The organism is Nocardia flavorosea (assembly GCF_015477805.1).
GTDB classification, from domain to species: Bacteria; Actinomycetota; Actinomycetes; order Mycobacteriales; family Mycobacteriaceae; genus Nocardia; species Nocardia flavorosea_A.
Map to the genome: position 1 here is coordinate 228664 of NZ_JADLQL010000001.1, position 112984 is coordinate 341647.

Consider the following 112984-nt stretch of genomic DNA (forward strand, 5'->3'; position numbering starts at 1 on the left):
GCCCGGGACCGATGGTCGCGGGAATGTTGAGGGCCAGCGGTTCCGCGGTCCAGGTGGTGGGGTAGTCGTAGTAGCGGGCGACGTAGGTGCGGGGCGCGGTTTCGGTGCCGAAGGAGAGTGCGGACAGGGCCCAGTCGATGCTGGGCAGCCCGAACAGATCCCAGAACTGTGCCGACAGCCAGGAGTGGATGGGAAGAGCGATCGTCCGGTTGTCCCGGACGATCGCTGGGGAATTGATATGGAGCAGAGTGATTTCGGTGGTGCGGGTGCGCATGCTCGGGACCGTCGGATCGATCATCTGGCGGGACGAGCTGCGGCTGCGACGGTGTGGCTGTACGGGACCGCTTCGAGCAGGGTGACCGCGATTTCGGTGCCGTTGGGCACCTTGTAGCTGCGTTGTTCGCCGCGGCGGGCCCCGGTGAGTGCGGCGCCGAGGGGCGAGTCGGGGGAGTAGACCTCGAGATCGTTGTGTTCGGCGTCGCGGCTGCCGAGCAGGAATGTCTCGGTATCGTCGGTGCCGTCGTAGCGGATGGTGAGCACCATGCCGGGTTCGGCGATTCCGTCGTCCGGCGGGTCTTCGCCGAATACCGCGTTGCTCAGCAGATTCCGGATATGCGCGATCCGGTTCTGGCGTTGGTGCCGGGCGGTGAGCTGGTCCTGGGTATCGGCGGCCTCGGTGTGACCGGCGTTCTCGGCGGCGAGCAGTTCGGTGAGCTCGGCTTCGAGTTGTTCACGAGCGTGCATCGTCAGCCAGATGGGCGAGCTGCTGGTCATATCCGTCCTACAGGGTCGTCAGGGAAAGTGGGTGTCGGCCGTCGGGGCGGCGGAGGGAGGGAGGAGAGGGCCGCCCCGACGGCAGAAACTCCGTGGAGCCGGGTCGTGCTGACACCGGCTCCACGGATGGGGGAATGGCCGAAGGGCTCAGCCGGGTGCCGGGCTCACCACCCGGCACCGTGCTGCTCGTTCGCGGTCGAGCCGACTCGGTACGCGCGCCATGCTCACCTCCACGTCGAACGATGCGCTTTACAGCCATGATGACGCGGCAACCACGGGGATGCATGTCCGCGCGGCACAGTTTTGGTACCGGCGATTGTTTGATCTCTACAATGAAGGGCGGTCATCGCCGAATGCGGCGAGGTCGATCGTCATCGCGAGACGAGTACGGGCATCCGCCAGGTCCAGGACGGCGACTTCGCGCATTTTCCGCAGCCGGTTGCGGACGGTATTCGGATGGACGCCGAGTTGGGTGGCGGCCTCGGCGAGATCGCCCTGAGCGTCGAGCCATGCGCGCAGCGTGGCGACATAGGTGGTGGCGTGCTCGCTGTCGTATCGGCGCAGCTCCGCGACCGGGCCGCGAGCCGGTATCCGTCCGGTTCGTGCGGCGGTGCGCAACCGCTGCAGCAGGATTTCGCCCCAGGATTCGTCGTAGGCGGGGAAGTCCATATCTGTCGACCCCTGTTCGTGCAGCGCCAGGCATTCATCCGCCTCCTGCCGCGAAGCCGGCAGGTCGGTGGCCGTGGCGGGTCCGCCGATTCCGGCCGACAGGGTGACGCGGGTGGGTAGCGCGGCCCGCAGCGCCGCCACCCAGTCGCGGGCGGTACGGACGTGCTCGCCGGGCAGGATCGTGTAGACGGTGTTGTCCGACAGTGTGCTGCGACCCGGCCGGGACCAGCCGAAGCCGAAGGTTGCCTGCTCGAAGGCGAGCAGTAGCCCGGCATGGCGTTCCGCCGCGATCTGGGCGCGTACCGCGACCACCCGTAACGGTGCCGGTGCCAGCCCGAGCCGGCCGGTCACGGTGGTCGCATCGGGGCTGCCCTCCAGCAACCGGATGACCAGATCGGACTCCACTTGGCGCTCCAGATCCGCGCTGGCCCGCGACCGCAGCAGATGCAGGGCTACGGTGCGGGCACCGTCGGTCAGCGCGGCCCGCCGGACCCGGGGCAACGGCTCCGGGCAGGTCACCCACACCGACCCCAGCAGTTCGCGGCCCACGCGTACCGCGACCACCATCCGCCCGTCGAATCCGAGCCCGGAATCCGGTTCGATGAACAGCGGTTCGTCGGATCTGAGCAGATGGGTGGGCACGCCGCGCGTTTCGAACAGTTCGCGCAGCGCAACCGGTTGCTGCCGATACAGCACCGTCTCCGCGAGCGCGCGGTCGGCGGTGCCGTGCAGGGTGGAGTGGGCCATGACGCGGGACAGCGGATCCTCGATGGTCACCGCGCCGTCGACCGCGCCCGTCAGGCTGTCCGCCAGTGCGAAAAGGTCGGTGGGACCGCGGCCGGAGGCGGTTTCGCGGCCTTCCAAGACCAGCCCGTACACCACTCCGGTGAGCTGGTTCCACGACACCGCGGGATCCACCACCAGCACCGCGACTCCGCCGCCGGGCCCGATCGCGGCTGCTTCCCGTTCGGCGTCGGAACCACCGCGCACCAGTACCGCAACCGCTTTCGCCGCCCGCGCCCCGTGAACCGCCTCACTCACGGAGCCGGCGCCCACAGCGAGGAAGATATCGCCGGGCGCCGCCTCCGACCCGGTGGCATCGTGTACCGCGACGCTGCGGATCATGGTCGCCCGCGATACCGGGCAGCTGCGTAACCGCACGCCGTACCCGCCGAGCACGTTGACGAGGTGATCCAACCGCACCATGAGCGACTCCTGTCCATGCTGGCTTCCGACACCGTAGCCGCCGCCTCTTGTCCCGCGCGGTTCTCGGCGGGGCGGAGCCGGCCCGGGCGAACGCGAATTGCGGCGGTGGGTCAGGCTGTCATCACGGCGCGCCGGACGGTTTCGCGGAGCAGCGCGCGACGCCGGTCGTGGGTGTCGGCCGGTTCCTCCGCGGTGGCGGCATAGACGTTGCTGACCGGGGACCAGGCCATGGACATCGAGATCACCATGGCCAGCACGTCGAAGGGGTCGCCGGGGCGGACGAGGCCCGCGGTTTGTGCCTCGGCGATGGCGCGTAGTTTGTGATCGTCGAGCCGGTCGGCATCGTCGACCAGGTGCCCGGCGGGCCGGCGCTCCAGGCGGGCCCAGGTGGCGAGCCGGATCAGGTCGGGGCGGCGGAGGTATTCGTCGTACAACCGCACGGCCCAGTCCGCGAGGTCGGCCGCATCGATGGGGACGACGTTCACGATCCGCTCCAGTGAACCGGTGAAGATGGCGTCGAACAATCCGTCCTTACTGCCGAAATAGCCGTAGAGCTGCGCTTTGTTCGTGCGTGCGTCCGCGACGATCCGCTCGATGCGGGCCCCGGCGATACCGTGCTCGGCGAACTCGCGGGTCGCCGCCTCGAGGATGCGGTCGCGGGTGGCGGCGCCGCGGGCGGTCAGGGGCCGATCGGTCATGGTGCCCAACTTACAACAGAACAGTCTGTTTACCTATGGCCGATCGCTGGCTACTCTCGATAGACAGAACAGTCTGTTTAAGGAGCTCGGTATGAGAACAACGGTCGGCTGGCACGCAGCGGATGCCGCGACGCTACAGCGGGCGCCGGTCCCGCGCCGCATGCTGCGCCCGGACGATATCGCGGTGCGCGTGGACTTCTGCGGCGTCTGCCACACCGATCTCCATGCTGTCCGCGGCTATCGCGGCCGGCCGGACCCGATGCTCGTACCGGGGCACGAATTCACCGGTGTGGTAACAGAAGTCGGCAGTGCGGTCGCCGGTTTCGGCATCGGCGATCGGGTGGCGGTCGGCAATATCGTCGACTCCTGCGGTGACTGCGCCATGTGCCGGGCCGGTCAGGAGAATTTCTGCCGCGAATTTCCCACGCTCACCTACGGCGGTACCGACCGACGCGACGGGTCGGCCACCCTGGGGGCCTATTCCCGCGAATACCTGGTCCGCGACCTATTCGCCTACCACTTGCCCGACGGTCTCGATCCCGCCGGTGCGGCCCCATTGCTGTGTGCCGGAATCACGGTCTGGGAGCCGCTGCGCGCACTCGCGGTCGGACCGGGCACCCGCGTCGCGGTGGTCGGGCTGGGCGGGCTGGGCCATCTGGCGGTCAAACTGGCCGTCGCGCTGGGCGCCGAGACCGCGGTGGTCAGCAGATCCCGGGACAAAGCCACCGACGCCCACCGGCTCGGCGCGCACGAGTTCCTGGTTTCCACCGACGATTCCGAAATGAGTACCGCCAGAGATAGTTTCGATGTGGTGGTCGATACGATTTCCGTCCCCCACGATCCCGGCCCCTATCTACGGCTGGTTGCCCTCGACGGAACACTCAGTCAGGTGGGATATCTGGGCCCGGTCACCGTGCAGGCCACCGATCTTCTCATCGGCCGCAAGAAACTCGGCTCGGCCGGCAGTGGTGGCCGCCCCGCCACCACCGCCCTCCTGGACTTCTGCGCCCGGCACGATATCACCGCCGATATCGAAGTCCTGCCCTCGGCGCGCGTGAACGAAGCCCTCGACCGGCTCGAACGCAACGACGTCCGCTACCGTTTCGTACTAGACCTGTCCGACCTGGACTGATCGAGTATCCGATCGGCGATTCTCATGGCATCCGGGCGGTCCCGCCGAGTCCCACGTCGAACACCGACCCGGTGATGTAGCGCCCGGAGTCACCGACGAGATGATCGACCGCGTCGGCAATCGCCTCCGGCGGACACCACGGGATCCGCATCGGGCTCATCCGCGCGTACCGCGGTTCGACCTCTTCCCGGGCCGGATTGTCCAGATCGGGGGCGAACAGGGAATACAGGGCGGGGTTGTGCAGCATCGGAGTGTCGACGTTGGTCGGACAGATGATATTTGCGGTGATACCGGTTTCCGCGTACTCGAGCGCGACGGATTTGACGAGCCCGATCACCCCCCATTTGGACGCCGAGTAGTGCGCGAGGTTCGGGGTGCCCTGGCGCCCGCTCATCGACGAGATGGCGACGATGCGGCCCCATCCGCCGGTCATATGGGGCAGCACCGCGCGAAGACAGTTGAACGTCCCGGTCAAGTTGGTGGCGAGCATATCCGACCACATGGCATCGGAGAGTTCGGTGACGGGTGCGAAACCGACGATGCCCGCGCAGGTGACGAGAATATCGATTTGGCCCGACTGTGCGGCGGTGGAATCGGCGAAGGCCGTTACGGCGGGGGCGTCGCGGACGTCGAGTACGGCGGTGTGGCAGGATCCGCCCTCCGCCTCGATCAGGCGGGCCGTTTCGGCGAGATCGCCGGCGGTCGCCAGGGGATAGGGAGCGGTATCGCCGAGTGCGCACAGGTCGGCGAGCCCGACGGTGGCGCCCCGGCGGGCGAGCGCCCGCGCCACGGCGCGGCCTTGGCCCCGCGCCGCACCGGTGACCACGGCGGTACGGCCGTCGAGATCACCCCCGGTCGTGTTGTCCGGCTGCATCGTCACCGCTCCTCTCGACAATCTGTTTGACCTGCGCCTTGGCGATCTTGCCGCCCGGCGCCAGCGGCATCCGCTCCAGCACCCGCAGCCGTTCCGGCAGGTACTCCCTGGTGATTCCTTGCTCGCGTAACCAGGAGTTGAGATCGGTGAGCGTCAACTGCCCGGCCTGCGGGGCCAGCGTGACGGCGGCGCAGAGCCGTTCACCGAACAGTGGATCGGGGACGCCGACCGCCGCGACCATTTCCACGGCGGGATGTTCGCGGATGTAGTCCTCCACTTCGAGTGCGGAGATGTTCTTCCCACCGCGGATGATCAGGTCCGCCAGGCGGCCCACCACGCGCAGCCGGTCGTTCTCGTCGACCTCGACGATATCGCCGAGCCGGATCCAGCCGTCGTCGGTGAACAGTTCGGCGTTGGCGGCCTCGTCGTTCCAGTAGCCGGGGGACATGAGCGGTCCGCGCACCGCGGGTTGCCCGCGCCGGATACCCGGACCGCCGCCGTCGGTGCCGTCGTCGAGGATGCGGACGTTCATCTCCGGGATCAGGCGCCCGCCGGTGCCGAGCCGGGTCTGTTCGTCGTCGTGGACGGTGGTGCCGCTGGCCGCGCCGGTTTCGTTGGAGCCGTAGAACTGCAGGACCAGGGCTCCGGTAACGTCCTCGAAACGTTTGGCTTCGGCGTAGGGCACTGCCTCGCCGCCGGTGAACATGGCGCGCAGTGCGTCGGCGTGGGACAGTTCGCGGTCCGGGGTCTGCAGCATCATCCGGAACTGGGTGCTCACACAGGCGAGGATGGTGGCGCGATATTCGGCCATCAGGTCGATCGCGACCACCGGATCGAACCGGCTCATCACCAAGGCCGGCCGGCCGAGCAGTGCCGGCAGGAAATGTGACGTCCACAGCCCGAAACCGAAGGGCGCGGGCACGAAAGCAGCGACGACCTCCGCGGGCCGCATATCGGCGTTGCGGCAGGCGATCGCGGCGAACGTGCTCCACCGGCGCTGGGTCTGCATGACGAGTTTCGGCCGCCCGGTGGTACCGGATGTGCTGTTGAGCAGGCAGATATCGTCGACGGAGAAACCGGCGGTGCCCTCGCCCCGGTCACTGGGCGCGTCGGCGCCGTCGAGGGTGACCTGCCCGCCTTCGACCAGTACCAGATGCGCCGGCGCCGTATCCCGCAGCCGGAGGTCCTGCACCAGTTCCGCGACCGGCACGCCGCGGTTGCCGGGGACGGTCACCAGCACGGTGGAGCCCGAGGCCGATATGAGGTGAGCCAATTCCGCCGGTCCCGACCGGGCGCCGACAGCGACGGCGAGCACCCCGGCCCGGTAGGCACCGACGAGAGCGGCATGGAATTCCACGGTATCGGGCAGATACACCGTGACCGCCGGGATATCGCCGAGGGCCCGCAGCGCGGCGCAGACACGATCGGCGAGCCGATCGTATTCGGCCCAGGTGGTGGTGCCGTCCGGGCTGATATAGGCGGGTTCGTCCGCTCGGGCGGCCCCCCACCGGCGGGCGAGGTCGCTGACGGAGTACCCGGTGCAGGCCTCGGGGTCCGCGGTGAATTCGGGGGTGATTTCGGCTAGGGGAACGTGTTCCATCACAGAGCTTCCTCGAGCATCCCCATGGACGCCCGGTAGGCGGTATCGAGTGCGCCGGCGCTGTCTTCCGGTTCGGACAGCGAGCCCCGGATCATGACGTACCCGCGGTCGACGATTCGGGCCACCCGGTACAGCGCCGGTTCGGCGACGAGCACCGTGATCCCCGAATCCGCCAGTTCCCGGACGTGGTCGAGTAGTTCACCGGCGATCTTCGGGGACAGCCCGGTGGTCATTTCGTCGAGCAGCAGCGCGCGCGGTTCGACCAGTAGGGCCCGGGCCAGCAGCAGCATCTGCTGTTCCCCACCGGAGAGCACGCCGGCGAATTGTTTCGCGCGCGTTCGCAGAATCGGGAAACGCTCGAACGCCGATTCGACGACATCGTTGCGGGCGCCCAGGAGCCGGGCACCGATCTCCAGGTTCTCCCGCACGGTCAGACGCGGGAACAGTTGCCGGCCCTGCGGGACGAAAGCGACTCCCGTGCGTAATCTCTCCTGGGCCGGTACGCCACTGAGATGGTGTTCGTCGACGGTCACGGTCCCGGTGGCCGGCGTACTGCCGAACACCGCCGACAGCAGGCTCGACTTACCGGCCCCGTTCGGGCCCACAACCGCCGTGACCTCCCCGGAGCGGGCCTCGAACCCGACCGCACGGACGGCGACGGCCTTCCCGTAGCGGACGGTCAGTCCCCGGGCGCTGATCATCGGGCCTCCTCGGTGGTGCCGAAGTACACGGATTGCATTTCCGCACTGCGCATACAGTCCTGCGGGCTGCCCGTGAACGCGACCGCGCCATCGGCCAGCAGCACCACCGAATCGGCCAGTTCGGCGATGAGATCGACATTGTGGTCCACCAGCACAACCGAATGTCCCGCTGCGCGGACCTGGTGAACGGCATGGGAAATCGCCGCGATCCCCTCGGTATCGGATCCGGCGAAAGGTTCGTCCAACAGCAGTACCCGCGGTTCGGCGGCCATCGCACGGGCGATCTCGACCAGCCGCTGCGAGCCCAGCCCCAGACTCCCGGTGGGAATCCGCTCGGTGCTGACCCCGTACTCCGCGGCCACCGCTGCCGCCCGGTCGAGTACGGCGCGGGGTGTGCCCGCCAGCCCGCGCAGCAATGCGCGCAGCGAGGCGCCGTAGGACCCGATCGATCGGCCGACGATCCCGGGCACGATGTTCTCGACCGGGGTCAGTTCGAGCGCCAGTTGCGGATGCTGGAAGGTACGAGCCAGCCCGGCCCGCGCCCGCTCCGCGGGGCCGTCGGGCAGGGTACGGCCATCGACGCGCACCGTTCCCGCGTCCGGGGTCTGGGTGCCCACGATGCAATCGACGAGGGTGGTCTTTCCGGCCCCGTTCGGCCCGACCAGGCCGAGCACGCGACCGGCGGGCAGTTCGAAACTCACCTCGTCCACCGCGGTGACCCCGCCGTAGTGTTTGGTCAACCCGGTCACGGACAGCAGTGTTGTGGCTGCCATCGTCGTCACCTCCTGTCCTTGTTCCCCGACGGTACGAGCCGTCGGTACAGCCGGTCTGCCCAGCCGATCACGCCGCCGGGCGCGAGCAGGAGGATCACCAGTACGACCACGGCCAGCAGCAGTTCACCCGAGCCCTGGTATCCGGGCATGTTCAGCGTGACACCGACCGCGATCAACGCGCCGAGGGGAGCGCCCCATGCCGAGCCCCGGCCGCCGATGATCGGCATGAAGATCGCGAGGAACACCAGGTCCAGACCGAAGGTCTCCGGGGTCACCGCCTGTACCGATACGGTGAACAGCGCGCCACCGGTGGACGCGATCGCCGCACCGACGGCCAGTGCCACCACGGTCAGATGGGTCGGGGAGATTCCGCTGGACTGTACCGCCGGCGCGTTCTCCCGCGCCGCGGACAGCGAAAGCCCCCATGCCGACCGGCGCAGCCGGTCGATCAGCACCGTGATCGCGCAGACGACGACGATCGCGGCCACCACCTGGGCATAGCGCGGCGGTTCCCAGCCGAACAGCGACGGCACCGCAATATTCGCGATTCCGGACGACCCACCGGTGATCGAGGTGGCGTCGCCGAGCCAGTGTTCGAAGGCGATGGCGAACAGCAGAGTGACGGCGGCGAGGTAGAAACCGGACAGTTTCCTGGTCGCGACTGCGAGGACCAGGGCGACCGCGGCGGCGATCACCATACCGGCGAGCCAGCCCCACCACGGCGAAAGCCCTTGTTTCACCGATAGGTAGGCGACGGCGTACGCACCGATGGCCGCGTAGGCGCTGTAGGCCATGGACAGGGAACCGGCCAGCACGAACGGCAGGTACATACCGAGCGCCACCAGCGCGTAGGTGGCGGCGAGGAACACCAGGTCCTGCCGGTACAGGCTGGGCCCCATCCAGAGCAGCACCACGGCGAGGACGGCCAGGCAGATTCCCAGCTCACCGAGTACGGTGCGCGCGGCGGATATACCGGTTCTGCCGGCCGGGATAGCGGTTTCGGTGGTCGTGACAACAGCCATCACACCCGCACCTTTCGTTGGAACAGCCCTTCGGGCCGGAACGCGAAGAACACGAGGGCGACGAGGAAGATGGCGATCGAACTACCGGTCGCGCCGAAGTAGAAACTGCCGAACACCTGCACCCAGCCGAGCGCGAGCCCGCCGACCAAGGGCGCCCACGGCTTTCCGGTGCCGCCGACGACCAGGGCGAGGAAACCGGTGAGTGTCCAGGACAATCCGCTGGTGAACTGGGCTCCGGATTTGGCCGCGAAGACGATGCCCGCGATCCCGGCGATGGCGCCGGACAGGCCGAAAGCCCACAACCGGACCCGGTTCACATTCACGCCGATCATCCGGGCGGCGTCGTGGTTGTCACCGACCGCACGGAGCAGTTGGCCCGTGGCAGTGGCGCGCAGCCAGAGCACGGTGGCTGCCAGGGCGATCGCGGTGATCAGGATGATGGTCGCCGTCGTACCCTGCACACCCACCGATCCGATACGGGAGTCGGGCAGTCCGAGCAGATTCGGCACCGATACCGGGGTACGGCCGAACACCGTGCCGGCCAGCTGCTGAATCGCGAACAGTGTCGCGGTGACGGCGACCAGGGCCGGCAGTTCGGCGCCACCGGCGCGGCGCTGCACCGGCCGGACCACCACGATCTCGGTGACCAGCGATATCCCCACCGCCACCGCGATCCCCAGGATCGCACCGAGCAGGATCGGCACACCCCAGTGGGCGGCGGCGTAGCCGGCGAGCAGCGCGGCGGCCATCGCGTACGGGCCCGCGGCGAAGTTGAAGAACGAAGCCCCCACTACGACCAGGTAGATCGACAGGGCGACGAGCGCGAAGAAACAGCCGATTTCGATGGCGGCCAGCCACAACTGCGGATCCCTCATCGATCGGCTCCCTTCGGCGTGCACTCCGGCTGGTACTGCGGCCACGGTCCGGTGGGAACGTTGTCGGGGCCGAACTCGACGAGCACCAGTCCGCAGGCCGAATCGGGGGCGATATGGTCGTCCGGCGCGAACGACAGTGTCAGCGGGGCCTGCCCGAAGCTCGCCGGAACGTCGCGAACCTGCTGCATCGCCTCGTTGAGCCGCTGCCGATCGGTATGGGTGCCGGCGAGTTCGATCGCCCGCGCCAGCAGCATCACCGAGTCGTAGGCTTGCGCGTCGTAGGCGGTCAGCGAGTAGTCCGGTCCCTTGATGGTCCGCAGCCAGTCCTGTAATTCCGCGGTCCGGGGGTTGTCATCGCTGAGGCTGCCCATGTAGACGAGGCCGTCGAGCGAGCCCGGTGCGGCGAGTTTCCACGACTGGGGCTGGTTTCCGATCGACGCCAGCGAGAAGCGTTGCAGCTCGGGCGCGAGTCGATGCACCGTGTTCTGCGCGAGTAGTTCGAAATTGCCGCCGACGCTCGCGACGAGCACGACGTCGGGGTCACTGTCGAGCAACCGGCTCACCCCGGCGGTGAGGTCGGCGGCGTCGACGGCGGCTTTCGCGGTACCGACGATATCGATGCATTCCCGCAGCTTCGGGTAGAGCGTATCGAGGATGCCCGCAATGGCGGGACTGGAATCGGCCAGCACCCCGAGCCGTTTTTTGCCCTGGGCCGCGAAGGCGCCGCAGTAGACGTCGGCGTACTGGGCCAGCGGATTGGGCACCATATACGCGAATTCGTTGCCGGGCGGCCCGGCGACCGCATCGGTCAGCGCGGTGGGCGCGATGGTGACGACCTCGGTGGACTGCGATATCTGCTTGGCCTGCAACGCCGAACCACTGCCCGTGGCGAGAATGATCGCGGAGGCGCCCTGGTCGACCAGTTTGCGGATGATGGACGGCGTATTCGTCGGACTGCTCTCGTCGTTCTCCACCACGAGCCGGACTTCTTTGCCGGCGATCCCGCCCTGGGCATTGAGCCGGGCCACTGCGGCGCGGACGGTATCGCCGGCGATCGTCGAATACGACGCTCCCGGTCCGGTCGAATCCTCGTCCATCCCGATGACGATGTAATCGTCGACCGGTTCCCGGACCTGGGCGCATCCCGCGGGCAACAATGCCGCGGCCAGCACCCAGGCGAGTACCCGGATACGTCTCATGAGACCACCACCAATCAAGCATGCGCTTGGTGCTAACCAAGCGATCGCTTGAGAGTGTGTCCTGTGCCACTGATTCTGTCAACAAGTCGCCGGGACCGGCGGCGGCCGCGTAAGCGTTACGGCTCGTCGACCAGGTGCTTCGCCAGCTCTTCGAGTCGGCGCTCGATACGATCGAGCCGGTCGGCAATCGGCCCCTCGGCGCCGCCCGCGTCGCTGTTCGCCTGGATGACCGGCGCGGCGCCGCCGTCGACAAAGGCGGCCACCACGGTGTCGGTCACCTCGTCGCGCCGCTCCGATAGATGGGCGCGGTGATAGCGGATGGACCACCACACGCCTTCACGCAGCATCCGCGCGAAATCGACAGGGTCCAGCCCGGCGCGCAGTTCCCCGGTCGCGCTCGCCCGGGTAGCGGCATCGATCCAGAACGTATGTGCCGTACGCACCGCCTCCGCGATCGCATCGGGCGCGCCGGGCCCGTGGTACGACATCTCGTTCTGATAGATCTCGGTGGCGTACGGATGCATCTCGGCGATTTCGATCGACGAGTAGACCAGCGCGCGCAACTCTTCCCGCATCCCGCTCACGTGCGGCAGCACCGAGCGGTAGCGGGCGTTCAGATCGGTCAGGAAATCGTCGAGTATCGCGAACGCGATCGCGTCCTTCGACGGGAAATGGTGGTAGAGACTGCCGGACAGCATACCGACTCTCTCCGCGATATCCCGGACGCTGGTGCCCGCCACTCCGTTCTCGACGAAGAGCCCGGCGGCGACACGTTTGATCTGATCTCGGCGGCTGACCACCTGCTCATCCTTCCTGTCCGTAACCACTGGTGTCGAGCGGCCGTGCCTCGGAGTGGGACAGTGCGGTCGCCGGTGGCAGGCGCAACCGTCGCCGGAGAGCATCGGCGAGGTGGGATCCATCCGGGTCCGGCGTCGTTCGCGATCTTGTCGAACGGGCGCAGGGGGTGCTACTGCACGATCCTGATGTGAATGCTGCTCGCAATGCTCTCGCAGCAGCGTTCACGGAGAGTCGAAATGCTTGTGGAGGGCAGTGAGGCCGGCCGCATAGCGGGCGGGCCGGCCCCGCATGGTGCCGAACCGGTCCGCCCGGACAGTGGATGGATCAGGCGTCGAACCCGGGGAGACGGTCCACGGGATCGACGATCGAGAAATGCGAGGCGTCACCGGTGCGGATACGGCTGGGCTCGTTGTCCACCGAGACCGGGATATCGCCGGCCAGCGTCACCCGGTGCACGCTGCGCTTGTGATCGCCGTAATCGGCGATTCCGTAGTGCTGGGTGGCGCGGTTGTCCCAGATCACCAGATCACCCGGGGTCCAGGCCCAGCGCAGGGTGTTCTCGAGGCGGACGATGCGGTCCTGCAGCAGCTGGAACAGCGCCGCCGATTCCGAGGTTTTCAAGCCCACGAAGTTCTTGACGAAATGGCCCAGCAGCAGTGACTTCTCGCCGGTTTCCGGATGAATCCGCACCCGGTGGAGGACCCGTTGTGCGCCTGGCCACCAGCCCATGACAGGCGCATTCCATCACCTCGGCGGCGACTGGTACTGGTTCTGTATGAACAGCCGAAGCAAGGCAGTCATAGTGCCCGACCACCCCATCGGAGCAGAACGCTGAGCGATGGCGCCCGCCCATTTCCTGCCCCGGAAATCGGAGTATCTCCAAGGCCGGCGAACCCCAATTCATGGGCTGCCCGATGGTGTGCCGTTGGAGAACGTGGCCGCGGCGGCGGGACTCGGTGCCGCCCGGCTGCCCACCGTGACTCACTCTCCTATTCGCTCGCCGGATACGGGATGGAAGAGGTGGATGGTCGCCTCCGGCCGCAGCGTCATCGTCGCGGCCTCCGCGAGTTTCGCCGGTGATCTGCTTGCTGCACGGGCCACAAAGGTCACCGGCGTTGCGTTCGGCCCGGGGTTCGATCCGTCGGTATCGCGTGCGTAGATATACGATTCGCTGCCCAACTCCTCGACCAGCTCGATGACGACAGCGAAACCGGTCCCATCGCGGCGCAATTCGAGCTGCTCCGGGCGAATCCCCACAGTAACCGTCTCCAGCCCGGACTCGGCAAGCCGGCTCATGGCGGCGCGGGGCAACTCGAGGGTGGTGGCCCCGATCTCGACTCCGCCGGTGGTGAGGGGCGCGGTGAACAGATTCATCGCGGGGGAACCGATGAAGCCGGCGACGAAGGCGTTCGCGGGGCGGTCGTACAGTTCGGTCGGTGAGCTGAACTGCTGGAGCCGGCCGGATTTCAGGACCGCGACCCGATCGCCCATCGTCATGGCCTCGACCTGATCATGGGTGACATAGACCGTGGTCGTGCCGAGGCGGCGTTGTAGCGCGGCGATCTGAGTGCGGGTCTGGACCCGGAGTTTCGCATCCAGGTTGCTGAGTGGTTCGTCCATGCAGAACACGCGCGGTTCGCGGACGATGGCCCGGCCCATCGCGACGCGTTGCCGTTGCCCGCCGGACAGTTTGCCCGGTTTGCGGTCGAGGTATTCGGTGAGGTCGAGGAGTTTCGCGGCCTCGGCGACCCGGCGTTTGCGTTCCTCGTGTGGTACGCCGCGCATCTTGAGCGCGAATCCCATGTTCTCGCCGACCGTTTTGTTCGGATACAGCGCGTAGTTCTGGAACACCATCGCGATATCCCGGTCCTTCGGCGCGACACCGACCATATCCTCGTTGTCGATCGTGATGGTGCCGCCGTCGATTTCCTCCAGACCGGCGAGCATGCGCAGGGCGGTGCTCTTTCCAGACCCGGAAGGGCCCACCAGGACCACGAACTCCCCGTCGTCGATATCGAGGTTCAGCGAATCCACCGCGAGCTGGTCGGCTCCCTGGTAGACGCATGACGCGTTCTTGTACGAGATCTCGGCCATAACGGTTACTCCTGATTCTGCACGAGGCGGAGGCTATTTGATGGCGCCGAACGACAGGCCGCGCACGAGTTTGTTCTGCGCGATCCACCCGGCCAAGACCACGGGCAGCGCGGTCAGCACCGCCGCCGCCGAGAGTTGCGCCCAGTACAGGCCCTGACCGGTGATGAAACCGACCAAGAACACCGGAACGGTCTGCGCCTGAACGGCTGTCAGGTTCACCGCGAAGAAGAATTCGTTCCAGGAGAAGATGATGCAGATCAGTGCCGTCGCGGCGATTCCGGGGGAGACCAGCGGAAGGATCACCTCCCGGACCGAGGTCCACAGACCGGCACCGTCCATACTCGCGGCCTCGAGTAGTTCACCGGGGACTTCGAGAAAGAACGAACGCATCATCCACACCGCGATCGGCAGATTCATCGCCGTGTAGAGGATCACCAGCGTCCAGACATTGTCGAGCATTCCGATATCGCCGACAATCACGTACAGCGGAATGATCGCCGCCACCACCGGCAGCATTTTGGTGCTGATGAAGAAGAACAGCGCGTCCCGGGTCTTTCGAACCGGTCGTAAGGACAGGGCGAAGGCCGCCGGGATTCCGAGCAGCAACACCAGAAGTGTCGAGATACCGGTCGCGAAAACGGAATTCAGCAGGGTCGTACCGATACCGCTGTCCAGTACATCGCGGAATTGCTGCAGTGTCGGTGCGAAGAACAGTTTCGGTGGATCGGTATAGGCGTCGCCTTCTTCTTTGAAGGCGGTGAGCACCATCCACAGGATCGGAAAGAAGAAACCGAGCGCGATCACCCAGGACAGAACCGCCCATACCGAATCGCGACCCCGGTGCCGGGTGGGCCGTACAGGTGTCGTCGCGGTGTCGTCGACGCGTGCGGTAGCAGCGGTACTCATCAGGCCGCCTCCTCGTTCCCGGTGAAACTTTTGAAGATCAGGCGCAGTGCCAGCGTCGAGACGAGGATGGTGGCGACCACGGTGACTACGCCCATGGCGGCCGCCTGCCCGATATCGAATCCGAGGAACGCGCGCTGGTAGATGTAGTAGGGCAGGTTGGCACTGGCCACACCCGGCCCGCCGGAGGTCATCATGTACACGGCGTCGAAGGTGTTGACCAGGTAGATCGCGCCGAGGACGGCGCCCAGTTCGATGAAGCGGCGCAGATGCGGCAGGGTCAGCTCGCGGAAGATCGCGAATGCGCCGGCGCCGTCGACCCGGGCTGCCTCGACGATATCGCGGGGCATGGACTGCAGTCCGGCGAGGATGAGCAGCATCATGAACGGTGTCCACTGCCACACCAGATTCGCCATTACCGACGGGAGCGGGAATCGGCTGATCCAGTCGATTTCGCCGACGCCGAACGGCTGCAGAACGAAATTGACCAGGCCGAATACGGGGTCGAGCATCGTCGTTTTCCAGATCAGCGCGGCGGCGACCGGGGTGACCAGGAACGGGGTGATCAGTAGCGTCCGCACCATTCCACGGCCGAAGAACTTCCGGTCCAGCAGCAGAGCCAGCAGCAGCCCCAGGATCACGGAGACGATGACGGTACCGGCGATCATGAGCACCGTATTCAGTGCGACGGTGCGGAATTGGCTGTCGGAGAAGACATCCACATAGTTGTCGAGACCGTTGAACTGCTGTGATCCGGGACGTACCAGGTTCCACGACTGTGTCGAGTAGTAGAGCGTCACCAGGAACGGAATCTGGGTGACGACGATCATGAAGATCAGTGCGGGCAGCAGCGGACCGCGCCGCCGCCAGCCCTGCGCGCGGGAGATGGTCCGGCGCCCCGCCGGGGGTGGTGCTTTTTCCGGGCCGGGGCCGGCCGGGGGAGCCTGTGCTGTGGTGGTGCTCGACATGGCTACTGCGCCTCCCGATAGGTCTCGCCGACGACCTCGGCGTACTGCTGCGCCTGTTCCAGCGCGTCGCGGACGCTGATCCGCCCCGCGATCGCGGCGCTGATCTGCTGACTGACCCGGGTCCCGAGATCCTGGAATTCGGGAATCGTCAGAAACTGCACACCTGTATAGGGAACCGGCTCGACCGTCGGGTTCTCGGGATCGGCCTGCTCCATCGCGGCCAGGGTCGGCGGGCCGTAGGCGGCGGCTGCCTGTTCGTACTCCGGAATCTCATAGGTGGACAACCGGCTGCCCGGTGGTACCCGGTCCCAGCCGAGTTCGTTGCCGACCATCTCGAGATAGTCTTTATCGGTCATCCAGGAGACGAACTTCCATGCGGCCTCGGGCTGGTCGCTGGTGGTGGGAATGCCCAGCGACCACGAATACAGCCAGCCGTTGCCGGATTTCTTCGCGGCTGGAGCGGGGGCGTAGCCGATCTTGCCGACGACCCGGCTCGAGGCGGGGTCCTCGAGGACCGATACCGCGGCGGTCGAGTCGTACCACATGGCCGTGCGGCCCTGAGCGAGCTGTGTCGCGCATTCGCTGAACCCGCTCGTCGCCGCGCCCGACTGGCCGTGGTCGCGGACCAGATCGACGTAGAACTGCACCGCCCGCTCGGTTTCCGGGCTGGTCAGCTGCGCATTCCAGTTCTCGTCGTACCAGCGTCCGCCGAAAGCGTTGATCACCGTGTTCAAGGGGGCGAGCAATTCACCCCAGCCGGGTTTGCCGCGCAGGCAGATACCGGAGGTATCGCCGGGTTCGTCCAGAGCGGCGGCGTATCCGGCCACCTGCTCCCAGGTGGGTTCGGCCGGCATATCCAGTCCGGCCTGTTCGAACAGGTCCTTGCGATACATGAGGAACGAGGATTCGCCGTAGAACGGGACCGAGTACATACTGCCCTCGTAGGACAGCGATCGGCGTAGCGAGGGAATGAAATCTTCTTCGTCGTAGCCGGGTGTCCGGTCGGCGTACTCCGAGAGGTCGGTGAGCCAGCCGTTTTCCGCCCACTGCGGGGTTTCGTAGTTGCTGATCATCACCACATCGAATTCGCCGCCACCGGTGGCGACGGATGCGGTGATCTTGGCCCGGGCCTCGTTTTCCGACAGCGAAACGAATTTCAGGTCGATACCGGGGTTTTCGCGCTCGAACCTGTCGGACAGCGAGATGGCGTCCTGCATCTGCGAGTTCGAGATGATCGCGATGGTCACGGCATCGGCGCCGCCGCCGACGAACGAGCCGGCGCCTGCGCAACCGGACAGGGTCAGCGTCGTGGCGGCCGCGATCGTGGCGGCGAGATATTTCGAGCGAATCCTCATCGGGGCGCTGCCTCCTTGTGTTCGACCAGCCACCGTGCGGTATCGATATCGGTGACCACGATGTCGGCCAGACTCCCGTGGAGCGCACCGAGAATCGCCTCGTGCTTGGAATCGCCCCCGGAAACCAGCACCGCGGCCGGGCAATTACGTACCGCATCGAGCGGAACCGATACCGTTCGTGCGGTGAGTGAACTGTCGATATCGGCGCCGTCGCGGGTGTAGAACCGCCCGCCCATCTCGCCGACGGCTCCCAGCCTGCGTAGTTCGTCCAGCAGTGCGGTATCGAGATAACTGCCCTCGAACAGGGTTGTCGCGGTCGATACCGGTCCGATTCCGAAAATCATCACATCGGCCCTGCGGCCGACCTCGAGCGCCCGGCTCATCAGTGAATCGTTGTGCAGTGCGGTGACCGTCGCCGCGTCGGCGTAGAGCGGTGCGTGCAGTCGCACCGGCTCGGCCTGCAACAGCTGCGCGCAGGTGCCGAGCGTGAAATCGACGCCGGTTTGATAATCCGTGGTGGTCATCGAGCCGTCCAGTTGGACGACGGTGGCGCAGCGTGCCGACCGTGGTTTGAGTGCCTGTGCCACCGCGACGGTTTCCGGCCCCCAGGTGAATCCGAGGGTGTCCTGTTCGCGCAGCCGGCGGGCGAGCACACCGACCGCTGCCCGCCCCAGGGCGTAGTACCCGGCCGGTGATCCATCGGGTATCGCATTGGTGACGACGGCTTCGGTGAGGCCGAAGATCTGCTCGAGCTCGCGTTCGAGTTCGGTGTGCACGGTGGCGCTGAGCTCGTCCGGGACGCTGATCTCGATACGGATGAGTCCCTGCGCGCGAGCCCGGGCGATGAGCCGGCCGGCCGTGGGCCGCGAGACCCCGAGTTTCGCGGCGATCTCGGCCTGGGTCGCCCCTTCGAGGTGGTACAGGGTGGCCGCGCGCAGTGCCAGCCGGACATCGTCGGAAGCGAGCGGGCGGGGTGGCTCGGTGGTCACGGGCACTCCTCGGTGAGCGGGCCGGTCGGTGGCCGGATCCCGGGGGACGGGCCGAATCGGGCGGTATCCGGGCGGAGCCGTGAGCCGATACGTCCGTGAGCAGATGATCAGACCATGAACGGTTGCTCAGACAAGGTAGCATTCCGGTTGTGACGTACACAACAGAAATCCGCCGGAGGGGTTGACAGGTGGGGGCCGAAAACCCGGGAAGGAATGCAATGCACGCACAATCCGTGCTGTCCGGACCGGTGCGGTTGTGCGCCGCGGCGATTGAGCAACTCGCCGAGGTCGTCTCCGTGCCGTCCTACGACCGAGCCGGTATAGAGACCGGCATCGTGCACTTCGGTGTCGGCGGGTTCCATCGGGCCCATCAGGCGATGTACCTGGATCGGCTGCTCGAACGCGGCGAGGCCCGCGAATGGGGGATATGCGGGGTCGGGGTGCTGCCGTCCGATCGGCGGATGCGCGATGTCATGCGCGAGCAGGACTGCCTGTACACGCTGTCGGTCACCCATCCCGACGGGACCTGGGAAACCCGGGTTGTCGGTTCGATCGTGGAATATCTGTACGCGCCCGACGACGCCGAGGCCGTACTCGCGAAACTCGCCGACGAACGCACCCGGATCGTATCGCTGACGATCACCGAGGGCGGCTACAACTTCTCGGCGGCAACCGGCGAATTCGATGCGCACGATCCGGCGGTCGTCGCCGATCTCGCGCCGGCGGCCGTCCCGGCGACCACCTTCGGGCTCGTGGTCGAAGGGCTGGCCCGGCGCCGGGCGCGCGGAATCGCACCGTTCACGGTCATGTCCTGCGACAATATCGAGGGCAACGGGCAGATCGCTCGGCGCGTATTCTCCGCGTTCGCCCGGTTGCGTGATCCGAGTTTGGCGGAGTGGATCGAGCGAAACGGGGCGTTCCCGGATTCCATGGTCGACCGGATCACCCCGGCCGCGACCGCCGCGACGGCAGCCGAAGTGGCGCGGCGCTACGGGATCGACGACCGATGGCCGGTGGTGACCGAACCCTTCACCCAATGGGTGCTGGAAGACGAATTCCCCCTGGGCCGGCCCGGCTACGAGAAAGTGGGCGTCCAGCCCGTCGCCGATGTCGCGCCGTACGAGCTGATGAAACTACGCCTGCTCAACGCGAGCCATCAGGCGCTGGGGTATCTCGGCTACCTCAGCGGATACCGGCTGGTCCACGAGGCGGCCCGGGATTCGGTGTTCCAGCGATTCCTGTTGCGGTACATGGATTCCGAGGCGACACCGACGTTGCGTCCGGTGCCCGGGGTCGACCTGGACGTGTACAAGCGCACCCTGATCGAACGGTTCGCCAACCCCGCCATCGGCGACACCATCGCTCGCCTGTGCGCCGAATCGTCGGACCGCATCCCGAAATGGCTGCTGCCGGTGGTGCGCAGCCGGTTACGCGATGGTGGGGATATCACTTGCGCGGCGGCGGTGGTCGCCGGCTGGGCTCGGTATGCCGAGGGCGTGGACGAGCAGGGTGAGCCGATCGATATCGTCGATCCGCTGCGGGAACGTCTGTGCGCGCTGGCCCGGGAGCAGCGCACGCAACCCACGGCATTCCTCACCGAACGTGGCGTATTCGGTGATCTCGTCGACCAGCCGGCCTTCGTAGAGGCATACCTGGCCGCATTGCGGTCGCTGCACGAGAACGGCGCGCATGCGACTGTCGCGGCGTCAGCCGAGCAGTGGTGAACCGTCGGTGAGATCGCGGACGGCCGCGTACCGTTCCCGGATATGCGGGTTCGGTTCCGCCTCGTGAACGGTGGCGGCCGGGCGCGGCCACGGTGGCGGGTCGGTCGCGCCCGACAACGCCCAGGCCGCTTGGCGGGCGGCGCCGTCGGCGACATACTCGCCGGGGTCGGGTACCGCCACCGGCATCCCGAAAATCGCCGGGGCGAGTTCGCGCACGGCCCGCGAACGCGCGCCGCCACCCACCAGCAGTACCCGGTCCGTACGCACACCCTGCGCGCGCAGCCGATCGATACCGTCGGCGAGCCCGCACAGCAACCCTTCGAACGCGGCTCGCGCGAAATGTCCAGGTGTTGCATTGGTCAGGCGTAATCCGTGTACTGCGCCGGTGGCCGCGGGCCGGTCGGGTGTGCGCTCCCCGCTGAGATACGGGACGAGTACCAGGCCGTCGCTCGTACTGTTCAGGGCCAGCTCGGCGAGACGTTCGTGATCGACACCGAGCAGCCCGGCCACCGCGTCCAGGACCGGTGCACCGTTGAGGGTGCACAGCAGCGGGAGTTGCCTTCCGGTGGCGTCGGCGAACGCGGCCACCGCTCCCGACGCGTCGCCGACGACGGTCGTACTGACCGCCGACACGACGCCCGATGTCCCGAGCGAGACGATCACCTCACCGTCGCGGGCATCCAATGCGAGGGCGGCAGCGGCATTGTCTCCGGTTCCCGGCCCCAGTGCCGCGCCGGGCGCGATTTTCTCGACGACGCCGGTGATCTCGTTCGGTGCGGCGACCCGGGGCAGCACCGGACGCCGGGTGCCGAAGGCGAGTTCGAGTAGATCGGGCCGGTACCGGCCTGTGGTTGTCGCGTAGTAGCCGGTACCGCTCGCGTCGCTGCGATCAGTGATGATCGAATCGATGCTTCCGGCGCCGGTCAGCTGCCAGCTCAGCCAATCGTGTGGCAGGCAGATGCCCGCCGTCCGATCCGCCGCCGCGGGCTCGTTATCGGCGAACCAGCGCAGTTTCGCCACCGTGATGGCGGCCAGCGGCACGACACCGACCGCATCGGCCCAGGCGCGGGCACCCCCGAGTTCGGCGACGAGTTGTTGCGCCGCCGCCGCCGACCGGGTGTCGTTCCACAGCAGGGCGGGCCGGACGCAGCTGCCGTCCTCGGTGAGGGACACCATGCCATGCTGCTGGGCAGCGACCGAGAGGGCATCTATATCGGCGAGCCCACCGGCCGCGGCCGCCGCCCGTTCGAAGGCGGACCACCAGTGCGCAGGGTCGATTTCGGTCCCCGCGGGATGGGCTGCGCGACCTTGCCGCAGCAACGCGCCGGACTCGGCATCGCGGACAACGACCTTGCACGACTGCGTGGACGAATCGACACCGGCGACGAGTGGCATGCAATCGAGCGTAGGGCCGCCTGTGATCTCGCGTCGCCGATATCGGCAGGGATACCCGTCATGCTCGATCGTTTGTGTGCAGAACCGGACGGCCGCGGTACCTCGTCCGGATTCGACGTTCCGCTGACGGCTATGGGTGAGACTGTGACGAGAACCGGCGCACTGGCGTCGTGGCGCGTGAGCGGCAGGGCGGTCGCCGAGGGGTCGGTACCGGGACCGAGCCGGCGGCAACGCGCCCGGCTCGAGATGTCGGGCCTCGGTGGATTCGGTGGGCACCGTGAGATCGATCGCCGGGGCCGACAGGGCATCGGATCGGCCACCGGCCCGGGCGTGCGGCGTGGGCAGTTCCGGAAGAACTCGGCGAAACCGTTAATGCCGAATGGTGTGCGGGGTCACACTGGGGAGGTGGACATGGACGACCTGGGTCTGTTCGCGGAGGCCGATGTGGTGGTCGGCGAGCAGTTGTCACTGGAACGCCGGGCGGCCGGTCTCACCTGCCTGGAGCTCGACAATGCCGCGTTCCTGCTGCCGGGTACGACCATGCACGCCGAACGGGGTGGAAAACTGTCACGCCGGTCGCTGGAGGCGATCGCCTTGGTGCTCGGGTTCGACCCGGGGGACTTCTCGCAAGCATGCGAGCGCGAGATTCGACGCCGGTCGAGTTGAGTCCGGGCAGGGCGGGCCGGCGGGGCCCGGCACCGGAGCTGTTCAGTGTTGCGGGCTCAATCCTGTGATTGCGAGGCGGAACAGGCGGTGTGCGCGGCCGGTGGGGTCGGGCAGGGTTTCGGTGGCCAGGGTGATGCCGATGATGAGTGTGATCAAATCGGTGATGGTGGCGTCCGCGACGACCGCTCCGTCGCGGACCGCGCGATGGAGCAGCGGGTCGCCGGCCTCGTGGATCGTTGCCGCGCAGGAGTTCTCCTGTAACGAATCGGGTTCGAGGTCGTAGGACAGCGCGGCCGCCAGGCCCCGGGCCTCGACGCAGTACGTCACGACGTCGCCGAGCCATTCCAGGAGTGCCGCACGGCTGTCGGCGGCGCCGGTCAGTTCTGCGGCGCGTATACGCAGGACCTCGACGCGTTCGTGGGAGACCGCTTCCAGTAGGGCGCGGCGGGTGGGGAAGTGGCGGCGCACAGTGGCCGAGCCGACGCCGGCGGTGCGGGCGATCTGCTCCAGTGAGGCCGCGGATCCATGGGCGGCGACCTCCGCCTCGGCGACCGCGAGGATGCGCGCGTAGTTACGCCGGGCGTCGGCGCGTTGCTGATCCGGCATTGCTTTTCCTCTCGGGGATTGCTAAGTGGCGGGGCCCGCCGTATTCTATCGGAAGCTAAACGGCGGGCCCCGCCATTTAGTGTTTCGTTGCGATGGAGGAGAACTCATGTCTGTAGAAACCGCGCCCGTCCTGGTAGCCGGTGCCACCGGCAAACAGGGTGGCGCCACCGCCCGTGCACTGCTCGCGGCCGGTATTCCCGTCCGCGCTCTGGTTCGTGATCCGGCCGCCGATCGGGCGCGTGCGGTCGCCGCGCTGGGGGCCGAACTGGTCCCGGGCGATATGCGTGACCGGGAATCGATAACCCGGGCCGCGGCAGGTGCCCGCTCGGTCTTCTCGATACAGCAGGCGCCGCTGACGGCATCCGGTTTCGATTTCGCCGCGGAATTCGACCAGGCCGTCAATCTGCTGGAGGGTGCGCGGGCCGCCGGGGTATCGCAGTTCGTGCACACGTCGGCCTCCGGTGTCGGTCGGCATACCGACATCCCCGGCTGGGCCGAAGGCCGCTGGGCAGCGGCCGCGCCGTCACTGAACACCAAACACGCCATCGAAGAGCGGGTTCGCGCCGCCGGTTTCGCTCGCTGGACCATTGTCAAACCGGCCTTCTTCATGGAGAACTTCCTCCCCGAAATGGCTTTCCTCTTCCCCCGCGGAATCTCCGGTGGGTTGGTGAGTGTGCTGAAACCGGACACCCGGCTGTCGCTGGCCGCGGTGGCCGATATCGGGCGGGCGGCCGCCGCGGCCGTCGCCGAACCGGAACGATTCGACCGGGTGGAACTGGAACTGGCTAGCGACTACCTGTCGATGACCGAAATCGCCGAGGTCCTCTCGAAAGCTCTCGGTACGCCGCTGACCGCGCCGGATATGACCGAGGAGCAGGCAATGGCCGCCGGGATGCCCCCGATGGGTGCCTCCCATGCGTTCATGAACGTCGAAAGCCAGCCTGCTCGACCGGAATATGCGCGCGCACTGGGGATTGGGCTCACCGGCTTCGGGAGCTGGGCGGATCAGCATATGCGCAGCTCGTAAACCTCCAGCGGCAGCGGTGGCTTCCATGCCGGACCGCCCTTCGCGCCCGAAGTATCGGTACGGGGATTGACAGTCCGGTCCCTCGCCGATAATGTCGATCGCCTCATGGGTACTTTGTTGTTCTTCCTGTAATCACGCCCCCGGACGCGTCGAACGCCACTCCGTAAACGAGTGAGCCTCCGCGTTTCTTCACCCACTACGCCTTCCGGTACCGGCCGGTCCATCCCGCGTGTGGGTTCCCGTGATCACGGCCGTGTGCCGAGAACAGGAGAACATATGCTCACCGCTGCTCAACTCACCCTCTCCGAAATCACCAAACGCTACGGCGATCACACGGTTCTGGACCGTGTCTCGCTGTCGATCCGGCCCGGCGAAACCGTCGGGATCGTCGGCGACAACGGGACCGGTAAATCGACACTGCTGCGGCTGCTCGCCGGGCAGGAACAGCCGGACAACGGCGAGATCTGCGTTTCGGCGCCCGGCGGGACCGGATACCTACCGCAAACACTCGCGCTGCCTGGCACCGCGACTGTCGCCGACGCGATCGACCTGGCACTGGCCGATATCCGCGAACTGGAAATGCGTGTGCGCAGTGCAGAAGCGGAACTGGGCGGTGAAGGGCCGCTGGAGCCGGCGCTGGACCGCTATGCGGAATTGCTGGCGCGGTTCGAAGCGCGCGGCGGATACCAGGCCGACCAGCGCGTGGATACCGCGCTGGCCGGGCTCGGGCTTCCGGGCCTGGCACGGGATCGCTTGCTCGCCACCCTGTCCGGCGGGCAGCGATCCCGGCTCGCGCTGGCGGCCACCCTGGCGGCCGCGCCGGAACTGCTACTGCTCGACGAACCCACCAACGATCTCGATGATGCGGCGGTGGGCTGGCTCGAACGGTACCTTCGCGGCCACCGCGGCACCATCGTCGCGGTGACGCACGACCGGGTTTTCCTCGAACACATTACGAATGTGGTGCTCGAGGTCGCAGATGGGCAGATCGCCCGGTTCGGCGACGGATACGACGGTTACCTGCGAGCCAGAGCGGCGCAACGGCGGCGGATGGCGGAAGAACACCAGCGATGGAAGGAGGAACTGGCCCGTAATCGCCGCCTGGCGGAGTCGAATGTGGCGCGGCTGGACGCCATTCCGCGCAAACTCCCGCTGGCGGTGTTCGCGGCGGGGCCGTTCCGGGCGCGCGGGCGCGACCACGGTGCCCGCGGACGGATTCGCAATGCGAAGGAACGCCTCGAGCGGCTCGCCGGCAACCCGGTCGCCCCGCCGCCGGACCCGTTGCATTTCACCCCGGATCTCGACGGCCACGGGCGGGTTCCGGCCGGACCGGTAGCCGAGATGACCGGCGTTCGGGTGTGCGGCCGGCTCGAGGTCGGCGAGATATCTCTCGCCGCCGGTGCGCGGCTGCTGATCACCGGCCCCAACGGTGCCGGGAAGACCACGCTGCTGCGATTGCTCGCCGGGGAACTGGAACCCGGCAGTGGTTCGGTGCGGGTGACCGGCCGCGTGGGCTTTCTACGACAAGAGGAGGTTCCCTGGCCCATGGAGATGACAGTGCTGCAGGCGTTCGCCCACGGCCGCCCGTGGCATCCGCAGGAGCACGCCGACGACCTGTTGCGGCTGGGGTTGTTCCGGCCGCAGGACCTGGGTCTGCGCGTCGGCGACCTCTCCTATGGGCAGCGCCGGCGGATCGAGCTGGCGCGTCTGGTGAGTGACCCGGTCGATCTGCTGCTGCTCGACGAACCGACCAACCACCTGTCCCCGGCGCTGGTGGAAGAACTGGAGGAAGCACTCACCGGCTATCGGGGCGCATTGGTGATGGTCACTCACGACCGCCGGATACGCGAGCGCTTCCAGGGGACCCGCCTCGAGATCCGGGACGGGGTGTGCGGGGATGTCGCGGCTCGCGAGGCTCGGATAGCCCGGATCGCATGAGCCGGCGGTGCTCGATCGGTGGGATGCCGATCGGCCGGCCCATGCCATCGGGAGTGCAATGTCGCGAACCGAGCGCTATATCGTTTCGCCCCGACGCTCGGCAGCGCGACCTCGCCGGCCGCCGCGACCGCCCGCGTGCACGGGCCCGCCGCGGGGCCGGCGATCCTGGATGCCGCGCTCCGGCGACCGGTCGGCGGTCGGTGTGATCAGCTGTCGATCAACTCCGCGGCGGCGCGCTTCGGGGCCGAGATCAGCAGGAGAACCGGAACCGTGAACCGCGGAACCGACTGCCCCGGAACATCGTCCCCACCTGTCGGCCCGCCGTACGGGTATGCGCCGCCTGGAGGGGTAGGTCAAGCCTCGCCGGTCGATCGTTCGAGGCCGGGAATCTCGCCGTTTCGGAAAGCATCGATGAAGAGTTCGTGGTCCGCGCGGGTACGCCGGGCGTAGCGCTGGCCGAAATTCACCATATCGCGGACGAATTCCGTCTCGTGGGAGCCGACGGCCGCCATGATCGCTTCTTCGCTCTGGAAATCGACCAGGGTCTGCTCGGAATCGGCGTCGGAGACGCAGTGCATCCCGGCGGTGGCCTGGCCGAGATACTCGATGACCGGCCGCATCTCGGACGGTTCGGTGAGGTCGGACCAGTCGAGGTCACTCACGTACGGGGAGAGTTCGGAGACGATATAGCCCTCCGCGCCGATCTCGGTGTAACCGAGCCACGGATCGGCGTGCGCCTGCAGCGCGCGCTGGGATACGGCGGTGCGGTGCCCGTGGTGGTGGAAGTATTCGCGGATCCGCTCATCGCGCACGATCCGGCTGGGCGCTGCCACGTTTCCCTGTTTCATGGACAGGATCACGTCGTTCTCCAGGGCCTCGGTCTGCCCTTCCACAAGTATGTTGTACGCGGGCAGCCCTGCCGAGCCGATCCCGAAGCCCTTGCGACCCACGATATCTTTGACCTCGTAGGTGATGCTGCGGAAGCGTTTGTGCTCCGGGATCGTATCGAGGTACCGGGTGAACGCGTCGAGCACCAGTGCACGCTCGTCCTCGTCCAGGCTGCGGACACCTTTGCCCGGCCGGAACCGGCGCTCGTAGTTCTCGACCACCGTGGTGCCGGCCAGCAGTGCGGTGCGTGTGTTCATCCGGGCGTCCAGCAGCACATCGTGGACCGGGCCCGTGGTGTTCCGCAGATGTAGTTTGAAATCCTGTTCGTCTCGGGTGCCTTCCTGGAAGGCGCGCACCATACGCACATATGACCGCACATACGTCGCGATCAATTCCTCGATATCGGCGTCGGATACCGCCTTGCGGCGGGCCAGCAGCGCCACACTGGCGCAGAATCGTTTGATATCCCAGGTGAACGCGCCGAGATAGGCTTCGTCGAAATCGTTGACATCGAAAACGAATTGGCCCGCCGAATCCATATAGGTACCGAAATTCTCCGCATGGAGATCGGCCTGGATCCAGATCCGGCCGGTGCGTTCGTCGGCCCACGGATCCTCGGCAGCCGCCATATCGTGGTAGAACAGGCAGGCCGATCCGCGGTAGAAGGCGAACGGGTTGTCGGCCATTTTGCGGAATTTCTTGCGGAAGGCGTCCGGATCGGTGGCGATCATGTCACCGAAGGCGTCGGTGAACACCTCGACGATCTCGGCTTTGCGCTCGTGCGCGGTGTGCTCGCTCGTCCCGGAATAGGTATCCACGGTGCAGGCCGGTCCTCTCGTCGTGCTGTCGTTGCCGCCGCGGCGCGGGCGGCGGTACCGGATTCGATCGTGCCAGAACCGGGTCTGCCACGCCCGGTGCGCCGCAGGGCCACCAACCGTGCCGGTGGGAAGAGTGATCACCCGGGCCGGCGGGCCCCTTCCCGGCGCATCGAGCACACGGTGCGAACGGGTGAACGTCGGTTCACCGGTTCACCTTGGGAGGCAACGGACGACGCTTCGCCAGTACGGGTACGCACCGATTGTCGCCGAAGCCGGCGCGGTGACCGCGGCAGCCGAGTTGCTGCCTGTCGCGCAGCCGTAGGAGTTACCTGTGTGCACCGGCCGGAGATCCATTGTGGCCGGTGGAGTCGACCCGGTCGGGCATCGAACGGGTGGCGGGCCTCCGGATCGACAGTGGCGCGGCGGTATCCCCGGTGCGGCCGGTGCGGCCGGTCGCCCGCCTGCGTGGACCGTCGCGCGAAACGCGTTGCCGATAGGTTCCTTCCGGCACTGGGCGGATCGCGCGAGAGAAATTACACTCGGCGTCGGGTTCGGGTGAAGAGCCTGTGCCCAGCTCCATGCGTGGGCCCTCGTCGAGGGTGTCGAGTAGGAACTGTCGGGCTCGGTGGGGAATGCGGGATCACCTCGCGAGCGTGGATCGGTAGGAACTGGAAAACGCTCATGGGCAAGGAAGCTCGGGATCCCGCCGCGGCACCGGCGGACCGTCTGGACAATGATTTCGCCACGACGACGGTGTCGTCGTTCGTCGTCGAGGCGCGCCGGCGCGGCGTGGACCCGTTGCAGTTATTGGATGCCGACTTCTTTCTCCGCGGCACCGACTAGCTCGCTGGGCCGGATGCCGAACGCCCGGCAGATCTTGTACAGCTGTGTCACGTTCATCGCCCGTTCGCCGTGTTCGAGCCGGGCGATGGTTTTCTTGTTGTAGCCGGTTGCCTCGGCCAGTGCCTCCTGGGTCCAGCCGCGGCGGGCGCGCATCGCGCGCACCTCCGCGCCCAGCGCCGTGTCCAGCCTCGCCTCCTCGGCGGTCGCTTCCTCCGACTCGGCGGGCGTCGCATTCATGTCGACCATTCTGAGAGGGGGAAGAGTCTTAATCAAGTGCCCGATAGTCCCGGCACGGCGTCCGTACGCGACACCGCTCAAGGGACCGAACGGGGGTTCCAGGAGACCGATTATGGTTGAAAAGTGACCGAACCGGGCATACTCTGAAAGTAGAGCGGTTGACTATCACCGCAGTTCAGAACCTCGAACTGGGTGGGTTGCCGCCGGGTGGCAGGCGTTCACCGGGTATCGCGGTGCGCGCGGACCGTAGGAGGCAGGAGGGCCCGATGAGCTGGAGCGGCGACCCGATATGGCTGGCCGATGTACTCCGTGGCGCCGGCCTGGCCGTCATCGAGCACGACGGCTGGCGGCAACGCGGCCACGGTGACTTCCTCGATATCCGCGGCGTGCTGTGCCATCACACCGCCGGGGGCGGGCCGAACGACTGGCGCATCGTGCAGGACGGCCGCCCGGGGCTCCCGGGCCCGCTCGCACAACTGGTGCTCGAGAAGGACGGCAGTTACCGGGTGATCGCCGTCGGGGTCTGCTGGCACGCGGGCCGCGGCAGCTGGCCGGGTTGGCCCACCGATAATGCGAACTACCACACGATCGGGATCGAAGCGGTTTCGCGCGGCACTCCGCCGTGGGACTGGACACCGGCCCAGCTCGACGCCTACAAGCGTGGATGCGCCGCGATCCTGCGCCGCCTCGGCCGTGGTTCCGGCGATTGCGTGGCCCACCACGAGTACTCCAGCGAAGGAAAGATCGACCCGGCGGGCATCGATATGAACGCCTTCCGCCGGGATGTACAGGCACTACTGGACGGAAGGGGCGAGGAGATGGCGTTCCTCGACGAGAAGATCACGAACTACCACGGTGAACAGGTCACCGTCCGGACGATGCTGCATTATCTCGACAAACATGTCGGGCTCGCGCTGGACCAGCTCGCCGGATCGGGAACCGCTCGCGGTGCGGACTTCCCGGGCTGGGATTTCCTGGGCGACCGGACCACCGCCGAAGCGCTGGGTGTGATCGGCGCGGCCCTGCAGATTCCGGGTTTCCGCGATCCGACCACCGACCGGCGCGGCTGACAGCGGGCGTATCGCCCGGCCGAGCAGAGGGGAGTACAGCATGATCGGCGAACTGGCCTCTGTCCTCGGCGGTCTCGTCACCGGTGTCGGCGGGGTGTGCGCAGCCGGGGTGCTGAGCAGGCGTAAGCGCCGTGCCGATGCGGTCCAGGTACTGACCCAGGCGGCGGCGCAGATGGTCGAGCCCCTGTCACGGCAGATCGCCGCGATGACAGCCGAGTTGGAAGCGCACCGCCGGGTGGTCGCCGATTCCGAACAGCGTTGCCGGCTTGCCGCATCCCAGCACGCCAGCTGGGACGTGGTGGTCCGGTCATCGTTGTTGAATCTCGGAGTGGACGTTCCACCCCCGCCGCCACTGTCCGAGGAGCTACCGGAACCGCCGCCACGGCGTCCGGTGGACCCGTAACACGGTGCAGCGACTGAGCGAAGCGCAGCGGTGCCGTGCTCGAACGTGTTCGCGGCGTAACTGGTTCACCGGGACGGCTACCTCATCGGGCGAGTCCCGGCTCGACGCGGCACCGCCGAGCCGGGACTGTGGCGCGGCGGTCAGCCGGCGGGCGATTGCAGCAACTGGACGACCCGCTTCGCGGCAATGGCGAATCTGCCCAGCGTTATCGTCGGTGTGCAGGTCGCGATCAGGAGCAGGGCGCTGCTCACCGGGAAAACTCCGACACAACCACGATCGGCCTCGAACATCGAGGCATGGAGGCGTCCCAGGGACACCAGCTGAGTGAAATGGTCGCCGATTCGGGCGGCAGCCGCGGCCATCGCCGAGCCGCGGACGGCGATCGTATCCGTACCGGTGTATCCGCCCGACTCCTCGTTGGCTGCGATGACCAGCCCGTCCCCGAAGCCAACTGATTCGCGCCGGCGAGCGAGTGGCCCGTCGGCGACAGCAACATTCTAGCAATGAAACCGACGCGGATCTAGATCAACTTCTCGGTGTGCGGGATGTGCCGCCGTCCGCGCGGGCGGCGAAAATGCCGCCCCCCGAGACGATCCGGTAAGGGAGCCGGATACCGCCCGCGGCGCTGCGTCGATCCACCGGCTGTACCCCGTTGTGCTGCCGCGGAATACACGCAGCCGGTGGGTTTCGCGCCTGCCTAGCTGTTCGCGGCGCCCCGACGGGCTGCCTTCCCGACCGTGTGCAGGTGGCCCAGTGACTGCGTGTAGGAGGCGATGAGTCCGGTTTCGCAGTAGGGCACCCCGAGATCGGCGCAGTACGCGGCGACCATCGGCTGGGCCCGGCGCAGGTTGGGCCGGGGCATCGAGGGGAACAGATGATGCTCGATCTGGTAATTGAGACCGCCGAATGCGGTGTCGACGAGGAATCCCCCGCGGACATTGCGCGAGGTGAGCACCTGTCGGCGGAGGTAATCGGTGTTGTCACCGGCCGGGAGCACTTCCATCCCCTTGTGGTTGGGCGCGAAGGTGGATCCCATATACAACCCGAACAGGCCCTGCTGTACGACGATGAAGGCAACGGCAGGCAGCGGCGGCAGAACCAGGAAGACGAGCGCGAGGTAGCCGACGGCGTGCGCGAGCAGCGTGGCCCCTTCCAGGGCGCGCCGGGGGATATCGCGTCGTACGATGGCACGCGCGCTCGAGAAGTGCAGACTCCAGCCCTCCAGCAGCAGCAGCGGGAAGAACAACCAGCCCTGATACCGGAAGATCATCCGACGCAGGCCCCGGCCGGTGCGGGCACGCAGACTCGAGTGTGCGAGTACTCCCATGATGTCGGGATCCGCGTCCTCGGTGTTGGGATGCGCGTGGTGCCGGTTGTGATTGCTGGTCCACCAGCCGATGCCGACCCCGATCGCGAGGTTGCCGAAAAGGATCCCGAGGAGATAGTCCGCCCGGCGCCGGCCGGTGATCTGCCGATGCCCGGCATCGTGACCGAGGAAGGCCAGTTGCGCGAAAACCGCGGCCAGGAACGCCGCGGTCCCGAGTTGCCACCACGATTCGCCGATCAGGACGAAAGCGATCCACCCGCCGGTCAGCGCGAACAGCACGGCCGTGGCCTTCCAGAGGTAATACCGCGGCCGGCGGTCCAACAGGCCCGCGTCGCGTACCTGCCGTAGCAACCCGGAATAGTCGCTGGTCCGGGTAGTGCGGGCGGGTCGAGGTTCGTCGAGCCGGGCGGTGGGAACAGCGTACTCGGCGGCCTTTGCCGTCATGTGGTAACCGATCTCTGCACAGGTGTCGTTTCGCCGGTGGATCATCCGTGACCGCCGCCGGCCGACCGTCGCGGTCGACTGTGCGCTCACCCTACCGTCGCAGTCCCGCGCTTCCGGTCCCGGTCGCATATATCGGCCGGTGACGGCGGGACGCGCCGTGCGAGAACAGGGGGTTCGTTTCCCGGTGGAGCGGGTATGCGCGATCCGCCCGCAGTGTCCCGAACCGGAACACCCGTCGCCGCCGACGGCACCCGGCAGAACTGGGGCACCGCGCGGCTGCCCGGTGTCCTCGGCAGTAAATGGGGCTGGTCGGACCTGCCACCGCCGGAGGTCGCGTCCGCGTCGTTCGGCCCGGGATTCACCGTCGCGGCGCATACCCGCGGTAGCCCCGAGGATCAGACCGCCGATGTGGGACAGGCGCTCGCCGAAGTGCTCACCCGGATCGTCGGCGGTCCGGCCCCGGCAGCGGTGCGGTAACACTACACCTGGTGCCGAATACCTTCGCTGATATGGAAACTGGCTTCCTCGGGACTGACCAGACCGAGCAGAGTCAGCGGGCGCGGGGTGACCGCGTTGGTCAGGTAGGTGAGGGTGATCGCCCACCGGTTGAGCCCCCGTGGCACCGAGTAGGTGTGGTAGGCGCGGGTGACAGCCTTGGCGGGCATACCGGAGAGGCGCAGCCCCAGCGGGTTGGCGACGGCGAAACGCGGACCCAGATCCACCACCAGGCCCATATCGCGATGTTTGTACGGCACCGGCGCCCCGATCCCCAGGCTCGCGGCCACATTGCGGGCCAGGACTTTGCCTTGGCGGGTGGCGTGCTGGGCAGTGGGCGGCGTGATCTTTCCGGGCTGGGTGAGATCGGGGACCGCAGCCGCGTCTCCGCCGGCGAATACCTCGGGGTGGCCGGGCACCTGTAGATCGGCGTTCACGATCAGCCGCCCGCGCTCCATCGGCAGGTCGAGGGTGCTCAGAACCGGCGCCCCGGTGACGCCGGTCACCCAGGCGACCGTGTACGTCGGCACGGTGGTGCCGTCGGTGAGCACCACATGGTCACCGGCCAGCTCTTTCAGGGACATCCCGAGGCGGATATCGATCCCGCGCCCGCGCAGGACCGACAGCACCTGATCGCTCAGCTTGTCGCCGACCTCGGGCATCACCCGGTCGGCCATATCGAGCAGCAGGAAGCGGATCTCGGACGGATCGAAACCGCGGCGGGCAGCATAGGTGTCGGCGAGGGCCCGGAGCTGCGCGACCAGTTCGGTCCCGGCGTAGGAAGCGCCCACCACGACCACGGTGCGCCGGGCCTGCCGGATCTCCGGATCGTCTTCGTGATCGGCGAGTTCGAGCTGCCGGATCAGCTGTTCGCGCAGGTACAGCGCTTCGGCGACGGTTTTCAGGCCGCGGCCGTGTTCGCGCAGCCCGGGCACATCGAACAACCGGGTCACCGAGCCGGGGGTCAGTACCAGCCGGTCCCAGGACAGCTCCCGGCTACCGTGGTGCTCACTGGCCACCGTGAGCGTCTTGTTGTGCAGGTCGGCCGATTCCGCGGTAGCGACGATCAACCGGACCCGGGGCAGGGCATCGGTCAGCGAGACGGCCACGTACCGGGGGTCGATGAGGCCGCCGGCGACATCGGGCAGCAGCGGCGTGTACAGCATGTAGTCGGTGGGCGAGACGAGGACGACTTCGGTGTCGTCGCCCGCCGCGGCCAGGGTACGGCAGAGTTTGCGGGCGCAGGTGAATCCGGCGAACCCGCTCCCGACGATGACCACCCGCCGTGGTTCCGCCGAGCTGGCGGCGCTGTTCTGATGGTCCGGCACGCCCATCCTCCTTCGTCGTTCGGTTTCCGGCGCGGTTCCCGGAACGGGCCGGTCGAAACGTCCGCGGGGGTGGATCCGGTACCGGCGGTACGGGCGGGCGGTGGGGCGAGGCTCGTCAGCGGTAGAGGCCGAGCAGGACGCGGACCGCCGCGTCGACGATCTCGTCGGCCGATACCTGCAGGGTTCCGTCCAGCCAGGCGGTGACGAGTTCGGCCATACCGCCGATGAAGAACAGTCCGGCGGTTTCGTCGGCGGTCGTACCGCGGCGGGACGCGCCGAAATGTTCCCGCGCCTCCAGCGCCGATTCGTGTGCCAGGTGGCGGAGTAGCTGGGTGCGGCGCTGCCGCAGCCGGGGGACGGCTACGGCTTCGATGATGGCGACCCGGCCCTTGCGGGGATCGTCGATCAGGAGCTGGACGAAGGCGCGGACCGAGGCGCGGACCCGGGCCTCGGGATCCGGGCCCGCGTCCTCTGCGGCGCGCCGGCTGATCTCCTCGATTTCGGCGGCGATATGGTTCAGCACCGCTTCCAGTACCGCGTCCAGCCCGGAGAAGCTCTCGTAGAAATAGCGTTCGCTGAGGCCCGCCGCCGCGCATACGGCGGTCATCGTGGTCCGGGTTTCCGGATCCGCCCAGACGGTCAGTGCGGCTTCGAGCAATCGGCTGCGGCGGTCGGCGGCGCGGTCGGCGGCGCTGACGCCCCGATACACACCCGATTGCACAGCCACGTTCCTCAGCATGCCATAGGCGCAAAGCCCGCTGGATCAAAGGTTGACAGGACGTACTTCCTGAATCAGTGTGGTCGTGACAGAGACCACACGATATGAGGTGAACGATGACGGCCGAAGCCCTGGGACCACACGAGGAAACGGCACCGGCGCCGCGGCCGATCCCGGTTCAGCACCGCGACGACCGGGGCCTGCCCGTGATCGGCCAGGTTTTCGAATACGCCAAGGATCCGGTGGCGCTGTGCCGCAGCCGCTGGGAGCGCTACGGCCCGGTTGCGCCGTTCCGCGCGCTCGGGAAAACCACGGTCATGCTCCTGGGGGCGGACGCCTGCGGTGAAGCCTTCCAGAACAAGGACAAGGCGCTGGCCAACGGGCCGGCGTGGTCGGAGTTGGTGGGCCCGTTCTTCCACCGCGGTCTCATGCTGCTCGACTTCGAGGAGCATCACGGGCACCGTCGGATCATGCAGCAGGCGTTCACCCGGCCGCGGCTCGAGGCCTATACCCGCCGCCTGCACCCCGCCATCCAACAGGGCGTGGCAGGCTGGGAGCCGGGCAAGGAGTTCCCGTCGTACTGGAAGCTCAAGCAACTCACCCTCGATATCGCCGCCGATCTGTTCATGGGCGGCGCCGAGGACACCGATGCGGCCGAAATGGACCGGATCAACAAGGCTTTCATCGCCTGCGTCCAGGCCGCCGCCGGTATCGTCCGCGCGAATATCCCCTGCACCCGGTGGGGCCGGGCCTACCGCGGCCGCAAGGTGCTCGAGGATTTCCTGCGCCACTACCTGCCCGCCAAACGTGGCGAGCAGACCGACGATATCTTCTCGGTGCTGTGCCATGTCGAAACCGAGGACGGGCAGCGGTTCTCCGATGAAGACGTGGTGAACCATATGATCTTCCTGATGATGGCGGCGCACGACACCTCCACCATCACCACCTCCACCATCCTGCAGTACCTCGGCCAGCACCCGGAATGGCAGCAGCGTTGCCGTGCGGAATCGCTGGCCCTCGGTCCGGAGCCGACGATGGCCGAGCTCGAGGGCCTGGTCTCGATCGACCTGGTGATGCGCGAGGCACTGCGGCTGCGGGCCCCGGTGCCGGTGCTGGTGCGGTATGCGGTGAAGGACACGGTGATCCAGGGGGTCCGGATCCCGGCCGGTACCGATGTCATCGTGGGTGTCCAGTTCACTCATATGATGGACGACTACTGGACCGACCCGGCGGCCTTCGATCCCGCGCGCTTCGAACCCGCCCGCCGGGAAGACAAAACGCACCGTTTCGCCTGGACACCGTTCGGCGGCGGTGTGCACAAATGCATCGGCCTGCATTTCGGCGGCCTGGAGGTGAAGGCGATAATGCATCGCCTGCTGCGCGACTACCACTGGACGCTCGATCCCGCGTACGTGCCGCCGATGGACTACCACTCCCTGCCTTTTCCCAAGGACGGCCTGCCTATCACCCTGCTGGAGAACCGGTCGCGAAGTTCGGCCGCCGCCGGGTGAGCCGGCCCGGCAGGGATGAACGCCACAGTGCCGCGGGGCTGTCTATCCTTGACCGATTCCAGAAAACGGACCAGACTTTCCGGTGTGCAAACAGCCGAGGAGTTCCAGCAGATGCTGCGGGGGGTTTCGCTGCGCGTCACCGCCCCACGGGTCGCGGTACTGAGCGCTGTGCACGATAACCCGCACGCCGATACCGATTCGATCATCCGTGTCGTGCGTTCCCGCCTGTCGGCCGTTTCCCACCAGGCGGTGTACGACTCGTTGCGTACACTCACCGCGGCCGGCCTGCTTCGCTGTATCCAGCCGTCCGGCTCGGTGGCGAGGTACGAGACCCGCGTCGGCGACAACCACCATCACGTCGTCTGCCGCGGGTGCGGGGCGATCGCCGATGTCGATTGTGCGGTCGGCGCGTCTCCGTGCCTGACGGCGTCGGACGATCACGGCTTCGCGATCGACGAGGCCGAGGTCATCTATTGGGGCCTGTGCGCCGAATGCGCGAGAGAGAATCGTTTTCGATAACAGCTCCGCACCACTCGTCAGGAAGGAATATCGTGACCTCCGATAGCCGTCCACCTGCTCCTGAGACCGGGACTTCGAGTAACAGCGAAAGCGAAAATCCGGCGATCCCTTCCCCGACCGCCAAAACCGACAATCGTCCCCGCACCAACAAGGACTGGTGGCCGAACCAGGTCGACATCTCGGTCCTGCACGCCCATTCCTCCAAATCCAACCCGCTCGGCGAAGATTTCGACTATGCGAAGGAGTTCGCGAAACTCGATGTCGAGGCGCTGAAGGCCGATGTCGCGGCGGTCCTGACCGATTCGCAGGACTGGTGGCCCGCCGACTACGGCAACTACGGCGGCCTGTTCATCCGGATGAGCTGGCATGCCGCGGGCACCTACCGGATCGCCGACGGCCGCGGCGGCGGTGGACAGGGCGCGCAGCGCTTCGCACCACTCAACAGCTGGCCCGACAACGCCAGCCTGGACAAGGCGCGCCGACTGCTGTGGCCGGTCAAGCAGAAGTACGGCACGGCGATCTCGTGGGCCGATCTGCTGGTGTTCGCCGGGAACGTCGCGCTGGACTCGATGGGTTTCCAGACCTTCGGCTTCGGTTTCGGCCGTCCCGATATCTGGGAGCCGGAGGAGATCTACTGGGGGCCGGAGGACACCTGGCTCGGCGACGAACGCTACAGCGGTGACCGGGAGCTGTCCGGCCCGCTCGCCAACGTCCAGATGGGCTTGATCTACGTGAACCCGGAGGGACCCAACGGCCGGCCCGACCCGGTCGCGGCGGCCCGCGATATCCGGGAAACCTTCGGCCGGATGGCCATGAACGATGTGGAGACCGCCGCGCTCATCGTCGGCGGCCACAGTTTCGGCAAAACCCACGGCGCCGGCGATCCGGACCTGCTCGGCCCGGAACCCGAAGCCGCCCCGATCGAACAGCAGGGCCTGGGCTGGAAGAACTCCCACGGTACGGGCACCGGCCGCGATACGCTCACCAGTGGCCCGGAGGTCATCTGGACATCTACCCCCACCCGGTGGAGCAACGGTTTCCTGCAGAACCTCTACGGCTACGAATGGGAGTTGACCAAGAGCCCGGCGGGCGCCTGGCAGTGGAAACCGAAGGACGGTGCGGGCGAGGGTACGATCCCGGACCCGTTCGACGGCCCGGCCCGCGCGCCGAGCATGCTCACCACCGATATCGCCCTGCGTGAGGACCCGATCTACCGGGAGATCACCAGCCGGTGGCTGGAGCATCCCGAAGAACTAGCCGAGCAGTTCGCCAAGGCTTGGTACAAGCTGCTGCACCGCGATATGGGCCCGGTCAGCCGGTATCTCGGCCCCTGGGTGCCCGAACCGCAGCTGTGGCAGGACCCGGTACCACCGGTGGACCACGAACTGATCGACGAAGCGGATATCGCGGCGTTGAAGAGCAAACTGCTCGATTCCGGCCTGACGGTCGCCCAACTCGTCAAGACCGCGTGGGCGTCCGCGGCGAGTTTCCGCAGCACCGATAAACGCGGCGGCGCCAACGGCGCCCGGATACGGCTCGAACCGCAGAAGAACTGGGAAGTCAACGAACCGGCCGAACTCGCGCAGGTACTGCCCGTGCTCGAGCGGATCCAGCAGGACTTCAACAGTTCCGCCACCGGCGGTAAGCGGGTCTCGCTGGCCGATCTGATCGTTCTCGCCGGCGCGGCGGGTGTCCAGCAGGCGGCAAAGGATGCCGGATACGACATCACGGTGCCGTTCTCGCCCGGACGCACGGACGCCACCCAGGAGAACACCGATGTGGAATCGGCCGCGGTACTCGAACCGCGGGCCGACGGCTTCCGCAACTATGTGCGGACGGGGGAAAAGGCCCCGTTGGAAACCCTGCTGGTCGATCGCGCCTACATGCTGGACCTGACGGCTCCGGAACTGACGGTCCTGCTCGGCGGCCTGCGGGTCCTCGGTATCAATCACGGCGGCAGCACGCACGGCGTGTTCACCGATCGCCCCGGCGTGCTGACCACCGATTTCTTCGTCAACCTCCTCGATCAGGGCACCGAGTGGAAGGCCTCGGAATCGGCGGAGAACGTCTACGAGGGCTTCGACCGGCGAACCGGTGAACGCAAGTGGACGGCCACCGCCAACGATCTGGTCTTCGGATCCCATTCCGTGCTGCGTTCGGTGGCCGAGGTCTACGCCCAGCGCGACGCCGGACCGCGTTTCGTCCGGGACTTCGTATCGGCATGGGTCAAGGTCGCCGAGAACGATCGGTTCGATCTGCGCTGATCATGCAGTCGTGAACCGGGCCGGTCCGTGACGGACCGGCCCGGTTGCGGGTTTCCGGGCGGGGCTCGCGCCGCCGGTGCGGTCGCGATTGCGCCACAACCCGGACACGGGTCCGGTGCATGCGTGCCGGGGTCGCGCCGCCGCCCATATCCTCGACGGAGGACGACGCGGCCCCGCGATTCCGCCGCACCGAGCACGGCGAGGCGAGAGGCAATCCGATATGGCCACACATTCCGAACCGCCGATCATCGTCGGTATCGATGGTTCGCCCACCTCCCTGGACGCGCTGCGCTGGGCGGCCCGGCACGCGGCGCTGCATCGCTGCCCACTCCAACTCGTCCACGCGATCGGCGCACCGGTCACCTTCGGCCCGGAGATCAGTGTCGTCGGCCTGGACAACCAGGCGCTGCGGGCCGACGGGGAGACGATCCTCGCCGCCGCCGAGGAGACCGCCCGCGAAACCGCGGCCGATCTGGAGATCACCACCACCGTCGCCGACCTCGGTGCCACCACGGTCCTGCTCGACCTCTCCGCGGACGCCCGCATGGTCGTCGTGGGCACCCGCGGCCTCGGCACCCTGGGCCGGCTCCTGCTCGGCTCGGTGAGCACCTCACTCGCCCGCCACGCCCACTGCCCGGTCGCGGTGATCCCCGATACCGAGGAACCGGCGCGAGACCTCGGGCAGCGCCCGGTGGTGGTCGGCGTGGACGGCTCCCCGCGCGGCCAGGAAGCCGTCGATATCGCGTTCGAGGAAGCCTCCCGCGGGTACGTCGGCGTGATCGCGGTGACCACCTGGTCGGAATCATTCCGCTATATCTCCCGTGACGAAATGCAGGAACAAGCCCGCGCGTTGCAGGCCGAGAGCCTGGCCGGCCGCGCCGAGCGTTACCCCGACGTGGCGGTCACCTCGGTGGTCGCCGAGGATCGGCCGGCCCGCCGGATCCTGGCCGAATCCGAGAACGCACAGCTCATTGTCGTCGGAAGTCACGGCCGCGGCGGTTTCGCCGGTATGACGCTCGGGTCGGTCGGCCAAGCAGTCCTGCACAGCACCCGGGTCCCCCTCCTCATAGCCCGCGCCCGCGACTGATCGCCCCGCCCGGCGGCTTACAGTGGCAGCATCCAGCGCTGAAGTGACGGCCCAAACTAGGGCGCAGCGCGCGATGCCGCTCTCCACTTTCCCCGATCCGACCGCCTCGCGTGGCGGTGAGGTCGGGGCGGCCACCTGCACGGCGTCGGAGCCGCGGCCTCGCCTTCGACGCGAGCGAGGTTTCCCGGCCTGGCCGTGCATCCACCCGTAATTCGGGCTGTCCGATTGCGGTCCGGTGTCGCCCCTGACCGGTCCGCTCGCTGTTGGTCGCCTCGCAGCTCATCGGCAGCCCGGGCGGCCGATGAGGAACACGACAGTATCGCCAGGATCTCGTGAGGATCGGTCGACACACGCGGACTCGGCACCTCTCCTTCCTCGCGGCCGACGCCTCGGCGCGGGTTCCGCGCGCTCGAGCCGCCGACAGTGCTCGCGACCGCGGTTACCGCAAACGCCGGCATCGCGGCCGCCACCGCATTGCCGCCCGGCGTCCGGCGGCCGGTCATGACATTTGTCAGTACTGGCCCATGAACTATTCATCGTGGATCGATGACTGGTCGTACTACTGGTGACCGGCTGTCTCCGTGAGGGTGGGAGGTATGAACAGAACGGAGTACGGAACGCCGGATCCGGGCGCTGAGCGGTCGTATGAGACCTCTGCGGCCACCCGGCCCGCCGCATCGGCACCGGCGAACGATGTCATCAGCGCGCGTGGTCTGCGCCGGACCTACGGCCAGGGAAAGGACGCGTTCGAGGCGGTCCGCGGTGTGGATATCGACGTCGCGGAGGGGGAGGTTTTCGCACTGCTGGGTACCAACGGCGCCGGGAAGACCTCGACCCTGGACATTCTCGAGGGGCTCACCGCACCGTCCGCCGGGGACGTGCGGGTATTCGGGCTGGATCCGCGGCGCGATCGCGCGCAGGTCCGCGCACAGGTCGGGATCATGCTGCAATCCGGCGGGCTACCGGCCGAACTGACCGTCGGTGAAACACTCGAGATGTGGCGCGGGACGTGCACCGCCCCGACCACCGCCGAGGTGGTGCTCGCGCAGGTCGGGCTCACCGGTCGCGCCGATGTGCGGGTCGGCTCGCTGTCCGGCGGTGAGCGTCGCCGCGTCGATATGGCTTGTGCACTGCTGGGGCAGCCGCGTTTGCTGTTTCTCGACGAACCGACCACCGGACTCGACCCCGAGAGCCGCCGCGGCACCTGGCAATTGCTCGCCGACCTGAAGGCGGCCGGCGTGACGATGGTGCTCACGACGCACTACCTGGACGAGGCCGAGGCGCTGGCCGACCGTATCGCGATCATGCACAAGGGCACGATCGCGCGCCGCGGAACCCTGCGCGATATCGTCGACGGCCATCCCGCCCGGATCGTCTTCGACCACCCCGGGCTACCGCTACCCCCACTGCCCACCGCCGTCGTCGACGCCGGAGAACGGGTCACCGTCAGCACCCACGATCTCCAGGGGCATCTGCTCGAACTTCTCGGCTGGGCCGGTGGGCACGGTATCCGCCTGGCAGGTCTGGACGCCCGGGCCGCCTCACTCGAATCGGTATTCCTCGATATCGCTGCCGAATCCGCCGGCGGATCGGTGGACGAGCCGCAACTGATCGGAGCTACCCGATGACCACCACCGCGACCCCGCCCGCCGGTTTCCGCCGCCGCCCGCTGAAGGCACTCGCGAAGGCCGAATATCTGCAGTTCCGCCGGAACAAGACGCTGGTCTACACGGCAACCGTCTTCCCGATCGGGCTCCCGCTGGCCCTTTACTTCATCGCCCGCAGGGATGCAGAACCCACCGCAGCGATGGCGGCGACAGCGTTCGAGATGTTCGCTCTGCTGGCGCTGCTGTTCATGCAGTACTACTCGGTGCTGTCCATGGTGACGACCCGCCGCGGCGAGGGAGTACTGAAACGGCTGCGGACAGGTGAGGCCGCCGATTGGCAGATCCAGACCGCCCCGGGCGTTCCCGGTGCCGTGGTGACACTGTTCTGTACGGTCGTCATCGCCGCGGTGATCTACGGTACCGGCGCGCCCGCACCGGTGAATCCGTTCGCGATCGTCCTCGCGCTGGTGGGCGGGATCGTCCTGTTCACACTGCTCGCGCTGGCCACCAGTGCCGTGACCAAGAACGCCGAGGCGGCCCAGATCACCTCGTTGCCGGTGATGACGGTCGCGATGCTCGGTCTCGGCTCGATCCGCGGGATACTGCCGGACCGGCTGGCCGACCTGGCCGAGTGGACTCCGTTCGCCGCCGTATCCGATCTGGTGTTCCTCGGTGCCGCCGGCCGGACGGCCCTCGGTTCCGCCGACGATCCGGCACTCGACTTCGCGGGTACCTTCACCGCACTCGGCCGGCCGTTTGCGACACTGGCGATATGGACGGTCCTGGCGCTCGTGCTGACTCGCCGGAGTTTCCGCTGGGACGACCGCGGGTGAACCGGGTGGCCGCATGGTGGCGCGCGCTGCCGGGGCCGGCCAAGTTCAGGCTGTACATGCGGCTGTCGCTACAAGGGTCGATCCTGGGGATCGTCCTGGCGATAGTCGTTGTCGCGCCGCAACCGTTGCCGGCGGCCGGTATCGCGGTCGCCGGTATCGCGGCGGCCGCGGCGATCGAGGCACGCCCCGAATTCGCCACATGGGCAAACGCCGCCACACGACAGTGGATGTTTCGCGCAGCGACAGTGGTGCTGGCAGCGGTGTGGGCGATCTATGCCCTGGTGCCTGCGCCGGATGCGGCCGAAACGGCACCCCTCGCGGGCACTCGGGCGGTATGCCTCGTCACCGTGTTCCTGGCAGCCTTCGCCGTGATCCCGTACTTCCGGTACCGATGGTTGATTCTGGCGGCGCTGGCCTTTGCCACCGGTGTGGCGTTGCGTTCCGGCTCGAGTGTGCACCCCGACCTCGCCTTCGTTGCCTCGATCGGTGGGGCGACCTTTTTCGGTGGCGCTTTCGTCCTCGGTACGATGCTGATCAGCATTTGGGGGATCCGGATGGTCGACGAGCTGGAGCGGACGAAGGATATCGAGGCCGAACTGCAGGTGGCGCAGGAACGTTTGCGGTTCGCCCGTGATCTGCACGATGTCGTCGGCCGCGGGTTTTCCGCGATCGCGGTGAAAAGCGAATTGGCGGTGGCGCTTTCGAAGGCCGGCGAAACGGGCCGGGCGGCCGGTGAAATGGACAGTGTGCGGTCCCTGGCTGTCGAGTCGATGGGGCAGATGCGGGCGCTGGTTCGCGGCTACCGGGATATCGACCTGCGCGAGGAGGTGGCCGGTGCGCGGTCGCTGCTGTCCGCGGTGGAGTGTGTACTGATCGTCGAAGGCGATCCCGCCGCCGTTCCCGCGCGCTACCACGACGTCGCCGCGTGGGTGGTGCGCGAGGGGACGACGAATATCGTCGAGCATTCCGCCGCGACCTCGGCGACGCTGATCCTCGGGACGGCGGGAATGTCGTTGCGCAACAACCGGCCACACACCACGCCGGGTGAGCGGTCGGGTTTGCGTGGCCTGGCCGAGCGACTCGAACTCGTCGGCGCAACTCTGGAAGCGGGCCTGGAATCCGGCGAGTTCGTTCTCGAAATCCTTTGGGAGAAGCAGTGATCCCCGTTTTCCTGGCCGACGATGAAACGTTGATCCGCGCGGCCCTGGCGACGATGCTCGATCTGGAAGCCGATCTCGAGGTCGTCGGGCATGTGGGCTCCGGTGCGGAACTCGTCGCCGCGTGGCGGCGGCGCTGTGAGAGCGGGGACCCGGCCGGGGTGGCCGTCATCGATCTGCAGATGCCCGGTTTGGACGGTATCGCGACCGCCGGGGAAATTCAGCGCCTCACTCCGGGAGCGGGCACGGTGATCGTCACCAGCCACGGCCGGCCCGGATATCTCAAGCGGGCACTGGCCGGCGGTGTGCGTGGTTTCCTGCCCAAGACGACATCGGCGGGCACCCTCGCGGAGGTTATCCGCACCGTCCACGGCGGCGGCCGATACGTGGATCCGGAATTGGCTGCGGAGGCCATCAGCGCCGGCGATACGGTCCTCACCGCGCGTGAGGCGGATGTTCTCGAATACGCCGCCGACGGTGCCTCCGTCGACGAAATCGCCCGCCGCGCGCATCTGTCACCAGGCACGACCCGCAACTACCTGTCCGCTGCCATGGCCAAACTCGGGGTCTCCAACCGCTACGAAGCGGCCTTGAAGGCCCGTGAGAAGGGCTGGATCTGAGCCGATTCCTTGCCCCGTTGGCGCCACCTCCTTATATTGAAGATAATTATGCACATAGATATGTGGCTGTGGAGCGGACCACGGGGAATCGGGAGACGGGTATGAGGGCTTGGCAGTTCGAACGTGTGGGGACTCCGCTCGCGCTCCGGGAGGTGCCGGAGCCGCGGCCGGCGGCGGGGGAGGTGCTCATCGAGATCAAGGCGGCCGGGCTCTGTCATACCGATGTCGGGATCCTGCACGAGCCGAAGTGGACGGAACGCATCGGACCTTTCCCGCTGACACTCGGGCACGAGGTTGCCGGGGTGATCGCCGAGGTCGGTGCCGGGGTCGAAGATTATGAGCCCGGCGATCGGGTCGGTGTATTCGCGGCCGGGCGGACCCGGCCGGGGCAGGGACGCGACGGCGGATACTCCTTCCGGTGCACCGCGCTCCCCGAAGATCTCGTGCGGATACCCGAGGGAGTCGGGTTCGAACAGGCCGCACTCGGCACCGACGCCGGCTGCGCGGCCTACCATGCCCTCGTGCGCCGGGGCGGTGTGCGGGCGGGCGACAAGGTCGGGATCATCGGCCTCGGCGGGCTCGGCCAGGTGGCGGCCCGGGTCGCGGCGGTGAAAGGGGCCACCGTATTCGTCGCGGAGAAAAAGCAATCCTTGTGGCCGCTGGCGAAAGAACTCGGTGCGCAGGCCGTATCCGGCGATATCACCGAGTTCGCCGGGGAGAACCTCGATCTGATCATCGATTTCGCGGGGTTCGGCACCACCACGGCCGCCGCCATCGAGACCGTACGTGAGTTCGGCACCGTCGTGCAGGTCGGTATGGGCGAACTGACCGCAGAGATATCCACCGGCACCTTGATTTTCAAGCAGATCACGCTCGTCGGGTCGCGCGGCGGTTCGGTGGCCGATATCGCGGCCGTGTACGACCTGGTCGCCGCGGGGGAGCTGAAACCCCAGATCGTGCCGATCACCTTCGACGAGATCCCCGCGGGCCTGGAACGGCTGCGCCGCGGCGAGGTCGACGGCCGGCTGGTGGCCGTCTATGACTGAGCCGGTGGCGATCGTCACCGGCGGTGCGAGCGGGATCGGCGCGGCCTGCGCCGAACGCTTGGCCGCCGACGGATTCCGTGTCCTGGTCGCCGACGTACAGGAGGAACCGGGCCGGGCGCTCGCGCGGCGGCTCGGCGGTGAGTTCGTGCCCACCGATGTGACCCGCGAGGCCGATATCGAGGCACTGGTGGACCGGGCCGGGGCCCTGGACGTGTTCTTCGCCAATGCCGGGATCTTCGGTGCGCTCGGGCCCATCGAGCAGACCGATACCGCGGAAGCGGACCGGACGATCGCGGTCAACCTGCGTGGCACCCTGCTGTGCCTCAAGCATGCGGTCCGGGTGATGCGGCCACGCCGGCGCGGGTCGATCATCGTCACCGCCAGTCCGGGCGGGGTCGTGGGCGGTGTGGGCCCGCACGTCTACAGCGCGACCAAGGCCGGTGTCGCCGGGCTGGTGCGTGCGGTCGCCGCCGAGGTGCGCGACTACGGTATCCGGGTCAATTCCGTTGTGCCGGGCGCGATCGTCTCCCCGATGACCGCCGCCGTCCTCGCTGATGATCCGGCCGATCTCGCCGCCGCCACACAGGCGATGGCGCCCAGTCCGCTCGTCGGCCGCCCGGGTACGCCCGGGGATGTGGCCGGGGCAGTGTCGTTCCTGGCCGGCGCGGACTCGGCATTCGTCACCGGTACGGAGCTGTTCGCGGACGCCGGATACACCCACGCCCCGGGCCCGGCGAGCTTCGCGAAGGCGAAGTTCGCCGGGCCCTGAGGGAAGTTCAGCGGTCTCGGCTGAAAACGAACGCGGTCGACTTGGCCAGTCCGTTGGAGACCGTGACCAGCGCCCGCGACGCCTCCGGCACTTGCCGTTCCCCGCCCCGCCCGGTCACCTGCAGCACCGCCTCGGCGAGGTGCGTCATCCCGTGCAGACGGCCTTCGCCGAGCGCGCCACCGCCGGTATTGACCGGGAGTTTCCCGGTCAGGGTCGTATGCCCGTCCCGCGTGAATGGCACAGCCTCGCCGCGGCCGACGAAGCCCATCCCCTCGAGCCAGGTGTAGACGAATACGCTGAAACCGTCGTACAACTGGGCATTGTCGATATCGGATGGTCCGAGGCCGCTGGTGCGCCACAGCGTCCGCGCGATCTGCTCGGCGCCCTCGACGAGATCTTCGAGGGTCATCACCGCACCCGTCGGCGCGGTGTGGGTGCCGGCGGCGAATCCGGTGAGCAGAGCCGGCGGCTGCCGTAGGTCCCGCGCCCGTTCCGTCGAGGTGAGCAGGACAGCGACCGCGCCGTCGACGGGAATATCGCAGTCCAGGATGGACATCGGATCGGCGATCATCCGGGCGTTCAGATAATCCGCGGCCGACAGGGTGGAACCCCGCCAGTACGCATGGGGGTTCTTCTGCGCGTTCTCCCGGTTGGCGACCAGGAACGGCGCCAGATCCGCCCGGGAGTATCCGTTCAGGTCGAGGTATCGGCGCAGTACGGTTGCCGCCCAGGCCGGCGGGTTGCTGAAGCCGAACGGCGCCTGGAACTGATCCGGCCCGGCGGCGATCGTGCTGTCGTAGTTGACGTACTTACCCTTGGGCACGTGCAGCGACCGGTAGACCAGCGCATGCGTGCACACTCCGGAGTGGATCGCCATGGCCGCATCCATCAGGCTCTGCGTCACCATGCCGTTGGTGGATCCGGTCCAGGTGATCTGCGGTCTGATCCCCAGCAGTTGCGGCAGGTGATACGGCGTGACGACGTCGATACCTTCGCCGGTACCTTTCGTTCCGCCGTAGCGCGGCATGGAGGGCGAGGTCGAGATACCGTCCACCTCCGAACGCTCGAGGCCGGCGTCGGCCAGCGCGCGATCACACGCCTCCACCGTGAGTGCCGCCAGAGTGCGCGGCAACCGCCGCCCGAGCTCGCTGTACCCGACACCCGCGACGGCGACCTTGTCCCGCAGTTCCCACATATCCCTCACGCTCCCGCCGGCCGGAACTGCGGTAGCACGCAGTCCTCGGAGATCTTTTCGAACGTCACCTCGACCTCGGCACCGATCCGCACCGCGGCCGGTTCGGTCCCGAGCAGGTTGGCGACCATGAGCAGCCCGGGCTGTTCCACCAGTTCCACGACGACCACCACCAGCGGCACCAGCGTCGCGAAACCGGGGCCGGGGGGATCTTCCAGAACGGTGTAGCTGTGCACTGTTCCGCGGCCGGAGACCGGCTCGTAGCGGAGATCCTCGCTACCGCACGCCGGACACGTCAGGCTCGGGGCGTGGTTGAACCGCGAACACCGGGCGCACCGCTGAATGCTGAGCGTCTGTGCGCGGAGGCTGTCCCAGAAGCCCTCGGTGACATCGTCGGGGAAGGGTACCGGGCGGGTGCTTGCTGTTGTCATCTCACATCTTCCAGGTCACGGTTGCCGCCAGCGCCTCGGCGTAGTTCTTCTTGGTGTAGCCGGCCAGCGCGTGCATATGTGTGGTCATCAGTTCCTCGGCGCGGCCGGGATCGCGTTCGGAGATCGCGGTGGCGATGGACGTGTGGATCTCGACGGTCAGTTTCCGCTGCCGTGCCGGATATTCGACGCCGACCGCGGCGCCGTCGAGAATGTCGAACAGCGCGATGAACAGCGAGGCGAAGACGAGGTTCCCGGATCCCTGGGCCACGGTGGTGTGGAAGCGCCGGGTCTGGCTGAGGAATCCCGTGTGGTCGTTCAGGTTCTCATGTTCGAGCTCGATGATCTCGAACAGCGTCGCGATATCCGTCTCGTCCATGCGCTCGGCGGCGAGCCGGGCCATATGGGGTTCGAGTGCGGCGCGGGTCTCGATCACCGTCTGGAACGGGGCCCGCTGGAACTGCAGCAGCAAGCTCAGCGAGGTGGCCAGTGCGGAGCTGTCGGGCTGCTGCAGAATAGGGCCGCCGCTGGGACCGGGTTTGAGGGTGATGACGCCCTGGAGTTCGAGGAACCGCAGTGATTCGCGCAGGGTCCCGCGGCCGACGTCGTAGGCCTCCAGCATGGCTTTCTCCGGAGGGAGACGATCCCCGACCTGGTTGCCCCGGCGGTTGATGTCATCGACGATGCGCTGTGCCACGAGCAGCGCTGTCTTCTTCGGTCGTTCGGTAGCGGTCATCGGTTCTCCCCTGGTGTGGCTGTTGTGCTTGTTGTTCCCACACCCTACATTCAATGCTATTCATGTGCAGAGATTAGCGCTCGAGGTTCGTGGCGAGCCAGTGGCGACCGGGTGATCAGATCACGAGGAGGCGGTCATGAGTGACGGTGAACTTGCCGAACTGTGCGAATATGTGCGCAGACTGCGAGCGATCGAGAGCGCCCGCGACCACGTGCATGCCTATGCGCGAACCCTCGACGATCCGGACTCCGGAACCGTGACGGCGCTGTTCGCGCCCGACGCCGTGCTCACCACGCCGTCGCGGACCGTCCGTGGATCCGCGGAGATCCGCAATTTCTTCGAATCGGCATTCGTCGCCGACCCCTCGGTGAAACGCCATTTCATTGCCAATGTGCGCACCGCCTGGCTCGGCAGTTCCCGGGTGCGCGTGCAATCCCAGTTCTTCTTCACCGGCAGCGGTGCCGGGCGTTCGGCCCTCGGCTGGGGTAGTTATGACGATGTTGTGGATACCGGCGGTGACCGGCCGTGCTTCGTGGAGAAGGGTGTGCTCGTCGAGGTGAGTACTGATCTGGCGAACGGGTGGCCGGACGGTACCTCGGTTCGCTGATCTGCCGAAGTCGCCGGTATGACGCCGACCGGAAGGGTCTGTCGCTCGCTGTCCGGGGGCCGGCCGAGATTTGCCGATTTCCTTCATAACCATGCGCATGGTTGCTATGGTTCTCCTGGATCTGCCGAGTCTGGGCGGACCCGAGGGGGCGAGGAAGAGTGCAGGCCGGTTCATCACCGGCCCAGGGGCGGTGATCGCGAAAACCTTTGCCGCCCTTCAATCGAACGGAGTGCGACGTGAAGCTGGCCCTACGCTATGACATGCGGGCGCCCGATATCGGGGTGGGCAGTCCCGAGCAGTACACCGCAGCGCTCGAACATGCCGCCTGGGCGGACGACCTCGGATTCGAGACGGTGTACCTCGCCGAACACCACGGCGCCGACGACGGCTACTGTGCGGCGCCGATGATTCTGGGCTCGGCGATACTCGGCCGGACCCGCCGGCTGCGGGTACACCTGTCGGCGCTCGTCGCGGTGCTGCATCACCCACTGCGGCTGGCCGAAGACCTCGCCGGGCTGGACCTGGTCGGCGGCGGGCGGCTCGAGGTGACGCTCGGGCTCGGCTACCGCGACGGCGAATACCGGATGTTCGGTGTCGACCGCCGCCGGCGCGTGCAGATCCTCGAGGAAACCGTCGAGGTACTGCGCCGGGCGTGGACCGGTGCGGAATTCGACTTCCGTGGCGAACGGGTACAGGTCCGGCCCCGGCCCGCGCGTCCCGGGGGACCGGAACTCTACATCGGTGGTTCGGCCGAAGCCTCGGCGCTCCGCGCGGCCCGGATCGGCGACGGGTACCGCCCGGCCGGTGCCGAAAAGAACCGGCTGTACGACATCTATGCCACCGAGCGCAGGCGCCTCGGTAAACCGGTGCCCCCGCGCGGGCCGGTGAGCGGTCCGCTGTTCCTGTTCGTCTCCGACGATCCGGCCCGCGACTGGGAAATCGTCGCACCGCATGTGCTGTACACGACGAACGCCAACGCGAACTGGGCGCGGGAGCGTGGCGTGGGCACCACGGCCTATCGTCCCGCCGCAGGACTGGCCGACCTGCAGACGGACCCGAATATCCGCGTCGTCACCCCCGATGAATGCGTAGCGCTCTGCGAAAAGCTGGGCCCGGACGCGGAATTGGTGTTCCAGCCGTTGATGGGCGGGCTGCCGCTGGACGCGGGATGGCGCAGTCTGCGCCTGTTCGAAACCGAGGTCCTGCCGCGGCTCGTCACGCTCGGATATCGCCCGTCGGCCAAGGAACCCACCGGAGAGGCGGCGTGATGACCACAACCGTCAAGGATTCCCACCACAGCGACGCACCGGCCGCGATGCCGCGCGGCCTGGTCGTGATGATCGGCTACTGCGTCATCCTGGCCACCCTGGTGATGACCATCCCGCTGAAACTGCTCAGCCGGATCGGGGCGGAATTCGGAGCGACCGGCGGCCTGCTCAACTGGGTTGTCATCATCGGTTCGCTCAGCGGGGCGATCGGCACCGCCCTGCTCCCTCCGGTTGCGTCGCTGTTCGGGCAGCGGCGCACCACGGTGGTGACAATGGGCCTGCTGACTTTCGGCAGCATTCTCGGTGCGATCGCGCCGAATATGACGGTATTGCTGATCGGCCGGTTCATCGGCGGATTCACCCTCGGTGCCATCGCGCTCGCGCTGGCGATCGCCCGGGCCAACCTCTCCGGCCGGACGCTGAGCGTCGTACTGTCCTGGATCGCGGCCGCGGAAGGGGTCGCGGCCGGGCTGTCCTTTGCCGTCGGCGGACTGCTGACCGATACCGTGCAGGTCGACTGGCGGGTGGTGTTCGGCGTCCTCGCGGTGCTGGGCATCATCGGGATCGCCGGTGCGCTCGCCACCATCCCACGTCAGGACGGTCCGGGTCGCGGACGGGTCGACTGGATCGGCGGGGTGTTGCTGACCGGCGCGCTCGCGCTGATCCTGGTACCGCTCAGCATGGGCTCGCAGTGGGGCTGGGCATCGCCTTCGGTGCTGGTACCGCTGCTGTGCGGCATTGTGGCGGTGGCGATCTGGTGGGCTGTCGAATCGCGGGTGCCGACGCCGCTGGTGAACACCCGTGCACTGCGGAATATGAACTTCCTGCGCGGCTGGCTGGTGTTCTTCCTGGCCGGAATGCTCGCCTGGATCATGAATTTCACCCTGCCGAAATTCACCGAAACCCCGGCATCGGCCGGTTTCGGTTTCGGTTACAGCGCACTGACCAGTGGCCTGCTGATGCTGATGTTCTGCATCGGCATCGTGGTGGGCAGCGCGTCGGCCGGGCGGCTGAGCCGGTTCGTCCCGGCGCGGGCGATGTGCCTGCTGGCGTTCACCGGGTGCACGATCGGGATGTTGCTGCTGGCGTTCGTCCACGATTCGGCATGGCAGCTGTGGGTGTGGCCGGTCATCGTCGGGCTCTCCTACGGGCTGGCGTCGGCCAGCGCCTACCTGACCTTCATCACGGCCCTGCGCGCCGACGAGGTCGCCACGGCGGCGAGTATCGGCCAGATCAGCGCGCCGCTCGGCGGTGCCATCGGCAGTGCGGCGATCAGCGGTGTGCTCACCGCCGAGGTGATCAGGATCGGTCAGACCGAGGTCCCGGCCGAGCACAGCTCCCAGCTCGGCTGGCTGATCGGCGCGGGGGTCTCGGTGGTCGGCCTGCTCCTCGTGGCGCTCATCCGGGCTCCCGAATCCGCTATCGAAGAGACGGTCTGAGTCCGGCACCGCATGCCGCGGGTGCGTTGCGCGGGTGTTGTTGCCCGCCTGGTATTTCGAAGCCGCGACTGCTTCCGGCCCGGCCGGATGGGCGCGGGACAGATCCGGAAGAAGAGTGAGGATGTCGATGTTCATTTCGATCGAAGCGGGCCGGTGTATGGGGCACGGCCGGTGTTATGCGGTGGCGGAGCGGCTGCTGACCGATGACGACGAAGGTTTCGTCGTCGAACGCGGGCAAACCTGGGAAGTCCCCGGCGAATTGACCGCAGAGGCGGAGGCTGCGGCGCAGGCATGTCCGGAGACGGCCATCGTCGTCGGCGAGTCGTAACCCCCACCGAAACACCGCGGCCCGGCATCCTGCGAAAGGATGCCGGGCCGCTGGGCTGTGGTCCCGGGGTCAGTCCCAGACCAGAGGGACCTGCTGTAGCCGCAGCTGGCTACCGCGTTCACGCAGGTCCACGCCCTCGGCGAGCCGGTAGTGCGGGATCCGGCGATGCCATTCGGTGAGCGCGACCACCAGTTCCGCGCGCGCCAGATGCATGCCGAGACAGCGGTGGTGGCCGGCGCCGAACCCGAGATGGTGCGCGAGATTGGGCCGCTCCGGGTCGAAGACGTCCGGGTCCTCGAAGATGCGGGGGTCGTGGTTGGCCGCGGCCAGGCCGAGCCACACCAGATCGCCCTTGCGGATCGGCAGACCGTGGAAGTCGAGGTCGCGGGCGGCCTCGCGGCCGTCCTGGATGATCAGGCTGTAGAGGCGCAGGATCTCCTCGATCGCCTTCGGCCACAGTTCGGGTTCGTCGAGCAGCCGCTGCCGGTCTTCGGGGTGGGTGGCCATGTGCAGGAATGTGTAGCCGAGCGCGCTGCGGGTGGTGTCGAGCCCGGCCGCCATGATGCTCATGCACAGGGCCAGGATCGTCTCGTCCGGGATCGGGGCGCCCTGGTATTCCGCGGTGACCAGCCGGGTCACCAAGTCGGTGGCCGGATCACCGGGTGCCGCGCGACGTTCGGCGATCGCGGCGGCGAAGTAGGCGTCGAGTTCCTGTCGCGTCTGTGCGGCGATCCGTTTGGATTCCGGATCGCTGTTGAAGAAGCCGAGGAACTGGCCCTCCACCCAGGGCAGCAGCTTCGCGCTGTCCTCGACCGGCAGCCCGAGCAGTGTCAGGAACAGATCGGTCGGATAGACCATGCCGAAACCGGTAGCGATGTCTTCGGCGCCCCGCGGTGCGATCTCGTCGACGAGCGCGACGGCACGCTCCTGTGCCTGATCGGAGATGCGCCGGACGAGTTTGGGAGCGAAGAACGGGTTGAGGATCCGCCGCAGCTCGGCATGGTCGGGCTGGTTGAGGTTCTGCGGCAGCAACTGCCGCGGCGGGGAGCGGTGGAAGGCGCTGACCTGGTCGTTGGTGAAGTCGGTATCGCGCTGGAGGGCTTCGCGCACATCGTCGAAGCGGTTCAGTACCCAGAACCCCTCCTCGGTGGAGTCGTTCCAGGCGAACCGGGCGGCTTCCCGGTCGGCGTCGAGCAGCCGCTGAGTTTCCAGCGCGGGCCGTTCGATGCGGTAGTCGGTATGGAAGACCGGACAGCCGCCGAGGTCGCGGGTCGTACCGGAATCGTCGCTCACCTGGGTCATCGGCATCTCCTGTCGAATAGCGCAACTACCAATGCGAAATAGGGGTGGCTATGGCGTGCGTCACGGATTGACTTTTGCTCGTAATGATAGGCATGATTCGGTTAATTACAAGGGTGATCGACCGCAGGAGGCCGCAGGTGCACAGGCTCGAAGACCACACGGCAGTGGTGACCGGCGGAGGTTCCGGGATCGGGGCGGCCTCCGCCCGGAGGCTGGCGGCCGAGGGCGCGACGGTCGCCGTTGTCGATCTGCACCAGGCGGCCGCGGAGGAGACCGCCGCGGCGATCCGAGAGGCCGGGGGACGGGCCGCCGCGTTCGGCGCCGATGTACGGGACCGGGAGCGGATGTATGCGGTGACGGCCGAAATCGTCGCGCAGTTCGGGGAAATCGGTGTCGTGTTCACCGGCGCCGGGGTGTCCGGCGCGCGGATCGACAGTCACGAACTCTCCGAAGAAGACTGGCGCGGAGTGCTCGATATCAACCTGAGCGGCACCTTCTTCACGATCCAGGCGGCGCTGCCGTCGATGCTGCGGCGCGGCGGTGGATCGATCGTGACGTGCGGCTCGACCTCGTCGTTCATCGCCACACAGGGCGGTCTCGCGCCGTACCGTGCGTCGAAAGGCGGGGTCAAAATGCTCACCCAGACCCTCGCGATCGAGTACGCGCCGCACGGTATCCGGGTCAACAGCGTATGCCCGGGCGCGGTGAAAACGAACCTGGGCGCCAACACCGCGGCGATCGTGCCGACCACCGCCACGGTGCGCAACCCGTCGAAACCGCTGAACGTGCCGCTCGGCCGCTACGGCGAACCCGACGAGATCGCCGCGGTGGTCGCGTTCCTCGCCTCGCCGGACGCCTCGTATGTGACCGGGCAGGCGATCCTGGCCGACGGAGGTGTCACCGCCGAATGACGCGCAACTCCGGTACCGCACCGATCCTGCTGGACGGGGCGATCGATATGCACTGCCATTTCGGCCCGGAGCCGCTGGTCGAAAAGCTCGCGAAACACCCGCACGCGGTCGACCCGATCGAGGCCGCCGGGGAAGCCAGGACCGGTGGGATGCGCGCGATCGTGCTGAAGGCGCACGAATTCCCGTCCACCGCGGTCGCCGATCTGGCCAACAAGGCGGTGCCGGATGTCTTGTCGATCGCCGGAATGTGCTGCGATCACCCGGTCGGCGGGCTCAACCCCCAGGCCGTCGAAACCGCGCTGCGGGCCGGTGCGCAGGTGGTGTGGTTGCCGACGTTGTCGTCGGTATCGAATACTCCACAGGCTGTCGAGGCGGCGTTCGGTGTGCGGGAAGGGATTGCGGTCCTCGGCCCGGACGGTGAGCTGGTGCCGGAGGTGCGCCAGATCATGGACCTCGTCGCGGCGAGCGGCGCGGTGCTGGCGACCGGGCATATCACCGTCGACGAGCACTATGCGGTGGCCCGCGCGTTCGCCGGTCGCGGGAACCTGGTCGTCACGCACGCCATGCATGCCAGTGCCGGGCCGGGACTTTCGGTGGACCAGGTCGTGGAGCTGGCCGACCTGGGGGCCGTGATCGAATTCGCCGCTCACACCTGTATGGGGAAACCCTCGACGTTCGAGCAGGTCATCACCGCCATCGGCCGGATCGGGCCGCAGCGCGCGATCGTATCCACCGATTACGGCTGGACCGACACCCTGCCGCATCCGGCGGCGGGCCTGCGCGGCTACGTCAACGCGCTGTGGGACGAAGGCGTCGGCGAAAACGAACTCCGGCTGATGGCCGGCGCGGTCCCGGCGCGACTACTGGGTTTGGACTGAAAACCATGGAGGTTCTTGGAATGGGACGAGTATCCGGCAAGGTCGCGTTCATCACGGGTGCGGCGCGCGGACAGGGACGGTCGCATGCGGTGCGGCTCGCGCAGGAAGGCGCCGATATCGTCGCGGTGGACTCCTGCGCGGACGTCCCTTCGCTCGAATACCCGATGGCCACGATCGAGGATCTGCGCGAAACCGAGAAACTGGTACGCGATCTCGGCCGCCGGGTGCTGGCCCGCCAGGTCGATGTGCGGGATCAGGCCGGTCTCGATCAGGTGACCGCCGAGGCGGTCGACTGCCTGGGCGGTATCGATATCGTGAGCGCCAACGCCGGTGTGGTCGGTTGCCGCCCGACCTTCGACCTCACCGACACCGAGTGGCAGGATATGGTCGACATCAATATGACCGGTGTCTGGCGCACCGTGAAAGCCGCTGTACCGCATATGATCACGGCGGGCCGCGGCGGTTCGGTGATTCTGACCAGTTCGGTGGTCACCCTCGTCGGCGCCGCGAATGTGGCGCACTACAACGCTTCCAAGAGCGGCGTCGTGGGATTGATGCAGACGCTGTCCGCGGAACTGGGCCGCCACGGGATCCGGGTCAACGCTGTCCACCCGGGCAATGTGGCGACGGACATGCTGTTCAGCAAGTCCACCCTGCGCGTGTTCTGCCCGGACCTGGAAAACCCGACCCCCGAGGACCTGCGTGAACGCGCCCGCGGTTCGGATGTGCTGGGGCAGGGCTGGGTCGAAGCCGAGGACATCAGCAACGCCGTGCTGTACCTGGCGTCCGACGAAGCGCGGTTCGTGACCGGTGTATCGCTGCCGGTCGATGCCGGCCGGCGGATCGGCTGAACGGAGATGACCATGGACTACGGACAACGACTGACGGGCCGGCGGATCCTCATCACCGGGGGCGCAGGCGGGATCGGGGCCGCCGCCGCGCGGCGACTGACCGCTGAAGGCGCCGCGGTGGCGATCCTCGACCTGGACACCGGCGCGGCCGAACGCCTGGCCGCCGAACTGGGCAACGCCGCGGCAGTCGAATGCGATGTCACGCGCGAAGAGTCGGTCGGCGCCGCGGTGACCGCGGCGGCCCGGGACCTGGGCGGGCTGGACGGCGTGCTCACCTGCGCGGGTATCGCCCGCTCCGGCTTACCGCACGAAATGTCCTTCGAGGACTGGAATTCGGTGATCACGGTCAACCTCACCGGTACATTCCTCACGATCCGCGCCGCGGTACCGCATCTGCTCGAGGCGGGAGCCGGGAGTGTGGTCACCATCGGTTCGGTGGCCTCGCTGGTCTCCGCGAATACCAATACCTGTAGCTACGACGCGTCGAAGAGCGGTGTCCTCGGGCTGACCCGGTCGATCGCCGTCGGGTACGCCGACCGCGGTATCCGGGCGAACTGCCTGTGCCCGGGGGTGGTGGACACTCCGCTCGCCCGCCGCGCCCGGGAGGTGGAAGGAGTCACGAGCAATGCGGTAGCCGCCACCCCGCTGGGCCGCCGCGCCGAACCGGACGAGATGGCGGCCGTGATCGCCTTCCTGCTCGCTACGGAATCGTCCTATCTCACCGGTTCGGTCGTCACCGCCGACGGCGGGCTCACCGCGCGATGACCCCGGACGGAACTATTCGATCGACAAGGACGGAAATGAATCTTCGAGGAGACCGGGCAGCCGCGTCCGCGCTGCCACGAACCGATCGGGCCGGGAGCCGCAATGAGCGATGAGGTGTTGGTCGACGCACAGGACGGCGTTCTCGTCGTCACGCTCAATCGGCCGGCGGCGCGAAATGCGGTGAACCTCGCGATGGCCGAAGCGGTTGCCGCGGCGATGACCGAACTCGATACCAGCCCGGATCTCACGGTCGGAGTACTCACCGGAGCCGGCGGCACATTCTGTGCCGGAATGGATCTGAAGGCGTTCCTACGCGGTGAGTCGCCGGTGATCCCGGGGCGCGGCTTCCTCGGCCTGGTGGAGGCCCCGCCGGAGAAACCGCTGATCGCCGCTGTCGAGGGTTATGCGCTCGCCGGAGGTTGCGAAGCCGTACTCGCCGCGGACCTCGTGGTGGCCGCGCGGACCGCGAAGTTCGGTATTCCCGAGGTCAAACGCGGGCTGGCGGCCGCGGCCGGCGGACTGATGCGGCTGCCGCGCCGGATTCCACCCGCCGTAGCGCTGGAACTGGCCCTCACCGGCGATCTGTTCGATGCCGAACGCGCCCTCTCCCTGGGACTGGTCAACCGTCTCGCCGACGAAGGGCAGGCACTGGAATCGGCGCTCGACCTGGCCCGGTCCATCGCGGCCAACGGACCGCTGGCCGTGCGGGCGTCCAAAAAGGTCATTCGCGAGAGCGCGGACTGGTCGCAGGACGAGATGTTCGAACGGCAACGGGCGATCACCGGACCGGTATTCGCCTCGGCCGACGCCCAGGAAGGCGCCCGGGCCTTCGCGGAGAAGCGACCGCCACGCTGGCGCGGGGAGTAGGGGCGCGGCGGCCCGCCGTCACCACCGGAACCGCATCGCCCCCACCGTCACTCGTCGGTGTCGAGAACGGAAGGGGCACGGATCGGGTGCAGTTCCCGTCCTGCCCCTCCGTGGTCCATCGCCCGTTGCGTGCCCCTGACCTGCTGTCGTGGCAGACTCGGACCGCTTCGGCGTGGACCGGGGACGAGCGCTAGCGGGTTCCGGTCACCCAGCGGCCGAGCCGGCCCAACCGGGACTTCGGACGCCCGTATGTCAAGCGCGTCGGATCCAGCCAGCGAGGCAAGGGTTCGCGCGCGGCCAGCCAGGCTGCGGGCACGCCGGTAGGGGAATCTTTGCCGGTGTAGGCGGCGACTATTCCGCCGACGATGGCGCTGGTGGTGTCGATATCGCCGTCGGCCTCGATACAGGCCGTGATCGCGGCGGGGTAGTTGTCCAGATATGTCGCCGCAGCCCACATCGTGAACGGCACCGTATTCTGCGCGGTCACTCGGGAACCGTTGCCCAGCTCCGCCGCGGCCTGATCCACGGACGCGCCGAGCAGCGTACGCGCCCGGCCGATCGACCGGGTCGTTTCCCCGTCGGCGAGGCGGCTCAGGACAGCGGTGAGGAATTGGTCCGGTGCGGGACGCACCCCGGTGAGCCGCGCCCGGCCGGCTTCACCCGCTGCCACGGCCACCGCGACCGCGCCGGCCACGCCCTCCGGATGCATATGTGTCACCCGAGCCGATCGGGTCGCCTCGGCGACGATCCGGTCCGGATCTCCGGCGTAGAACGCGCCCAGGGGCGCCACGCGCATGGCGGCGCCGTTACCGCAGGACCCCTTACCCTCGTACACGGATCCGGCAGCTTCTGGCCACGGCACACCTTCGCGGATCCGGCGCAGGATGCCCACCGAGTAGAAGCCGTAATCGCGGGCCGGATCGCAGCGCCGCGCGAAAGCGGCGGCCAGCCGATCCGGGTCGACGGCGCCGCGGGTGCCCAGTTCGGCGACCACGCTGCAGGCCATTTCGGTATCGTCGGTCCACCCCCACGGCCCGGCGGTGAGGTTTCCGGCCCGGAGATCGGAGAGTGAGCGGCGCATCACCGGGAACTGTTGTCCCAGCGCATCTCCCACGGACAGGCCGTCCAGTGAATCGAGCATCGAATCGACAGACATCGGGCCCGATCGTAGCCACGCCGCGTGCGTTACGGCAACGAACATTCGGCTGCGCGGGCCTGCTGACACCGATTGCGTGTCCGCACGTCTCGGATCCACAGTGCCACAAGTGGCAGCTGCTGTCCGGTCCGCGTCCCGAATCGCGATCCCGGTCGCCTGGAAGCGTTTTCGCCTGCCCGCGGTGAGTGACGTGCCCACCGGTGGCGATGCGACCGCCGCCCGGCCGGCGTATCACCGGCAGGGCGGTGCGGACCGGTTCAGAGGGTGATCGCGCGGCGGGCGAGTTTGCCGGTTGCGTTGCGCGGCAACGACTCCGTCGTGATGCGCCAGCGGGTCGGCACCTTGAAATACGACAGCCGCTCCCGCGCGAACTCGGTGAGTTGTTCCTCGGTGACCGTGGCGTCGGGCGCGACCACGATCACTGCCGCCACTTCCTGTCCGAGATCGGCATGGGGTACGCCCACGACGGCGCATTCGGCGATAGCGGGGTGTTCGTCGAGGCATTGTTCGATCTCGGTGGGGTAGACGTTCTCCCCGCCGCGCAGGATGAGATCGGAGCGGCGGCCGGTCAGCCGGAGCTCGCCGCCCTCGACGATGCCGTAGTCGCCGGTGCGCAGCCAGCGGTCCGGGGTGATGGCGGCGGCGGTGGCGGCCTCGTCGTCCCAGTAGCCGAGCATGACGAAGGGACTGCGGACACACACTTCGCCTTCGGTGCCGTCCGGAACCTGCACGCCGTCGGGATCCCGGATCTCGACGTTCACCGTCAGGATCGGCCGGCCGAGCGTGCCGGGGGAGCGGTTCAGATCGGCGGGGGTGGCGACCGCGATCGCGGTGCTGCATTCGGTGAGGCCGTAGCTGTCGACCAGTGCGTCGCGGGCGAAGGGGAACCGTTCCCGGAGCCTGTCCTTGAAAGCGATCGACGACGGGGCCGACGCCAGGGCGAATGCGGTCAGAGAGGACAGATCGAAGTTCTCGGCGCCGTCGTATTCGAGCAGCCGTCCGGCCATGGTGGGCACGGCGCCCCAGTTGGTGACCCGTTCCCGTTCGATGAGCCGGAGCACGGTTTCGACATCGAAGGCGCCCTGATTCAGGACCAGCGCGCTGCCCGTGGCCAGCCGGGGGACGACCAGATTGTGCAAACTCGCGATGTGGAAAAGGGGTGAGGTCAGCAGGCAACGAAGCGGGACCGGCTGTGAGTCGTCGTAGACCTGGCCGGACATTTCGGCGGCGAATGCGTCGCCGAAGCGGAAGTAGTCCACGACGGCCAGCAGGTTACGCTGCGAATGCAAGGCGCCCTTGGGGCGTCCGCTGGTGCCGCTGGTGTAGAGGATGACCGACGGATCGTCCTCGTCGACCTCCGGCTGCGGGAGTTCGGCACCTGAGTGGTCGGCGATCAGGCGTGGCAGATCACCTTCCGTGGTGAGCACGGTGATTCCGGCGGTATCGAGTCCCGCCAGCAGCCGGGCGCGTTTCTCGTCCACGATCAGCACCGAGGGGCGGGAGTGCTGCAACCCGTAGTCGATTTCGCGCGATACCCACCAGCTGTTCATGCCGACGGTGACGGCGCCCAGGCTCTGGGTGGCCCAGAACGCCATCACCCATTCCGGACTGTTGGCGGCCAGGATCGCCACCCGGTCGCCCGTGCGCACCCCGTATTCGTCGCGCAGTGCCACGGCCAGCGCCGCCACGGCGTCGACGTGTTCGGCGAACGAGATCCGGCGGTCGGCGGTGACCAGGTAGTCGCGGTCGCCCCACGCACGCGAGGCGGTCAGCAGATCGCCCACCCTGCGGCCGCGCCGGCGGATCACCGGGATCACGGCACCGAGTACATCCTCGGCCACGATCTCGAAGCGGCCGCCGGGGCCGGTCAACCGCCGGATGGTGTTCTCGATCCGCGACTGCATATCGGTTGCCGGTGTCGTCATAGTGGCCGCCCTTCTCTCCCGCGGTGCCTGTCGGACAGCAACATGCCATGACCCGACCGGGCGGTCGGTGACCTGTACCACTCAGCGAGACTACGCAGGTGTGTCCGATCGAGGTGGTCCGGGCAGTTCGTCGAAGGTGCAGCCGAGCTCAGCGGCGAGGGCACGCAGAGCGGCCAGCTGGTCGCAGTAGTCGCCGGCGCCGGTGGCGGTGAGTCCGACGCTCGCGATGGTGGTCCCGGCGGCGCGGAGCCGGTCCAGGGCGCGCGCCGTGCGGTCCGGGTCGCCGATCGGGTCCAGCCGGTGCCCGGGACCGAGTACCAGGTCGAATCCGGCGGGGAGTTCGACGGTTTCCAGCATCGTCCGCAGTTCGGGGACCTGGAGCCCGAACGGGACCCAGCCGTCGCCGAATTCGATCGCCCGGCGCAGTGAGCGCCGGGTCCGGCCGCCGATCCACAGCGGGACCCGCGGCTGCACCGCATGCGGCCGGACGAGCATATTGCCGAAGTCGTAGTACCGGCCGTGGTACTCGGGGCAGTCCTCGGACAGGGCGGCGCGCAGCGCGGCGAGCGCATCGTCGGCCCGGGCGCCGCGTTCCGCGAAGTCCGCGCCGAGCAGCTCGAACTCCTCCCGCAGGCTGCCGACACCGAGACCGAGGATCAGCCGGCCGCCGCTGACCAGGTCGAGGGTGCCGTATCGCTTGGCGATCTCGAGCGGATGGTGGTAGCCGAGTACCAGCACCTGGGTAGCCAGCCGGATACCGCTGGTACGGGCCGCGAGGAAACCCAGGGTGGCCAGCGGATCCCAATAGGTGCCGCCGCGTTCGGCCGCGATATCGACGGGGACGGCGACGTGTTCACTGCACGTCAGGTGGTGGAAGCCCAGCCGGTCCGCGGTTTCGGCGATCCGGGCGAGTTCGCCGATCCCGGCGTCCCGTTCCCAGTCCGCACACATCGCCGGATGCGCGATGACGATGGGTGACGAGATTCCGATATGCATCCTGGCGAATTCTCCGCTACTGGTGTGCCGGCTCGGGGTGTTCCGGGTCCGTTCTACCGCGCGGCCCGCGCTGGGGAGACGGGTCATCCCGGTGGGTGGTATCCGAACGTCTCGCCGGTCGTCTCGCTCGTTCTGCCGGACAGACGGCTATCTGGTGCTACTCTGAAACAAGAATGAATTCCAGTTTTTGCCTGTGAAAGGCCTCTGAACAGTGCTGTTGGAGGAGTCGATGACCGTCACGGACTTGGTATCCGCCCCCCGGGCCGCGGCGCGGGAGCTGCCGCAATCGATGGTCGAGCGGATGACCGCGATACTCGACGCGTTCGAAGGCCGCGCTGCGCGCCTGTCGCTGGAGGACGTAGCCGACTATGCGGGGCTGCCCCGTTCCACCGTGCACCGCATCCTGCACCAGTTGGTCGGCCTGGACTGGATCGAGCACACCGCATCGGGCTACCGCCTGGGCCGCCGTGCGCTGGGACTGGCCGGCGGCGACGGCGGACGCAGCGAGATCCGCGCGGCCGCGGCGCCGCTACTGCACCAGTTGCATCTGCAGACCGGCCTGGTGGTGCACCTGACGGTGCTCGAAGGCGGCGACAGCGTGTACCTGGACAAGGTCGGCGGTCGATTCGCCACCGCCGTTCCTTCGCGGGTGGGCGGCCGGGTGCCCGCCTATGCGACCGCCGGCGGGAAAGCGATTCTGGCCGGGTTGTCCCCCGAAGCCGTCGACAGCCTCTACGGCCCGCGCCTGCACGGCCGCACCGACCGCACGGTTGCCGATCTCCCGGCGCTGCACCAGGAACTCAACCGGATCCGGCGGCGCAACGGTCTCGCCGTCGAACACGGTGAATCCGCGCTCGGAGTGTCCTGCGTCGGGGCGGCGATCCGCGGATACGACGGTCCGGTCGCCGGTATCTCGCTGTGCGGTGACACCCGCTCGGCCCGCCTCGACCGGGTGGCGCCACTCGTCGCCGACGCCGCCCGCACGGTCTCGCGCACGCTGTACCCCGAACATTCGGATCGGCGGCGTCCCCGCGGCAGTGCACGCATTCCGGAGACCGCGCCGCAAGCAACGGTCCCGCTGGTGTCCGCGCGTGCCGGCTGATCGTCTCGCTCGCCGGTCATCGGCGGCGATCGTCCACCGGCGCGCATTTCGGCCACCACCGGCGCACACCGCGCCATTGCTACCCTCGGGATGATCGGTGGCCGGTGCCGCCGGAAGTCCGGACAGTGCTGCCGCCGCGGTGAGCTGAACCGTTCCCGCGCCGTTCCTCCGGTCCACCGCAACGGTGTGCGACGCTGATGCCGGGCCGGTCGCGCGGTGTGGGCCGGTGGGTATCGGGTACCTGCGCGAGAGGAAGGAGGCGCGATGAGCCAGCGAGATATTGTGCATGCACTACTCGACCGAGCCGGAAGCACCTACGCCGCCGAAGCGGGAATCAAGCTCGACGACAAACCGGCGCCACTGTTCCAGTTGCTGATGATGTCCGAACTGCTCAGTGCCCGGATCTCCGCTGATATCGCGACCGCCGCGACGGCCGAACTGGTCCACAGCGGCTACCGGACCGCCCGCGAAGTCGCGGACGCCCGATGGCAGGAACTGGTCGACGCGCTGGGGCGCGGGCACTATCGCCGCTACGACGAACGCACCGCCTCCCAGCTCGGCGATATCGCCGCGACCGTCCTCGACAAGTACGGCGGCGATCTGCGCAGACTCGCCGACGAAGCCGAGCACGACCCCGGCCGCGCCGCCGGGCTCATTCAGCAGTTCAAAGGAATCGGCCCGACCGGTGGCGATATCTTCCTGCGCGAAGTACAGGACGTATGGCCGTGGGTCCGCCCGCATTTCGACCAGCGGGCGGTGCGTGGTGCGCAACGCATCGATCTGCCCGCCGACCCGGGCGAACTGGCCCGCCTCACCCCGGACCACGAGGCCGCCGAGTTCGCCGCGGCGCTGGTCCGGGTAGCCGGCGACGACGATCTCGCCGCGGAGGTCCGGTCGGCGACCCGCTGAAGACCGCGCGGACCGGATCGGCGCGGACTGCGGGCCGGGCCGGCGCATATCCCGTACAGTCCCGCGATCCGGCGTGCCGCGGCCATGCCGTTCAGGGCCGGTTACGAGCGCCCTCGGGCCGGGCCATCGCGTGACCTGCGCGCCGTTCAGTGGGCGATTCGTTCCTCGTAGACGTCGGCGAGGTCGCGCAGGGCCCGCGCGCAGTCCCCGGTGTAGCTCGAACCGTGCATGACGGCCAGTGTGGTCGGCTCGAGGTCCGCGAGCCGGTTCAGCGCCGCGGGTACGGCGGGGCCGATCGAGGTCGGGTGGAAGACGTCTTCGGCAACCGTCGCGGGACCGACCAGGTCGGTATCGGTGAGAGCCGGACCGTTACCGAGCTGGGTCATCAGGTCGCCGCAGAACAGCACCCCGGTGGTTTCCTCGTACAGAACCCGGGCTTCCCAATTGTGCGGTGCATGCGGGGTGTCGAGATGCCGGATGCGGCGCCCGCCCAGATCGATCACCTCACCATCGGCCAAACGGCGTGGTTGCCGGTCGGCCAGGTCGTCGATCGACACCAGGCAGCCCACCTCGCCGTGCGCAACCTCGGCGCCTGGGGCGGCCTCGAGGAAGAGGTTCATGGCTCCGCATTCGTCGGCCTCCACATGGCCGAAGGTGATCCAGCGCAACTGCTCGACCGGTCTGATCCGTGCGACGGCCGCGGATACGGCGGGGAACAGGGCCCGCATCCCGGTGTGGAACAGCAGCGGTTCGTCGGCGTCGACGAAGAACTGGTTGAACGTGAATCCGGTGGGCCCCACGTCGGGAACGTAGGTGGAGAACCGGTAGATCCCGCCGGCAATCTCGTCTGTTCGGGTTTCCATAGAGAAGTCCTGGTCGATTCGATCCCCCGGTCGCAGTACCCAGCGCGGTCGAACAGCGAATGGTCAGTTTACTCCCGGAGCCACTCCGGCAGAAGGTCTGACGGTCTCCCGGTCAGTGGCGGCGAAACCCGGCAACCAGCCGTTCACCAGCGGAATCATCGCCTGGATCAACGGCCCGATCGCGACCGCGTACACCACGGTGCCGAGGCCCACCCCGCCCCCGAGCAGCCAGCCGGTGATCAGCACCGAGACCTCGATTGTCGTCCGGACCAACCGGACCGACAAACCGGTCCGCCGCACCAAACCGGTCATCAACCCGTCGCGCGGTCCCGGACCGAGCCCGGCCCCGATGTACAACACACTGGCCAGCGCGTTGAGGACCACCGCGAGCATCATCGCGCCCAACCGCACCGGAAGCGATTCCCACTCCGGCAGCAACCACAGCCCCACATCGACCGATACCCCGACCAGTACGACATTGCTCAGCGTGCCGAATCCCGGCCGCTGCCGCAGCGGTATCCAGGCCAGCAGGACAACGGCGCCGGTCACGATGGTGACCGTCCCGAAACTCATCGGGACATGCCGTGTCACACCCTGATGGAACACATCCCACGGATCCAAACCCACCGCGGCCCGGATCATCACGGCCATCGAGAACCCGTACAACCAGAGACCGGCGAACAGCGCCACGAGACGTCGGATCATGTGATGAGCATGCCGGGCTACCGGACTGCTCGTACAGGTCCACCTACTCAGCACTGGCCTCTTACCGGAGGGTCCGGTGGATTCACCACATGATGTGTACGGCAACCGGTCCGGTGTCGGCGTGGCTGTGGACCCACCGAATATCGCGAATATCGCCGTGCAGCCTGATACCCGGAAGCTGCTGGGCCAGTGTTCGTAAGGCGATGCCGATTTCGAGGCGAGCCAGGGCGGCGCCGAGGCAATGGTGGGGGCCGCGGCCGAACGCCATATGGCGACCGGCCTGCTGGTGTGTCGTCATCCGGTGCGGGTCGAATCTGTCGGGCTCAGGGAAGTGGGCCGGGTCGCGATTGGCGGCTTCGAGCCGCACGAGGACCATGTCACCGGCCCGGATCGGCGTTCCGGCCAGGTCGACATCCTCATGTGCCCAGCGCGGGAATGCCTCACCGATCTGGCCGATCTGCAATCGGGCAATTTCCTCGACGATGGCGTCCAACTCGCTTGTCCCGCAGCTTCCGAGCGCAGCCAACCGGTTTTCGGTGGTCAACTGCATCACGCCGACCGAGATGGCGTTGGTGGCGGTCAGGTAGCCGGAAGCGAGAATTGTCAGGGTGAGTGTCGTGAGTTCGTAGTCGTCGAGCCGCCCGTCGCCGCTATCGCCCGCCTCGATGAGAGCGCTGAGCAAGTCGTCGCCCAGTTGCCCACGTTTGGTGGCGATCAGTTCACCGACGAAGCCGGCGAAGGCCGTCCAGGCGTGCTCTGCGGTCTCGGCCCCGCCTTCGGCGAGGAAGTCGGCTCTGCTTGCGGCGTCGGCGAGTTCACGAAACCGGCTCCGTTCTGTGATCTCCACGCCGAGCAGATCGGCGATCACCGCGATGGAAAGCGGCGCGGCGAACTCCGATACGAGGTCGGCGGGCTTCCCGGCGGCGGTCAGCGCGTCCACCTGCTCGTCGGCCAACCGCTGCACGCATGACCGCAGCGCCTCGATCCGGCGGGTGGTGAACGCCTTGCCGACCAGGCGGCGAAGGCGTTGGTGTGGTTCGCCGTCCTGCAGCAGTGTGGCGCCGCCGCTGGGTGTCGCACCCGGTGCCACGACCCGGAAGCGCGGGTCGCTCAGCACCGTTGCGGCTCCGTCGTACGACGTCACCAGCCAGGCCGGTTTCCCGGCCGAGGTGGTCACCGCCGACACCGGCTCGCGCGCGCGCAACTCGACATAGGCCGGTGGCGGGTTCAGCGGCTCCGGGCGATCGAATGGGAGAGACCGCGGCGAGTCCATGGGGGCACCTTTCGTTGTTCCGCCGGCCGACGGAGAAACTTTCACATTGCAGTCGTATTGTAAAGATGTTCGAGTGCTGCTGTCCAATACGACTGCAATGTGAAAACATCGAATAATGCCGAAGCAGGTCGACCACCACGAACGCCGCACCCGCATTGCCGATGCTCTGTTACGGGTGGCCGCCGACCGTGGTGTGGAAGCGGTGAGCCTGCGTCACGTGGCCGCCGAGGCCGGGGTATCGACCGGGATGGTGCAGCACTATTTCCGCACGAAGGACGAGATGGTGGACTTCGCGTTGGAGGCGGTCAGCGAACGCACCCGCTCCCGGCTCGCCGGCGAAATCGCTGACCTCGGTCCGGCGCCGGCGCCGGAAGTATTTCTCCGCGCCCTGCTCGTTCAGCAGCTCCCGTTCGATGAAACGCGACGCATCGAGGGCCGTGTTGCGCTGGCCTTCTACGCCTACACCGCACGCAACTCCGCCATCGCAGCGAAACTCGATGCGGACACCGCCCAACTTGCCGACTATGTCGGAAACCTCATCCGCGCTGCGCAAACCGCAGCCGAGGTTCCCGCTCACCTCGACCCCGTCCACACGGCGGCCGCGTTACTCGCACTCGTAGAAGGACTCGGCGTCCGGGCTGCTACCGGGTACCAGGCGCCGGAGGATGCGCTCGCCGTACTGGATGCCCACCTGACGGCCGTGTTCGCGCCGGCTACCCGGCTGTAGCCGGCCACCTCCGCGGCGGACTCGCTCCCTTCCACCCCATCGCCACGCATGGGCTGTGGGTTCAGGTTCTCGTAGGTATAGCGGACCGACTCTGTCCGCGATCGAACCTAGGGTCGCGTGCGGCGGCGCAAACACCGCCGCATCGACAGAATCAGGAGTACATGATGAAACTCGTCTCGATCCGTCTGATCACCGATGACATCGAGCGAATGGTCGACTTCTACCAGCACGTGACCGATATCGACGCCACCTGGGCGACACCGGATTTCGCCGAAATAGTCACTCCGGCCGGCACTCTCGCCATCGGCAGCACCCGCACCGTGGCGCTGTTCGCGGCAGGCAGCGCGCGCCCGGCCGACAACCGCACCGCGATCATCGAATTCCTCGTCCCGGACGTCGACGCCGAATACCGGCGGTTGCGGGATAGAGTCGAGGATTTCGTCAACGAGTCCACGACGATGCCGTGGGGAAACCGGTCGCTACTGTTTCGCGATCCCGATGGCAACCTGATCAACCTCTTCACACCGGTCACCTCCCTCCCGTGATGGAATTCTATTCCGCCGCGGAATGATGCGGCCTGGATGGTCTGAAAGCGGCCGATAAATAGTGTGCCCAACGTTGTTGGCCTTGTGTGCCTCCCACATGAGCCTCGAGGCGGGCTCTGACCGACTTCCCGCCCGCTGTCGCCATCAACGAACCCACCTGCCGACACTGACCGAACCGGTAGAGATCGAACGGGAACAGCTTGCGATGGACGGCTGTTTCGGTGGCTAGGCGGTGGCCGGTTGTAGTAGCGCTGCGAGGTCCGGGGGCATGGGCATCGGCCGGCGCAGCCCAACTCGGGCGCGACCGGTGTTGCCTTCGGGGAAACGGCCGCTCAGCGAGGCGGGGGCAGCGACCACGATCCGGAGGACCTGGCCGAGGGCTTCGCGGCGGTCGCGTTGGCGGAGGGCGAGGGTGAACATGGCGAGGTGGTTGCCGGTGTGCAGCCACGGGTCGGGTTGGGACAGGATGTGCGCGCGTTCCAGGTGCAGCCAACGTTGCGCGGTATCGGTGCTGGTTCGGGCGGCGCGCATTTCTGCGTGGTAGGCGGTGCGGGCGGCCTCGGGGATGCGGGGCATGGCGGGGTCCTTCCGGTATGGGCGGTTCAATCGCAGCAGTCGTGGCCGGTGAATTTTCCGGTGAGCTCGGCCGGGTTGGGGCAGCAGGGGCCGCCGCGCCGGGCCTCGATACCTTCGCGGACCGCGATGGCGGCGATGAACAGGGCGGCGAGCGGGTCGGCCCAGGACCACCCGAACAAGCTGTTCAGTAGCAGTCCGGCCAGCAGCACGGCTGAGAGGTAGGTGCAGAGCAGGGTCTGTTTCGAATCCGAAACCGCGGAGGCGGATCCGAGTTCGCGGCCGGCACGGCGCTGCGCGGTCGAGAGCACCGGCATGATCACCAGGCTCACTGCGGCCAGGGCGATACCGATCGTCGAATGCTGGGCTTCGCCGCCGCCGAACAGGGCGCGGAGAGAGTCGGCGGTGACGTAGAGGGCCAGAGCGAAGAAGGAAAACGCGATGATTCGCAGCGCGACCTTCTCCCGCTTCTCGGGATCGCGGCCGGCGAACTGCCACGCCACCGCGGCCGCCGACGATACCTCGATCACCGAATCCAGTCCGAAGCCGATCAATGCGGTGGAGGACACCCGGGTGCCCTCGGTGAGCGCGATGGCTGCCTCGATGACGTTGTAGGTGATCGTCGCGGCGACGAACCAGCGGATCCGCCGCGCCAGGACCGCACGGCGGGGGGTGTCCACGCCCGGAACCGCTGTTTCCCGCGAACCCATCAGCAGCAGTTTTCGGTCACGGCGTCCGGGCAGCATGCAGGGTCCACCGCAAGCACGAGACCGAGTAGGTCCCCCAGTGCCGCGGCGATCCGGGGATCGGCGAGTTCGTAGCGGGAGCGCCGGCCTTCGGGCACCGCAACCACCAGCCCACAGCCACGCAGGCACGCGAGGTGGTTGGACAGGATCTGCCGGGTCACCCCGATCTGTTCGGCCAGCTCCGACGGGTAGCCGGGGGCTCGGCGCAGGCTCAGCAGGATCCGGGTGCGGGTCGGGTCGGATAGGGCGTGTCCGAACCGGGCGAGGGCATCGGTGTGTGCAGCGGTCTCCACCCGGCATACAGTACATTCGTTTCTGTATTCAGGAAAGGATGAACCTACAAGGTTCGATAGGCGATGCGGCGTAGACATCAGGTGTCATGCGGCCGATCTCGGCGAGGGCGCCCGGTGCCGTCGCAGCTGAGCAGGATCTCGAAAACGCGGCCAACTGGCCGAGTCGTGGCCAACCATGCGGAGTTTCGGCCACGGCTTCTGAGGCCCTGCATGTCTTGTAGGTTCTCAAAACTGTCTCGACGGAAGATACAGATCTCGACAGAACGTGAACGGGCTGTCAGCCTCTACGCCACGGCAAATCGTAATGAGCTCGGGGTAACGAATTGCCCTCTGGCGAAAAGGAAACGAGGCCGTCGATCGTCGGTAACACCTGCCATCATGCACGGTATGGCAACTCCCGACCCGTTGGCCCATTCCAGTGGCTCAACGCTCGCAACGGCGATGACCGCTGGCTGGGCGATATCTTCACCGTATCCTTTTTCCGCGGGCTCGCCTCGTCGGAGGTGGTGCGCCGCTTCAGCCGCGGCGCGGACCTGGGCCAGGAATCGGGCTTCGATGAGCTCGCAGCGCAGGCCGGCGAGTTCTCTTTCGAAACCGGCAGAGGATTCGGGGGAGGCGCCGTGGGTGTCTTGCAGGTCGGTGAGTGGAGCGTAGCAATCGAGCTGATCGGGTGGATGGCCACGCTCCCCGATGTCCTGGCCGAATTGTCGCGTGATTGTGAGGTACTGGCCATCACTCGGCACGACTACGCTGAGGACAGCCTCGCGCACGCGATCGACGGCACGATTGTCTCGGGATACAACTTGACGTGCCCTCACATACGATACGGCTCCGAGCCCGACCGGCTCAATGGGTTCATGCGGGAACTCGGCATGACGCTGGACATGCGGGACCGGGACAACGAGCATGATTACGACGACGAGTACGACCGGGACGAGAGTCATTGGGACACCGCCTACTCTGCTGCCGTCCCGAGAGCTTTCGCCCTGGCCGCGAAGCTCACCCAGATTCGTTTCATCCCGGAAATGCTCGATCGTGCGATGCTCGTCGGACCCGTCGCGTACAGGTGATCGTCCAGTAGCCGCAGCGACGAGTACGGAACCTTCGGGCTGCCGACGACCCGGCGGAGCGCGCTCTCATCCAGCAGCAGGTCGACCTCGACCGGGTTGCGACGTCGGGTGATTATCCGCTGCCTGTTCAGCCGCACGGACGGTGAGGGAGTTCGGCCTGGTGATGGCGATCGGGTTGTCGCTGGGAGTGCTGCTGTGGGCTGTGTTCTGGCCGCAGCGTTGGCGGGCGGGGTCGGTCAGCTCGTGGTTTCGGCCGGTACGTCGACCGCGACCTCGCCGCCGAGCGTATGGCCACCGGTGAGGCGCAGGTGGTCGCCGCTCCAGAATCGGCCCGGGTCGTACCAGTCGGGGCTGCGGTCCTCCGGTAGCAGGCCCATTGCCTGGTAGGTGGCGGCCACGATCTCTGCGCAGTAGGCGTTTTCGACTTCGCGCGCATCGGGTCGGCGGGACCGGCGGCGGGGCAACTGGATCCGGCCTCGGAACCAGCGGCCGGCGAGGGCGGCGGTGGAGGGGAAGGGGGTGCCGTCGAGCCGGGCGACGGTGCGCAGCACACCGTCTTCCATCTTGCGAGTGGCCGGGGGATCGAGCTGGCGCAGCCAGGCCTGCTGCCCGTACTTGTTGGCCCACACCATCACTGCGTCGCGCAGGTTGTGCAATTGGGCGCCGCGATGGGTAGTGCCCGACCACATATCGGTGAGCGACCGGCCGAGTTCGGCATGCCAGATCAGGGCCGGGAGATCGTCGATCACCACGGCCATCCCGACATGGTTCACCGGGCTGTTGGTGGTCATCCTGATCATCCGGTCGGCCGTGGAATGTCCACGGAACAGCCAGATATCGCCCGTTCTGGTGATCTCGACAGCCCGATCGAGATCGATGCCCGTACCCGCCATACCAGTAGCCTAAGCGGTATGAGGTGGTGGAAGGTGCTGGGTTTGGCGGGAGCGGCCGGTGTAGTGGCCACCGGCGTGGTGGTGGTGCGCGCCGAGCGGCGCCGCCGGGCCTACACACCGGATCAGGTCCGTGAGCAGTTACATGCCCGGTTCGCCCAGGCGGTGTCGGCCGCGGAGACCGCCGAGACACCCGAACCGGAATCGCGCGGTGTGCGGTTGCGCGCGTGGGCGCGGCGGATCTTCCGGCGGTGACGATCCGGCCGTGGTGACGGGCGATTTGCCTCGGCGGCGGGGCATGCGCGGCCGCCCCTGCGGGGGCACGCGAAAATAGTGACCCAGATCACCGTCCAGTCCTGTCAGGAATCCGGTCGCTGCCCCGTTCAGAGGGCACGCGAACGAACGAGAGGTTCACGCGAACCGGACAGGAGCACCGTAATGAAGCACCGCATCATGGTCCTGGGGGCCGGATACGCCGGCGCCTACGCCGCCGGACTGCTCGCGCGGCGGCTGCATCGCGACGAGGTCGAGATCACCGTCGTCAATGCCGAACCGGATTTCGTCGAACGTATGCGCCTGCATCAGCTCGCCGCGGGCCAGGAACTGCGCCGGCACGATCTGGCGGAAATGTTCGCGGGTACCGGCATCCGGCTGCTGGTGGCACGGGTCGAAGCGGTCGATGCCGAACGGCGGACCGTCACTGTGACCGGCGCAGAAGGAACAGACCGGCTCGAATACGACACCCTTCTCTACACGCTCGGCAGCACCGCCGCCCACCATGGTGTGCCGGGTGTCGACGAGCACGCCTTCCATGTGGCCGGGCGGCCGTCGGCGCTGCTGCTGCGGCAGCGCCTGGACGATCTCGGCGGTAGCGGGACGGTGCTCGTCGTCGGCGGCAATCTCACCGCGATCGAGGCCGCCCCCGAACTCGCCGAATCCCGGCCCGGCCTGCAGGTCACCCTCGCGACCAGCGGTGAACTGGGCGGCTGGCTCGGGCCCGCGGCCCGGCGGCACCTGCTCCGGGCCTTCGACCGGTTCGGGATCACCGTTCATGAGCACACCACTATCGAGCGGGTCGGGGAGTCGTACGCGGTCGCCGCCGACGGCACTGTTCTGCCCGCAGATGCCACCGTCTGGGCGGCCGGATTCGCCGTGCATCCGGTCGCCGCCGCCAGCGGGCTCGCGGTCGAGGAGAACGGGCGGATCCAGGTGGACCGGATGATGCGCTCGGTATCGCACCCGGACGTCTATGCCGCCGGCGACAGCGCTTTCGCCATCCGCGACAACGGCCGGCCGCTGCCGATGTCCTGCGCGTCGGCCGGCTTCACCGCCACGCAGGCCGTGGCCGCGATCATCGGCGAACTCACCGGCCGCGAGGCGCCCGAGACCTCGCTGTCGTACGTGGGCAACCACATCAGCCTCGGCCGCAAAGACGGGATCTTCCAGCTCGTCGACGCTGCCGAGCGGTCGAAGTCCTGGGCGCTGCGGGGCCGCGCCGCCGCGCGGGTCAAGGCCGCCATTCTGGCCGGGGGGCCGTGGAGCCTGCGCCACCCGACCTTCGGCCGGCCCACCCGCAGGCATCATCTCGCGGATGTGCCGCGGCGGCGCAACGCGGAGGTCGCGGCCTAAAGTGGCGATCGTGGACACCGCCACCGCGCAACGCTTCGAGGCCGGCCGATCCCGGCTGGCCTCGCTGGCGTACCGGCTGCTCGGGTCGGCCGCCGACGCCGAGGACGTCGTCCAGGATGCGTTCCTGCGCTGGCAGGCCGCGGATCGCGACCGCATCCAGATCCCCGAGGCCTGGCTCACCAAGGTGGTGACCAACCTGTCGCTGGACCGGCTGCGCTCGGCGCGCGCCCGGCACGAACGCGCGGCCGGCACCTGGTTACCCGAACCGCTGCTGGACGGCGACCCTATGCTGGGTCCGGCCGACACCGTCGAACAACGCGAATCGGTAACCCTGGCGGTGCTGCGGCTGATGGAGCAGCTGTCCCCGGTCGAACGCGCCGTTTACGTTCTGCGCGAAGCGTTTTCCTACAGTCACGCCGAGATCGGCGAGATCCTCGACATCTCCGAATCGGCGAGCCAGCAGCACACGCACCGGGCGCGGCAGCGGATCGTCGCCGGACGCAACGGTGGTGCCGCCGACCGTGCGTCCGCCCGCCGTATCGTGGAGGCGTTCGTCGCAGCCGCCTCCTCTGGCCGCACCGAGCAGCTGGTCGCCCTGCTGACCGATGACGCGACCGCGATCTCCGACGGCGCCGGCCTCGCCGCGAAGCTCCAGTTCATGACAACACCCCGCCGGATAGCGACCACCCTGCGCGCGGGGTTGAAACCGACCGCGGCCAAGCGCCGGCTGGTCGGTGCACCGCTGTCCATCCACGCGGGTCTGGTGAACGGCGATCCGGCCATCATCGCGGTGAGCGAGGACCGAGTGGTGGGCGTGGTGGTGCTGGAGGTCCGCGACGACGACAAGGTCGCGGCCGTCTGCGGAATGGCCGCCGCGCACCGGCTGGGTCGCCTCACCGCGCAGTGGCGGCGCATGGAGCATTCCGGACCTGTCCTCGAAAACTGGTGAACAGAGACAGGATCACTTCGCGCCGGTCAGCACTCGCGGGTGCTGTCGCCGGGGTCGTGCCCGCCGGACAAGCGATCGAATGCCTCATCGATCACGGGGTTCGTGTGCCCCGATTCGCGTAGTACCGAGCGCAGCCGGTCCATGTCGAGGGAGTGCAGGAGACCCTTGATCGGTGCTGCCGGGCCGCCGGCCGGGGCGGGGTCAGGGGCCCGGCTGTAATCCGGCCATGTCACTGTTCGCGGGTATCCGGGATACCGCGATGCGCAGAACGCTTCGTACGCGTCGTCGTCCACCAGGCGCCAGATATCGGGGTCGTCGCCGGCGTCCTGCTCGGGGCTTTCCTCAACGCCCTGCTCTGGGCTCTTTTCGACGTCGTGCTCGGAGCTCTCGTCCTCGTCGTTTGCGTGCGGATACTGCGGCTGGGTGTCCGCCTCGGGCATCATGCCCGTTTCGAGGGCGATTTCCGGGGTTTCCAGCCATGCCTCGAGTTCGTCGTCCGTGTACGGATTCTGCAGCTCCGGGTCATCCTTGGCTGCCATGCCCGTTTCGAAGGCGATGACCAGGGTTTCGAGCCATGCCTCGAGGGAGGGGAAAACGATATCGCGGAATTCGTCCTTGCAGTGGAACACCACGATCTGCCCGGGTTCGCCGTCGAAGGCGCCTCGGAGGTCGATACATATGTGGTCGCCGTATACGTTGCCGAGGAACGGGATCCAGCCCTCCCCCCACTGATCGGCGAAATCGTCGTTGGCCACGAGGTCGGCGAACATATCGAGGGCGGCCGCGATCTCGTCGGCCGACAGGGGGTCCCACAGTGCCAGCAGGGTGCCCCGGTAGTCGCGGTCCTGGCCGTTGCGCCAGGTGAGCAGCTCCCGGAGCAGCGGAGGAATTTCGCTGCCGACACGTGTGGTGATCTCGTGGATATCGGTATCCGCAGCGCCGGGCCGGAGCGCGGCGTAATACTCGGGCCGGTTTGCTGCCAGCCACCGATCGAGTCGGGTCACAAGCGGATGCACTCTTTGAATCTAGCGGGGGGCAGCCGGGTTCGTGTGCCCGCGGCGTTCGGCCGGTAATGGGCGGATCGCCGGATCACCACTCCACCGGGAAGGGGTGGATGTGGTGCCGTCGCCGCCCACCGCCGCCGGATCCGACCCAGTTTGTCCGGGTTGACCTGGATCCGGATCGCCATCGCCGCCACCGCGCCCGGCCCCGCGGGCTCCCGGATCGGATTCGGTGAGGTCGGGGCCCGGATCCTGCCCGCCACGGAAGCGGGCTGATGAGGGGCGAGGTCGTGACGCCGGTGCATTGCCGGAGTCACGACCTCGCGATCAGGTGCCTCGCGATCAGGTGCCTCGCGATCAGGTGCCTCGCGATCAGGTGCCTCGTTATCAGGCACCCGGCGCTCGGCACCGAGGGGCAGCAGGTGTCCATTGCCGCCGGCCCCTGGATGAAGTACTGCTGGGTGCGCCCGGACGAGGCCGGCGAGCTCAGTCGCGATCCGGCCGGCCCGCCGGCGGTGTTGTAGCCCGGCTGATCGAGACCATGCCGCCGTTCGCAGGCACCGAGTCGTTCGACGGGGCCGGCACCAGCGCGCTCGACCGACGGGTTTTCCAGCAGCAACAGGGTGTCGGTGCCGCGGCTTCCGGCGCGCTCGGCGACGAGATCGGACCATGCCTCATCGCGCCGGGGCACCGCCTCTCGAGGGGGGCGGCGCAGTCCTGGAACGGCTGGGTCGCAGGCCTGAGCCCTGCCGTGGCTCTGCTCGACGAGGCCGGGATTCCACGCCGACGGCCCGGCAAACAGCGATCGGCACCGTCACCTACGTGGCCTCGTGGCCGTGGCGGAACTGGCCGGGATAGGCGCGGTCGAGTGCCTCCGACCGGCGTGGGACTCGGAGATCTGGCCACAGAAGAGGACGATGGCCTTGTGTCCGATGATTCAGCAGCTCCCGCTACCCCCGATATGAAACCCCGCAGCCGCGATGTGACCGACGGCCTGGAGAAAACCGCCGCGCGCGGAATGTTGCGCGCGGTCGGTATGGGCGACGACGACTGGGGGAAACCCCAGATCGGGGTCGCCTCCTCGTGGAACGAGATCACACCGTGCAACCTGTCGCTGGACCGGCTGGCCGGCGGCTGTAAGGACGGTGTGTTCGAGGCCGGCGGGTTTCCGATGCAGTTCGGCACCATCTCGGTGTCCGACGGTATCTCGATGGGGCACGAGGGGATGCATTTCTCGCTGGTCTCCCGTGAGGTCATCGCCGACAGCGTGGAGACGGTGATGCAGGCCGAACGGCTCGACGGCTCGGTGCTGCTGGCCGGTTGCGATAAATCGCTGCCCGGCATGTTGATGGCGGCCGCCCGGCTGAACCTGGCCAGTGTGTTCCTCTACGCCGGATCCATCCTGCCGGGTATCGCGAAACTGTCCGACGGCAGCGAACGCGAGGTGACCATCATCGACGCGTTCGAGGCCGTGGGCGCGTGCGCGCGCGGGTTGATGAGCCGGGCGGACGTGGACGCCATCGAGCGCGCCATCTGCCCCGGGGAAGGCGCCTGCGGAGGTATGTACACGGCGAACACGATGGCCAGCGCGGCCGAAGCCCTCGGCATGTCACTGCCGGGGAGCGCGGCACCGCCGGCGACCGACCGCCGACGCGACGGTTATGCCCGCCGCAGCGGTGCGGCGGTGATCGAACTGATCCGCCGCGGGATCACCACCGCCGATATCCTCACGAAGGAGGCGTTCGAGAACGCCATTGCGGTGGTGATGGCGTTCGGCGGCTCCACGAATGCGGTACTGCATCTGTTGGCGATCGCGCACGAGGCGGGGGTCGCGTTGAGCCTGGACGATTTCGCCCGCGTCGGCCGGCAGGTCCCGCACCTGGCCGATGTCAAACCGTTCGGCCGGCACGTCATGACCGATATCGACCGCGTGGGCGGCGTACCGGTTCTGATGAAAACCCTGCTGGACGCGGGGCTGTTGCACGGTGGCTGCCTGACCGTGACCGGCCGTACGGTCGCGGAGAACCTCGCCGAGATCGCGCCACCGGACCCGGACGGGAAGGTCGTACGCGCGCTGTCGTCCCCGATCCATCCCACCGGCGGAATCACCATCCTGCACGGTTCGCTGGCGCCCGGCGGCGCGGTGGTGAAATCGGCGGGCTTCGACTCCGACGTGTTCGAAGGCACCGCAAGAGTTTTCGACCGCGAACGAGCCGCCATGGACGCCCTCGCCGACGGGACGATCACCGCAGGCGATGTGGTGGTCATCCGCTACGAGGGCCCGAAGGGTGGCCCGGGCATGCGCGAGATGCTCGCGATCACCGGCGCCATCAAGGGCGCCGGGCTGGGCAAAGATGTGCTGCTGCTGACCGACGGCCGGTTCTCCGGCGGCACCACGGGCCTCTGCGTGGGCCATGTGGCGCCGGAAGCGGTGGACGCGGGACCCATCGCCTTCGTCCGCGACGGTGACCGCATCCGCCTCGACGTCGCGGCCGGAACCCTCGACCTGTTGGTCGAGCCCGTAGAGCTGACTCGCCGCCGCGACGGCTGGGCACCGCTACCGTCGCGCTACACCCGTGGAGTGCTTGCGAAGTATGTACGCCTGGTCGGTTCGGCGTCGAACGGGGCGGTCTGCGACTGACTCCGGCATCACCGGCCGCCTTGGTGCACAATCGTCACGATGCCGTTCACCCGCGCAACAGCCACGAATGGAGGGGCCCGGCAGTGGTACTCGCTGCCGGGTTCCTCGAATGATTACCGGGCCGAAGCCGACCAGCCGTAGTGGGTCGCGGTGTGGCCCGCAGGCACCGTGGCCACGGGTACACCGGTGCAATCCGGGGTGTTGTACACGCGGAAATCGCGCGTGCTTCGGTTCTCGAAGCGGATATCGCGCTGGAATCCACTCGCCCAGCACGCATCGAGATCGCTCAGCTCGAGTGTGTTGTCGATGATCACCACCTCCCGGCCGTCGCCGAAACCGGCCGAGCCGGTGGGGAACGCGGCTGCGGCGGGTGCCACTGCGGTGATCGCGGTGACTGCGAGAACACTTGCGATGGAAGTTCGTTCGATTTTCATCCACAGAACCTTAGCCGCGCGCCGATCGCGGTCCGTAACCGCCACGGTGCCCTCCCGGTCACTCCGGTGCATAGTGGCAGTACGCGGACTGCGATCGCAGTCCCGGGATCGTGGGCAAACCGCTCGCCGATCGGCACTACCATGTGACGTTGATCGGCCCCGGAGTCCACAACCCGCCGTGAGTTTCCTTCTCGACCGCCGGTTGCGCCGGACGCGCCGCGCGGTCGATCGGCGTGAACCGCTGCAGCTGACCCCAATCGTGGCTCCAATCGTCCTTCAGATAGGTGGCCAGGGTTTGTGAGCGCAGTAGCTGGCGGGTCCAGCCCAGCGGGCCGCCGCCGTCGTGGCTCTGCCACAGCGAGGTGGTGTGCGAGGCCGGGCGGTTCGGCAGGATACGCCAGCCGGGCGGTTGGGCGATCCCGTCTTTGTGGTCGTAGGGCCGCTGGCACGGGAACTGAAGTCCCACGGCCCAGTCCAGCAGGACGGGCTGTTCCGACCCGATCAGTTCGTTCAGGGTTTGCGTGCGCGGAATACGCGGTGGGGTGAGCGCCATCCACTCCTGGGCATCGACGGACAGATCCTTGGCCTTGATGCGGATCACATCGGCCTGCTCCGGGATCTGGTCGAGCGGTACCCGCATATTCCGCCAGGACGGGGTCGGTCCGATATCGATGGGCATCACCTGGCCGAGGGGCCGGGCACTGGTCGCCGATTCCGCGGTGCCGTATTCGATATCGATCGGCTGGCCGGGCATCACCGAACCGTCCTGGGTGACCGCCCGGAAGCGGCCCGCCGCCGTGATCGCCATGATTCCGTCACGGTCCTGCGGTGCGGGCAGCCGGTACCAGCCGGTGGTCAGTTCGGCCGCTTCCTGCTGTCCGGCGGTCCCGAGCACCGGGGTGGTGGCGGTCAGGCCGAAGGGCAGGGGCGCGCCGCCGGTCTGGGTCCGCGAACTACCGTCGGAGCCCTCGTCTTCCAGGGCGTCGGCGATACTGCTCTCCTCGTCCTCGGTCTGATCGTCGTCGGAGGTCACGTTCGCGACGCCGTTCGGTACGAAACCGGTGCTGTCACCGGCGAAGGTGCTCACGGCGTCGCCGGACAGCGGGGTGAGCATCGCGGCGTTCGGGTCGGTTTCGACCAGTACATCATCGGCCATCCCGCACGGTTCGCCGCGGACCGCGTCGATATTGGACCGGGCCAGCGAGAATGCCGGATATTGCGTGGCGGCGGCGGTCGCGAACGAGCCGACCTGGAACACGACGATCACTGCTGCCGCCACTGTGAGCGGCGGGATCTTCGCCAGCCGCCAGGCGCGGCGCGAGACGCGATGCGGTGTTCCCGGTTCCGGGGCCCGCAGATGCCACCAGCCGGCCAGTATCAAGCACACTACGGCCATGGTCAGGAAGATCTCGCTCATTCCGAGACCGGCGATCGAGGGCGGTTCGTTCCACCACGGGATGCCGTGATCGGAGGCGTAGAACCATTTGTTGACGCCGGTGAAGATCTGCGCCATCGCTATGGCGACAACGGCCGCGAACAGTGCCCGGTAGCGCGGGGCCCGCATCACCTTCGGTCCCACCGCGACCGCGGTGACGACAGCGACGGCGCCGGCGAGTCCGGCGAACACACCGTTGTGGTGGGTGAACTTCGTCGGGACGGTCGCCATCAGCAGCATCGCGCCGAAAGTGATCCCGAGCAGCCGTTTCGCCGGCCCGGGCGCGACGAACGGGATCCGGCCGCCTTTACGCAGCATCACGAATGCGCACACCAGCAGCCCCAGCCACATCGCGACCATCCCGAACCGGCGCCCGATCGAACCATCGGCCGTGGGGGTGAACAGTCGCTGATAGGCGACGTAGTCGTCGTACCAGGGAATCGAGGGGCCCACCTCGTTGTGCACGCGGGTCATCTCGAACATCGCCGACAGGGGCTGGACGGCGAAGGCGAACACCAGGACGAGGGTTCCGGCGGCGGCCAACGGCGCCAGTAGTGCCCCGTAGGCCATGATCCGCGCGGACCAGGACGGTCCGGCCGTGGTAGCGGAGCCGGAATCCGACATCGTGCGGGCCCGGGCGATGCCGAATCGGACGACCGACCGCGCCCCGGCAGCGAGCGGCGCGAAACAGATCACACCCGACGGGGCGGCGGTCAGGCTGAACGCGGCGATCAGAATGGCGATCGCATACGGCAGCAGTTGCCTGGTCGCGATGGCACGTTCGACGAAGCACCAGGTGAGCAGCACCGCGACCGCGATCACCGGTTCCGGGCGCAACCCGTTGTTGTACGGCAGCCACACCGCCAGGAATCCCAGCGCACCGGTCCAGACGACAACCTTGTCGTGCCGCAGGACGACCCCGAGCCGGGGGATCACCTCCCGGCTCAGGGCCAGCCAGGTGAGGAACCCGGCGAGCAAGGTCGGTAACCGCACCCACGGGCTGGCGATGCTCAACTCGGTCATATGGGCGATCACGTCGTAGGGCGGCGTGCCGACCGGGTTCTCGGGTACGCCGAAGAACCGGAAATAGTTGGCCATATAACCGGACGCCAGCGAGGTGCGGGCCATTCCGAACTGGTAGCCGTCGTCGGAGGTCGTGGACCCGATGAAATGCCAGACCACGAGGATCGTGAACACCGCGGCGTCGGCAGCGGTGAAGGTCAGCCAGCGCTGCGGTAGCACCCGGCGTATCCGGCGTCCTGCCGAATGGTCCAGCCGGAACAATGCCACCAGGGAGACCAGTGCACACAGTACCGCCAGTACCCCGGCGGCTCGTTTGGCGAAGGCCGGGACAACCGAGAAGCGACTGTCCACCTCCGCGGTCACCGTCGTCCCGGCCGAATCGGTCAGATCGCTGAAGACGCCGACCATTTGCGGCCGGAAATCGCCGGCGAGGAACACCGGTTCGGTGTCGGTTCCGGTGAGTTCGGCGGTGGTCCCGGAACTGTCGGAGTGCACGGTGAGGGTTGCGTCGCCGAGTTCGGCGACCGGGACACTGAACATCGACTGGCTGCGCAGCACCACCTCGAGGCGGGCGGGCGAGCCGTCCGCCGCGGGCTGGACCCGCGCAACGAATCCGTACTTCTCCAGATCAGGCGCGCCGGCGGGCATGGTCGCCGCCGCCAGGCCGCCCTCGTCGGTCAGTTGCGGTAGTGCGGAGCCGGGGATATCGGCGTCGAAGGAGACCGGTGCGTAGGAGATCAGCGGGGCCGCGATGCTGTCCGTTGAACCCTGCTGTGGCCAGGTGAGCGTCGTCTTGTCCACATGGACCGGGAGGAACGGGACCGCGAGGGCCAACAGGGTGGCGAGGAGGCCGGCGAGCAATGCCGCCGGCCTCGCCCAGTGTCCGCGTGCGGACCGGGTGGCCCGAGATTGCTCCGGGGGCGTCAGGTCCGCCCTCACCATGGTGTCGGTCACGGGGGGCGATGGTAACGTGACGCATTCGTTACCGGCGAAGTCGGGCAAAACATCACGGTGGTCCGGTTCGGTCCCGGCCGTGTGAGCAGGGGGGATTCCGGATCGACGGTGTCACGGGCGGAATGCTCGCCGTGAACTCGGGCTTGAAACGAAACTATTTCTGTCCGCCCTGTTTCTTCCGGAAACGGCCCCGCTGTGGTTCATGCCCCGGCGGTTGTTGCCGAGTTCGGCGTATCACGGGTCCGCGGCCACCGGCCGGATCGAGGCGGCTATCGCGATCCGGCGGCATGGAGTCGCGAGAATGGGTAACGTGATAGTCGCATAATGGAAATTGGGTTCTTAGATGAGCGGCCCCGATCGGGGAGGCCGGTGCCGGGGGCCCGCAGTGATCGAAGGAGTGCGCCGTGGCCCGCGCCGACCGCATATATTGGGACCCCTTCGACCGGGATATCGCCCGCGACCCCTATCCGGTCTACCGCCGGTTACGCCGCGAAGCGCCGCTCTACTACAACGACGAGCACGATTTCTACGTCCTGAGCCGCTACGACGATATCGACCGCGCCCTGCTGGATTGGCAGACCTTCTCGTCGTCGCGCGGTCCCATCCTGGAGATCATCAAGGCGGGAGTCGAGATCCCGCCGGGCACCCTGCTGATGGAGGACCCGCCGGCGCACGATATCTACCGTGCGCTGCTCGCCCGCGTGTTCACGCCGCGGCGAGTGCTCTCACTCGAACCGCAGATCCGAAAGCTGTGCACGCGCTCGCTGGACCGCCTTGCAGGTGCGGGCCGCTTCGATCTCATGACCGCATTCGCGAACGAGGTGCCGATGCGGGTGATCGGCATGCTGCTCGGTATCCCGGAATCCGACCAGCAGGGTGTGCGCGATCGGGCCGACGCGAATCTGCGCACCGAACCCGGGCAGCAGATGCAGGTCTCGGACCAGGCCATCCCGCACGCCGACAGCTTCGCCGAATACATCGACTGGCGCGCCGAACATCCTTCCGACGACCTGATGACCGAGTTGCTGAACGCGCAATTCGAGGACACCGAGGGAGTGACACGCACCCTCACCCGGCAGGAGATCCTGACCTATATCTCGGTGGTCGCCGGCGCCGGCAACGAGACCACCGCCCGGTTGCTCGGCTGGCTGGGGACACTGCTGGCCCGCCACCCGCAACAGCGCGCCGAACTGGTGGCGGATCCGCGGCTGATTCCCAATGCGATCGAGGAGACCCTGCGGTTCGAGCCCACCGGTCACGCGATCGCCCGCTATGTCACCACCGATGTCGAACTGCACGGCACCACGGTGCCGGCCGGTAGCGCCATGATGCTGCTGGTCGCCTCCGCCAACCGCGACCCCGACCGCTGGGACGATCCGGACACCTACGATATCCGCCGCCGGATCGCCAATCTGCGGACCTTCGGTTTCGGCACCCACTATTGCCTCGGCGCCTCACTGGCCCGGCTCGAGGCACGGGTGGCGCTGGAGGAGTTCCTGAAACGGTTCCCGGTCTGGGAGGTCGACTGGGACGCGCTGGAACTCTCCTCCACGTCCACGATGCGCGGCTGGGAAACCGTGCCGATCGCCGTCGGCCGGCCCGCAGTCCACGCCTGACTGCGCCGAACCGCACATTGCGCAGACCGGAGGAGCGGCCTCTGCTGTACGGCCGGGGAAACGCATCGTCGGCGGGCTGTCGTCCGGGCAACCTGCTCCGGGCGATCCGCCGGAATGCGCCTCGAGAATGCCGAATACGCTACGAAGGCATGCAGTCCGGGCGTAGTCTTCGGATTCGATCGATCCGAGTCTGGAGTGCAATATGGCCGGTGCTGCGGAAATGATGTCCCGAGGAATGAGCGCAGGCGATCAGCTCGCCCGCCATGCACGCAAGATCCCGGAGACGCCGGCGTTGCGGTTCGGTGGAATTTCGCGTAACTACCGTCAATTGGACGAGCGGGTTTCCCGGTTGGCGAACGCATTACGGGAACGCGGTGTCGGTGCCGGTGACAGGGTGGCCGTGCTGGGCTTGAACTCGATGGAGATCATCGAGGCGTTTCTCGCGCCGATGCGGGTCGGCGCGATCTGTGTGCCGATCAATTTCCGGCTGACCGCCGCCGAGATGGCCTATCTGCTGGAGGATTCCGGTGCGGTGGCGGCCGTGGTGGATTCCCGGTTCGCCGGCGTTCTGGCCGATGCCCGCCGGAACGCTTCGGGGTTGGGGTCCATTCTGGTGATCGGTGCGGAACCCGGCGCGGCGAGGGAGCACGGCGACGACTACGAGGCCGCGCTGGCCGCGGCCGCCCCGGTGTGCGCGGCGGTCTCCGTGGACGAGAGTTCGGCGGCCTACATCATGTACACCTCGGGCACCACGGGGCGGCCCAAAGGGGCGGTGCTGACCCACACAAACCTGCTGCTGCACGCTTTCAGCGTCAGCATGCACCAGGGCACATCCGGTGATGTCGACCCGGTGGCACTCAACGGTGCACCGCTGTTCCATATCGCCGGGTTGTCCAGTTATCTGATGTGCCTGCTGCCCGGCGGCACGTTCGTGATCACGGCGTCCGGTGGATTCGATCCCGCCGCCTCGGTTGAACTTCTGGCGCGGGAACGGGTTTCCAGCTGTTTCTTCGTCCCGGCGCAATGGCAGGCGATCTGTGCGCTGCCCGATATCGGGAACTACGATCTGTCCGCGCTGCGGCAGATCTCCTGGGGCGCGGCGCCCGCTTCGACCACGCTGCTGCGCACCATGATCGAGACGTTCCCGCAGGCGGCGGTGTCGACGGCGTTCGGGCAAACCGAATGCAGCCCGGTGACCTGCACCTTGCGCGGAGAAGACGCCATCCGCAAGATCGGCTCGGTCGGCACGCCGATCCTGAACGTCGAGATCCGCATCGTCGACGACGAGATGAACGATGTGCCGGCCGGTGAGGTAGGCGAAATCGTCTACCGGGGCCCGACGGTCATGCGGGAGTACTGGAACAAGCCGGAGGAGACGGAACGGGCTTTCGCCGGCGGCTGGTTCCACTCCGGCGATCTGGTGCGCCAGGACGAAGACGGTTATCTCTACGTCGTCGACCGCAAGAAAGACATGATCATCTCCGGCGGGGAGAACATCTACTGCGCAGAAGTGGAGAACGTCCTGGCCGCGCATCCCGGGATCGCCGATATCGCGGTCATCGGTGTGCCGCATGCCACCTGGGGCGAAGCGCCGCTCGCGGTCATCGTCGCGGCCGACCCCGCGGTGCCCCCGGCCGCCGCGGACGTCGAGGCATTCGCCCGCACCCGGCTGGCCGGATACAAATGCCCGAAGGAGATCGCGGTGGTCGCGGAACTACCACGTAATCCCAGCGGCAAGGTGCTCAAAACTGTGCTTCGGGAGAAATATTCGACCGGTGCGCACGGGACCTGAGCTGTGCCGGCCGAATACTGCTTTGAGCACAGTACGACCCCCGCACCCGGATGCCGGCGCGCAGAACAGCACCGCACGGCAGTCCACGGAAGGCCGGTACAACTCGCCGCCGGGGCGATCGGGCCGTGCCTCCGGACGGCGACCGGGTCGGGCCCTGCGCGGACAGCGAATCACCATGACGACAGCGCTGCGCGGGTAGCGCGTGCCGACGCGTTGCCGCGCCCGCATCCCCCGGGTGAACCAGTTGCCGTGGTGGTTCGGCAGCCGGCCGACCGCGCGCCGAACCCGGCCCGGCACCCGGATTTCGGATACTGTTGGCGACTCGCGCGTCTGTGAGTTCGCGCGGACCGGTGCCGGGCCGGCCCGCCGTCGACGAGGGGAATCCCCGTGAATCTGTGGAGTTATATCCAGGGGCGAGGTGAGACGCTGGCGTTCCTTACTTATCAGCATGCGTCACTGGCCTTCCAGACCGTGCTGGCCGGCAGTATCGTCGCGGTCCTCATCGCGGTCGCGGTCTACCGGCTGCCGCTGCTGTCGGCGCTGTCGCTGACCTCGAGCCGGGTCGCGCTGACCATTCCCTCACTGGCGCTGCTGGCGCTGCTGCTGGTGCCGTTCGGGCTCGGTGTGGTCCCTTCCTTCCTGATGCTGGCCTTCTTCGCAGCGCTGCCGGTGATCGGCAATGCGATCGTGGGATTGCGTTCGGTTCCGCCCTCGGTGGTCGAATCGGCCCGGGGGATCGGGTTTTCCCGATGGCGGATCCTGCTGACCGTCGAACTGCCTATCGCCTGGCCGGTGATCCTCACCGGTATCCGGGTGTCCACGCAGATGATCGTCGGCGTCGCCGCCATCGTCGCCTATGTGCTCGGCCCGGGCCTGGGCTCGCTGATCTTCAACGGCCTCTCCCGGCTCGGTGGTGCGAACGCGCTGGAGATGGCGTTGACCGGCACGATTCTCATCGTCGCCGTCGCCCTGGTCTTCGACGCGCTGCTCGTCGCGCTCGGACGTTTCACTATCGCAAAGGGATTGTCATGATGCGATACCGCCGCCTCCGCTGCGGCCTCCGCGGACCGCACGACCCCGCTTCGAAGGAGGCACCGTGACCGAGGCTGTCACCGGCCGGCCCGGGCCGGCGATATCGGAGCGGGCGGTGACCGGTGCGTCCATCACCCTGGATTCGGTCGTCAAACGCTACCGGGGCCAGGACACTCCCGCGGTGGCCTGCCTGGACCTGCATATCGCCGCGGGCGAGATCGTCGCGTTCGTCGGGCCGTCGGGCTGCGGTAAGACGACCACGCTGAAAATGATCAACCGGCTGATCGAGCCGACCGAGGGCCGGATCCTCATCGGCGACCGCGATGTGACCCGGGAGGACCCGGACAAACTGCGGCAGTCCATCGGCTACGTCATCCAGTCCGGCGGGCTGTTCCCGCACTGGACGGTCGCCAAGAACATCGGCGCGATACCCCGGGTGCTGGGCTGGGACAAGAAGCGGATCGCCGAACGCACCGAATACCTGCTCGACCTGGTCGGTCTCGACCCTGTCGAATTCGCCGGCCGCCTCCCCAAAGATATGTCCGGCGGCCAGCAACAACGGGTCGGGGTGGCGCGCGCGCTGGCGGCCGACCCGCCGGTGCTGCTGATGGACGAACCGTTCGGCGCGGTCGACCCGATCACCCGGGCCCGCCTGCAGGACAGCCTGCTGGCCATCCAGCAGGAACTCGGCAAAACCATCGTGGTCGTCACCCACGATTTCGAAGAGGCCACCAAACTCGGCGACCGGGTGCTCATCCTGTCCGAGGGCGGGCATATCGAGCAGTACGCGACGCCGGAGGAAATCCTCACCGATCCCGCGACTCCGTTCGTGGAGGAATTCGTCGGCTCCGGCGCGAAACTCGCCTACCTGACCGTCTCCCGGGTTCGCGATGTCGAAATCCGTGAGGTGATCACCGCCCGCATCGGGGAGCCGGCGCCCGCCGTGATCGAACGCGCGAAAGCCGCCGGGCACACCTGGGTGGTCGTGGTCGACAGTGCCGGCCGGCCGCGATCCTGGCCGACCCTCACGGAGATGGCGACCAAACCCGAGATCTCCGATTTCCTGGACCGGCGGCTGCCGGTGGTGGCCCGGTCCTCGACCTTGAACGATGCGCTGGACGCCATGCTCGCGACCAGTCAGGGCGCCGCACTGGTCACCGACGGCCGCGGAGCGGTGGTCGGCTCGCTGAGCATCGCTTCGGTGACCGAGTTGATCCGGGACAAACTCGCCGAAGTGCGCGAGGAGGAAACCGAGGTCTCCTACACAACCTATGTCGACGGAACCGATCCGGCGCCGACACCCGTGGTCGCGGCCGATGACGAACTCTCGGGGGCCGATGGCCAACCCGCCGGCCCCGGAACCGTCACGCAACCATCGGCGACCGGTACTGCGGCCCCCGGGGCAACCGGCACCGCGCCGCCCGGCTCGGCCGGCGATGCGGGGAATAAAGCGGTCGGCTCCGGGCCCGCCGCCCGCGACGGCGGCGAGCATCCGGAGCCCGGCGATGCCGACAGCGATCCGGCCGGTCCGTCATGAACCGGCTGCGCCGGCTTCCGCTCGACGCCTGGTTCGAACCGCTCATCATCGTGGTCGTCGGCGCCGGCTACATCCTGTGGTATCGGTCGACGACCTTCACACCGACCGAGCAGGCATCGCTGAGCTGGGCGAATCTGCAGACCACAATCCTCGAGCACATAAAATTGACCGTGGTGGCGACGGTGATCGTGGTCTCGGTGGCGATCCCGCTGGGTATCGCGCTCACCCGGCCTGCGCTGAAACGGTTCGAACCCCTCGCCGTCAATATCGCCAATATCGGCCAGGCCGCGCCCGCGGTCGGCCTGCTGGTGCTGTTCACCTTCTGGCTGGGCACCGGATTCCGGACGGCGATCGTGGGCCTGGTCGTGTACGCGGTGCTGCCGATTCTGCAGAACACGATCGTGGGCCTGCGGCAGGTGGATCAGCGCACGATCGAGGCATCGCGCGGGATCGGTTTCTCGGGCGCCCGCACCCTGCTGCAGGTGGAACTACCGCTGGCGGTGCCGGTGATCCTCAACGGGGTGCGCACCGCACTGGTGATCCTGGTGGGCACCGCGACCCTGAGCACCTTCATCGGCGCCACCAGTCTCGGCACGCTGATCACCACCGGCGTCACCCTGTTCCTGCCGAAACTGCTCGTCTCCGGCGCGATCCTGGTCGCGCTGCTGGCATTGATCATCGATTGGCTGGGCCGGCTCGTGGAACTGGCCGCCACTGCGCGAGGTATCTCATGACCGCGCCACGCGCCCGGCTGCTCGCCCTGGCCGCCGCGCTGGCGCTGCTGCTCGCCGGGTGCGGTCTGGTGAGCTCGTCGGGCACCTTCCACGATGCGACCCTGCCCGGCGGCGCCCGACCGCTGGACGGTGCGCGGCTCACCGTCACCTCCAAGAGCTTCACCGAAGGGGTGCTGCTGGGCAAGATCACCGCCACCTATCTGGCCGCGGCGGGTGCCGAGGTCACCGATCTCACCGGTGCCCCGGGATCGGCGTCGTCGCGGCAGGCCCAGCTGAACGGTGACGCCGATGTGCTCTGGGAGTACACCGGCACCGGCTGGGTGAACTACCACAATCAGACCGAGATCATCCCCGATCCCCAGGAACTGTGGCAGGCCGTCCACGATATCGAGAAAAGCGAGTACGACCTGGAATGGTTGCCGCCGGCCAACTTCGACAACACTTACGCGTTCGCCGCGTCGGCGCCGACAGCCGAACGGCTGGGCGTGCGCTCACTGTCCGATGTGGCCGCGCTTCCGGTCGCCGACCGCACCTTCTGCGTCGACGACGAATTCTTCAGCCGCTCCGACGGTTTCCTGCCGATGCTGGAGAAATACGGGATCCCCTACAACGACCCGAACGGAGTACCCGCCGCCAATGTCACCCGGATGGACGCGGGTGTCGTCTATACGGCGACGGCTCAGGGTGCCCCCTGTAACTTCGGGATGGTCTACACCACCGACGGCCGGGTGAAGAACCTGAACCTGGTTGTCCTCGAAGACGACCGGAAGTTCTTTCTGCCCTACAGCGGGACCGCGGTGGTGCGCAGCGAGATCATCGAACGGTATCCACCGCTGCGTGAACTGCTGGGCACGATCTCCGAACGCCTCACCGACGATCTCATGCAGGACCTCAACGGCCGCGTCGATATCGACGGGGAGGACCCGGCCGACGTCGCCTACGACTGGCTGAAGAGCGAGGGCCTGGTCGAATAGCCGGCCGGTGACCCGGTTCAGTCGCGGTGGTACGCCCGGGTCCTTCACCCCGCGATCCGCGGGGTGAAGGACCCGTGTAGTCCCATCGGCAGATGATGACGTAACCCGCCCACATAGACCGGGCCTCGATCGGGATACCGTGCATCCAGCACCAACAACCGGGACCGATGTTCGTCGCGCAGGTACTCGACGGTGAGCAGCCAGCCGTCTCCTTCCGGAGCGCCGGGCGACCGCGGCGCGAACACCGCTTCGCAGACGGAACCGTAGTTCGGTACTTCGTAGGTCGATTCGGCACCGCGCTCGTGGTCGAGGACAGTGATCCCGCTCGGGACCGCCTCGTGGCCGGCGTCCTGCCCGCTGCCGCCGGTGATCGTGCGATGGTGGGCCACATCGACGGAATAGGAGTAGCGGTGCCGGTGGCCGGTCATCCGCGCGTCGATCTGCGGGAACTCTGAGATCCGGTCGGTGAGATCCTCCCGGGTGACACGGCCCGTCCGGGTGACCCGCAGTCTGGTGAGCGGGCCGCCGAACGCGGGTTGTCCGGGTGCGGTGCGGAACTTGTCCTGGAAATGATCCCAGAGGATATCGAAATCCGCTGTATAGCGGACCAGTTCGATCACTGTGTCGGTACCGTCGTCGTAGCAGTTGGTGAAATGGAAATGCAGTAGCGCGTCGGTGTGCAGATGTGTCGGACGGCCCCCGTCGCGCGGGACGAGCACGATCTCGGTGCCGATCTCGGGGCGGAACCCGAGCGCGCTGCCGAGTGGTCGCAGGCCCAGGAAAACGGGCAGCATACCGACGGCCGAGACGGTCATCGGCGGTACGACGAATACCAGGTACCGGCCGGTGAGCCCTACGTCGTGGTTGAGCCGCGGTACCGGGGTGCGCCAGCGGGCGAGGGTGTGCAGGGCGCCGCCGGGATCGACACGGTAGGCGGCTATACCGGGAAACGGCAGGAATGTGGTGCCGAAATTGAACAGTTCACCGGTGCGTGCGTCGATCTTCGGATGGGCGGAAAAGGATCCGAATCCCCGCAAGCGGCGGGCGAAATCGTGAATACCCTTGGTTTCCAGTGTGTCCGGGTCGATGGCGTGGGGTTTCCCGCCTTCCCACAGTGCCAGGAGCTCACCGGCATGCCAGACGACGTTCGTATTCGCCTGGTTCGACAGCGGCCAGCGGAAGGCGTTCGCGCGGAAGCCGCCGTCCCCGCGCAGGGTCCCCGTGCCGCGGCCGGCCGGGCCACCGGTGAGCTGACCGCGTAGGTAATGGGTGGTGCGGACATAGCGGTTGCGGAACCGGACGCGCTGCCCGTCGAAGACGAATACCGACAGCATGCCGTCGCCGTCGAAGATATGCCCGACCGGCGAGCCGCCCGATTCCCAGCGGCCCATCCCGTTGCGGTAGAGCGTTCCACGCAGCTCCGGCGGTAGGACGCCCGATTCGTCGGTGAGCACGTAGTCGTATTCGGTCTCGAGAGTTTCGAATTCGCGCAGCGGCATACCGGGGACCATCGGTGTCCCGGCGGCGGTGACAGGGGTCTTCGGAGCCATCGCGGCCTCCCTCGCTACTCTGGTAACAGGTGTTGCCAGAGTAGTCGCCGGTGCGGGTCTCGGCAATGGTGATCCGTGCGCGCAAAGCAGAGGAGGTCCGCGAGATGACCGGTCCCGAGGTGTCCGGCCAGTCCTACGGTGGCGTTCCGTTTCCCGATCGGCAGCACGCACGGCGGGAAAGATTGCTGGATGCCGCACTGCATCTGCTGGACTCCGGGGGAGTGTCTGCGGTGACCGTCCGCGGCGTATGCCGGGAAGCCGGGCTGAACAATCGCTACTTCTACGAGAACTTCGCCGATCTCGACGCTCTGCTGGACGCGGTGGTGGATCGGCTCGAACAGGGCATCGCCGGACGGGTGGCCGAACTACTGGCGGCCGACGCAACGGCGCCGCCCGACCGGGCCATTGCCATCCTGGTATCGGCGTTCCTCGACGATCCGCGCCTGTTGCGCATCCTGCACACTGCGGGCGATCCGGCGCTGGCCCGGCGTCGTGAGGCGCTGCTGCTCCGTTCGGTCGCCGCCCTGCGTCCGTATCTCGCCGCGGCGGCCGGAAGGTTCGGCCGGGCGGATCCGTGCCTGCTCGATACCGCGGGGTACCTGCTGATCGGTGGCTGGTCCGATGCCCTGTGGGCCTTCTCTGCCGGGAAATTGGAGCTGGACCGTTCCGAACTGGTCGAGCAGTTGACGGCGTTGTTCCTGGGGGTCGCGCGGACTGTCGCCCGGTGAACGCGACCGGCCGGGCGGTTCGGATCCGATCGGGCGAAACGAGGCCGCGCCGCGCCCGTCCGTAGTACTTTTCAATCAGTTGATTGAACGAAGAAGGATCGGGCGCCCGTGGGTACATCGGATCGGTTGTTCGGCATGCTCCGGCCGGAGCTTCCCGTGGTGGATTTGGCGGAATGGAGCCGCGGCACCAGGGCGGAGAAAATCCGGCCGATGGCTCGGCATTGGGCCGAGGTCGGCTTCGGCACCCCGCCGCCACTGCATCTGTTCTACGTGGTGAAGATCGCCCTCTACATCCTGGGCGGAATGCTGTTCGCGCTGACCACCACCGGAATCGACGGGGTCACCGCGGTCGGGTCGTGGTGGCCGGAACCGATCGTCTTCCAGAAGGTCGTGCTGTTCACGATGCTGTTCGAAGTCGTCGGTCTCGGCTGCGGTTTCGGGCCGCTGAACAACCGCTTCTTCCCGCCGATGGGGTCGATCCTGTACTGGTTGCGGCCCGGCACGATCCGGCTGCCACCGTGGCCGGGGCGCGTGCCGCTGACCCGGGGTACGACCCGGACCGCGTTCGACGCCGTGCTGTACGCGGCACTGCTGGTCATGCTGCTGGTCGGGTTGTTCTCCGACGGTACCGGACCGATACCCGAGATCGGGTCGTCGGTGGGCCTGCTGCCGGTCTGGGAGATCGCGGCGGTTCTCGTCCTGCTGGCCGTGCTCGGGTTGCGCGACAAGGTGATCTTCCTGGCGGCGCGCGGTGAGGTATACGGGGCGCTCGCGGTCACCTTCCTGTTCGGCGGTGCCGATACGATCGTCGCCGCGAAGGTCGTGTTCGTCGTCATCTGGGTCGGCGCGGCGGTATCGAAGCTGAACAAGCACTTCCCGTTCGTGGTGTCGACGATGATGTCCAACAGTCCGGTGGTGCGGCCGCGGGCGCTCAAACGCCTGTTCTTCGAACGGTTCCCGGACGATCTGCGACCGGGACGGCTGTCGCGGCTGTTCGCCCACGGTGGTACTGCAGTCGAGATGCTGGCCCCGCTGGTGTTGTTCTTCAGTGACGGGGGTCTGCCGACCACGGTCGCCGCGATCGCCCTCATCTGCTTCCACCTGGTGATCCTGACCGCGATACCGATGGGAGTGCCGCTCGAGTGGAACGTCTTCATGATTTTCGGGTTGCTGACGTTGTTCGTCGGGCATGCGGATGTGGGTCCGGCCGATCTGGGTAATCCGTTACCGGTGGTGCTCCTGTTCTCGGTTCTCGCGGGGACGGTCGCGATCGGGAACATGTTCCCGCGCAAGGTCTCCTTCCTGCCCGGAATGCGGTACTACGCCGGGAACTGGGACACCACCCTCTGGTGCATCAAACCGTCGGCCGATGCCAAGATCCGCGCCGGAATCACCGCCGTGGCCGCCATGCCGGCCGCCCAGCTCGAGCGGTACTACGGCAGCCGGGAGGCGGCCCAGATCCCGCTGTATCTGGGATACGCGTTCCGCGCGTTCAACACCCACGGTAAAGCGTTGTTCACCCTCGCGCATCGAGCAATGGCCGGGCACGACGAGAAGGACTACGTCCTCACCGACGGCGAACGTATCTGTTCGACAGCCCTGGGCTGGAACTTCGGTGACGGCCATCTGCACAACGAGCAACTGATCGCCGCCCTGCAGCAGCGCTGCGGTTTCGAACCCGGTGAGGTGCGGGTGGTGCTGCTGGACGCCCAGCCGATCCAGCGGCAGCAGCAGAACTACCGCCTGGTGGACGCCGCGACCGGTGAATTCGAACGTGGGTATGTGCGGGTCGCCGATATGGTGGTCCGCCAGCCGTGGGACGACGACGTACCCGTGTATCCCGAGGACAGGAGCTGACGACCCGGCTCAGCGGTCGGGTGTGAGCCGGCGCACCGCCTCGTCCAGGGTTTCCGGGCGCTTGCAGAAGGTGAACCGGACGAGGTAGCGCCACGACCCGGGATCATCGGTGAAAACACTGACCGGCACCGCCGCCACACCCAGCCGTTCGGGCAGTTCACGGCAGAACCGGATATCGTCGTCCGCGCCGAGCGGGCGGATATCGGCGCAGACGAAATAGCTACCGGCACTCGGATGCACACGGAACCCGGTATCGGCCAGCGCCGCGGACAACCGCAACCGGCGTTCGGCCAGCGAATCCCGCAGCGCGGCCACCCACCCGAGTTCGTGGGTGAGGGCATGGGCGACAGCCGGCTGGAACGGGCCACCGCCGACGAAGGTGAGGAACTGTTTGGCGGCCAAGACGCCGTCGATCAATGCGGCCGGTCCGCAGATCCAGCCGATCTTCCAGCCGGTGACGCTGAACGTTTTCGCCGCACTGGAGACGACCAGTGTCCGCTCCGCCATCCCCGGCAGGGTGGCGATACTGATGTGTTCGGCGCCGTCGTACACCAGATGCTCGTACACCTCGTCGGCCAGCACCAGCAGATCGTGCTCGCAGGCGATCTCGGCGATGGCGGTCAGATCCGCGCGATCCAGGACGGTACCGGTGGGATTGTGCGGTGAATTCAGGATCAGCATGCGGGTGGCCGGGGTGATCGCGGCGCGCAGACTGTCGTGGTCGAGAACGAACCGGTCACCGTCGGCGGTGAGCCGGGCGGTACGGCGGCGGGCACCGGCCAGCGCTATTGCCGCGGGATAGGAGTCGTAGTACGGCTCGATCAGTACCACTTCGGCACCCGGCTCGACCAGACCGAGTACCGCAGCGGTCACGGCTTCGGTCGCGCCGACGGTCACCAGCACTTCGCTATCGGGGTCGTACCGGGTGCCGTAGCGCCGGGCCCGGTCCGCGGCGATCGCGCGCCGCAGCGCCGGCACACCCCGGCCCGGCGGGTACTGGTTACCGCCACCGGCGATGGCCTCGCGGGCGACCTCGAGCATGGCCGCGGGGCCGTCGCTGTCCGGGAAACCCTGCCCGAGATTGACCGCCTCGTGCCGGACGGCGAGTTCGGTCATCTCGGCGAAGATCGTGGCCGCGAACGGCCGCAACCGGGTGACGGTGGGGGACGGGTCAGGCATGAGACGAGGGTAGACGGCGGTTCAGGTGCCGCGGGCGGCTCGGTGCCGGCGAGCGCGGTCGCGGCCCGGCGGCGTAACAGTGTGCGGCCGGGCGCCGCGCTTTCCGGCACGACGCGTAGGCGCCGTTCGGCAGGGATGCGACGTGCCGCCGGACCGCGGTCGATACAGTCGCAGGTGATGCGCATCGATCGGAAAGTCCTCGTACTGCTGACGATCCTCGGTCTGGCCCTGGCCGGTTGCTCCTCCGGGCCGCCCGAGCCCGAAACCACGGCCGGCAGTTTCGCCGACGCGCTGAACCGCGACGATGTCGCCGCGGCGGCGCAGCTCACCGACGACCCCGCCCGCGCGGAGAAGACCGTCGGCGCACTGTACGACGGTCTGGGCAAGGAGGTGACCTACACGGTCGCCGGGACCGAAGACGATACGTTCACCCTCGAGGCCACCTGGAAGCTGGGAAAACAGGGCGCCGAATGGAAGTACACGACTACCGGCACCGCCGTGGAGACCGACGCGGGCCATCGCATCCGCTGGAACCCGGCCGTGCTCGCGCCCGGCCTCGACCAGGGGGAACTGACCTATGCGCCGGTGTATCCGGAACCGGCGCGCGTTCTCGACGCGTCGGGCGGGGAACTGCTGACCGAGCAGGTGGTGACCCTGGTCCAGCTCGCGCCCGGCGCCGATACCGCGGCGGTGGCGAATCTGGTCTCGCCGATCGCGCCGGGCATCACCGCGGCCGCACTGGACGCCGATCTGGCCGCGGCCAACGGCGGCTCCGTAACGGCGATCAGCTTGCGGGAATCCGATATCGCGCCGATCCGGGAAGCGCTGACCGGCACTGCCGGGGTCACCTTGGCCCCGCAGACCCGACTGCTCACCACCGACCGCGATCTGTCTGCGCAGACCCTGTCCGGTCCGGCCGAACTGTGGCAGGAGCAGGCCGACGCTGCCGCCGGTTGGGTGGTCCAGGCCCGCACCCCGGAAGGTCCGGTCCGGATCGCCGGCCGGGACCCCGGGCAGACCGCCGATATCCACACCACCATCGACGCGGGCCTGCAACGTGCCGCGGAAACCGCGCTGGACCCGCTCGACCGGACGGCGGCGATCGTGGCGATCCGGCCGTCCACCGGTGAAATCGTGGCCGCCGGCCAGAACTCCGCCGCCGACGCCGAAGGACCCATCGCGTTCACCGGTCTCTACCCGCCCGGTTCGACCTTCAAGACGGTGACCACCGCCGCGGTGCTGGACGCCGGAATCGCGAACCCCGATACCGTGCTGCCGTGCCCCGGCGTCGCCGATATCGAGGGTCGCCGGATCCCGAACGACGACAGTTTCGACCTGGGCCAGGTACCGCTGCACACCGCCTTCGCGCGGTCCTGCAATACGACCATGGCCGGGCTGGCAGTCCAGTTGCCGCAGGGAGCGCTCACCACCACCGCCGAACGCCTCGGCCTCGGCGTCGACTATGTGACACCCGGACTGACCACGGTGACCGGCAGTGTGCCGGTCCCGCAGAACTCCGCCGAACGGGTGGAGGCCAGTATCGGCCAGGGCGCGGTGACGGCGAGTCCGTTCGGGATGGCGCTGGTCGCCGCCTCGATCGCGGACGGTACGACGCCGGCGCCGGTGATGATCGCCGGGCAACCCGGCTCCCCGGATCGCACCCCGCCGCCGCTGCCCGCCACCGTGACCGACCAGCTGAAGACCATGATGCGCGAGACCGTGACCGCGGGTACCGCCACCCAGTTGGCCGATATCCCTGGTCTGCTCGGCAAAACCGGCACCGCCGAATACGGTGACAACACGAATGCCCACGGTTGGTTCGTGGGCATTCGCGGGGATCTCGCCTTCGCGGTATTCGTTGCCGACGCCGGTAGTTCGGGTCCGGCCGTGCAGGCCGCGGGGCGCATGCTGCGGAGTTCGTGAGACCACCGAACAGGTGCACGGCGGCCGGATGCTCAGACCGACTGTTCCCGGGCTGCGTCGAGCAGCAGTTCCACCGCGTAGACGACCACCTGATCGAGGATTTCGGCGGGCTCGCCGGGAAAGTGCCGATGGTGCGTCCGCACCGAACCGTCCACCGATACGGCGAACCACACCGATCCCGGCTCGTGTCCGTCCTGCGAGTCGGGGCCACCGGCACCCGTGACGCCCACGGCCAGGGACGCTTCGAACAGCGTGCGTACCCCTTCGGCCATCGCGGCCGCCGCCGCAGCGGACACCACCGGCCCGTCCGGTACGCCGAGTACATGGTGTTTGACGGCTCTGCTGTAGGCGACCACGGCCCCCCGGAACCATTCACCGGATTTGCTCGCCGCGCCGAGCGCCGCCGCGAGCTGCCCCGAGGTCAGCGATTCCGCGACCGCGACCTGCAGCCCGCCGCGCCCCGCGATTTCCGCCAGCTCCTCGGCCTGTTCGTGCGCTCGCCCCAAAACAGAGGGCACCAGCAGTTCATCGGAATCAGATCCGGAAGGCATCGGCATCCTCCGCACGGTCCCGGCCGACCACTACGACGGCCGCAGCTCCCAGCGTTCGGTCGCAGAACATGGACGCCATCGTAGACCGATCGGCGACGACCGGACCCGCCCACACGGTCGTACCGGCCGGCCGGTGCCAGGAGAAACCCGCACCCCACGGCAACAGGGGCAGGACGAAGCTGCCGGAGCGCCGACCACCGCGGCGGCTATCACGGCAACCAGGTTCCCGGTCCAGCGATCCGATTCCTCGGTAGCGATCTCCACACCGCCCGGTATGGACGTCATCGGCGAGGAGGACGGGGGCCGGGCGCATCTCTCGGGCCGCATCCGGCCGAGCGGGTGTGTTGCTGATCCGGTCGACCGGTCGGTGAGGACCGCCGACCGAGGGGGTACGGGCACAATGCGTACCCACCGGTGCGAGCCGTACGGCGGTACACCCGCCGGCCTGCTATACACGCCAGATGCCGGAGAATTTCTTCGACGCCATGATCGCGGCGGCCGACCCGCCGGTGTTCGTGGTGACTCTTGCCGCCGCCGGGCAAAGGTCCGGATGCCTGGTGGGTTTCGCGGCTCAGGTGGCGATCGAACCGCGGCGGTTCCTGGTGTGCCTGTCCAAGGCGAACCACACCTACCGTCTTGCGCAGGGAACCCAATTCGTGGCCGTGCACCTGATCGGTACCGGCCATACCTCCCTCGCGACCCTCTTCGGCGGTGAGACGGGTGACGAGATCGACAAGTTCGCGCACTGCTCATGGCGGGCCGGACCGCACGGCGTTCCGGTGCTGGACGACGCCGCGGCCTGGTTCTGCGGCCGGGTTCTCGCCCGCCATGATTTCGGCGATCACGCCGGCCTGATCCTGGGACCCGAGGCGGGGGAGTTCCGGTGGCCGGAGCCCGCGGCACTGCGGTATCACCACGTCGCGGATCTGGAACCGGGGCATCCTGCCTGATGACGTGGAAGTGGCAGGTCAGCGAAAGGACCGCGTGGCGCGGCCGTCGCGGGCTGCCGGCTCCATTCGGCTGCTCGGTTTACCCGGGCGGTCGATGGTTATCCGTGCGGCAGACCGGCCGGATCGGGCAGGCCGGTCGACCCGACGAGAGGAGTCCGGCTGTGAGCGGAACCGACAAGGTCAGCAACAAGGCCGAGGAGCTCGCCGGTCAGGCCAAGGAGAAGTACGGCGAGGCCGCCGGTGACGAGGACAAGAAGAACGAAGGCAAGGCCGATCAGGTCAAATCGAATCTGAAGGATGCCGGCGAGAAGGTGAAGGACGCCTTCCGCGACTGACCGCCTCGGCCGCGGTGGCCGGGATCGGCAAAGGCTCGTTCGATCCCGGCGCCGCGCTCGCGGTACCGCCCGTGCTGTCTGCCGTGGCAGGCCGTGATCGCGATCGGTCGAACCGAATGCGTGTGCGGCTTCGATGGCCGTGGCAATTTTGTGGCGAATAGCATTGCGGCGAACTGTCTTTGCCGCTTCGTGTGAACACCGCGCCCCCAGCCGTAATTCATGCTACTTTTCGTCACATATACCCCGGCTGGTGTGGAGGTCCAGTGCCGTACAACGTGCACGAAGTGATCGGGCGGTCGCTTGCCCAAGGGAACGAGGGCGGCGGCGCGGCGCTGGATCAGGTCGCCATCATGACCGGGTCCGCCGGGGTGATCGCCCTCGGATTGATGTGGGTGGGCTACCTCCACCGCACCCGCCGCATCACCTGGTTACAGCGGACAGCGGACCGGCTCGGAAGCTGGTTCGATCAGCCGGGCTGGGTGGCGCTACCGCTGGCGATGTTCCTGGCCACCATCCTCACCGCGCTGCTCGGCTTCATCTGGGATGTGAGCCTGCACATCGGTAACGGCCGCGACGAGGGCCCGCTGGCCAATCCGGCGCACTATTTCATCCTCGCGGGTCTGTTCTTCCTGTTCACGGCCGGAATGACGGCGATCGTGCTGCCACTCGACGAGAAACCCGGCCCGGCGGCGGTGCGGATCACCCGTGCCTGGTACGCGCCCGTCGGCGGGATCCTGCTGGCCGGCGCCGGATTGTATGCCTTGATCGGGTTCCCGCTCGATGATCTGTGGCACCGCATATTCGGGCAGGACGTCACGCTGTGGGGCCCGACGCATCTGATGCTCATCGGCGGAGCGGGGCTATCGCTGGTGGGTGTGCTGCTGCTCGAATTCGAGGGCCGGCACAGCCGGCCCGATACCGACCAGCCGCGGCCGCGCCGGATGTGGTGGATGCGTGCCTTCGCCTTCGGTGGCCTGCTCATCGGGCTGTCGGTATTCCAGGTGGAGTACGACTTCGGCGTCGAACAATTCCGGCTGGTGCTGCAGCCCATGCTGATGGTGGCGGCGGCGACCGTTGCCCTGATCGCCGCCCGGATGACCCTCGGAACGGGCGCGGCGCTGGTGGTGGCGTGTTTCGCCGCCGTGGTCCGTCTCGTGGTGGCCTGGCTGGTCGGCGGGCCGATCATCGACGCGCCGCGTAATGTCTTCCCGCTCTATCTCGGGATCGCCGTGATGGTGGAGGTCCTCTGCCTGCTGCCGGCGGCCCGGCGCCGGATCCGGTGGGGCGCGCTGACGGGTGTGGTGGCGGCAACGGCGGGGATCTGGCTGGAATCCCTGTGGGTCGCTGCAGTATTCGTCGATCCGTGGCCCACGGCGATGTGGCCGGAGCTGTTGCTGATGACGATCCCGACCGGAATTGCGGGCGGTGTGGTCGGCGCGCTGCTCGCGACCGTGCTGCTGGGTGAACCGTTACCGCGTCCGGCCGTGCGGCGCACACTGATAACCGCCGCCGTGGTCGTGGTCGCAGCGGCCACCGCCAACGGTTTGATGATCGATATCCCGCAGGACGCCCGGGCAACGGTGCAGTTGCGGGAAGCCCCGCCCGACGGCGGCCGCATGGTGCACGCCGATATCCGCATCACACCGGCCGATCTGGCCGGCGACGATCCGGAATGGGTCCAGATCCTGGCCTGGCAGGGCGGCGTGGGCAGTGACAGTCCCGGGCGCGGGCTCGTGGTGGATCAGCTACGCCGCGTGGGCGAGGGACATTACGTGACCACGGAGGCTGTTCCGGCCCACGGCACCTGGAAGACGGTCCTGCGCATCCAGGACGGGCGCACACAGACCGCGCTGCCGATCTTCATGGCCGCCGACCCCGGTATCGGTGCCGGGGAGGTGCCGGCGCTGGGCGAATTCACCCGCCCGTTCGTCGCCGAGATCACGGTATTGCAGCGGGAGCGTTCATTCGATCATCCCGCCTGGCTCTTCACCGCGGCCTCGCTGATCGTGCTGCTGTGCAGCCTGGCGTTGATCGCCGCGTTGTCCTGGGGCGCTGCCCGGATCAACGACCGTTATCCGCGGTCATCCGGCGTGCGGGCGCCGGAGCAGGCACCGGTTTCGTGAACGACCGGTACGACGATGTGGTGGTCCTGGCGGACCACTCGATCCTCTTGGCCGTCCCCGCTTTCCTGCCCGCCTTTCTCATCGCCGGAGTCGTCCTGTTCATCGCGGTGCGCGACCGCAGGAACGGCCCGGACGAATCGGCTCCGCCGCATGAAGCGGATACCGCGCCCGACACCGACGAGGAGAACTGATGCCCCTATCGCGGTTATGCGTGCCACTGCTCGTGGCAGGGCTGCTCACTGCCGGTTGCGCTGCCTCCGAACCGCAAGGTCCCGGTGTGGAGAAACCCCCCGGCGCGACCGAGTCGGCGGCGAGCGTGCGCCTGACGGTGCGGATCGCGGACGGGGTGGTGTCGCCGGTCGACAGCAGGCTGGACGCGCGGGTCGGTCAGCCGGTCGAAGTCATCGTGGACAGTGATGTTTCCGACGAACTGCATGTGCACGCGAATCCCGACCATACGTTCGGCGTCGCCCCGGCTATCGGACAGCGTTTCCGGTTCGCCGTCGAGGTCCCGGGCCGGGTGGAGATCGAACTGCATCATGCCGGGGTCACGGTGGCGACCCTGCTCGTCCGCCCGTGACAACGCTGGCCCACGGGATCGGCGGTGCGTCGGACCTGCCGATCCCGCTGACCTATGCGTTGATCGGTGCGGCGTGGGCGCTGGCCTTCTCGTTCGCGGTGCTCGCCTTCGCCTGGCGCGAACCCCGGCTGGACCCGGCCCGGGGCGGGAAACCGGTACCGGCGGCGGTGCGTGCGGTCGTGGATTCGCCGGTCCTCCGTGCGGTTGTGGCCGTGGGGAGTGTCGCCGCGACCGTGCTGGTCCTGACGGCCGGCGTTCTCGGTTCCGCCGATCCCGCCGGGAATCCGGTGCCCGGTGTCGTCTACGTGCTCGTCTGGGTCGGGGTGATGGTGGCTTCGCTGGTCGCCGGACCGGTGTGGAAGCTGCTGTCCCCGGCGCGGGCCGTGCACCGCGGGCTGTGCGCGATCACCGGTCGTGCGCCCGAGTCCGGTCGGTTGCGGTATCCGCGGACGTGGGGCCGGTGGCCGGCGGCGTTCGGGCTGTTCACCTTCGTCTGGCTCGAACTGGCCTCCCCCGACCCCGGTTCGGTGACCGCCGTGACTGTGTGGGTGGCCGGGTATCTGATCGTCACTGTGGCGGGTTTATGCGTTTTCGGCACCGAATGGGCCGAAAACGCCGACCCGCTGGAGGTGTACAGCAGCCTGCTCGGCCGGTTGAGCCTGCTCGACCGGGGCTCCGGCGGTGTGTTCGTCGTGCGCTCGCCGCTGGCGAACCTGGCGGGCACTCCGGTGGGACCCGGGTCGGTGGCGGTCGCGGCGACGCTGCTGGGTTCCACCGCGTTCGACAGTTTCTCGCTGTTCGAATGGTGGCGGGGTCTGCTCGCCGAGGCGGGCGGCGTCCTCGGGCGCACTCTGGTGAGTACCGCCGGTCTGCTGGTGTTCATCGTCGTCGTGGGAGTGAGTTTCCGCCTCGCCGCCGCGGCCACCGGTGGGCTCGCCCGCGCCGAACGCCGCCTGCTCCCGACCCGGCTCGCCTACACCCTGACACCGATCATCGCGGGTTATGTGGTCGCGCATTACCTGAGCTTCCTGGTCGAGAAGGGCCAGGCCACGGTGATTCTCTGCGCGGATCCGTTCGCCGCCGGGTGGAACCTGTTCGGCCTGGCCGACCGGGAGGTCGCCTACCTCTTGTCGGCGCATCCGGCGGTGCTGGGCACCATGAAGGTCGTGGCCGTGGTGACCGGTCATGTGCTGGGTGTCGCCGCCGCCCACGATCGTTGTCTGCGCCTGCTGCCGCCGGCGTATCGGCTCACCGGCCAACTCGCGCTCATGCTGCTCATGGTCGGCTACACCTTCACCGGGCTCTATCTGCTGTTCGACGCTTGAGCAGGTGACGCACGCTCCCGGATCGCCGCGGAACCGGCCGGCTCATCCGGTCAGCTGACGGCCCGGCACCGGTCGGCCGGCAGAATGATCCCAGTGGGCCGCGCCGGGAGCGTGCTCGTGCACCGGACGGATCGCTTCCACGGCATTGACGCAGGTCAGATGGTCGGCAGGATGGACGCCCGCCATACATTTGAATCGGACGTTCGCCGTGCCCTTCGCGGTATCGGTGGTCGTGGTGAGCCGGTAGCGCAGCGGCGCCCGGTCCGCAGTGGCCGCCGACCAGACGGATCGGTAGCTCAGCGCCGGGCCGAGTGCGCGGTCGACGATCACCTTTTGGATCACGCCCGTGCTGTCGGTGACCACGTCCACCGTCCCGGCCGGTGTCTCGCCGGCGCCTGTCACGCCGTCGAAAACCGCCTCGTCGAGGACGTGGAGTCCCGCCGCGTAGTAGCCGTCCGCCAGGGCCGCGGCCCGGGTAGCAAGGGCGGTGTCGACAGTGCCGATCCCGATTTCGCCCGGAGCGCCCCACGGGTAGACGCCGGTGCCGGTGAAGTCCAGTTCCTCCACCAGCTCCACCCGGCGGATATCGCGGGTGACCTCGGTGAGCGACCGGATGAGCCGGGCCGGGATGGTGGTCTGGAATGCACCGGTCGCGTGGAATGCCGAGTTCCCGGCGTGGCAAGCGTCGGCGAGCGCGGCCGGCGGGCCGTGCCCGTTCTGCGGTGCCGTGGAGATCACGTCGTACCCTTCGTGAAGCAGACGCGGCAGTATCGCGGCCGGTGCGGCCGCGGCGATCTCGGCGAGCGACGGTACGTAGACGACACTTCCGGTACCCGCAGGTAGTACCCGCGCATCCGCGCTCCGGGCGGTGAGTTCCAGATCGGGCCGGGCGTCGATCCGGTCCGCTATCGGACCGGCGAGCAGGCCGGCGCCCAGCACCGCCACGGCGAGGGTGGGTGAACTCATGCGGGCTCCAGACGATAGTGCCGACGCTGGTCCGGTGTCAGGGCATTCGATACCGGTCGGGCCGCCCTCGAGGGTGATCACTGGCTCACCGGCGAGGCTGCTCCGCGTACAGAGCGTAGGCAACATCGCCGAGTACGGCACCGGAATCGCCGTGTTGCCCCGAATCGGCCGTTCGGCGCCTCGGAACCGGTCGCCTGAACGGAATCGACTGTGCCGGCGGTATTCCGGACGGAGTTGCGCCGGGCGTCATGCCGGGAATCGTGTGGCCTCGACCGGGGGACGAGGCCACACATCGGCGTCGGGGCCGCTAGACCTCGGCGACGCAGGTGACGAGTTTGCGCTCGTCGTAGGTGTAGTAGCTGGTGGCCTCGCCGGGGCAGCCGGCCGCATCGGTGGTGCCGGGCAGGATCGCGAGCACCCGGACGGTATCAGGCTTGCCCGCGGTGCACGGGCTGTGCGAGGGGCTGTCCATACCGGTCGGAATGGTCATGCACTGGCCTACGACCCAGTCGATATCGAGGCACAGGGCGCCCTGTTCCTCGCCGCCGAGGGTGACGTAGTAGGTCTGGTCGACGTCGGCGGCGCAGCCGTCCTGGGTCGGTGCCTTGGCGACGACCTTGTAGTTGGACTTCTCGCTACCGCACTCGGCGTGGTCGATCTCGGCGTCCATCATGGTCCCCGACAGGTTCACGCATTGGCCGATCTCGGCGTCGAAGTAGACATCGCCACCTTCGTCGGTGCCGTTCTGCCCGGGAACGGTTGTCTCGGGCGCCGGGCTCGCCGAACTCGACGACTCCGCGCCGGAGCACCCCGACAGAGCGAGTACGGCGCAACCGGCCACGACGAACCCGGTGAGCAGGTTCCGGACCCGGAAAACGGGTGCGCGTCTGGACATGGCAATTCCTCCATCGAAATCGATCGCATGAGCGGGTGGGGGAGAACTCATGAATCGTTCGACGAGGCGCCACGGTGTATGCGCTGCTCGCCACCCCTACCCGATCAAGATCATATCCGGTGGCTGCGCGGTGCCGGAGCGCACTGGTCCGGGAGCGGTGGAACCCGCCGAGTGACCCGCCCACGTGGGGCAGGGCACCCGGCCGATCACCGTGGTCCCGGCCGGACTATTCGGAATCGGCCGATCGGTTCGGATCCTCGGCCGCCCGCAGGGCGGTCTCCAGTTCCCGCCGGAGCCGGGCCGCTTCGGCCTCGTTCCCGGCGTCCTCGGCGGTGGTGATGTCCTGGTTCAGCTGGGCGATCGTATCGCGGCTACTCATAGGGCCTCCCTTCTCGTCGCCGATGCCGGGTCGTAGCTCCGCTCCGGCATCCTCCATCCACCGCGTGACCGGTTTCCGGCGGTCGAAACATGGCCGTGTCGCAGGTCCGGTGGTGCTGCGACCGGCGTCGCGTGGTGCCAGTATTCGGCGTATGAGTGGATCCGAGCGTATGCGACTGCAGCCGGTGGCCCAGGGAGCCGCGGTTACCCAACTCGAGCTGTTCTTCGATCTGGTGGTGGTCTTCGCACTCACCAAGGTGACCGATCTGGCCGCCGAGGACACCTCCGCCGTGAATATGGTGCGCGCGTTACTGGTGCTGGCTGTGATGTGGTGGGTGTGGATCTCCTACAGCTGGCTGGGCAATGTGGTGCGCGCCGACGAAGGTCTGGCGCGGGTGGCCGTGTTCACCGCCATGGGTGCCGGGTTCATTGCCGCGCTGACCATTCCGGAAGCATTCCACGATCTGCCCGGTGGCTGGTCGGGACCACTGGTGTTCGCGCTGGCCTATCTGGTGGCCCGGCTCGTCCATCTGGGCATGTTCTGGCTGGCCAGCGCACAGGATCCGCAACTGCGCACGCAGGTGATCCGCTGGGGGTTGGGGTCGATCACCATCGGCACCGCGCTGCTGGTGGTGGCGGCGACGACCTCGGGGGCGGTACAGATCGGTTTGTGGATCGCCGCGGTGGCCGGCGATATGGCGTGGACGCTGCTGTCCGGTAACGGCTGGCGGGTGAACTCGGCACGGCATTTTTCCGAACGCTACGGGCTGATCGTCATCGTTGCGCTGGGCGAATCGATTGTCTCGATCGGTATCGGGGTGGCCGCGCTGCCCATCTCATGGCCGATCGCCGTGGGTGCATTGCTGGGCCTGGCGATCTCCGGCCTGCTGTGGTGGGCGTATTTCGATGTCGCCGCGCTGTCGGTCGAGCGCGCGCTGGCCGCGGCCGACGGAGAACGGCAGATCAAGATCGCTCGCAATTGCTACACCTACTGGCATTTCCCGATGATCGCCGGGATCATCGCGCTGTCGCTCGGCCTCAAGAAGGTGCTCTACTACGTCGGGGACAGTTCGCACCACCGGCTCACCGACGCGCTCTACGGAATCCCGCTGTACGCGCTGTACGGCGGTGTCGTGCTGTTCCTGATCGGGCTCGTGGGCAGCAAGGCCTATGCCACCGGGGAGGTCACCGTATCCCGCGTTGTCGCGATCGTGGTGCTGGTCGCCCTCACTCCGCCGGCGTCGGCGCTGCCCGCGCTCGCCGCCCTGGCGATCCTGTGCGCGGTCCTGTTGTCGCTGATCGTCTGGGAGACCGTCCGCTTCGCCGTGCCGCGCGACGAGATCCGGCACGCCGGACACCATTCGTGACGTGTACGGCACCGGCCCCGCGAAACATCGCGGCAGCCGGGCCGCTACCCGGATGCAGCCGTCCGGCGCGTATGTTCGCCGGGAGACGGCCGGGGCCAGTGTTGCGCGCTCCGGCCGGGTTGTGCCGCACCGGAACGAAGGAGGCTGCTGTGCCGAGGGAACTGGACCTGACCACAGACGAACTGCTGACGACCACACGAGCGGTGCGTAAACGACTCGACCTCGAGCGCGCGGTGCCGCTCGAGGTCATCCGGGAATGTATCGAACTGGCGGTGCAGGCGCCGAGCGGGTCGAACCGGCAGGGCTGGCACTGGGTCGTCGTCACCGACCCCGGACAGCGCCGGTCGCTGGGCGAGTTGTACCGCAAGGCGTTCGAGGAATACGCCTCCTCCCGGAGTTTCCCGGGTAACCAGCTCAGCGGTGATTCCGAAGCGGATGCGGCCCGGCAGCGCGTCGCGGATTCCGCGCGGTATCTGGCCGAGAAGATGGGCGCGGTGCCGACTCTGGTGATCCCGTGTCAGTGGGGCCGGCTGGACAACGCGTCGAGCGCGGCGAGCGCGGCGTACTGGGGATCGCTGTTTCCCGCGGTATGGAGTTTCTGCCTGGCGGCGCGTTCGCGAGGTCTCGGAACCTCCTGGACCACACTGCATTTGCGATACGAGCGGGATGCGGCCGAGATTCTCGGCATTCCCTACGAGAAGGTGTCCCAGGGCGCGCTGTTGCCGGTGGCCTACACGCTGGGCACCGATTTCAAACCCGCCGCGCGGACCGATCTGGATCGGATCGTGCATATCGGCGGCTGGTAGCCGACCGGGGCCTGCCTCGTTTCGTCCCCCGGCCGCGTCGGTGACACCGATCCTTCGGGTGTCCCGAACCGATTGTGAAACAGTCCTGGTTACAGGGTATTTCGCGACGCCTGCAGGCGGTGTGCGAACGCCCGGTGCCGAGTACTCACCGGTAGGTCACGTTTCGATCACGCCGAATCGGGTAGTTCTGAAGGAAGTCGAGCCGATCAGCGAGCCGATTGGGAAGACCCGAGGAGCCCCCGATGAACGAAACGACCGCAGTCACCACCGATAAGCTTGCCGCCGCGAGCCGGACCGCACGACCCGGGCGGACACGCGGTGGGGACAGCTACGACAATCTCGAACCCTGGTTCGACAAACTGGCCGGCCTGGAACCCGGCGATCCACACCGGCAGGAGATCCGCACCGAAATCGTGCATCTGGGCCTGCCGCTGGCCGACCATATCGCACGCCGGTTCAGCGGCCGCGGGGAAACGTTCGACGATCTGCTGCAAATCGCCCGGATGGGATTGGTACAGGCCGTGGACCGCTTCGATGTGAGCCGGGGCAGTTCGTTCCTGTCCTTCGCCGTGCCCACGATCATGGGCGAGGTACGCCGGCATTTCCGCGACCACACCTGGGACGTACGGGTCCCGCGCGGTACCAAGGAACTGCATCTGCGTATCGGCCCGGCGTCCGAGGCCCTGTTCCAGCGGCTCGGCCGGACGCCGACCGCCCGCGAGATCGCCGCGGAACTCGACGTCGAACTGACCGAGGTCACCCAGGCCCTGATCGCCGGTAACGGCCACACCAGCAACTCCCTGGACGCCGCGGTCCGCGAACACGACGACGAAACCCCGCCCCCGGCCGTGCTCACCCGCCTGGGCACCGAAGAACCGTGCTACCGGCTGCTCGAGGACGCCATGGCGGTACGCCCGCTGATCGAACAGCTGCCGCGGCGCGAACGTCAGGTACTCGTCTGGCGTTATTTCGGGTCCATGACGCAGAACCAGATCGCCGAGCGGCTGGGCATTTCACAGATGCAGGTCTCCCGGATTCTCACCAAAACACTGAAAACTCTGCGCGAACAGGCTCTCGCCGAACCGGCCGCCGCCGGCCCGATGGCCGCCTGAGCGACGGTGACCGGCACCGCGCGGCGCTCAGCGGGGCAGCGGGATCGTGACGATGAAACGGGCCCCGGCGGGTACCCCGTCCTCGACCCGGATCGACCCGCCGTGGCGTTCGACCACATCGCGGACGATGGCCAATCCCAGACCGGCTCCGCCCTCGTCGCGGCTGCGGGCCTCGTCGAGCCGGACGAAACGCTGGAATATGCGTTCCCGATCCGCTGCGGGTACTCCGGCGCCGTCGTCGGCGACCACGAGTACCGCGGCCCCGTCCACACATTCCAGCGAGACCAGGACCAGGGTCGAGGTATGCCGCTGCGCGTTGTCGACCAGGTTGCCCAGGACCCGGGCGAGCTGGGTGCCGCTGCCGGTGAGGAGGACGGGCTCGTCCGGGAGCGCGGTTTCGACCGGTACGCGGTCACCGGTGCGCCGGGACAGCTCGCCGGCGACGAGCGCGGCCATATCGACCCGTCCGGGCCGGGGCCGTTCCCCGGCGTCGAGGCGGGCCAGCAGCAGCAGATCCGTCGCCAGATGTTCCAGGCGTACGGTATCGCCGAGCAGGCCGTCGAGCTCGAGCAGATCCGGGTGCGCCTGCGCCACCTCCAGCTGGGCCCGCAGACTGGCGATCGGGCTGCGCAATTCGTGTGCCGCGTCGGCGATGAACCGGCGCTGCCGGTCGGCGGATTGCTCCAGGGCCGCCAGGGTGTCGTTGGTGGTTGCCGCGAGCAGGGCGATCTCGTCGCGCGCCGGTGGCTCGGGGACCCGCCGGGACAGATCACCGTGCATGATCTCGGCGAGTTCGCGGCGAATGGCCTCCACCGGGCGTAATGCGCGCCGGGTGACGAACCAGGTCACCACGGCCACCACCGAAAGCACCGGGAGCAGCCCCAGCAGCATGGCCCGCCGGGCGTCGGCGACCGCACTGTCGGCGGTATCGAGCGCGGCGCCCGCGTAAACGGTGACGGGCTGCCCGCCGGCGGTGCTCGCGGCGAGGGCGGCCACCCGATAATGGTCGGGAGTCGTGGCGTCGCCGACCCGCAGGTACGCCTCGCCCAAGACTGCCTCGGTGGTCGATGGCGCCGCTGCGGTAACGGTGTCCGGTGATACCGCGACGCCCGCGGCGTTTCCGGCCTCCGGGGCTGCGCGGGTGTCGCCGTCGTCATCGGATTCCTCGTCGGAATCGTCGTCGTCTTCTTCTGTGTCCTCGTCGTCCTGGTCCTCGTCGGCCTCCGGATCGTCGTCGCGGCCCGATTCCTCCGCCGCGTACGGACCGAAATCGGCCATCGGGGGCCGGCCGCGCAGCTCCTCGTCGGCGGCGAGCACTCGGCCGTCCGATGCGACGATCTGCACCGGTTCGTCGTCCGGATCGGGGAACCGCAGGGCCGTGAGATCGGTGCCGCGACCGAGTTGGTCGGCGATACCGCGGGCGGTGTGCTCGGCCTGGGTGCTCGCGCTCTCGACGAGGTTGTCACGCAGCACCACGAGCACGATCAGGCCCGCCGCCACCAAGGCCACGGCCACGACCGCGGTAGCGGCGGTGGTGGTGCGGGCCCGCACCGAACTCCACCACCGGCGGCGCGGGGCGCGCTCAGCCACGTTCACCCGCCAACCGGTAACCCGCGCCGCGCACGGTGTGAATGGTGCGGCAGCCGAAGGGCGCGTCGATCTTGCGGCGCAGGGCGCTGATGTAGACCTCCACGATGTTGGGGTCGCCGTCGTAGGCGAAATCCCATACATGGCAGAGGATATCGGCCTTGGAGACCACCTCCCCGGCCCGCACCGCGAGATGTTCGAGTACCGCGAATTCCTTGGCGGTGAGCGTGACGTCCCGATCACCGCGGCGGCAGGTGTGGCTACCGGGGTCCACCAGCAGATCGCCCACCCGCAACACCCGGGCGCCCCCGCGGGTCCGGCGGCGCAGCAGCGCCCGGATCCGGGCCACCAGCACCACGTACGAGAACGGTTTGCGCAGATAATCGTCCGCTCCGGTATCGAGTCCCTCGGCCTCGTCGTATTCGCCGTCCTTGGCCGTGAGCATCAGCACGGGGGTCTCGTGCCCCGCGGCGCGCAGGCTTTCGCAGACCCGGTAGCCGTTCATCCCCGGCAGCATGATGTCGAGGACGATCAGGTCGTAGTCGGTGCCGGTGGCCCGATGCAGGCCGGTGACTCCGTCGTGCACGACATCCACGGCGAAACCCTCGGCGGACAGGCCCTTTGCCAGTGTGTGGGCCAGCCGTTTCTCGTCCTCCACGATCAGCAGACGCATTCACCAAGAGTGTCAGATCTTTGCTGAAACGATCTTCAGGTGGCTTCAGGGGAGTTTCAGCATCGGGTTGCCACAGTGGTGCAACATTCGCTCACACAGGAGGTTTGCACCATGGGAACATTTTTCCGCCACGCGGTTTCGGCCATGCGCTGGTTACTGGTCGGCGCGGTGGTGGCGGCCGTGGTGGCCGGCGCGTGCCTCGCAGTCGCCGCGGTCGCCCTCGACCCCGGCGACCGTTCCGGCAGTGCGCAATGGTCGCTGGTGGCCGACCCGGGGATCGATCGGCAGCAGGCCATGGACGCGGCGGTAACCGCGGTCCCGGGGAGTACCCCGGTCTCGGCGGAACTCGATTCCGAACGGCACACCACGGTGTGGGAGGTGGAGGTCGTGACCCCGTCCGGGGTGGAGTACGAGGTGACGATCGACGCGAACACCGGCGCCGTCCTCGGATCCGCCGAACACGATTGATCGCCGGTGCCCGCATCCCGGTAGTCCGCGAATACGCTGTGTCTGCAGCCTCGTCCGGCCGCCCGGTTCTCGCCGCGGCCGGGCACGAGGGCCGACGATGAGTCGGTAGCCCTACCGGGGAAAAGGTCCCGTAGCCGATATCGGCTACGGGACCTTCCGTATCCGGGGAGCTGCCCGGTGCCGGTCTGCCCTGGAGACCTACGGCGGTTGTTCGGTGGTGCCGGATGGAATCGCGGCATTCGAAAACGGTGAACAGATTCGATACTTACCGCCGCGGGGAAGCCCGCTGCCAGTTGTTTATCGATGGGTAACGTACCGTTGAATAGCGGCATGAAGTCGCACTGTGATGGGCGGGCACCGCGGAAAGTGAGAGGAGAGTGCGATGGGATACGGATTCCTGGGTTTCATGATGTTGATGATGTTCGGCGCGATGATGATGATGTAGCGGGTGCCGCGGTGCAGCCGCGGCGCCCGGAGTCCGTCGCTCGGCGCGCGTGGGCCGAGCCCCCGCGCGGCGTCGGATAGTGATGGTGGGACAGGGCACCGGATCTCACCGCTGCGGACATTCCGGACCCGGCCGGGTGTGGCTCACCGGGACGCCGGCGCAGGTCCGGCGGGCGGGGGCTGGGCAGGCCGTTCGTAACGGATACCCTCGAAAGATGGGTGACGAGAAGTCGATGCGGGAACGCATGCTCGCCGGTGAGCTGTATCTGGCCGACGATCCCGACCTCAGGGAGCGGAGCCTGCGGGCAATGGAGTTGATGGAGGCCTACAACAGCACACCTGCCCGGGATGCGGCGCGACAGCGCACAATACTGAGCGAACTGTTCGCAGCGGTGGGAGACAATACCGATATCCGCCCGCCGCTGCGGGTCGATTACGGCAGCAATATCACCATCGGATCGGGGTGTTTCGCCAATTTCGGGCTGGTCGCCCTCGATGTCGCCGCCATCACCCTCGGCGACGACGTCCAGATCGGGCCGAACGTTCAACTGCTGACGCCCACCCACCCCCTGGATCCGGGCCTGCGCCGTGCGAAATGGGAAGCCGCCGAACCGATCACGATCGGTGACAATGTCTGGCTCGGTGGCGGCGCCATCGTGCTCGGCGGGGTTTCGATCGGCGAGAACACCGTGGTGGGCGCTGGTGCCGTGGTCACCCGCGACCTACCCGCGAATGTGGTCGCGGTGGGCAACTCGGCTCGGGTGATCCGCACCCTCGACCCCACCCGCGACTGAGCGGGTGCCGAACCGAACCGGCACCCGCCCCGGTACTACATCTGCGGCAACCGGTCGCCTTGCACCACCTGGATGTCCAGGTCGAGCTTGACGGTGGTACCCACCGCCGCCACGCCGGCACGTACCATCGCGTTGTAGTCGATCGCGAAATCATCCCGGCGCAGCACGGTTTCGGCGTGGAAGGCGGCACGTACACCGCCCCAGGGGTCCGGGCCGAAGCCACCGTAGGTGATATCGAGATCGACGGTCCGGCGCTGGCCGTGCAGGGCGAGCTCGCCCGGCATGATCCAGGTGTCGCTGCCCGTGCGTCGGAGGCCGTTGCCGGTGAAGGAGATCAGCGGAAAACGTTCGACATCGAGGAAATCGGCCGACCGCAGATGGTCGTCGCGCATGGCGATACCGGTGTCGATACACGCCGCTTTGATCTCGGCGTAACCAGTGGACCGCTCGAACGGCTCACCGATATCGAGACGTCCGCTGACCTCGGCGAACCGCGCTTTGATACTGGAGATCCCGAGGTGCCGGGCGGTGGCGATCACCGTCGAATGCACCGGGTCGATCGTCCACGGACCCGACAGCGGCAGCGCCACCGTTTCCGCCACCGCCACCAGGGTGATATCGCCGAGCGTCCCCGTGCCGGTGGACGAGATCTGCGCAGTGCGGGCCACCGGCTGATAACCCGGCGCGGTCAGCACGGCCGTATGCAGCCCTGGGGGCAGCGATCCCGTGGCGACTGCGCCGGTATCGTCGGCGACCGCCCGGCCGATCTGGCTGCCGGTGCTGTCGGTCACGGTCAGTACCGCCTCCGGTACCGGCCAGTTCTCGGCGTTGCGAATACGAGCGGTGAGTCCGGTCATGAGCGCTCCTCGGTGTCGTAGCCGAGCCGCACGTCGAAATCCGCTTGGGCGCCGGTCACCGAAACCTGGCCGGTGATCGGCGGATAACCGCGGGCGACGACCGTGTACTGCCCTTCCGGCAGATCGGTCACGACGTAGCGGCCGTTTTCGTCGGTCCGCACGGTGGCGTTCACCTCGCCCGCGGCGTCGAGCACGGTGATCTGGATATCTTCCAGCGACCGGCCGCTGTCCGTCCGCGCCGATCCGGTGAGCACCGCCATCGGCGAGAGCTCGATATCGTGGCGCAGCAGGCCGCTGTCGGGAACGGTCAGGGCGGTGGCACTGGGTCGCATATGGTCCGCGACGGCGACCAGGGTATAGGTCCCCGGGACCACGCCGTGGCACAGGTAGGAACCGTTGCCGTCGGAGGTGGCCGAGGCCACGACCTCACCACGCTGATCGGTCACCGTCACGGTCGCGGCGGCCAGCGG

At 67.8% G+C, this 112984-nt stretch carries 110 protein-coding genes and 2 pseudogenes (2 of these 112 running past the window's edge); 57 read left to right on the forward strand and 55 right to left on the reverse strand.

What is annotated here, in order from left to right:
- From IU448_RS01070 to IU448_RS01085, 4 genes are all read right to left on the reverse strand, one after another.
- A protein-coding gene (locus IU448_RS01070) for a hypothetical protein (RefSeq protein ID WP_195053615.1) crosses the window boundary here: on the reverse strand, positions 1-274 show its 5' portion. 218 nt of this gene lie to the left of the window's left edge; only the first 274 of its 492 coding nucleotides appear in the window; the start codon lies at positions 272-274; the stop codon falls past the left edge of the window.
- Positions 275-294: 20 nt separating this feature from the next.
- Entirely contained in the window at positions 295-774 is a 480-nt protein-coding gene (locus IU448_RS01075) for a GreA/GreB family elongation factor (protein ID WP_195053616.1), read from the reverse strand.
- A gap of 327 nt (positions 775-1101) precedes the next feature.
- Positions 1102-2649 (reverse strand): PucR family transcriptional regulator, encoded by a 1548-nt coding sequence (locus IU448_RS01080; RefSeq protein ID WP_195053617.1) that lies wholly within the window; start codon positions 2647-2649, stop codon positions 1102-1104.
- Between the two features lie 110 nt (positions 2650-2759).
- Positions 2760-3347 (reverse strand): TetR family transcriptional regulator, encoded by a 588-nt coding sequence (locus IU448_RS01085; protein WP_195053618.1) that lies wholly within the window; start codon positions 3345-3347, stop codon positions 2760-2762.
- Between the two features lie 91 nt (positions 3348-3438).
- Here IU448_RS01085 and IU448_RS01090 point away from each other — a divergent pair, with 91 nt between their 5' ends.
- The gene (locus IU448_RS01090) at positions 3439-4479 is read left to right on the forward strand and encodes an NAD(P)-dependent alcohol dehydrogenase (RefSeq protein WP_195053619.1); all 1041 of its coding nucleotides are present in this window, start codon (positions 3439-3441) and stop codon (positions 4477-4479) included.
- Between the two features lie 22 nt (positions 4480-4501).
- Here IU448_RS01090 and IU448_RS01095 read toward each other — a convergent pair whose 3' ends face one another.
- The 14 genes and pseudogenes from IU448_RS01095 to IU448_RS01160 form a co-directional block, all read right to left on the reverse strand.
- Entirely contained in the window at positions 4502-5353 is an 852-nt protein-coding gene (locus IU448_RS01095; RefSeq protein WP_195053620.1) for a mycofactocin-coupled SDR family oxidoreductase, read from the reverse strand.
- On the reverse strand, positions 5325-6953 hold the full coding sequence (locus tag IU448_RS01100; RefSeq protein WP_195053621.1) for a class I adenylate-forming enzyme family protein: 1629 nt from the start codon (positions 6951-6953) through the stop codon (positions 5325-5327). Before IU448_RS01100 ends, IU448_RS01095 begins: the two co-directional genes overlap by 29 nt.
- Positions 6953-7654, reverse strand: coding sequence for an ABC transporter ATP-binding protein (locus tag IU448_RS01105; RefSeq protein WP_195053622.1), 702 nt, complete (start codon positions 7652-7654; stop codon positions 6953-6955). Before IU448_RS01105 ends, IU448_RS01100 begins: the two co-directional genes overlap by 1 nt.
- Positions 7651-8427, reverse strand: coding sequence for an ABC transporter ATP-binding protein (locus IU448_RS01110; protein ID WP_195053623.1), 777 nt, complete (start codon positions 8425-8427; stop codon positions 7651-7653). The genes IU448_RS01105 and IU448_RS01110 overlap by 4 nt, the downstream gene beginning before the upstream one ends.
- Positions 8428-8432: 5 nt before the next feature.
- Positions 8433-9449, reverse strand: a complete 1017-nt coding sequence (locus IU448_RS01115; RefSeq protein WP_195053624.1) for a branched-chain amino acid ABC transporter permease — start codon at positions 9447-9449, stop codon at positions 8433-8435.
- Complete coding sequence (locus IU448_RS01120; RefSeq protein WP_195053625.1) at positions 9449-10324, reverse strand: branched-chain amino acid ABC transporter permease; 876 nt, start codon at positions 10322-10324, stop codon at positions 9449-9451. The genes IU448_RS01115 and IU448_RS01120 overlap by 1 nt, the downstream gene beginning before the upstream one ends.
- A complete protein-coding gene (locus IU448_RS01125; protein WP_195053626.1) occupies positions 10321-11523 on the reverse strand; it encodes an ABC transporter substrate-binding protein in 1203 nt (400 codons plus the stop codon). The genes IU448_RS01120 and IU448_RS01125 overlap by 4 nt, the downstream gene beginning before the upstream one ends.
- A 116-nt stretch (positions 11524-11639) precedes the next feature.
- On the reverse strand, positions 11640-12323 hold the full coding sequence (locus IU448_RS01130) for a TetR/AcrR family transcriptional regulator (protein WP_195053627.1): 684 nt from the start codon (positions 12321-12323) through the stop codon (positions 11640-11642).
- A 322-nt stretch (positions 12324-12645) separates the two neighbouring features.
- Positions 12646-13011: pseudogene (locus tag IU448_RS01135) on the reverse strand (TauD/TfdA dioxygenase family protein); the annotation flags it as partial.
- A gap of 291 nt (positions 13012-13302) precedes the next feature.
- On the reverse strand, positions 13303-14415 hold the full coding sequence (locus IU448_RS01140) for an ABC transporter ATP-binding protein (RefSeq protein WP_195053628.1): 1113 nt from the start codon (positions 14413-14415) through the stop codon (positions 13303-13305).
- 33 nt (positions 14416-14448) lie between these two features.
- A complete protein-coding gene (locus tag IU448_RS01145) occupies positions 14449-15321 on the reverse strand; it encodes a carbohydrate ABC transporter permease (RefSeq protein ID WP_195053629.1) in 873 nt (290 codons plus the stop codon).
- The gene (locus IU448_RS01150) at positions 15321-16286 is read right to left on the reverse strand and encodes a carbohydrate ABC transporter permease (RefSeq protein ID WP_195053630.1); all 966 of its coding nucleotides are present in this window, start codon (positions 16284-16286) and stop codon (positions 15321-15323) included. Before IU448_RS01150 ends, IU448_RS01145 begins: the two co-directional genes overlap by 1 nt.
- A gap of 2 nt (positions 16287-16288) precedes the next feature.
- Positions 16289-17641, reverse strand: a complete 1353-nt coding sequence (locus IU448_RS01155) for an ABC transporter substrate-binding protein (protein WP_195053631.1) — start codon at positions 17639-17641, stop codon at positions 16289-16291.
- Complete coding sequence (locus IU448_RS01160; RefSeq protein WP_324188476.1) at positions 17638-18630, reverse strand: sugar-binding transcriptional regulator; 993 nt, start codon at positions 18628-18630, stop codon at positions 17638-17640. The genes IU448_RS01155 and IU448_RS01160 overlap by 4 nt, the downstream gene beginning before the upstream one ends.
- A 248-nt stretch (positions 18631-18878) precedes the next feature.
- Here IU448_RS01160 and IU448_RS01165 point away from each other — a divergent pair, with 248 nt between their 5' ends.
- Positions 18879-20354, forward strand: a complete 1476-nt coding sequence (locus IU448_RS01165) for a mannitol dehydrogenase family protein (protein WP_195054952.1) — start codon at positions 18879-18881, stop codon at positions 20352-20354.
- Here the strand turns inward: IU448_RS01165 and IU448_RS01170 are convergent.
- The gene (locus IU448_RS01170; protein ID WP_195053633.1) at positions 20337-21749 is read right to left on the reverse strand and encodes a xylulokinase; all 1413 of its coding nucleotides are present in this window, start codon (positions 21747-21749) and stop codon (positions 20337-20339) included. The genes IU448_RS01165 and IU448_RS01170 overlap by 18 nt on opposite strands.
- Positions 21750-22154: 405 nt before the next feature.
- Here IU448_RS01170 and IU448_RS01175 point away from each other — a divergent pair, with 405 nt between their 5' ends.
- The gene (locus tag IU448_RS01175) at positions 22155-22415 is read left to right on the forward strand and encodes a hypothetical protein (protein ID WP_195053634.1); all 261 of its coding nucleotides are present in this window, start codon (positions 22155-22157) and stop codon (positions 22413-22415) included.
- Positions 22416-22457: 42 nt separating this feature from the next.
- Here the strand turns inward: IU448_RS01175 and IU448_RS01180 are convergent, their stop codons facing one another.
- Positions 22458-23021: a TetR/AcrR family transcriptional regulator gene (locus tag IU448_RS01180; protein ID WP_195053635.1), complete on the reverse strand. Its 564-nt coding sequence runs from the start codon at positions 23019-23021 to the stop codon at positions 22458-22460.
- A 106-nt stretch (positions 23022-23127) separates the two neighbouring features.
- Between IU448_RS01180 and IU448_RS01185 the strand changes: the two genes are divergently transcribed.
- Positions 23128-24048, forward strand: a complete 921-nt coding sequence (locus IU448_RS01185) for an NmrA family NAD(P)-binding protein (protein ID WP_195053636.1) — start codon at positions 23128-23130, stop codon at positions 24046-24048.
- A gap of 276 nt (positions 24049-24324) precedes the next feature.
- Entirely contained in the window at positions 24325-25986 is a 1662-nt protein-coding gene (locus tag IU448_RS01190; RefSeq protein WP_195053637.1) for a TlrC/CarA/OleB/SrmB family ABC-F type ribosomal protection protein, read from the forward strand.
- Between the two features lie 353 nt (positions 25987-26339).
- On the opposite strand, the gene IU448_RS01195 is transcribed toward IU448_RS01190, so the two are convergent.
- Positions 26340-27605 (reverse strand): DUF2252 domain-containing protein, encoded by a 1266-nt coding sequence (locus IU448_RS01195; RefSeq protein WP_195054953.1) that lies wholly within the window; start codon positions 27603-27605, stop codon positions 26340-26342.
- A gap of 768 nt (positions 27606-28373) precedes the next feature.
- On the opposite strand from IU448_RS01195, the gene IU448_RS01200 reads away from it, so the two are divergent.
- On the forward strand, positions 28374-28535 hold the full coding sequence (locus IU448_RS01200) for a hypothetical protein (protein WP_195053638.1): 162 nt from the start codon (positions 28374-28376) through the stop codon (positions 28533-28535).
- Here IU448_RS01200 and IU448_RS01205 read toward each other — a convergent pair.
- Positions 28497-28772, reverse strand: a complete 276-nt coding sequence (locus IU448_RS01205; RefSeq protein ID WP_195053639.1) for a helix-turn-helix domain-containing protein — start codon at positions 28770-28772, stop codon at positions 28497-28499. The two genes, IU448_RS01200 and IU448_RS01205, sit on opposite strands and share 39 nt — an antisense overlap.
- 158 nt (positions 28773-28930) lie before the next feature.
- On the opposite strand from IU448_RS01205, the gene IU448_RS28670 reads away from it, so the two are divergent.
- Positions 28931-29842, forward strand: coding sequence for an N-acetylmuramoyl-L-alanine amidase (locus tag IU448_RS28670; protein WP_228811977.1), 912 nt, complete (start codon positions 28931-28933; stop codon positions 29840-29842).
- Positions 29843-29882: 40 nt separating this feature from the next.
- Complete coding sequence (locus IU448_RS01215) at positions 29883-30245, forward strand: hypothetical protein (protein ID WP_195053640.1); 363 nt, start codon at positions 29883-29885, stop codon at positions 30243-30245.
- Between the two features lie 140 nt (positions 30246-30385).
- Here IU448_RS01215 and IU448_RS01220 read toward each other — a convergent pair whose 3' ends face one another.
- On the reverse strand, positions 30386-30607 hold the full coding sequence (locus IU448_RS01220) for a hypothetical protein (RefSeq protein ID WP_195053641.1): 222 nt from the start codon (positions 30605-30607) through the stop codon (positions 30386-30388).
- Positions 30608-30942: 335 nt separating this feature from the next.
- Entirely contained in the window at positions 30943-32016 is a 1074-nt protein-coding gene (locus tag IU448_RS01225; RefSeq protein ID WP_195053642.1) for a fatty acid desaturase family protein, read from the reverse strand.
- Positions 32017-32238: 222 nt separating this feature from the next.
- Here IU448_RS01225 and IU448_RS01230 point away from each other — a divergent pair.
- Positions 32239-32493, forward strand: a pseudogene (locus IU448_RS01230) (hypothetical protein); the annotation flags it as partial.
- A gap of 2 nt (positions 32494-32495) precedes the next feature.
- Here the strand turns inward: IU448_RS01230 and IU448_RS01235 are convergent.
- Together IU448_RS01235 and IU448_RS01240 are read right to left on the reverse strand one after the other, a co-directional pair.
- Complete coding sequence (locus tag IU448_RS01235) at positions 32496-33845, reverse strand: NAD(P)/FAD-dependent oxidoreductase (protein ID WP_195053643.1); 1350 nt, start codon at positions 33843-33845, stop codon at positions 32496-32498.
- A gap of 109 nt (positions 33846-33954) precedes the next feature.
- Complete coding sequence (locus IU448_RS01240) at positions 33955-34566, reverse strand: TetR/AcrR family transcriptional regulator (protein ID WP_195053644.1); 612 nt, start codon at positions 34564-34566, stop codon at positions 33955-33957.
- A gap of 107 nt (positions 34567-34673) precedes the next feature.
- On the opposite strand from IU448_RS01240, the gene IU448_RS01245 reads away from it, so the two are divergent.
- The 10 genes from IU448_RS01245 to IU448_RS01290 all read left to right on the forward strand — a co-directional run bounded on the left by IU448_RS01245 (position 34674) and on the right by IU448_RS01290 (position 45970).
- Positions 34674-36068 (forward strand): cytochrome P450, encoded by a 1395-nt coding sequence (locus tag IU448_RS01245; protein ID WP_195053645.1) that lies wholly within the window; start codon positions 34674-34676, stop codon positions 36066-36068.
- Positions 36069-36179: 111 nt separating this feature from the next.
- Positions 36180-36587 (forward strand): Fur family transcriptional regulator, encoded by a 408-nt coding sequence (locus IU448_RS01250; RefSeq protein ID WP_195054954.1) that lies wholly within the window; start codon positions 36180-36182, stop codon positions 36585-36587.
- Positions 36588-36619: 32 nt separating this feature from the next.
- Entirely contained in the window at positions 36620-38851 is a 2232-nt protein-coding gene (gene katG, locus IU448_RS01255) for a catalase/peroxidase HPI (RefSeq protein ID WP_280458351.1), read from the forward strand.
- 220 nt (positions 38852-39071) lie between these two features.
- Complete coding sequence (locus tag IU448_RS01260) at positions 39072-39938, forward strand: universal stress protein (protein WP_195053647.1); 867 nt, start codon at positions 39072-39074, stop codon at positions 39936-39938.
- 596 nt (positions 39939-40534) lie between these two features.
- The gene (locus tag IU448_RS01265) at positions 40535-41566 is read left to right on the forward strand and encodes an ABC transporter ATP-binding protein (RefSeq protein ID WP_195053648.1); all 1032 of its coding nucleotides are present in this window, start codon (positions 40535-40537) and stop codon (positions 41564-41566) included.
- Entirely contained in the window at positions 41563-42378 is an 816-nt protein-coding gene (locus IU448_RS01270) for an ABC transporter permease (RefSeq protein ID WP_195053649.1), read from the forward strand. The genes IU448_RS01265 and IU448_RS01270 overlap by 4 nt, the downstream gene beginning before the upstream one ends.
- 5 nt (positions 42379-42383) lie before the next feature.
- Positions 42384-43538 (forward strand): sensor histidine kinase, encoded by a 1155-nt coding sequence (locus IU448_RS01275; RefSeq protein WP_324188477.1) that lies wholly within the window; start codon positions 42384-42386, stop codon positions 43536-43538.
- Positions 43535-44155: a response regulator gene (locus IU448_RS01280; RefSeq protein ID WP_195053651.1), complete on the forward strand. Its 621-nt coding sequence runs from the start codon at positions 43535-43537 to the stop codon at positions 44153-44155. Before IU448_RS01275 ends, IU448_RS01280 begins: the two co-directional genes overlap by 4 nt.
- A 101-nt stretch (positions 44156-44256) precedes the next feature.
- Positions 44257-45201 (forward strand): zinc-binding dehydrogenase, encoded by a 945-nt coding sequence (locus IU448_RS01285; RefSeq protein WP_195053652.1) that lies wholly within the window; start codon positions 44257-44259, stop codon positions 45199-45201.
- Positions 45194-45970 carry an SDR family NAD(P)-dependent oxidoreductase gene (locus IU448_RS01290; RefSeq protein ID WP_195053653.1) on the forward strand — a complete coding sequence of 259 codons (777 nt, stop codon included), beginning with the start codon at positions 45194-45196 and terminating at the stop codon, positions 45968-45970. The genes IU448_RS01285 and IU448_RS01290 overlap by 8 nt, the downstream gene beginning before the upstream one ends.
- A 7-nt stretch (positions 45971-45977) precedes the next feature.
- On the opposite strand, the gene IU448_RS01295 is transcribed toward IU448_RS01290, so the two are convergent.
- Genes IU448_RS01295 through IU448_RS01305 form a run of 3 tightly spaced genes read right to left on the reverse strand, consistent with a single transcriptional unit; the run spans position 45978 to position 48326 of the window.
- The gene (locus IU448_RS01295) at positions 45978-47165 is read right to left on the reverse strand and encodes a thiolase C-terminal domain-containing protein (RefSeq protein ID WP_195054955.1); all 1188 of its coding nucleotides are present in this window, start codon (positions 47163-47165) and stop codon (positions 45978-45980) included.
- 5 nt (positions 47166-47170) lie between these two features.
- Positions 47171-47593, reverse strand: coding sequence for a Zn-ribbon domain-containing OB-fold protein (locus tag IU448_RS01300; RefSeq protein ID WP_195053654.1), 423 nt, complete (start codon positions 47591-47593; stop codon positions 47171-47173).
- Between the two features lies 1 nt (position 47594).
- Positions 47595-48326: a FadR/GntR family transcriptional regulator gene (locus IU448_RS01305; protein WP_195053655.1), complete on the reverse strand. Its 732-nt coding sequence runs from the start codon at positions 48324-48326 to the stop codon at positions 47595-47597.
- Between the two features lie 136 nt (positions 48327-48462).
- On the opposite strand from IU448_RS01305, the gene IU448_RS01310 reads away from it, so the two are divergent.
- The 4 genes from IU448_RS01310 to IU448_RS01325 all read left to right on the forward strand — a co-directional run bounded on the left by IU448_RS01310 (position 48463) and on the right by IU448_RS01325 (position 51968).
- On the forward strand, positions 48463-48933 hold the full coding sequence (locus tag IU448_RS01310) for a nuclear transport factor 2 family protein (protein WP_195053656.1): 471 nt from the start codon (positions 48463-48465) through the stop codon (positions 48931-48933).
- Positions 48934-49169: 236 nt separating this feature from the next.
- Positions 49170-50201 (forward strand): LLM class flavin-dependent oxidoreductase, encoded by a 1032-nt coding sequence (locus IU448_RS01315; protein WP_195053657.1) that lies wholly within the window; start codon positions 49170-49172, stop codon positions 50199-50201.
- Entirely contained in the window at positions 50201-51640 is a 1440-nt protein-coding gene (locus IU448_RS01320) for an MFS transporter (protein WP_195053658.1), read from the forward strand. The genes IU448_RS01315 and IU448_RS01320 overlap by 1 nt, the downstream gene beginning before the upstream one ends.
- Before the next feature lie 127 nt (positions 51641-51767).
- Complete coding sequence (locus IU448_RS01325; protein WP_195053659.1) at positions 51768-51968, forward strand: ferredoxin; 201 nt, start codon at positions 51768-51770, stop codon at positions 51966-51968.
- Between the two features lie 69 nt (positions 51969-52037).
- On the opposite strand, the gene IU448_RS01330 is transcribed toward IU448_RS01325, so the two are convergent.
- Positions 52038-53270 (reverse strand): cytochrome P450, encoded by a 1233-nt coding sequence (locus IU448_RS01330; protein WP_195053660.1) that lies wholly within the window; start codon positions 53268-53270, stop codon positions 52038-52040.
- A 137-nt stretch (positions 53271-53407) separates the two neighbouring features.
- Here IU448_RS01330 and IU448_RS01335 point away from each other — a divergent pair, with 137 nt between their 5' ends.
- From IU448_RS01335 to IU448_RS01355, 5 genes are all read left to right on the forward strand, one after another.
- Entirely contained in the window at positions 53408-54181 is a 774-nt protein-coding gene (locus IU448_RS01335; protein WP_195053661.1) for an SDR family NAD(P)-dependent oxidoreductase, read from the forward strand.
- Positions 54178-55059 carry a DUF6282 family protein gene (locus IU448_RS01340; RefSeq protein WP_195053662.1) on the forward strand — a complete coding sequence of 294 codons (882 nt, stop codon included), beginning with the start codon at positions 54178-54180 and terminating at the stop codon, positions 55057-55059. Before IU448_RS01335 ends, IU448_RS01340 begins: the two co-directional genes overlap by 4 nt.
- Before the next feature lie 20 nt (positions 55060-55079).
- Positions 55080-55910 carry a mycofactocin-coupled SDR family oxidoreductase gene (locus IU448_RS01345; protein ID WP_195053663.1) on the forward strand — a complete coding sequence of 277 codons (831 nt, stop codon included), beginning with the start codon at positions 55080-55082 and terminating at the stop codon, positions 55908-55910.
- 6 nt (positions 55911-55916) lie between these two features.
- On the forward strand, positions 55917-56675 hold the full coding sequence (locus IU448_RS01350; RefSeq protein ID WP_228811979.1) for an SDR family NAD(P)-dependent oxidoreductase: 759 nt from the start codon (positions 55917-55919) through the stop codon (positions 56673-56675).
- 102 nt (positions 56676-56777) lie between these two features.
- Positions 56778-57542, forward strand: coding sequence for a crotonase/enoyl-CoA hydratase family protein (locus IU448_RS01355; RefSeq protein WP_195053664.1), 765 nt, complete (start codon positions 56778-56780; stop codon positions 57540-57542).
- 190 nt (positions 57543-57732) lie between these two features.
- Here the strand turns inward: IU448_RS01355 and IU448_RS01360 are convergent, their stop codons facing one another.
- The 3 genes from IU448_RS01360 to IU448_RS01370 all read right to left on the reverse strand — a co-directional run bounded on the left by IU448_RS01360 (position 57733) and on the right by IU448_RS01370 (position 61619).
- Positions 57733-58698 (reverse strand): ADP-ribosylglycohydrolase family protein, encoded by a 966-nt coding sequence (locus IU448_RS01360; protein WP_228811980.1) that lies wholly within the window; start codon positions 58696-58698, stop codon positions 57733-57735.
- A gap of 257 nt (positions 58699-58955) precedes the next feature.
- Entirely contained in the window at positions 58956-60623 is a 1668-nt protein-coding gene (locus IU448_RS01365; protein ID WP_195053665.1) for a class I adenylate-forming enzyme family protein, read from the reverse strand.
- A 90-nt stretch (positions 60624-60713) separates the two neighbouring features.
- Positions 60714-61619 (reverse strand): LLM class F420-dependent oxidoreductase, encoded by a 906-nt coding sequence (locus tag IU448_RS01370; RefSeq protein WP_195053666.1) that lies wholly within the window; start codon positions 61617-61619, stop codon positions 60714-60716.
- A 229-nt stretch (positions 61620-61848) separates the two neighbouring features.
- Here IU448_RS01370 and IU448_RS01375 point away from each other — a divergent pair, with 229 nt between their 5' ends.
- Positions 61849-62721, forward strand: coding sequence for an IclR family transcriptional regulator (locus IU448_RS01375; RefSeq protein ID WP_195053667.1), 873 nt, complete (start codon positions 61849-61851; stop codon positions 62719-62721).
- 264 nt (positions 62722-62985) lie between these two features.
- Positions 62986-63630, forward strand: a complete 645-nt coding sequence (locus IU448_RS01380; protein WP_195053668.1) for an endonuclease — start codon at positions 62986-62988, stop codon at positions 63628-63630.
- Positions 63631-63776: 146 nt separating this feature from the next.
- Here IU448_RS01380 and IU448_RS01385 read toward each other — a convergent pair whose 3' ends face one another.
- From IU448_RS01385 to IU448_RS01395, 3 genes are all read right to left on the reverse strand, one after another.
- On the reverse strand, positions 63777-64493 hold the full coding sequence (locus tag IU448_RS01385) for an MBL fold metallo-hydrolase (RefSeq protein WP_195053669.1): 717 nt from the start codon (positions 64491-64493) through the stop codon (positions 63777-63779).
- A gap of 63 nt (positions 64494-64556) precedes the next feature.
- Positions 64557-65198, reverse strand: a complete 642-nt coding sequence (locus IU448_RS01390) for a YczE/YyaS/YitT family protein (protein WP_195053670.1) — start codon at positions 65196-65198, stop codon at positions 64557-64559.
- An 82-nt stretch (positions 65199-65280) separates the two neighbouring features.
- Entirely contained in the window at positions 65281-66471 is a 1191-nt protein-coding gene (locus tag IU448_RS01395) for a cytochrome P450 (protein ID WP_195053671.1), read from the reverse strand.
- A 115-nt stretch (positions 66472-66586) separates the two neighbouring features.
- On the opposite strand from IU448_RS01395, the gene IU448_RS01400 reads away from it, so the two are divergent.
- Both IU448_RS01400 and IU448_RS01405 read left to right on the forward strand, forming a co-directional pair.
- Complete coding sequence (locus tag IU448_RS01400; RefSeq protein ID WP_195053672.1) at positions 66587-67198, forward strand: TetR/AcrR family transcriptional regulator; 612 nt, start codon at positions 66587-66589, stop codon at positions 67196-67198.
- A gap of 164 nt (positions 67199-67362) precedes the next feature.
- Positions 67363-67743, forward strand: a complete 381-nt coding sequence (locus IU448_RS01405) for a VOC family protein (RefSeq protein ID WP_195054958.1) — start codon at positions 67363-67365, stop codon at positions 67741-67743.
- 225 nt (positions 67744-67968) lie between these two features.
- Here IU448_RS01405 and IU448_RS01410 read toward each other — a convergent pair whose 3' ends face one another.
- Genes IU448_RS01410 through IU448_RS01420 form a run of 3 tightly spaced genes read right to left on the reverse strand, consistent with a single transcriptional unit; the run spans position 67969 to position 69355 of the window.
- Positions 67969-68319, reverse strand: a complete 351-nt coding sequence (locus tag IU448_RS01410; RefSeq protein WP_195053673.1) for a DUF3703 domain-containing protein — start codon at positions 68317-68319, stop codon at positions 67969-67971.
- A gap of 26 nt (positions 68320-68345) precedes the next feature.
- Positions 68346-69026 (reverse strand): cation transporter, encoded by a 681-nt coding sequence (locus tag IU448_RS01415; RefSeq protein WP_228811982.1) that lies wholly within the window; start codon positions 69024-69026, stop codon positions 68346-68348.
- Positions 69026-69355 carry an ArsR/SmtB family transcription factor gene (locus IU448_RS01420; protein WP_280458582.1) on the reverse strand — a complete coding sequence of 110 codons (330 nt, stop codon included), beginning with the start codon at positions 69353-69355 and terminating at the stop codon, positions 69026-69028. The genes IU448_RS01415 and IU448_RS01420 overlap by 1 nt, the downstream gene beginning before the upstream one ends.
- A gap of 323 nt (positions 69356-69678) precedes the next feature.
- On the opposite strand from IU448_RS01420, the gene IU448_RS01425 reads away from it, so the two are divergent.
- Complete coding sequence (locus IU448_RS01425) at positions 69679-70425, forward strand: DUF6461 domain-containing protein (protein ID WP_228811983.1); 747 nt, start codon at positions 69679-69681, stop codon at positions 70423-70425.
- Here the strand turns inward: IU448_RS01425 and IU448_RS29655 are convergent.
- Together IU448_RS29655 and IU448_RS01430 are read right to left on the reverse strand one after the other, a co-directional pair.
- A complete protein-coding gene (locus IU448_RS29655; protein WP_416382950.1) occupies positions 70311-70562 on the reverse strand; it encodes a Scr1 family TA system antitoxin-like transcriptional regulator in 252 nt (83 codons plus the stop codon). The two genes, IU448_RS01425 and IU448_RS29655, sit on opposite strands and share 115 nt — an antisense overlap.
- 99 nt (positions 70563-70661) lie before the next feature.
- Complete coding sequence (locus tag IU448_RS01430; RefSeq protein WP_195053676.1) at positions 70662-71318, reverse strand: hypothetical protein; 657 nt, start codon at positions 71316-71318, stop codon at positions 70662-70664.
- A gap of 18 nt (positions 71319-71336) precedes the next feature.
- On the opposite strand from IU448_RS01430, the gene IU448_RS01435 reads away from it, so the two are divergent.
- The 3 genes from IU448_RS01435 to IU448_RS01445 all read left to right on the forward strand — a co-directional run bounded on the left by IU448_RS01435 (position 71337) and on the right by IU448_RS01445 (position 73893).
- Positions 71337-71570 carry a hypothetical protein gene (locus IU448_RS01435; protein ID WP_195053677.1) on the forward strand — a complete coding sequence of 78 codons (234 nt, stop codon included), beginning with the start codon at positions 71337-71339 and terminating at the stop codon, positions 71568-71570.
- A 183-nt stretch (positions 71571-71753) separates the two neighbouring features.
- Entirely contained in the window at positions 71754-72944 is a 1191-nt protein-coding gene (locus IU448_RS01440; RefSeq protein ID WP_195053678.1) for an NAD(P)/FAD-dependent oxidoreductase, read from the forward strand.
- 10 nt (positions 72945-72954) lie between these two features.
- Positions 72955-73893, forward strand: a complete 939-nt coding sequence (locus tag IU448_RS01445; RefSeq protein ID WP_195053679.1) for a sigma-70 family RNA polymerase sigma factor — start codon at positions 72955-72957, stop codon at positions 73891-73893.
- A 26-nt stretch (positions 73894-73919) separates the two neighbouring features.
- Here IU448_RS01445 and IU448_RS01450 read toward each other — a convergent pair whose 3' ends face one another.
- Entirely contained in the window at positions 73920-74897 is a 978-nt protein-coding gene (locus IU448_RS01450; RefSeq protein WP_195053680.1) for an SMI1/KNR4 family protein, read from the reverse strand.
- 310 nt (positions 74898-75207) lie between these two features.
- The gene (locus tag IU448_RS01455; protein ID WP_195053681.1) at positions 75208-75585 is read right to left on the reverse strand and encodes a hypothetical protein; all 378 of its coding nucleotides are present in this window, start codon (positions 75583-75585) and stop codon (positions 75208-75210) included.
- A 270-nt stretch (positions 75586-75855) separates the two neighbouring features.
- Here IU448_RS01455 and ilvD point away from each other — a divergent pair, with 270 nt between their 5' ends.
- Positions 75856-77535: a dihydroxy-acid dehydratase gene (gene ilvD / locus IU448_RS01460; RefSeq protein ID WP_195054960.1), complete on the forward strand. Its 1680-nt coding sequence runs from the start codon at positions 75856-75858 to the stop codon at positions 77533-77535.
- Between the two features lie 113 nt (positions 77536-77648).
- On the opposite strand, the gene IU448_RS01465 is transcribed toward ilvD, so the two are convergent.
- Positions 77649-77969 (reverse strand): hypothetical protein, encoded by a 321-nt coding sequence (locus tag IU448_RS01465; RefSeq protein WP_195053682.1) that lies wholly within the window; start codon positions 77967-77969, stop codon positions 77649-77651.
- A 136-nt stretch (positions 77970-78105) separates the two neighbouring features.
- Positions 78106-81369 (reverse strand): arabinosyltransferase domain-containing protein, encoded by a 3264-nt coding sequence (locus IU448_RS01470; RefSeq protein WP_228812127.1) that lies wholly within the window; start codon positions 81367-81369, stop codon positions 78106-78108.
- Between the two features lie 416 nt (positions 81370-81785).
- Between IU448_RS01470 and IU448_RS01475 the strand changes: the two genes are divergently transcribed.
- From IU448_RS01475 to IU448_RS01500, 6 genes are all read left to right on the forward strand, one after another.
- The gene (locus IU448_RS01475; RefSeq protein ID WP_195053684.1) at positions 81786-82997 is read left to right on the forward strand and encodes a cytochrome P450; all 1212 of its coding nucleotides are present in this window, start codon (positions 81786-81788) and stop codon (positions 82995-82997) included.
- Between the two features lie 202 nt (positions 82998-83199).
- On the forward strand, positions 83200-84789 hold the full coding sequence (locus IU448_RS01480; protein WP_195053685.1) for a long-chain-fatty-acid--CoA ligase: 1590 nt from the start codon (positions 83200-83202) through the stop codon (positions 84787-84789).
- 387 nt (positions 84790-85176) lie between these two features.
- A complete protein-coding gene (locus tag IU448_RS01485) occupies positions 85177-85821 on the forward strand; it encodes an ABC transporter permease (protein WP_195053686.1) in 645 nt (214 codons plus the stop codon).
- Between the two features lie 64 nt (positions 85822-85885).
- Positions 85886-87358 (forward strand): ATP-binding cassette domain-containing protein, encoded by a 1473-nt coding sequence (locus tag IU448_RS01490; RefSeq protein ID WP_195053687.1) that lies wholly within the window; start codon positions 85886-85888, stop codon positions 87356-87358.
- Positions 87355-88092 (forward strand): ABC transporter permease, encoded by a 738-nt coding sequence (locus IU448_RS01495; RefSeq protein WP_195053688.1) that lies wholly within the window; start codon positions 87355-87357, stop codon positions 88090-88092. Before IU448_RS01490 ends, IU448_RS01495 begins: the two co-directional genes overlap by 4 nt.
- On the forward strand, positions 88089-89066 hold the full coding sequence (locus IU448_RS01500; protein WP_195053689.1) for a glycine betaine ABC transporter substrate-binding protein: 978 nt from the start codon (positions 88089-88091) through the stop codon (positions 89064-89066). Before IU448_RS01495 ends, IU448_RS01500 begins: the two co-directional genes overlap by 4 nt.
- A gap of 44 nt (positions 89067-89110) precedes the next feature.
- Here the strand turns inward: IU448_RS01500 and IU448_RS01505 are convergent, their stop codons facing one another.
- Positions 89111-90616 carry a carotenoid oxygenase family protein gene (locus tag IU448_RS01505; protein WP_228811985.1) on the reverse strand — a complete coding sequence of 502 codons (1506 nt, stop codon included), beginning with the start codon at positions 90614-90616 and terminating at the stop codon, positions 89111-89113.
- Positions 90617-90666: 50 nt separating this feature from the next.
- On the opposite strand from IU448_RS01505, the gene IU448_RS01510 reads away from it, so the two are divergent.
- Both IU448_RS01510 and IU448_RS01515 read left to right on the forward strand, forming a co-directional pair.
- The gene (locus IU448_RS01510) at positions 90667-91344 is read left to right on the forward strand and encodes a TetR family transcriptional regulator (protein ID WP_195053690.1); all 678 of its coding nucleotides are present in this window, start codon (positions 90667-90669) and stop codon (positions 91342-91344) included.
- 135 nt (positions 91345-91479) lie between these two features.
- Complete coding sequence (locus IU448_RS01515) at positions 91480-93201, forward strand: DUF3556 domain-containing protein (protein ID WP_195054962.1); 1722 nt, start codon at positions 91480-91482, stop codon at positions 93199-93201.
- A gap of 9 nt (positions 93202-93210) precedes the next feature.
- Here the strand turns inward: IU448_RS01515 and IU448_RS01520 are convergent, their stop codons facing one another.
- The gene (locus IU448_RS01520) at positions 93211-94380 is read right to left on the reverse strand and encodes a pyridoxal phosphate-dependent aminotransferase (RefSeq protein ID WP_195053691.1); all 1170 of its coding nucleotides are present in this window, start codon (positions 94378-94380) and stop codon (positions 93211-93213) included.
- A 177-nt stretch (positions 94381-94557) separates the two neighbouring features.
- On the opposite strand from IU448_RS01520, the gene IU448_RS01525 reads away from it, so the two are divergent.
- A complete protein-coding gene (locus IU448_RS01525; protein ID WP_195053692.1) occupies positions 94558-96303 on the forward strand; it encodes a penicillin-binding transpeptidase domain-containing protein in 1746 nt (581 codons plus the stop codon).
- 32 nt (positions 96304-96335) lie between these two features.
- On the opposite strand, the gene IU448_RS01530 is transcribed toward IU448_RS01525, so the two are convergent.
- Positions 96336-96854: a CinA family protein gene (locus IU448_RS01530; protein WP_195053693.1), complete on the reverse strand. Its 519-nt coding sequence runs from the start codon at positions 96852-96854 to the stop codon at positions 96336-96338.
- Positions 96855-97315: 461 nt separating this feature from the next.
- Here IU448_RS01530 and IU448_RS01535 point away from each other — a divergent pair, with 461 nt between their 5' ends.
- The 6 genes from IU448_RS01535 to IU448_RS01560 all read left to right on the forward strand — a co-directional run bounded on the left by IU448_RS01535 (position 97316) and on the right by IU448_RS01560 (position 102167).
- A complete protein-coding gene (locus IU448_RS01535; RefSeq protein WP_195053694.1) occupies positions 97316-97804 on the forward strand; it encodes a flavin reductase family protein in 489 nt (162 codons plus the stop codon).
- Between the two features lie 161 nt (positions 97805-97965).
- Positions 97966-98139 carry a CsbD family protein gene (locus tag IU448_RS01540; RefSeq protein ID WP_195053695.1) on the forward strand — a complete coding sequence of 58 codons (174 nt, stop codon included), beginning with the start codon at positions 97966-97968 and terminating at the stop codon, positions 98137-98139.
- Between the two features lie 350 nt (positions 98140-98489).
- Positions 98490-100262: a hypothetical protein gene (locus tag IU448_RS01545; protein ID WP_228812130.1), complete on the forward strand. Its 1773-nt coding sequence runs from the start codon at positions 98490-98492 to the stop codon at positions 100260-100262.
- Complete coding sequence (locus IU448_RS01550; protein WP_195055142.1) at positions 100259-100453, forward strand: hypothetical protein; 195 nt, start codon at positions 100259-100261, stop codon at positions 100451-100453. The genes IU448_RS01545 and IU448_RS01550 overlap by 4 nt, the downstream gene beginning before the upstream one ends.
- A gap of 86 nt (positions 100454-100539) precedes the next feature.
- Entirely contained in the window at positions 100540-100842 is a 303-nt protein-coding gene (locus IU448_RS01555; protein ID WP_195053696.1) for a hypothetical protein, read from the forward strand.
- Positions 100839-102167 carry a hypothetical protein gene (locus IU448_RS01560; RefSeq protein WP_195053697.1) on the forward strand — a complete coding sequence of 443 codons (1329 nt, stop codon included), beginning with the start codon at positions 100839-100841 and terminating at the stop codon, positions 102165-102167. The genes IU448_RS01555 and IU448_RS01560 overlap by 4 nt, the downstream gene beginning before the upstream one ends.
- Before the next feature lie 42 nt (positions 102168-102209).
- On the opposite strand, the gene IU448_RS01565 is transcribed toward IU448_RS01560, so the two are convergent.
- The 3 genes from IU448_RS01565 to IU448_RS01575 form a co-directional block, all read right to left on the reverse strand.
- Complete coding sequence (locus IU448_RS01565; RefSeq protein ID WP_195053698.1) at positions 102210-103133, reverse strand: hypothetical protein; 924 nt, start codon at positions 103131-103133, stop codon at positions 102210-102212.
- A 307-nt stretch (positions 103134-103440) separates the two neighbouring features.
- The gene (lppU, locus tag IU448_RS01570) at positions 103441-104028 is read right to left on the reverse strand and encodes an LppU family putative lipoprotein (RefSeq protein WP_195053699.1); all 588 of its coding nucleotides are present in this window, start codon (positions 104026-104028) and stop codon (positions 103441-103443) included.
- A 226-nt stretch (positions 104029-104254) separates the two neighbouring features.
- Complete coding sequence (locus IU448_RS01575) at positions 104255-104407, reverse strand: hypothetical protein (protein ID WP_195053700.1); 153 nt, start codon at positions 104405-104407, stop codon at positions 104255-104257.
- Between the two features lie 151 nt (positions 104408-104558).
- Between IU448_RS01575 and IU448_RS01580 the strand changes: the two genes are divergently transcribed.
- The 3 genes from IU448_RS01580 to IU448_RS01590 all read left to right on the forward strand — a co-directional run bounded on the left by IU448_RS01580 (position 104559) and on the right by IU448_RS01590 (position 107691).
- The gene (locus IU448_RS01580; protein ID WP_195053701.1) at positions 104559-105773 is read left to right on the forward strand and encodes a low temperature requirement protein A; all 1215 of its coding nucleotides are present in this window, start codon (positions 104559-104561) and stop codon (positions 105771-105773) included.
- Positions 105774-105922: 149 nt separating this feature from the next.
- The gene (locus IU448_RS01585) at positions 105923-106579 is read left to right on the forward strand and encodes a nitroreductase family protein (RefSeq protein ID WP_324188479.1); all 657 of its coding nucleotides are present in this window, start codon (positions 105923-105925) and stop codon (positions 106577-106579) included.
- A gap of 242 nt (positions 106580-106821) precedes the next feature.
- Positions 106822-107691, forward strand: coding sequence for an RNA polymerase sigma factor SigF (locus tag IU448_RS01590; protein ID WP_195053703.1), 870 nt, complete (start codon positions 106822-106824; stop codon positions 107689-107691).
- 27 nt (positions 107692-107718) lie between these two features.
- On the opposite strand, the gene IU448_RS29505 is transcribed toward IU448_RS01590, so the two are convergent.
- Both IU448_RS29505 and IU448_RS01600 read right to left on the reverse strand, forming a co-directional pair.
- Positions 107719-109287, reverse strand: a complete 1569-nt coding sequence (locus tag IU448_RS29505) for a HAMP domain-containing sensor histidine kinase (RefSeq protein WP_324188480.1) — start codon at positions 109285-109287, stop codon at positions 107719-107721.
- Positions 109274-109951 (reverse strand): response regulator transcription factor, encoded by a 678-nt coding sequence (locus tag IU448_RS01600; RefSeq protein ID WP_195053704.1) that lies wholly within the window; start codon positions 109949-109951, stop codon positions 109274-109276. Before IU448_RS01600 ends, IU448_RS29505 begins: the two co-directional genes overlap by 14 nt.
- A gap of 111 nt (positions 109952-110062) precedes the next feature.
- On the opposite strand from IU448_RS01600, the gene IU448_RS01605 reads away from it, so the two are divergent.
- Both IU448_RS01605 and IU448_RS01610 read left to right on the forward strand, forming a co-directional pair.
- On the forward strand, positions 110063-110419 hold the full coding sequence (locus IU448_RS01605) for a PepSY domain-containing protein (RefSeq protein WP_195053705.1): 357 nt from the start codon (positions 110063-110065) through the stop codon (positions 110417-110419).
- 659 nt (positions 110420-111078) lie between these two features.
- On the forward strand, positions 111079-111657 hold the full coding sequence (locus IU448_RS01610; protein ID WP_195053706.1) for a sugar O-acetyltransferase: 579 nt from the start codon (positions 111079-111081) through the stop codon (positions 111655-111657).
- Positions 111658-111692: 35 nt separating this feature from the next.
- On the opposite strand, the gene IU448_RS01615 is transcribed toward IU448_RS01610, so the two are convergent.
- Positions 111693-112514 (reverse strand): YceI family protein, encoded by an 822-nt coding sequence (locus IU448_RS01615; RefSeq protein WP_195053707.1) that lies wholly within the window; start codon positions 112512-112514, stop codon positions 111693-111695.
- Positions 112511-112984, reverse strand: the 3' end of a protein-coding gene (locus tag IU448_RS29660) for an MFS transporter (protein ID WP_195053708.1). 2112 nt of this gene lie beyond the right edge of the window; the window shows 474 of its 2586 coding nt (coding positions 2113-2586); its start codon lies beyond the right edge, outside the window — the gene reads right to left on this strand; it ends in the stop codon at positions 112511-112513. Before IU448_RS29660 ends, IU448_RS01615 begins: the two co-directional genes overlap by 4 nt.

Bases quoted from the DNA above. Each gene is read 5' to 3' on its own strand.
- IU448_RS01360 (WP_228811980.1), bottom strand. From the start codon at position 58,698: ATGTCTGTCGATTCGATGCTCGATTCACTGGACGGCCTGTCCGTGGGA.
- IU448_RS01385 (WP_195053669.1), bottom strand. From the start codon at position 64,493: ATGGAAACCCGAACAGACGAGATTGCCGGCGGGATCTACCGGTTCTCC.
- IU448_RS01245 (WP_195053645.1), top strand. From the start codon at position 34,674: ATGACGGCCGAAGCCCTGGGACCACACGAGGAAACGGCACCGGCGCCG.
- IU448_RS01220 (WP_195053641.1), bottom strand. From the start codon at position 30,607: ATGGCCGCGGCTGCCGCCCGAATCGGCGACCATTTCACTCAGCTGGTG.
- IU448_RS01325 (WP_195053659.1), top strand. From the start codon at position 51,768: ATGTTCATTTCGATCGAAGCGGGCCGGTGTATGGGGCACGGCCGGTGT.
- IU448_RS01405 (WP_195054958.1), top strand. From the start codon at position 67,363: ATGAAACTCGTCTCGATCCGTCTGATCACCGATGACATCGAGCGAATG.
- IU448_RS01250 (WP_195054954.1), top strand. From the start codon at position 36,180: ATGCTGCGGGGGGTTTCGCTGCGCGTCACCGCCCCACGGGTCGCGGTA.
- IU448_RS01095 (WP_195053620.1), bottom strand. From the start codon at position 5,353: ATGCAGCCGGACAACACGACCGGGGGTGATCTCGACGGCCGTACCGCC.
- IU448_RS01285 (WP_195053652.1), top strand. From the start codon at position 44,257: ATGAGGGCTTGGCAGTTCGAACGTGTGGGGACTCCGCTCGCGCTCCGG.
- IU448_RS01320 (WP_195053658.1), top strand. From the start codon at position 50,201: ATGACCACAACCGTCAAGGATTCCCACCACAGCGACGCACCGGCCGCG.
- IU448_RS01085 (WP_195053618.1), bottom strand. From the start codon at position 3,347: ATGACCGATCGGCCCCTGACCGCCCGCGGCGCCGCCACCCGCGACCGC.
- IU448_RS01205 (WP_195053639.1), bottom strand. From the start codon at position 28,772: ATGAATGCGACGCCCGCCGAGTCGGAGGAAGCGACCGCCGAGGAGGCG.
- IU448_RS01190 (WP_195053637.1), top strand. From the start codon at position 24,325: ATGCTCACCGCTGCTCAACTCACCCTCTCCGAAATCACCAAACGCTAC.
- IU448_RS01500 (WP_195053689.1), top strand. From the start codon at position 88,089: ATGACCGCGCCACGCGCCCGGCTGCTCGCCCTGGCCGCCGCGCTGGCG.
- IU448_RS01155 (WP_195053631.1), bottom strand. From the start codon at position 17,641: ATGAGGATTCGCTCGAAATATCTCGCCGCCACGATCGCGGCCGCCACG.
- IU448_RS01090 (WP_195053619.1), top strand. From the start codon at position 3,439: ATGAGAACAACGGTCGGCTGGCACGCAGCGGATGCCGCGACGCTACAG.
- IU448_RS01430 (WP_195053676.1), bottom strand. From the start codon at position 71,318: ATGGCGGGTACGGGCATCGATCTCGATCGGGCTGTCGAGATCACCAGA.
- IU448_RS01110 (WP_195053623.1), bottom strand. From the start codon at position 8,427: ATGGCAGCCACAACACTGCTGTCCGTGACCGGGTTGACCAAACACTAC.
- IU448_RS01330 (WP_195053660.1), bottom strand. From the start codon at position 53,270: ATGACCCAGGTGAGCGACGATTCCGGTACGACCCGCGACCTCGGCGGC.
- IU448_RS01370 (WP_195053666.1), bottom strand. From the start codon at position 61,619: ATGCATATCGGAATCTCGTCACCCATCGTCATCGCGCATCCGGCGATG.
- IU448_RS01310 (WP_195053656.1), top strand. From the start codon at position 48,463: ATGAGTGACGGTGAACTTGCCGAACTGTGCGAATATGTGCGCAGACTG.
- ilvD (WP_195054960.1), top strand. From the start codon at position 75,856: ATGAAACCCCGCAGCCGCGATGTGACCGACGGCCTGGAGAAAACCGCC.
- IU448_RS01305 (WP_195053655.1), bottom strand. From the start codon at position 48,326: ATGACCGCTACCGAACGACCGAAGAAGACAGCGCTGCTCGTGGCACAG.
- IU448_RS01300 (WP_195053654.1), bottom strand. From the start codon at position 47,593: ATGACAACAGCAAGCACCCGCCCGGTACCCTTCCCCGACGATGTCACC.
- IU448_RS01575 (WP_195053700.1), bottom strand. From the start codon at position 104,407: ATGAGTAGCCGCGATACGATCGCCCAGCTGAACCAGGACATCACCACC.
- IU448_RS01265 (WP_195053648.1), top strand. From the start codon at position 40,535: ATGAACAGAACGGAGTACGGAACGCCGGATCCGGGCGCTGAGCGGTCG.
- IU448_RS01195 (WP_195054953.1), bottom strand. From the start codon at position 27,605: ATGATCGCCACCGATCCGGACGCCTTCCGCAAGAAATTCCGCAAAATG.
- IU448_RS01410 (WP_195053673.1), bottom strand. From the start codon at position 68,319: ATGCCCCGCATCCCCGAGGCCGCCCGCACCGCCTACCACGCAGAAATG.
- IU448_RS01600 (WP_195053704.1), bottom strand. From the start codon at position 109,951: ATGCGTCTGCTGATCGTGGAGGACGAGAAACGGCTGGCCCACACACTG.
- IU448_RS01080 (WP_195053617.1), bottom strand. From the start codon at position 2,649: ATGGTGCGGTTGGATCACCTCGTCAACGTGCTCGGCGGGTACGGCGTG.
- IU448_RS01605 (WP_195053705.1), top strand. From the start codon at position 110,063: ATGGGAACATTTTTCCGCCACGCGGTTTCGGCCATGCGCTGGTTACTG.
- IU448_RS01480 (WP_195053685.1), top strand. From the start codon at position 83,200: ATGGCCGGTGCTGCGGAAATGATGTCCCGAGGAATGAGCGCAGGCGAT.
- IU448_RS01290 (WP_195053653.1), top strand. From the start codon at position 45,194: ATGACTGAGCCGGTGGCGATCGTCACCGGCGGTGCGAGCGGGATCGGC.
- IU448_RS01435 (WP_195053677.1), top strand. From the start codon at position 71,337: ATGAGGTGGTGGAAGGTGCTGGGTTTGGCGGGAGCGGCCGGTGTAGTG.
- IU448_RS01345 (WP_195053663.1), top strand. From the start codon at position 55,080: ATGGGACGAGTATCCGGCAAGGTCGCGTTCATCACGGGTGCGGCGCGC.
- IU448_RS01150 (WP_195053630.1), bottom strand. From the start codon at position 16,286: ATGTCGAGCACCACCACAGCACAGGCTCCCCCGGCCGGCCCCGGCCCG.
- IU448_RS01170 (WP_195053633.1), bottom strand. From the start codon at position 21,749: ATGCCACTCGTCGCCGGTGTCGATTCGTCCACGCAGTCGTGCAAGGTC.
- IU448_RS01465 (WP_195053682.1), bottom strand. From the start codon at position 77,969: ATGAAAATCGAACGAACTTCCATCGCAAGTGTTCTCGCAGTCACCGCG.
- IU448_RS01380 (WP_195053668.1), top strand. From the start codon at position 62,986: ATGAGCCAGCGAGATATTGTGCATGCACTACTCGACCGAGCCGGAAGC.
- IU448_RS01125 (WP_195053626.1), bottom strand. From the start codon at position 11,523: ATGAGACGTATCCGGGTACTCGCCTGGGTGCTGGCCGCGGCATTGTTG.
- IU448_RS01395 (WP_195053671.1), bottom strand. From the start codon at position 66,471: ATGGACTCGCCGCGGTCTCTCCCATTCGATCGCCCGGAGCCGCTGAAC.
- IU448_RS01590 (WP_195053703.1), top strand. From the start codon at position 106,822: ATGAACGAAACGACCGCAGTCACCACCGATAAGCTTGCCGCCGCGAGC.
- IU448_RS01260 (WP_195053647.1), top strand. From the start codon at position 39,072: ATGGCCACACATTCCGAACCGCCGATCATCGTCGGTATCGATGGTTCG.
- IU448_RS01350 (WP_228811979.1), top strand. From the start codon at position 55,917: ATGACCATGGACTACGGACAACGACTGACGGGCCGGCGGATCCTCATC.
- IU448_RS01225 (WP_195053642.1), bottom strand. From the start codon at position 32,016: ATGACGGCAAAGGCCGCCGAGTACGCTGTTCCCACCGCCCGGCTCGAC.
- IU448_RS01365 (WP_195053665.1), bottom strand. From the start codon at position 60,623: ATGACGACACCGGCAACCGATATGCAGTCGCGGATCGAGAACACCATC.
- IU448_RS01075 (WP_195053616.1), bottom strand. From the start codon at position 774: ATGACCAGCAGCTCGCCCATCTGGCTGACGATGCACGCTCGTGAACAA.
- IU448_RS01180 (WP_195053635.1), bottom strand. From the start codon at position 23,021: ATGCCGGATCAGCAACGCGCCGACGCCCGGCGTAACTACGCGCGCATC.
- IU448_RS01505 (WP_228811985.1), bottom strand. From the start codon at position 90,616: ATGGCTCCGAAGACCCCTGTCACCGCCGCCGGGACACCGATGGTCCCC.
- IU448_RS01375 (WP_195053667.1), top strand. From the start codon at position 61,849: ATGACCGTCACGGACTTGGTATCCGCCCCCCGGGCCGCGGCGCGGGAG.
- IU448_RS01295 (WP_195054955.1), bottom strand. From the start codon at position 47,165: ATGTGGGAACTGCGGGACAAGGTCGCCGTCGCGGGTGTCGGGTACAGC.
- IU448_RS01520 (WP_195053691.1), bottom strand. From the start codon at position 94,380: ATGCCTGACCCGTCCCCCACCGTCACCCGGTTGCGGCCGTTCGCGGCC.
- IU448_RS01340 (WP_195053662.1), top strand. From the start codon at position 54,178: ATGACGCGCAACTCCGGTACCGCACCGATCCTGCTGGACGGGGCGATC.
- IU448_RS01215 (WP_195053640.1), top strand. From the start codon at position 29,883: ATGATCGGCGAACTGGCCTCTGTCCTCGGCGGTCTCGTCACCGGTGTC.
- IU448_RS01470 (WP_228812127.1), bottom strand. From the start codon at position 81,369: ATGGTGAGGGCGGACCTGACGCCCCCGGAGCAATCTCGGGCCACCCGG.
- IU448_RS01535 (WP_195053694.1), top strand. From the start codon at position 97,316: ATGCCGGAGAATTTCTTCGACGCCATGATCGCGGCGGCCGACCCGCCG.
- IU448_RS01440 (WP_195053678.1), top strand. From the start codon at position 71,754: ATGAAGCACCGCATCATGGTCCTGGGGGCCGGATACGCCGGCGCCTAC.
- IU448_RS01115 (WP_195053624.1), bottom strand. From the start codon at position 9,449: ATGGCTGTTGTCACGACCACCGAAACCGCTATCCCGGCCGGCAGAACC.
- IU448_RS01120 (WP_195053625.1), bottom strand. From the start codon at position 10,324: ATGAGGGATCCGCAGTTGTGGCTGGCCGCCATCGAAATCGGCTGTTTC.
- IU448_RS01270 (WP_195053649.1), top strand. From the start codon at position 41,563: ATGACCACCACCGCGACCCCGCCCGCCGGTTTCCGCCGCCGCCCGCTG.
- lppU (WP_195053699.1), bottom strand. From the start codon at position 104,028: ATGTCCAGACGCGCACCCGTTTTCCGGGTCCGGAACCTGCTCACCGGG.
- IU448_RS01530 (WP_195053693.1), bottom strand. From the start codon at position 96,854: ATGCCTTCCGGATCTGATTCCGATGAACTGCTGGTGCCCTCTGTTTTG.
- IU448_RS01525 (WP_195053692.1), top strand. From the start codon at position 94,558: ATGCGCATCGATCGGAAAGTCCTCGTACTGCTGACGATCCTCGGTCTG.
- IU448_RS01185 (WP_195053636.1), top strand. From the start codon at position 23,128: ATGTCTGTAGAAACCGCGCCCGTCCTGGTAGCCGGTGCCACCGGCAAA.
- IU448_RS01235 (WP_195053643.1), bottom strand. From the start codon at position 33,845: ATGGGCGTGCCGGACCATCAGAACAGCGCCGCCAGCTCGGCGGAACCA.
- IU448_RS01415 (WP_228811982.1), bottom strand. From the start codon at position 69,026: ATGGGTTCGCGGGAAACAGCGGTTCCGGGCGTGGACACCCCCCGCCGT.
- IU448_RS01200 (WP_195053638.1), top strand. From the start codon at position 28,374: ATGGGCAAGGAAGCTCGGGATCCCGCCGCGGCACCGGCGGACCGTCTG.
- IU448_RS01140 (WP_195053628.1), bottom strand. From the start codon at position 14,415: ATGGCCGAGATCTCGTACAAGAACGCGTCATGCGTCTACCAGGGAGCC.
- IU448_RS01495 (WP_195053688.1), top strand. From the start codon at position 87,355: ATGAACCGGCTGCGCCGGCTTCCGCTCGACGCCTGGTTCGAACCGCTC.
- IU448_RS01355 (WP_195053664.1), top strand. From the start codon at position 56,778: ATGAGCGATGAGGTGTTGGTCGACGCACAGGACGGCGTTCTCGTCGTC.
- IU448_RS01580 (WP_195053701.1), top strand. From the start codon at position 104,559: ATGAGTGGATCCGAGCGTATGCGACTGCAGCCGGTGGCCCAGGGAGCC.
- IU448_RS01545 (WP_228812130.1), top strand. From the start codon at position 98,490: ATGACCGGGTCCGCCGGGGTGATCGCCCTCGGATTGATGTGGGTGGGC.
- IU448_RS01105 (WP_195053622.1), bottom strand. From the start codon at position 7,654: ATGATCAGCGCCCGGGGACTGACCGTCCGCTACGGGAAGGCCGTCGCC.
- IU448_RS01400 (WP_195053672.1), top strand. From the start codon at position 66,587: ATGCCGAAGCAGGTCGACCACCACGAACGCCGCACCCGCATTGCCGAT.
- IU448_RS01145 (WP_195053629.1), bottom strand. From the start codon at position 15,321: ATGAGTACCGCTGCTACCGCACGCGTCGACGACACCGCGACGACACCT.
- IU448_RS01390 (WP_195053670.1), bottom strand. From the start codon at position 65,198: ATGATCCGACGTCTCGTGGCGCTGTTCGCCGGTCTCTGGTTGTACGGG.
- IU448_RS01615 (WP_195053707.1), bottom strand. From the start codon at position 112,514: ATGACCGGACTCACCGCTCGTATTCGCAACGCCGAGAACTGGCCGGTA.
- IU448_RS01565 (WP_195053698.1), bottom strand. From the start codon at position 103,133: ATGAGTTCACCCACCCTCGCCGTGGCGGTGCTGGGCGCCGGCCTGCTC.
- IU448_RS01100 (WP_195053621.1), bottom strand. From the start codon at position 6,953: ATGGAACACGTTCCCCTAGCCGAAATCACCCCCGAATTCACCGCGGAC.
- IU448_RS01610 (WP_195053706.1), top strand. From the start codon at position 111,079: ATGGGTGACGAGAAGTCGATGCGGGAACGCATGCTCGCCGGTGAGCTG.
- IU448_RS01515 (WP_195054962.1), top strand. From the start codon at position 91,480: ATGCTCCGGCCGGAGCTTCCCGTGGTGGATTTGGCGGAATGGAGCCGC.